This is a genomic window from Ottowia sp. (assembly GCF_047601385.1).
Taxonomy (GTDB): domain Bacteria; phylum Pseudomonadota; class Gammaproteobacteria; order Burkholderiales; family Burkholderiaceae_C; genus Ottowia.
Map to the genome: position 1 here is coordinate 3417552 of NZ_JASGJP010000001.1, position 110798 is coordinate 3528349.

At 68.9% G+C, this 110798-nt stretch carries 103 protein-coding genes, 3 tRNA genes, 1 other RNA gene and 3 pseudogenes (2 of these 110 cut by a window edge); 49 read left to right on the plus strand and 61 right to left on the minus strand.

The annotated features are described in order from the left end of the window. The 5 genes from QM772_RS16550 to QM772_RS16570 form a co-directional block, all read left to right on the plus strand. Positions 1 to 293, plus strand: partial view of a fatty acid desaturase gene (locus QM772_RS16550; protein WP_415138388.1) — the end only. Its footprint begins 925 nt before the window's first position; only the last 293 of its 1218 coding nucleotides appear in the window; its start codon lies off the left edge, out of view; its stop codon occupies positions 291 to 293. 77 nt (positions 294 to 370) lie between these two features. After that, positions 371 to 1510: an NAD(P)/FAD-dependent oxidoreductase gene (locus QM772_RS16555; RefSeq protein ID WP_415138390.1), complete on the plus strand. Its 1140-nt coding sequence runs from the start codon at positions 371 to 373 to the stop codon at positions 1508 to 1510. Positions 1511 to 1523: 13 nt separating this feature from the next. Continuing rightward, a complete protein-coding gene (locus tag QM772_RS16560) occupies positions 1524 to 2825 on the plus strand; it encodes an aspartate aminotransferase family protein (protein ID WP_415138392.1) in 1302 nt (433 codons plus the stop codon). A gap of 29 nt (positions 2826 to 2854) precedes the next feature. Then, positions 2855 to 3829 carry a Bug family tripartite tricarboxylate transporter substrate binding protein gene (locus QM772_RS16565; protein ID WP_415138394.1) on the plus strand — a complete coding sequence of 325 codons (975 nt, stop codon included), beginning with the start codon at positions 2855 to 2857 and terminating at the stop codon, positions 3827 to 3829. Between the two features lie 3 nt (positions 3830 to 3832). Further along, complete coding sequence (locus QM772_RS16570; RefSeq protein ID WP_415138396.1) at positions 3833 to 5353, plus strand: amidase; 1521 nt, start codon at positions 3833 to 3835, stop codon at positions 5351 to 5353. Between the two features lie 10 nt (positions 5354 to 5363). Here QM772_RS16570 and QM772_RS16575 read toward each other — a convergent pair whose 3' ends face one another. The 3 genes from QM772_RS16575 to QM772_RS16585 all read right to left on the minus strand — a co-directional run bounded on the left by QM772_RS16575 (position 5364) and on the right by QM772_RS16585 (position 7514). Next, complete coding sequence (locus QM772_RS16575) at positions 5364 to 5993, minus strand: Crp/Fnr family transcriptional regulator (protein ID WP_415138398.1); 630 nt, start codon at positions 5991 to 5993, stop codon at positions 5364 to 5366. A 75-nt stretch (positions 5994 to 6068) separates the two neighbouring features. Beyond that, on the minus strand, positions 6069 to 7379 hold the full coding sequence (locus tag QM772_RS16580; protein WP_415138400.1) for a glycerate kinase type-2 family protein: 1311 nt from the start codon (positions 7377 to 7379) through the stop codon (positions 6069 to 6071). Between the two features lie 59 nt (positions 7380 to 7438). Beyond that, positions 7439 to 7514 (minus strand) — tRNA-Thr (locus QM772_RS16585). 79 nt (positions 7515 to 7593) lie between these two features. Between QM772_RS16585 and QM772_RS16590 the strand changes: the two genes are divergently transcribed. Both QM772_RS16590 and QM772_RS16595 read left to right on the plus strand, forming a co-directional pair. Continuing rightward, entirely contained in the window at positions 7594 to 8505 is a 912-nt protein-coding gene (locus QM772_RS16590) for a dienelactone hydrolase family protein (RefSeq protein WP_415138402.1), read from the plus strand. Positions 8506 to 8603: 98 nt separating this feature from the next. Next, a complete protein-coding gene (locus QM772_RS16595) occupies positions 8604 to 9389 on the plus strand; it encodes a ZIP family metal transporter (protein WP_415138404.1) in 786 nt (261 codons plus the stop codon). 239 nt (positions 9390 to 9628) lie between these two features. On the opposite strand, the gene QM772_RS16600 is transcribed toward QM772_RS16595, so the two are convergent. Further along, positions 9629 to 10489: a sulfurtransferase gene (locus QM772_RS16600; RefSeq protein ID WP_415138406.1), complete on the minus strand. Its 861-nt coding sequence runs from the start codon at positions 10487 to 10489 to the stop codon at positions 9629 to 9631. 1 nt (position 10490) lies between these two features. Then, the gene (locus QM772_RS16605) at positions 10491 to 11378 is read right to left on the minus strand and encodes a DMT family transporter (RefSeq protein WP_415138408.1); all 888 of its coding nucleotides are present in this window, start codon (positions 11376 to 11378) and stop codon (positions 10491 to 10493) included. 333 nt (positions 11379 to 11711) lie between these two features. Here QM772_RS16605 and QM772_RS16610 point away from each other — a divergent pair, with 333 nt between their 5' ends. After that, positions 11712 to 11957, plus strand: coding sequence for a hypothetical protein (locus QM772_RS16610; protein ID WP_415138410.1), 246 nt, complete (start codon positions 11712 to 11714; stop codon positions 11955 to 11957). Further along, positions 11938 to 12345 carry a putative toxin-antitoxin system toxin component, PIN family gene (locus tag QM772_RS16615; RefSeq protein WP_415138412.1) on the plus strand — a complete coding sequence of 136 codons (408 nt, stop codon included), beginning with the start codon at positions 11938 to 11940 and terminating at the stop codon, positions 12343 to 12345. Before QM772_RS16610 ends, QM772_RS16615 begins: the two co-directional genes overlap by 20 nt. Positions 12346 to 12574: 229 nt before the next feature. Here the strand turns inward: QM772_RS16615 and QM772_RS16620 are convergent, their stop codons facing one another. The 4 genes from QM772_RS16620 to QM772_RS16635 all read right to left on the minus strand — a co-directional run bounded on the left by QM772_RS16620 (position 12575) and on the right by QM772_RS16635 (position 18090). Further along, complete coding sequence (locus tag QM772_RS16620; protein ID WP_415138414.1) at positions 12575 to 15112, minus strand: TonB-dependent siderophore receptor; 2538 nt, start codon at positions 15110 to 15112, stop codon at positions 12575 to 12577. A gap of 275 nt (positions 15113 to 15387) precedes the next feature. Continuing rightward, positions 15388 to 16368, minus strand: a complete 981-nt coding sequence (locus QM772_RS16625) for a FecR family protein (RefSeq protein WP_415138416.1) — start codon at positions 16366 to 16368, stop codon at positions 15388 to 15390. Continuing rightward, positions 16361 to 16870, minus strand: a complete 510-nt coding sequence (locus QM772_RS16630; protein ID WP_415138418.1) for a sigma-70 family RNA polymerase sigma factor — start codon at positions 16868 to 16870, stop codon at positions 16361 to 16363. The genes QM772_RS16625 and QM772_RS16630 overlap by 8 nt, the downstream gene beginning before the upstream one ends. Positions 16871 to 16953: 83 nt before the next feature. Next, on the minus strand, positions 16954 to 18090 hold the full coding sequence (locus QM772_RS16635; protein ID WP_415138420.1) for an aromatic ring-hydroxylating oxygenase subunit alpha: 1137 nt from the start codon (positions 18088 to 18090) through the stop codon (positions 16954 to 16956). A gap of 228 nt (positions 18091 to 18318) precedes the next feature. Between QM772_RS16635 and xseB the strand changes: the two genes are divergently transcribed. The 4 genes from xseB (at position 18319) to QM772_RS16655 (ending at position 22858) form a co-directional block, all read left to right on the plus strand. Next, on the plus strand, positions 18319 to 18555 hold the full coding sequence (xseB, locus tag QM772_RS16640; protein ID WP_415138422.1) for an exodeoxyribonuclease VII small subunit: 237 nt from the start codon (positions 18319 to 18321) through the stop codon (positions 18553 to 18555). Between the two features lie 153 nt (positions 18556 to 18708). After that, a complete protein-coding gene (locus QM772_RS16645; RefSeq protein ID WP_415139636.1) occupies positions 18709 to 19572 on the plus strand; it encodes a polyprenyl synthetase family protein in 864 nt (287 codons plus the stop codon). Position 19573: 1 nt separating this feature from the next. After that, entirely contained in the window at positions 19574 to 21478 is a 1905-nt protein-coding gene (dxs, locus tag QM772_RS16650) for a 1-deoxy-D-xylulose-5-phosphate synthase (protein WP_415138424.1), read from the plus strand. A gap of 234 nt (positions 21479 to 21712) precedes the next feature. Then, a complete protein-coding gene (locus QM772_RS16655; protein ID WP_415138426.1) occupies positions 21713 to 22858 on the plus strand; it encodes a TRAP transporter substrate-binding protein in 1146 nt (381 codons plus the stop codon). An 81-nt stretch (positions 22859 to 22939) separates the two neighbouring features. Here QM772_RS16655 and QM772_RS16660 read toward each other — a convergent pair whose 3' ends face one another. The 6 genes from QM772_RS16660 to modA form a co-directional block, all read right to left on the minus strand. Beyond that, on the minus strand, positions 22940 to 23422 hold the full coding sequence (locus QM772_RS16660) for a hypothetical protein (RefSeq protein ID WP_415138428.1): 483 nt from the start codon (positions 23420 to 23422) through the stop codon (positions 22940 to 22942). Further along, positions 23419 to 24957 carry a TRAP transporter large permease gene (locus QM772_RS16665; protein ID WP_415138430.1) on the minus strand — a complete coding sequence of 513 codons (1539 nt, stop codon included), beginning with the start codon at positions 24955 to 24957 and terminating at the stop codon, positions 23419 to 23421. Before QM772_RS16665 ends, QM772_RS16660 begins: the two co-directional genes overlap by 4 nt. 30 nt (positions 24958 to 24987) lie before the next feature. Beyond that, on the minus strand, positions 24988 to 25530 hold the full coding sequence (locus tag QM772_RS16670; protein WP_415138432.1) for a TRAP transporter small permease subunit: 543 nt from the start codon (positions 25528 to 25530) through the stop codon (positions 24988 to 24990). A gap of 315 nt (positions 25531 to 25845) precedes the next feature. Continuing rightward, entirely contained in the window at positions 25846 to 26952 is a 1107-nt protein-coding gene (modC, locus tag QM772_RS16675; protein ID WP_415138434.1) for a molybdenum ABC transporter ATP-binding protein, read from the minus strand. Further along, positions 26949 to 27635: a molybdate ABC transporter permease subunit gene (gene modB / locus QM772_RS16680; RefSeq protein WP_415138436.1), complete on the minus strand. Its 687-nt coding sequence runs from the start codon at positions 27633 to 27635 to the stop codon at positions 26949 to 26951. Before modB ends, modC begins: the two co-directional genes overlap by 4 nt. Before the next feature lie 125 nt (positions 27636 to 27760). After that, complete coding sequence (modA, locus tag QM772_RS16685) at positions 27761 to 28516, minus strand: molybdate ABC transporter substrate-binding protein (RefSeq protein WP_415138438.1); 756 nt, start codon at positions 28514 to 28516, stop codon at positions 27761 to 27763. Positions 28517 to 28641: 125 nt separating this feature from the next. Here modA and QM772_RS16690 point away from each other — a divergent pair, with 125 nt between their 5' ends. After that, positions 28642 to 29409 carry a TOBE domain-containing protein gene (locus tag QM772_RS16690; protein WP_415138440.1) on the plus strand — a complete coding sequence of 256 codons (768 nt, stop codon included), beginning with the start codon at positions 28642 to 28644 and terminating at the stop codon, positions 29407 to 29409. Positions 29410 to 29499: 90 nt separating this feature from the next. Here QM772_RS16690 and QM772_RS16695 read toward each other — a convergent pair whose 3' ends face one another. From QM772_RS16695 to QM772_RS16710, 4 genes and pseudogenes are all read right to left on the minus strand, one after another. Beyond that, positions 29500 to 30462, minus strand: coding sequence for a recombination-associated protein RdgC (locus QM772_RS16695; RefSeq protein ID WP_415138442.1), 963 nt, complete (start codon positions 30460 to 30462; stop codon positions 29500 to 29502). A gap of 33 nt (positions 30463 to 30495) precedes the next feature. After that, complete coding sequence (locus QM772_RS16700) at positions 30496 to 31809, minus strand: TRAP transporter large permease (protein WP_415138444.1); 1314 nt, start codon at positions 31807 to 31809, stop codon at positions 30496 to 30498. Positions 31810 to 31818: 9 nt separating this feature from the next. Next, positions 31819 to 32352: a TRAP transporter small permease gene (locus QM772_RS16705; protein ID WP_415138446.1), complete on the minus strand. Its 534-nt coding sequence runs from the start codon at positions 32350 to 32352 to the stop codon at positions 31819 to 31821. 22 nt (positions 32353 to 32374) lie between these two features. Next, a pseudogene (locus QM772_RS16710) lies at positions 32375 to 33353 on the minus strand (TRAP transporter substrate-binding protein). 137 nt (positions 33354 to 33490) lie between these two features. On the opposite strand from QM772_RS16710, the gene QM772_RS16715 reads away from it, so the two are divergent. Further along, entirely contained in the window at positions 33491 to 37195 is a 3705-nt protein-coding gene (locus QM772_RS16715; protein ID WP_415138448.1) for a hydantoinase B/oxoprolinase family protein, read from the plus strand. Positions 37196 to 37280: 85 nt separating this feature from the next. On the opposite strand, the gene QM772_RS16720 is transcribed toward QM772_RS16715, so the two are convergent. From QM772_RS16720 to gyrA, 10 genes are all read right to left on the minus strand, one after another. Next, on the minus strand, positions 37281 to 37625 hold the full coding sequence (locus QM772_RS16720; protein WP_415138450.1) for a ComEA family DNA-binding protein: 345 nt from the start codon (positions 37623 to 37625) through the stop codon (positions 37281 to 37283). 116 nt (positions 37626 to 37741) lie between these two features. Beyond that, positions 37742 to 38902, minus strand: a complete 1161-nt coding sequence (gene lapB, locus QM772_RS16725; protein WP_415138452.1) for a lipopolysaccharide assembly protein LapB — start codon at positions 38900 to 38902, stop codon at positions 37742 to 37744. Then, positions 38892 to 39191 (minus strand): lipopolysaccharide assembly protein LapA domain-containing protein, encoded by a 300-nt coding sequence (locus QM772_RS16730; RefSeq protein ID WP_415138454.1) that lies wholly within the window; start codon positions 39189 to 39191, stop codon positions 38892 to 38894. Before QM772_RS16730 ends, lapB begins: the two co-directional genes overlap by 11 nt. 40 nt (positions 39192 to 39231) lie before the next feature. Continuing rightward, positions 39232 to 39537 (minus strand): integration host factor subunit beta, encoded by a 306-nt coding sequence (locus QM772_RS16735; RefSeq protein WP_415138456.1) that lies wholly within the window; start codon positions 39535 to 39537, stop codon positions 39232 to 39234. Positions 39538 to 39584: 47 nt separating this feature from the next. Next, positions 39585 to 41267, minus strand: a complete 1683-nt coding sequence (gene rpsA, locus QM772_RS16740; RefSeq protein ID WP_415138458.1) for a 30S ribosomal protein S1 — start codon at positions 41265 to 41267, stop codon at positions 39585 to 39587. Positions 41268 to 41453: 186 nt separating this feature from the next. Then, on the minus strand, positions 41454 to 43454 hold the full coding sequence (locus QM772_RS16745; protein ID WP_415138460.1) for a bifunctional 3-phosphoshikimate 1-carboxyvinyltransferase/cytidylate kinase: 2001 nt from the start codon (positions 43452 to 43454) through the stop codon (positions 41454 to 41456). Between the two features lie 17 nt (positions 43455 to 43471). Beyond that, entirely contained in the window at positions 43472 to 44344 is an 873-nt protein-coding gene (locus QM772_RS16750; RefSeq protein WP_415138462.1) for a prephenate dehydrogenase, read from the minus strand. Then, positions 44337 to 45443, minus strand: a complete 1107-nt coding sequence (gene pheA / locus QM772_RS16755) for a prephenate dehydratase (protein ID WP_415138464.1) — start codon at positions 45441 to 45443, stop codon at positions 44337 to 44339. Before pheA ends, QM772_RS16750 begins: the two co-directional genes overlap by 8 nt. A 48-nt stretch (positions 45444 to 45491) precedes the next feature. Next, positions 45492 to 46079: a DUF2059 domain-containing protein gene (locus QM772_RS16760; protein ID WP_415138466.1), complete on the minus strand. Its 588-nt coding sequence runs from the start codon at positions 46077 to 46079 to the stop codon at positions 45492 to 45494. A gap of 3 nt (positions 46080 to 46082) precedes the next feature. Beyond that, positions 46083 to 48743: a DNA gyrase subunit A gene (gene gyrA, locus QM772_RS16765; protein ID WP_415138468.1), complete on the minus strand. Its 2661-nt coding sequence runs from the start codon at positions 48741 to 48743 to the stop codon at positions 46083 to 46085. Positions 48744 to 48975: 232 nt separating this feature from the next. Between gyrA and ompA the strand changes: the two genes are divergently transcribed. The 6 genes from ompA (at position 48976) to ssrA (ending at position 53244) form a co-directional block, all read left to right on the plus strand. Further along, positions 48976 to 49629: an outer membrane protein OmpA gene (gene ompA / locus QM772_RS16770; protein ID WP_415138470.1), complete on the plus strand. Its 654-nt coding sequence runs from the start codon at positions 48976 to 48978 to the stop codon at positions 49627 to 49629. Between the two features lie 78 nt (positions 49630 to 49707). Further along, positions 49708 to 50217: a hypothetical protein gene (locus QM772_RS16775; protein WP_415138472.1), complete on the plus strand. Its 510-nt coding sequence runs from the start codon at positions 49708 to 49710 to the stop codon at positions 50215 to 50217. Next, on the plus strand, positions 50214 to 51428 hold the full coding sequence (locus QM772_RS16780; protein WP_415138474.1) for a hypothetical protein: 1215 nt from the start codon (positions 50214 to 50216) through the stop codon (positions 51426 to 51428). Before QM772_RS16775 ends, QM772_RS16780 begins: the two co-directional genes overlap by 4 nt. Before the next feature lie 44 nt (positions 51429 to 51472). Next, positions 51473 to 52186: a bifunctional 2-polyprenyl-6-hydroxyphenol methylase/3-demethylubiquinol 3-O-methyltransferase UbiG gene (gene ubiG, locus QM772_RS16785; protein WP_415138476.1), complete on the plus strand. Its 714-nt coding sequence runs from the start codon at positions 51473 to 51475 to the stop codon at positions 52184 to 52186. After that, positions 52183 to 52854: an HAD-IA family hydrolase gene (locus QM772_RS16790; RefSeq protein ID WP_415138478.1), complete on the plus strand. Its 672-nt coding sequence runs from the start codon at positions 52183 to 52185 to the stop codon at positions 52852 to 52854. Before ubiG ends, QM772_RS16790 begins: the two co-directional genes overlap by 4 nt. 14 nt (positions 52855 to 52868) lie before the next feature. Then, positions 52869 to 53244, plus strand: a transfer-messenger RNA (tmRNA) gene (gene ssrA, locus QM772_RS16795). Between the two features lie 58 nt (positions 53245 to 53302). Here ssrA and QM772_RS16800 read toward each other — a convergent pair. After that, entirely contained in the window at positions 53303 to 53827 is a 525-nt protein-coding gene (locus QM772_RS16800) for a DUF3016 domain-containing protein (RefSeq protein WP_415138480.1), read from the minus strand. A gap of 92 nt (positions 53828 to 53919) precedes the next feature. Then, positions 53920 to 54168: pseudogene (locus QM772_RS16805) on the minus strand (LOG family protein); the annotation flags it as partial. Between the two features lie 151 nt (positions 54169 to 54319). On the opposite strand from QM772_RS16805, the gene QM772_RS16810 reads away from it, so the two are divergent. From QM772_RS16810 to QM772_RS16830, 5 genes are read left to right on the plus strand one after another with little or no spacing between them, the layout of a single operon-like run. Continuing rightward, complete coding sequence (locus tag QM772_RS16810) at positions 54320 to 55141, plus strand: cupin domain-containing protein (RefSeq protein WP_415138482.1); 822 nt, start codon at positions 54320 to 54322, stop codon at positions 55139 to 55141. Then, entirely contained in the window at positions 55138 to 57003 is a 1866-nt protein-coding gene (locus tag QM772_RS16815; RefSeq protein WP_415138484.1) for a TRAP transporter large permease subunit, read from the plus strand. The genes QM772_RS16810 and QM772_RS16815 overlap by 4 nt, the downstream gene beginning before the upstream one ends. A gap of 51 nt (positions 57004 to 57054) precedes the next feature. Continuing rightward, positions 57055 to 58062: a TRAP transporter substrate-binding protein gene (locus tag QM772_RS16820; RefSeq protein ID WP_415138485.1), complete on the plus strand. Its 1008-nt coding sequence runs from the start codon at positions 57055 to 57057 to the stop codon at positions 58060 to 58062. Continuing rightward, positions 58059 to 58850 (plus strand): SDR family NAD(P)-dependent oxidoreductase, encoded by a 792-nt coding sequence (locus QM772_RS16825; protein WP_415138487.1) that lies wholly within the window; start codon positions 58059 to 58061, stop codon positions 58848 to 58850. The genes QM772_RS16820 and QM772_RS16825 overlap by 4 nt, the downstream gene beginning before the upstream one ends. 38 nt (positions 58851 to 58888) lie before the next feature. Beyond that, the gene (locus QM772_RS16830; RefSeq protein ID WP_415138489.1) at positions 58889 to 59410 is read left to right on the plus strand and encodes a MarR family winged helix-turn-helix transcriptional regulator; all 522 of its coding nucleotides are present in this window, start codon (positions 58889 to 58891) and stop codon (positions 59408 to 59410) included. Positions 59411 to 59601: 191 nt separating this feature from the next. On the opposite strand, the gene QM772_RS16835 is transcribed toward QM772_RS16830, so the two are convergent. The 3 genes from QM772_RS16835 to earP form a co-directional block, all read right to left on the minus strand. Continuing rightward, on the minus strand, positions 59602 to 60474 hold the full coding sequence (locus QM772_RS16835; RefSeq protein ID WP_415138491.1) for a TIGR00730 family Rossman fold protein: 873 nt from the start codon (positions 60472 to 60474) through the stop codon (positions 59602 to 59604). Positions 60475 to 60578: 104 nt separating this feature from the next. After that, entirely contained in the window at positions 60579 to 61133 is a 555-nt protein-coding gene (efp, locus tag QM772_RS16840; RefSeq protein WP_415138493.1) for an elongation factor P, read from the minus strand. Positions 61134 to 61261: 128 nt separating this feature from the next. Then, complete coding sequence (gene earP, locus QM772_RS16845) at positions 61262 to 62404, minus strand: elongation factor P maturation arginine rhamnosyltransferase EarP (protein WP_415138495.1); 1143 nt, start codon at positions 62402 to 62404, stop codon at positions 61262 to 61264. Positions 62405 to 62444: 40 nt separating this feature from the next. Here earP and QM772_RS16850 point away from each other — a divergent pair, with 40 nt between their 5' ends. From QM772_RS16850 to QM772_RS16885, 8 genes are all read left to right on the plus strand, one after another. Next, a complete protein-coding gene (locus QM772_RS16850; RefSeq protein WP_415138497.1) occupies positions 62445 to 62669 on the plus strand; it encodes an AbrB/MazE/SpoVT family DNA-binding domain-containing protein in 225 nt (74 codons plus the stop codon). Further along, positions 62666 to 63061 (plus strand): type II toxin-antitoxin system death-on-curing family toxin, encoded by a 396-nt coding sequence (locus QM772_RS16855; RefSeq protein WP_415138499.1) that lies wholly within the window; start codon positions 62666 to 62668, stop codon positions 63059 to 63061. Before QM772_RS16850 ends, QM772_RS16855 begins: the two co-directional genes overlap by 4 nt. Further along, entirely contained in the window at positions 63058 to 65031 is a 1974-nt protein-coding gene (gene uvrC / locus QM772_RS16860; RefSeq protein WP_415138501.1) for an excinuclease ABC subunit UvrC, read from the plus strand. The genes QM772_RS16855 and uvrC overlap by 4 nt, the downstream gene beginning before the upstream one ends. Positions 65032 to 65149: 118 nt before the next feature. Continuing rightward, complete coding sequence (gene pgsA, locus QM772_RS16865; RefSeq protein ID WP_415138503.1) at positions 65150 to 65716, plus strand: CDP-diacylglycerol--glycerol-3-phosphate 3-phosphatidyltransferase; 567 nt, start codon at positions 65150 to 65152, stop codon at positions 65714 to 65716. 4 nt (positions 65717 to 65720) lie between these two features. Continuing rightward, positions 65721 to 66641, plus strand: coding sequence for a DMT family transporter (locus QM772_RS16870; RefSeq protein ID WP_415138505.1), 921 nt, complete (start codon positions 65721 to 65723; stop codon positions 66639 to 66641). Between the two features lie 265 nt (positions 66642 to 66906). Beyond that, positions 66907 to 67179: an HU family DNA-binding protein gene (locus tag QM772_RS16875; RefSeq protein WP_415138507.1), complete on the plus strand. Its 273-nt coding sequence runs from the start codon at positions 66907 to 66909 to the stop codon at positions 67177 to 67179. 13 nt (positions 67180 to 67192) lie between these two features. Further along, a tRNA-Val gene (locus QM772_RS16880) sits at positions 67193 to 67268 on the plus strand. 65 nt (positions 67269 to 67333) lie between these two features. Beyond that, complete coding sequence (locus QM772_RS16885) at positions 67334 to 69259, plus strand: SurA N-terminal domain-containing protein (RefSeq protein WP_415138509.1); 1926 nt, start codon at positions 67334 to 67336, stop codon at positions 69257 to 69259. Positions 69260 to 69322: 63 nt separating this feature from the next. Here QM772_RS16885 and QM772_RS16890 read toward each other — a convergent pair. Further along, positions 69323 to 69398, minus strand: a tRNA-His gene (locus tag QM772_RS16890). Positions 69399 to 69493: 95 nt separating this feature from the next. Then, positions 69494 to 70195 (minus strand): Bax inhibitor-1/YccA family protein, encoded by a 702-nt coding sequence (locus QM772_RS16895; RefSeq protein ID WP_415138511.1) that lies wholly within the window; start codon positions 70193 to 70195, stop codon positions 69494 to 69496. A 155-nt stretch (positions 70196 to 70350) separates the two neighbouring features. Here QM772_RS16895 and QM772_RS16900 point away from each other — a divergent pair, with 155 nt between their 5' ends. Further along, entirely contained in the window at positions 70351 to 70758 is a 408-nt protein-coding gene (locus tag QM772_RS16900) for a heme-binding protein (RefSeq protein ID WP_415138513.1), read from the plus strand. Positions 70759 to 70844: 86 nt separating this feature from the next. Here the strand turns inward: QM772_RS16900 and QM772_RS16905 are convergent, their stop codons facing one another. After that, positions 70845 to 71666: a pyruvate, water dikinase regulatory protein gene (locus QM772_RS16905; protein ID WP_415138515.1), complete on the minus strand. Its 822-nt coding sequence runs from the start codon at positions 71664 to 71666 to the stop codon at positions 70845 to 70847. A 139-nt stretch (positions 71667 to 71805) separates the two neighbouring features. Between QM772_RS16905 and ppsA the strand changes: the two genes are divergently transcribed. From ppsA to QM772_RS16920, 3 genes are all read left to right on the plus strand, one after another. Beyond that, positions 71806 to 74199, plus strand: a complete 2394-nt coding sequence (ppsA, locus tag QM772_RS16910) for a phosphoenolpyruvate synthase (RefSeq protein ID WP_415138517.1) — start codon at positions 71806 to 71808, stop codon at positions 74197 to 74199. Between the two features lie 145 nt (positions 74200 to 74344). Further along, positions 74345 to 74614: a DUF4212 domain-containing protein gene (locus tag QM772_RS16915; protein ID WP_415138519.1), complete on the plus strand. Its 270-nt coding sequence runs from the start codon at positions 74345 to 74347 to the stop codon at positions 74612 to 74614. Continuing rightward, a complete protein-coding gene (locus QM772_RS16920) occupies positions 74604 to 76676 on the plus strand; it encodes a VC_2705 family sodium/solute symporter (protein ID WP_415138521.1) in 2073 nt (690 codons plus the stop codon). Before QM772_RS16915 ends, QM772_RS16920 begins: the two co-directional genes overlap by 11 nt. A gap of 101 nt (positions 76677 to 76777) precedes the next feature. Here QM772_RS16920 and QM772_RS16925 read toward each other — a convergent pair. The 7 genes and pseudogenes from QM772_RS16925 to QM772_RS16955 all read right to left on the minus strand — a co-directional run. Beyond that, a pseudogene (locus QM772_RS16925) lies at positions 76778 to 77488 on the minus strand (RNB domain-containing ribonuclease); the annotation flags it as partial. A 75-nt stretch (positions 77489 to 77563) separates the two neighbouring features. Then, a complete protein-coding gene (locus QM772_RS16930) occupies positions 77564 to 78910 on the minus strand; it encodes an NDP-hexose 2,3-dehydratase family protein (protein ID WP_415138523.1) in 1347 nt (448 codons plus the stop codon). Beyond that, entirely contained in the window at positions 78903 to 79970 is a 1068-nt protein-coding gene (locus QM772_RS16935) for a glycosyltransferase family 2 protein (RefSeq protein ID WP_415138525.1), read from the minus strand. Before QM772_RS16935 ends, QM772_RS16930 begins: the two co-directional genes overlap by 8 nt. A 77-nt stretch (positions 79971 to 80047) precedes the next feature. Continuing rightward, positions 80048 to 81892: an ABC transporter ATP-binding protein gene (locus QM772_RS16940; protein ID WP_415138527.1), complete on the minus strand. Its 1845-nt coding sequence runs from the start codon at positions 81890 to 81892 to the stop codon at positions 80048 to 80050. 16 nt (positions 81893 to 81908) lie between these two features. Beyond that, entirely contained in the window at positions 81909 to 82184 is a 276-nt protein-coding gene (locus QM772_RS16945) for a hypothetical protein (protein WP_415138529.1), read from the minus strand. 95 nt (positions 82185 to 82279) lie between these two features. After that, complete coding sequence (locus QM772_RS16950) at positions 82280 to 84496, minus strand: LysM peptidoglycan-binding domain-containing protein (RefSeq protein ID WP_415138531.1); 2217 nt, start codon at positions 84494 to 84496, stop codon at positions 82280 to 82282. 189 nt (positions 84497 to 84685) lie between these two features. Then, positions 84686 to 85294 (minus strand): DNA-3-methyladenine glycosylase, encoded by a 609-nt coding sequence (locus QM772_RS16955; RefSeq protein ID WP_415138533.1) that lies wholly within the window; start codon positions 85292 to 85294, stop codon positions 84686 to 84688. 69 nt (positions 85295 to 85363) lie between these two features. On the opposite strand from QM772_RS16955, the gene QM772_RS16960 reads away from it, so the two are divergent. Then, positions 85364 to 86350, plus strand: a complete 987-nt coding sequence (locus tag QM772_RS16960) for an MDR family oxidoreductase (RefSeq protein ID WP_415138535.1) — start codon at positions 85364 to 85366, stop codon at positions 86348 to 86350. A 223-nt stretch (positions 86351 to 86573) separates the two neighbouring features. On the opposite strand, the gene QM772_RS16965 is transcribed toward QM772_RS16960, so the two are convergent. The 6 genes from QM772_RS16965 to QM772_RS16990 all read right to left on the minus strand — a co-directional run bounded on the left by QM772_RS16965 (position 86574) and on the right by QM772_RS16990 (position 89379). Then, positions 86574 to 86933 carry a hypothetical protein gene (locus QM772_RS16965; RefSeq protein ID WP_415138537.1) on the minus strand — a complete coding sequence of 120 codons (360 nt, stop codon included), beginning with the start codon at positions 86931 to 86933 and terminating at the stop codon, positions 86574 to 86576. A gap of 468 nt (positions 86934 to 87401) precedes the next feature. Beyond that, positions 87402 to 87794 (minus strand): roadblock/LC7 domain-containing protein, encoded by a 393-nt coding sequence (locus QM772_RS16970; RefSeq protein WP_415138539.1) that lies wholly within the window; start codon positions 87792 to 87794, stop codon positions 87402 to 87404. Between the two features lie 7 nt (positions 87795 to 87801). Further along, complete coding sequence (locus QM772_RS16975; RefSeq protein ID WP_415138541.1) at positions 87802 to 88338, minus strand: GTP-binding protein; 537 nt, start codon at positions 88336 to 88338, stop codon at positions 87802 to 87804. Beyond that, entirely contained in the window at positions 88335 to 88721 is a 387-nt protein-coding gene (locus QM772_RS16980; RefSeq protein ID WP_415138543.1) for a hypothetical protein, read from the minus strand. Before QM772_RS16980 ends, QM772_RS16975 begins: the two co-directional genes overlap by 4 nt. Before the next feature lie 149 nt (positions 88722 to 88870). Continuing rightward, positions 88871 to 89068, minus strand: coding sequence for a hypothetical protein (locus QM772_RS16985; RefSeq protein WP_415138545.1), 198 nt, complete (start codon positions 89066 to 89068; stop codon positions 88871 to 88873). A gap of 8 nt (positions 89069 to 89076) precedes the next feature. Continuing rightward, entirely contained in the window at positions 89077 to 89379 is a 303-nt protein-coding gene (locus QM772_RS16990) for a hypothetical protein (RefSeq protein ID WP_415138547.1), read from the minus strand. Between the two features lie 227 nt (positions 89380 to 89606). Here QM772_RS16990 and dnaE point away from each other — a divergent pair, with 227 nt between their 5' ends. Beyond that, positions 89607 to 93104, plus strand: a complete 3498-nt coding sequence (dnaE, locus tag QM772_RS16995) for a DNA polymerase III subunit alpha (protein WP_415138549.1) — start codon at positions 89607 to 89609, stop codon at positions 93102 to 93104. Positions 93105 to 93297: 193 nt separating this feature from the next. Here dnaE and tolA read toward each other — a convergent pair whose 3' ends face one another. The 9 genes from tolA to QM772_RS17040 form a co-directional block, all read right to left on the minus strand. Beyond that, positions 93298 to 94308 (minus strand): cell envelope integrity protein TolA, encoded by a 1011-nt coding sequence (gene tolA / locus QM772_RS17000; protein ID WP_415138551.1) that lies wholly within the window; start codon positions 94306 to 94308, stop codon positions 93298 to 93300. Then, complete coding sequence (locus tag QM772_RS17005; protein ID WP_415138553.1) at positions 94305 to 94712, minus strand: ExbD/TolR family protein; 408 nt, start codon at positions 94710 to 94712, stop codon at positions 94305 to 94307. The genes tolA and QM772_RS17005 overlap by 4 nt, the downstream gene beginning before the upstream one ends. Before the next feature lie 89 nt (positions 94713 to 94801). After that, entirely contained in the window at positions 94802 to 95515 is a 714-nt protein-coding gene (tolQ, locus tag QM772_RS17010) for a protein TolQ (RefSeq protein WP_415138555.1), read from the minus strand. Then, entirely contained in the window at positions 95512 to 95916 is a 405-nt protein-coding gene (gene ybgC, locus QM772_RS17015; RefSeq protein WP_415138557.1) for a tol-pal system-associated acyl-CoA thioesterase, read from the minus strand. Before ybgC ends, tolQ begins: the two co-directional genes overlap by 4 nt. A 12-nt stretch (positions 95917 to 95928) precedes the next feature. Next, positions 95929 to 97146 carry a pyridoxal phosphate-dependent aminotransferase gene (locus QM772_RS17020; protein WP_415138559.1) on the minus strand — a complete coding sequence of 406 codons (1218 nt, stop codon included), beginning with the start codon at positions 97144 to 97146 and terminating at the stop codon, positions 95929 to 95931. 258 nt (positions 97147 to 97404) lie between these two features. Next, on the minus strand, positions 97405 to 97911 hold the full coding sequence (gene nusB, locus QM772_RS17025; protein WP_415138561.1) for a transcription antitermination factor NusB: 507 nt from the start codon (positions 97909 to 97911) through the stop codon (positions 97405 to 97407). Then, complete coding sequence (ribH, locus tag QM772_RS17030) at positions 97908 to 98372, minus strand: 6,7-dimethyl-8-ribityllumazine synthase (protein WP_415138563.1); 465 nt, start codon at positions 98370 to 98372, stop codon at positions 97908 to 97910. The genes nusB and ribH overlap by 4 nt, the downstream gene beginning before the upstream one ends. An 81-nt stretch (positions 98373 to 98453) precedes the next feature. Then, positions 98454 to 99605 carry a bifunctional 3,4-dihydroxy-2-butanone-4-phosphate synthase/GTP cyclohydrolase II gene (gene ribBA / locus QM772_RS17035; protein ID WP_415138565.1) on the minus strand — a complete coding sequence of 384 codons (1152 nt, stop codon included), beginning with the start codon at positions 99603 to 99605 and terminating at the stop codon, positions 98454 to 98456. A gap of 175 nt (positions 99606 to 99780) precedes the next feature. Then, the gene (locus QM772_RS17040) at positions 99781 to 100008 is read right to left on the minus strand and encodes a helix-turn-helix domain-containing protein (RefSeq protein WP_415138567.1); all 228 of its coding nucleotides are present in this window, start codon (positions 100006 to 100008) and stop codon (positions 99781 to 99783) included. Between the two features lie 249 nt (positions 100009 to 100257). On the opposite strand from QM772_RS17040, the gene QM772_RS17045 reads away from it, so the two are divergent. The 7 genes from QM772_RS17045 (at position 100258) to QM772_RS17075 (ending at position 107718) form a co-directional block, all read left to right on the plus strand. Beyond that, positions 100258 to 101274, plus strand: coding sequence for an ABC transporter substrate-binding protein (locus tag QM772_RS17045; protein ID WP_415138569.1), 1017 nt, complete (start codon positions 100258 to 100260; stop codon positions 101272 to 101274). 21 nt (positions 101275 to 101295) lie between these two features. Beyond that, on the plus strand, positions 101296 to 102354 hold the full coding sequence (locus QM772_RS17050) for an ABC transporter substrate-binding protein (RefSeq protein ID WP_415138571.1): 1059 nt from the start codon (positions 101296 to 101298) through the stop codon (positions 102352 to 102354). Beyond that, a complete protein-coding gene (locus QM772_RS17055; RefSeq protein WP_415138573.1) occupies positions 102354 to 104621 on the plus strand; it encodes an ATP-binding protein in 2268 nt (755 codons plus the stop codon). Before QM772_RS17050 ends, QM772_RS17055 begins: the two co-directional genes overlap by 1 nt. Before the next feature lie 34 nt (positions 104622 to 104655). Then, a complete protein-coding gene (locus QM772_RS17060) occupies positions 104656 to 105306 on the plus strand; it encodes a response regulator (RefSeq protein ID WP_415138575.1) in 651 nt (216 codons plus the stop codon). A 172-nt stretch (positions 105307 to 105478) separates the two neighbouring features. Next, positions 105479 to 106750, plus strand: coding sequence for an IPTL-CTERM sorting domain-containing protein (locus tag QM772_RS17065; protein ID WP_415138577.1), 1272 nt, complete (start codon positions 105479 to 105481; stop codon positions 106748 to 106750). A gap of 327 nt (positions 106751 to 107077) precedes the next feature. After that, on the plus strand, positions 107078 to 107443 hold the full coding sequence (locus QM772_RS17070; protein WP_415138579.1) for a hypothetical protein: 366 nt from the start codon (positions 107078 to 107080) through the stop codon (positions 107441 to 107443). Further along, positions 107389 to 107718 (plus strand): Fic family protein, encoded by a 330-nt coding sequence (locus tag QM772_RS17075; protein WP_415138581.1) that lies wholly within the window; start codon positions 107389 to 107391, stop codon positions 107716 to 107718. The genes QM772_RS17070 and QM772_RS17075 overlap by 55 nt, the downstream gene beginning before the upstream one ends. On the opposite strand, the gene QM772_RS17080 is transcribed toward QM772_RS17075, so the two are convergent. Continuing rightward, a complete protein-coding gene (locus QM772_RS17080; RefSeq protein WP_415138583.1) occupies positions 107702 to 108052 on the minus strand; it encodes a hypothetical protein in 351 nt (116 codons plus the stop codon). The genes QM772_RS17075 and QM772_RS17080 overlap by 17 nt on opposite strands. Between QM772_RS17080 and QM772_RS17085 the strand changes: the two genes are divergently transcribed. Next, positions 108051 to 109709, plus strand: coding sequence for a hypothetical protein (locus QM772_RS17085; protein WP_415138585.1), 1659 nt, complete (start codon positions 108051 to 108053; stop codon positions 109707 to 109709). The genes QM772_RS17080 and QM772_RS17085 overlap by 2 nt on opposite strands. Before the next feature lie 65 nt (positions 109710 to 109774). Further along, positions 109775 to 110161 carry a DUF995 domain-containing protein gene (locus QM772_RS17090; RefSeq protein WP_415138587.1) on the plus strand — a complete coding sequence of 129 codons (387 nt, stop codon included), beginning with the start codon at positions 109775 to 109777 and terminating at the stop codon, positions 110159 to 110161. A 158-nt stretch (positions 110162 to 110319) separates the two neighbouring features. On the opposite strand, the gene QM772_RS17095 is transcribed toward QM772_RS17090, so the two are convergent. Next, on the minus strand, positions 110320 to 110798 hold the 3' portion of the coding sequence (locus tag QM772_RS17095) for a DUF6036 family nucleotidyltransferase (protein ID WP_415138589.1). Its footprint extends 52 nt past the window's final position; 479 of the gene's 531 nt are visible here — the last part of the coding sequence; its start codon lies beyond the right edge, outside the window — the gene reads right to left on this strand; the stop codon is at positions 110320 to 110322.

Consider the following 110798-nt stretch of genomic DNA (forward strand, 5'->3'; position numbering starts at 1 on the left):
GCGGCGTGCGCGGCAAGGCGCTGCAAGCCGCCCGCCGCTGGCTGCACCGCGACGCCGACAAGGTGCCCGCCGCCGCCGTGCCGCAGCTGGCCGAGGCGCGCGCCGCCTACCCGGCGCTGGACCAGATGGTCACCATGCGCGAGGAGCTGCGCCAGCTGTGGCTGAACACCGGCCGCACGCGCGAGCAGTTGGTGGCCGACCTGCAAGCCTGGTGCCGCCGCGCCGAGGACAGCGGCATCGCCGCGCTGCGCGAGTTCTCGCTGAAGCTGCGCGCAGTGCGCATCGCGGCCTGACCGGCCCGCGTCCCATACCCCGAAGCCCGGTCCGAGCGCCGGGCTTTTTCTTGTGCGGTCTGTGAAAGAATGGCCGCATGAACGACTGCGACGTGCTCATCATCGGCGCCGGCATCGCGGGCGCTTCCGTCGCCTGGCGGCTGGCGCGCATGGGCCGGCGCGTGCGCGTGCTGGAGCGTGAGGCGCAGCCCGCCTTCCACAGCACCGGCCGCTCGGCGGCGATGTTCATGGAAAGCTACGGCCCGCCCGGCGTGCGCGCGCTGACGCGGGCGGGGCGCGATTTCTACCTGAACCCACCGCCCGGCTTCGCCGACGGCGCGCCGCTGCTGCACCCGCGCGCGGCCCTCTACGTCGCCACCGACGCGCAGCACGCCGCCTTGCAGGCGCTGCATGACGAGCTGGCCGCCTCCGGCACCGTGCTGGCGGTGCTGGACGCGGCGCAGATCGTGCGCACGGTGCCCGTGCTGCGCCCCGGCCTGTTCACGCGCGCGCTGCTGGACTCGGACGGCTTCGACATCGACGTGCACGCGCTGCTGCAAGGCTTTCTGCGCGGCGCGCGGGCGGCCGGCGCGGTGCTGTCGCTCGGCACCGAGCCGCGCGCCGCCGTGCACGAAGGCGGGCGCTGGCGCGTGGCGCTGTCCGATGGCTCGGCCGTCACGGCCGGCGTGGTGGTCGATGCCGCCGGCGCCTGGGTGGACGAGGTGGCGCTGCTCTTCGGCGCCGCGCCCATCGGCATCGAGCCGCGCCGCCGCAGCGCCTTCACCTTTGCGCCGCCGCCGGGCCTCCAAGTCTCGGCCTGGCCGCTGGTGGCGGACGTGGACGAGGGCGAGGGCTGGTACTTCAAGCCCGACGCCGGCCAACTGCTCGGCTCGCCCGCCAACGCCGATGCGACCACGCCGCACGACGTGCAGCCGGAAGAGCTGGACATCGCCCTGGGCATCCACCGCATCCAGGAGGCGACCACGCTCGAAATCCGCCGCCCCAGCGCCACCTGGGCCGGCCTGCGCAGCTTCGTGCGCGATGGCGAGATCGTGATCGGCTTCGACGGCGCCTGCCCCGGTTTCTTCTGGCTGGCGGCGCAGGGCGGCTACGGCATCCAGAGCGCGGCTGGCGCCAGCTTGCTGGCGGCCAGCCTGATCGCGGGCGCGCCGCTGCCCGATGAACTCCTGGCGCATGGGGTCGATTCAGCCCTCTTGCGCCCGTCCCGCCTGCGCTAGCAGCTATTGAAATGTGAGAAATATCGACCAAGCCCTGGCCACCGCCATCGAGCGCTACCGCCAGGCCAACCCCGCCAGCGAACGCATCCACGCCGACGCCACGCAGGCGCTGCCCGGCGGCAACACGCGCAGCGTGCTGTTCTTCCCGCCGTTTCCGCCTGCCATGGTGCGCGGCGAGGGCTGCCGGCTGTGGGACGCCGACGGGCACGCGTACCTCGACGCGCTGGGCGAGTTCACCGCCGGCCTGTACGGCCACTCCGAGCCGGCCATCCGCGCCGCCGTCGCCGAGGCGCTGGCCGGCGGCCTCAGCCTGTCGTCGCACACCGCGCGCGAAGGCGCGCTGGCGCGCGAGGTGCAGCGGCGCTTTCCGTCGATGGAACTGCTGCGCTTCACCAACTCCGGCACCGAGGCCAACCTGATGGCGCTGGCCACCGCCTGCGCCCACACCGGCCGGCGCAAGGTGCTGGTGTTCAAAGGCGGCTACCACGGCGGCGTGCTGGCCTTCGCCGGCGGCGGCTCGCCCGTCAACGTGCCGCACGAGTGGATCGTGGCGCGCTACAACGACCTGGACGACGTGCGCGCCCGCGCGGCGCCGCACCGCGGCGAGCTGGCCGCCATCCTGGTCGAGCCCATGCTGGGCTCGGGCGGCTGCATCCCCGGCGAGCCGGCCTTCCTGCACGGCCTGCGCGCGCTGGCCGACGACTGCGGCGCGCTGCTGGTGCTGGACGAGGTGATGACCTCGCGCCTCTCGTTCGGCGGCCGCCAGGCGCTGCTGGGCCTGCGGCCCGACCTGACCACGCTGGGCAAATATTTCGGCGGCGGCCTGTCCTTCGGCGCCTTCGGCGGCCGCGCCGGCCTGATGCAGGGCTACGACCCGCGCGGCGAGCGCGCCTGGCAGCACGCCGGCACCTTCAACAACAACGTGCTCACCATGGCGGCGGGCCTGGCCGGGCTGACCCAGGTGCTCACCGCCGAGCGCTTGCAGGCGCTGAACGCGCGCGGCGACGCACTGCGCGGGCGCCTGAACGCGCTGCTGGTGGAGCAGGGCGTGGCGATGCAGTTCACCGGCCTGGGCTCGCTCATGCAGTTGCAGCCCTTGGCAGGCCCGGTGCGCAGCGCCGACGACCTGGCGGCGGCCGACGACCGCTTCAAGGCGCTGGTGTTCTTCGAGCTGCTGGCGCGCGGGGTGTTCATGGCGCGGCGCGGCTTCATGGCGCTGTCGCTGCCGTTCGACGACGCGGCCTGCGACGCCTTCGCGGCCGCGCTGGAGGACGTCGTCAACGTCCACCGGCCGCTGCTGCCGGCTTGCGACTGATCGATTCAGATGACCAACAGGAGACTTCCATGATGCGATCGATGGCGCGGCGGGCCCTGCTCGCCGCTGGTGCGGCGGCCCTGGCGGCCGGTTCGGCTTGGGCGGCGTTCCCCGAGCGGCCCGTCACCCTGGTGGCGCCCTATCCGGCGGGTGGCGCCGCCGACGTGCTGGCGCGCCTGCTCGCCAAGCGGCTGGAGGACCAGCTCGGCAAGCCGGTCGTGGTGGACAACCGGCCGGGCGCCGGCACCGCCATCGGCGCCGCCATGGTGGCCAACGCCAAGCCGGACGGCTACACGCTGCTGATCAGCTCCAACTCCACCTTCACCATGAACCCCGCCGCCGGCGCCAGGACCAGCTACGACCCGGCCCGCAGCTTCGACGCGCTGGGTCTGGTCGGCACGCTGCCGCTGGCGGTGCTGGTGAACGCGGCCGTGCCCGTCAAGGACGTACAGCAACTGGTGGCCGCGGCCAAGGCTCAGCCAGACAAATTTCCGTACGGCAGCTTCGGCAACGCCACCAGTTCGCACTACGCCGGCGCCATGTTCACCCAGGCGACCGGCCTGTCGCTGACGCACGTGCCGTACAAGGGCAGTGCGCCGCTGATGACCGATCTCATCGGCGGCCAGATCCCGATCTCGTTCGACACCGTGGTGGCGGCGGCACCCCAGGCCCGCACGGGCAAGATCAAGGTTCTGGCGGTGACCTCTCCCCAGCGCTCCAGCACGCTGCCCGACGTCCCGACGATGGCCGAATCCGGCTACCCGGGGTTCGACCTGACCGCCTGGCTGGCCATGGTGGCGCCGCGCGGGCTGCCGGCCGACGTGAAGGACCGGCTGGTCAAGGCCCTGGCCGCCGTCATGATCAGCCCGGAAACGCAGGCGGCGATGCGCAAGGCCGGGTTCGAGCCGCAATGGGCCCCCGTGCCCGACTGGACCGGGCTGGTCACGCAGGACATCGCGCGCATGAAGGCGGTGGCCGACAAGGCGCAGATCAAGCTGGAGTGAGGCATGAACGCTGACGACCTGCCGCGGCTTTCCGCGATCGAGCTGCGCCGGCTGATCGGCGCCAGGGCGCTGTCGCCGGTGGAGCTGCTGGACGCCTGCATCGCCCGCATCGAGGCGCTGAACCCCAAGGTCAACGCCCTCTGCGCCACCGATTTCGAGCGCGCGCGGCAGGCCGCGCAGGTCGCCGAGGCGCAGGTGATGAAGGGCGATCCGCTGCCCCCGCTGCACGGGCTGCCGCTGGGCGTGAAGGACCTGCAGGACACGGCCGGGCTGCTCACGACCTACGGCAACGTGGGGTTCCGCGGCCACGTGCCGGCGTCGGACAACGGCCTGGTGGCGCGGCTGAAGCGGGCCGGCGCCATCGTCACCGCCAAGACCAACGTGCCCGACATGGGCGCCGGGGCCAACACGCGCAACCCGGTGTGGGGCGCCACCGGCAACCCGTTCAACCCGGCCCTGAACGCGGGCGGCTCGTCCGGCGGCTCGGCCGCCGCGCTGGCGCTGGACATGCTGCCGCTGTGCACGGGCTCGGACACCGGCGGTTCGCTGCGCATCCCGGCGGCGCTGTGCGGCGTGGTGGGGCTGCGGCCGTCGCCGGGGCTGGTGGCCAACGATGCGCGGCCGCTCGGCTGGTCGGTGATTTCCGTGCTCGGCCCGATGGCGCGCACGGTCGACGAAACCGCCTTCATGCTGGCCGCCTGCACCGGCCTGGACGCGCGCGATCCGCTGTCGTACCCGCCCACGGGCGCGGCCTGGCCGCTGCCGGAGGTCGATCCGGCGACGCTGCGCGTGGGCTGGACGGAGGACTTCGGCGTCTGCCCGGTCGATCCGGTGGTCCGGCGCGCCTTCCGCGCCCGGGTCGAGGCCCTGCGGCCGCTGTGCGCCAGCTGCGAGCCGCTGGAGATCGACCTGGCCGAGGCCGACCGCGTGTTCGACATCCTGCGCGCCGAGAGCTTCGTGGCCGCGTTCGCCGACGCCTACCGGACGGCCCCCGACTCGCTCGGGCCCAACGTGCGCGCCAACGTCGAGATGGCGGCCAGCATCACGCTGGCGGACCGCGCCTGGGCGCACCTGGAACAGACGCGGATCGCGCGCCGCTTGGCGCAGGCGCTCGAACGTTTCGACCTGATCGTGGCGCCGGTCACGCCGGTGTCGCCGTTCCCCTGGACCGAGCTCTATGCCCAGGCGGTCGATGGCGTGCCGGCGCGCAACTACTACCACTGGCTGGGGCTGACCTACGTGGTGACTCTGGGGACCCATCCCGCGCTGTCGCTGCCCTGCGGGGTGGATGAGCGCGGCATGCCCTTCGGCCTGCAACTGGTCGGCCGGCTGCGCGGCGACGTCGCCCTGCTGGGGGCCGCGCGTGCGCTGGAACAGGCATGGAAGGGCGATGCAAGCTTGCGGCGGCCCGTCCCCGACCTGGCGCGGCTGCAAGCCTCGAACGTCGATTTGCGCGCCATCGTCACGCATCCACCGCTGGTGGATGGCGAAGGCGCCGGCGCGGGCGCCGCCGCGGCGGTCTGAAGGGCGGCGGTCAGGCCCCGGCCAGCGCCCGCAGCCCGTTCAGGTCCACCAGGTTCAGCACCCGCCCCGAGCCGCTGATGAGGCTGCGCTCGCGCAGCTGGCGCAGCACGCGCGAGAACGTCTCGGGCGCGATGCCCAGCTGCGCCGCGATCAGGCGCTTGCGCTGGTTCAGCATCACGGCCAGGGTGCCGGGCGTCTCGGGCGCCGGCTCGGCGTGGCGCAGCAGCCATTCGGCGCAGCGCGCCTCGGCGTCCTTGGCCAGACGGCTGATGGCCAGCTCGGCCTGCTGGCGGTGGCCCTGCGCCACGTCGTGCAGCACCGAGCGCGCGGCTTCGGGCAGGGCCGCCAGTGTGGCCTGGAAGGCCGGCAGCGGCACGCGGCGCACCGCCACGTCGGTGTCGGCCACGGCGTCCACCAGCGCCGGCACGCCGAGCACGGCGCAGGTGGCATTCAGCCAGCAGGGGCCTTCGATGACGCCCATGCGCTGCGCGAAGCCGCCGGGCGCGCGCAGGCCCAGCGTGGCGCGCCCGGCGTCCAGGTGCAGCACATGGGACATCTGCTCGCCGCGCGCCATCAGCGTGGTGCCGGAGGCCAGCGCGACGACGTCGCCCGGCCAGTCGTGGGCATGGGGTGACAGCATGCGTGCACTGTGCCGCGCGCGGACGCGCGGAGCCTTGATGCACATCAACCGTTGGGGCGGTTGGCGGGCGGCGGGCTACAGCACCAGCAAAGCCCGGAAGTCGTTCACGTTGGTGTGCGTCGGCCCGGTCGTCACCAGGTCGCCCAGCGCGGCAAAGAAGCCGTAGGCGTCGTGGCGCGCCAGGTGGCCGGGCAGGTCGAGGCCGGCGGCCCGGGCACGCGCCAGGGTATCGGGCGCGACCTGCGCGCCCGCGTTGTCTTCCACACCGTCGATGCCATCGGTGTCGGCCGCCAGCCCCCACACGCCGGGCTGGCCGGCCAGCGCCCGCGCCAGGCCCAGGCAGAACTCGCCCGCGCGGCCGCCGCGCCCGTGGGCGCCGGCGCCCAGCGTCACCGTGGTCTCGCCGCCGCTCAGGATCACGCACGGCGGCTCGAAGGCGCCCGTGCCGGCCGCGCAGGCGCGCGCCAGCGCGGCGTGCATGCGCCCGATCTCGCGCGATTCGCCCTCGATCTGGTCGCTGAGGATGTGCGCCGCCAACCCGGCCGCGCGCGCCGCGGCCGCCGCCGCGCGCAGCGATTGCAGGGGCGTGGCGATCAGGTGCGCTTCGTGGCGGGCGAACAGCGCGTCGCCCGGCTTGGGTGTTTCCAGCGCGCCGCGCTCCAGCGCCAGCAGGGCCGCCGGCGGCAGCGCGATGCCGTGGCGGCGCGCGACGGCCAGCGCCTCGGCGCAGGTGCTCTCGTCGGGCACCGTCGGGCCGCTGGCGATCACCGGCAGGTCGTCGCCCGGCACGTCGCTGATCGCCAGCGTCACCACGCGCGCCGGCGCGCAGGCGGCAGCCAGCCGCCCGCCCTTGATGCGCGAGAGGTGCTTGCGCAGCGCGTTCATCTCGTGGATGCCGGCGCCGCTGGCCAGCAGTTCGCGGTTGATGCGCTGCTTGTCGGCCAGGGTCAGCCCCTCGGCCGGCAGCGTGAGCAAGGCCGAGCCACCGCCCGAGATCAGGCACAGCGCCAGGTCGTCGGCGGTCAACTCGCCCGCGAGTTGGAGCAGTCGCTCGGCGGCACGCTCGCCCGCCGCGTCGGGCACCGGGTGGGCTGCTTCGACGATCTCGATGCGCGCCGGTATGCCCGGCGGCCGGGGCGGCACGTGGCCGTAGCGCGTGACCACCAGCCCGGACAGGGGTTTGTCGGCCGGCCAGGCCGCCTCCAGCGCATGCGCCATCGCGCCGGCGGCCTTGCCGGCGCCCAGCACCACGGCGCGGCCCGGCGGCGGCGCGGGCAGGAAGCCGGCCAGCGTGTGCGCCGGCTGGGCGCGGGCGATGGCGACGTCCAGCAGGTGGCGCAGGAAGCCGGCCGGGTCGGCCGCGGGCGAGGGGTGGTTGGTCGGCATGACAGGCACAACAGTGAAAAGGCCCGCGGGTTCCGTGGGAACCTGCGGGCCTTCCATTGTGGTGCCGACTGCCGGAATCGAACTGGCGACCTACGCGTTACGAGTGCGTTGCTCTACCAACTGAGCTAAGTCGGCTGAAAACCGTAGCCTTCGATTATATAGCCGCTCTGGCGCTAGACTGGCCGCTCCGACCACCGACGCAGGAGAACCCGCCATGCCGAAACAAGACCTCGTTCTCGACGCCCGCGCGCTGCTGGACGCGCCCGAGGGCGGCCGCGCGCCGTCCCGCCGCGCGGCGCTCAGGCTGGGCCTGGGCGCCGGCTACGCGGCGGCCGTGCTGCCCGTCATGGCGCAGACGGCCATCAAAACCTCCAGCGACGGCCTGACCGCGGGCGAGGTGACGATCGACGTGGCCGGCTTCAAGATGCCCGCCTACCGCGCGCAGCCGGCCGGCAGGACCGGGCTGCCGGTGGTGCTGGTGCTGTCCGAGATCTTCGGCGTGCACGAGTACATCGCCGACACCGCGCGGCGCTTCGCCAAGGCCGGCTACCTGGCCATCGCACCCGAGCTGTTCGTGCGCCAGGGCGACGCGCAGAGCTACGGCGAGCTGGCCAAGCTGATGAGCGAGGTGATCGCCAAGGTGCCCGATGCGCAGGTGCTGGGCGACCTGGACGCCGCCGTGGCTTGGGCCGGCGCCCACGGCGGCGATACCGCCAGGCTGGGCGTGACCGGCTTTTGCCGGGGCGGCCGCTACACCTGGCTGTACGCCGCGCACCAGCCCAAGGTCAAGGCCGCGGTGGCCTGGTACGGGCAACTGGTGGGCACGCCCAGCGCGCTGACGCCCCGCAACCCCGTAGACGTGGCCGGCCAGCTCAAGGGCCCGGTGCTGGGCCTGTACGGCGGCGCCGACACCGGCATCCCCCTTGACACGGTCGATAAGATGAAAGCTGCCCTGGCCACGGCGGCCAGCCAAGGCAACGCCGCCGCCAAGGCGTCGGAGTTCGTGGTGTACCCCGACGCGCCGCACGCCTTCCATGCCGACTACCGGCCGAGCTACCGCAAGGAAGCGGCCGAGGACGGCTGGAAACGCGCGCTGGCTTGGCTGCGGCAGCACGGCGTGGCCTGACGAAGCCGCCGCACCGCAGGCAGCCGCCCCTTATGGGGCGGCTTCTGTTTTATGAAAGAAATCGCGCCCCAGCGCAAGCGGGACGGGCGCTGGCAGATATGAATTTGATAGCAATCCTGATCGGAACCCTGGTCGCCGGCGTCGGCAGCGTGTGGGTGGCGGCGGCCCTGTCGTGGGGCGCGCTGGCGCGCTACACGCAGCACATGCTCAGCCTGGCGGCGGGCGCGCTGCTGGCCACGGCGTTCATGAAGCTGCTGCCCGAGGCGTTCGAGAGCGGCGTGGAGGCGCACGCGCTGTCCACCACGCTGCTGGCCGGGCTGGTGTTCTTCTTCCTGCTGGACAAGGCCGAGCTGTGGCACCACGGGCACGAGCACCACCACGATCACGACCATGGTCACCATGACCACGCGCACCACCACCGCCACGGCGGTAGCTGGTCGGTGCTGCTGGGCGACGGCGTGCACTGCTTCGGCGACGGCGTGCTGATCGCCTCCGCCTTCATGGCCGACCTGCACCTGGGCGCGGCCGCCGCGCTGGCGGTGCTGGTGCACGAGGTGCCGCACCACATCGGCGACCTGGCGGTGCTGCGCTCGGGCAGCGGCGGCAACCGGCGCGCGGCGCTGCTCAAGGTGTCGCTGGCCGGCGCGCTGACGGCGCTGGGCGGGCTGGCGGGCTACGCGCTGGTCGGCCAGCTGGCGCACTGGCTGCCCTACCTGCTGGTGCTGGCGGCCAGCAGCTTCATCTACGTCGCGCTGGCGGACCTGATCCCGCAGTTGCAGAAGCGCCTGAACGCGCGCGAGACGGCGGCGCAGATCCTGTGGCTCGCCATCGGCATCGCGCTGGTGGTGCTGGTGGGTGCGCTGGGGCCGGCGCATTCGCATTGAAATGGCCCACCCCCGTTGCTCCACTCGCTGCGCGATGTTCCGGCATCCCCCCTCAAGGGGGCGCGCCCGCTGGTCGGGGGGCCCCGACCAGGAGCGCACTGGCATGGCCTGCTCCGCGGCCACTCGGCTCGTGAGGTTTCATGTGCCGCGGGCGGTGTGCGGCGCTGTTTAAGCTCAATTGGCCTCCAGCGCCCGCCCAGCAAGCGCTGGCAGCTATCAAAATAGAAGCGCTGGGCGGATCAGCCCTTGGCCACCGGCAGGCCGGGCGTGCGGCTCCATTCGCTCCAGCTGCCGCCGTACAGCGCCGTCGGCGCGTAGCCGGCCAGCTCCATGGCGATCACGTTGGGCACCGTGCTGACGCCGCTGCCGCAGTGGTGCACCACGCCGGCCGGGTCGCGCCCGGCCAGCAGGCGGTCGAACTCGGCGCGCAGCTGCGCGGGCGGCTTGAAGCGGCCATCGGCATCGAAGTTGTCGGTGAAGGGGCGGTTCAGCGCGCCGGGAATGTGGCCGGCCACCGGGTCCAGCGGCTCCACCTCGCCGCGGTAGCGTGGGGCGCCGCGCGCGTCGATCAGGGTCTGCGTGGGCTGCTCCAGCCGCGCGGCGACTTCATCCGTCAGCACCAGGCGGCGCAGGGCAGGGCGCAGCGCGAAGGTGGCGGCAGGGGCGGCGGGCGCCGGGCCGGATTCGGTCGCGCCGCCGGCCGCTTCCCAGGCCTGCAGGCCGCCGTCCAGCAGGGCGACGGCGTCGTGGCCGGCCCACTTCAGCATCCACCACAGGCGGCCGCAGTAGTTGCCGCCGTTGCGGTCGTACACCACGGCCTGCATGCCGTTGCCGAAGCCCAGCCGGCCCAGCGTCTGCGCGAACAGCTCTCTTTTCGGTAGCGGATGGCGCCCGCCGTTGACGGCCTCGGCGGGCGAGTGGGCGCTGAGGTCGCGCTCCAGGTGGGCCTGCCGGGCGCCGGCGATGTGCTTGCCTTCGAACAGCGCGTCGGCCTTGGCCGGGTCGGCCAGGTCGAAGCTGCAATCGAACACCGCGAGCGGCGCGCCGCTGGCCTGCAGCGCCTGCAACTGGGGGACGGTGATGAGGTGGGTGTGGGCCATGTCAATGTTCCTCCGCTGGGAGATTGGGCAGCGCGCGGGCGCGCAGGATGGTGGCGACGATGCCGCTGGCGATGATGATGGCGATGCCCAGCCAGCCGATCGGCTCGATCCGCTCGCCGAACAGCAGCAGGCCGAACAGCGCCGCGAACACGATGCCGGAGTATTGCAGGTTGGCCACGATCATGGTGGCGCCGCGGGTGTAGGCGCGCGTCATGCACAACTGGCCCAGCGCGGCCAGCACGCCGATGGGCAGCAGCCACAGCGCGTGCACCGAGTGGAGCGGATGCCGCTCGACGAACAGCATGCCGATGCCGCCGGCCAGCGCCGCGCCGGCCGAGAAGTAGAACACCGTGCGCGCCGCGGGCTCGCCCACGCGCCCGAGCGCGGCCACCTGGATGTAGGCCAGCGCGGACAGCAGCCCCGAGATCAGCGCGATCAGGCCGGCGAACAGCTGATCCTGCGCCAGCGTGGGGCGCAGCAGCATCATCACGCCGGCGAAGGCGGCCATCACGGCCAGCACCAGCGGGCCCTGGCGGCGGAGGTCGGCGATGCGCCCCGTCAGCAGCGTGCCGCCGAGCAGGAAGGCGGCCACCCACACGCCGCTCATGTAGTTCAGCGTCATGGCGGTGGCCAGCGGCAGGTGGGCGATGCCATAGAACCACGCGGCGAGCGCCGTCACGCCGATGAGGTTGCGCCACACGTGCATCATCGGCACCGGGGTGGACAGGCCAATGCCGCGCGAGCGCGCCAGCATGCCCGTGAAGACGATGCCGATGACGCCGCGGTAGCAGACCATCTCCAGCGCGCTGAAGTGGGGCGAGGCGTACTTGATGCACACGCTCATCAGGGCGAAGAAGAGCGAGGCGGCGATCATCCAGGCGGCTTGCATGGGCCGAGATTATGAATAAAAAGAGCCGCCAGCGCTTGCGGGACGGGCGCTGGAAGCTATGGTTTTTGCATCGTTGACGGCCAGTGCACAGCCCCGCCCCCAACCGCTCCCCCGTAACCGCTGCGCCCCCCACTGCCACAGCAGCAGCCCCCGGCATGCAAGCTCGCTGAGCACCCGGTCCACCGTGCCCAGGGCAGGAAAGAGAATACAAGGGGAAAATGGGGATGCGATGCCGGTGATGCGGAAGTCGAAGACGTGCTCAGGGGAAAGAAGGACATGAACGCCCATTTGACAGTACAGTCACCCCCAAACACCCTTTGCCAGAGACACGCCATGACCACCTTGACCATCCAGCTACCCGAAAGCCTCGCCCGGCAAGCGCGCCAAGCCGGGCTGCTGGAGCCGGATCAAGTGGCCGCCCTGATCGGTCAGGCGCTGCGCACACGCGAAGCAGCCTCGCAGTTGCGGCAATTGACGAAAAAACTCGACGCCGACCCGCTCCCGCCGATGGATGACGCCGAGATGCAGGCCGAAATCGACGCCTACCGCCGTGAAAAGCATGCGGCGGCTGGTCGCTGACACCAACACCATCATCTCGGGCCTCCTCTGGAGCGGCGCGCCACGCCAGATCATCGACAGCGCCCGCGCCGTGTTTTTCAGCAGCCCTGCCATGCTGGAAGAACTGGCGGGCGTTCTGCACCGCGCCAAGTTCGCGCAACTGCTGTCCACACGCCATGTCCGGCCCGATGCGCTGGTGGGCAGCTTTGCGAAACGGTGCCATCTTGTGCACCCGCACCCGATTCCGCCCACCTGCCGCGACCCTGACGACGACGCCGTGCTCGCCTGCGCGCTGGCAGCCGATGCCGACTTCATCGTCTCCGGCGACAAGGATCTGCTGACGCTCGGTCATTTCCAGCGCATCCCCATCGTGACCGCAGCGCAAGCGCTGGCGCGGCTGCGCGCTTGAGCGCCCCGCCCCGCGAGCGATACCGCCCGGCCCCCATGCAGCCCCCGGCCGCGCCCGCCGGGCTGGCCGCGCGGGCAGGCGCAGCGCTGAAACTACAGGTCAAATCGGCCTCCAGCGCCCGTCCAGCAAGCGCGGGCAGCTATTCTTTCGATAGTTTCCGGGCTGCTATCCACGCTGACGGCAGCGCAGCGGCCCTGACCAACGCTTGCGGGCGGACAGGCGCACGGCGTCAGAACCGGTACTTCAGCGTGGCGTACAGGTTGCGCGGAGCGCCGTACACGTGCTTGAAATACGCGGTGCGGTAGGACTTATCGAACACGTTGTTCAGGTTCACCGTCAGGCTCCAGTGGCGGTTGATGGCATAGGCCGCGATCAGGTTCACCACGGCATAGGGCTTCTGCGTGTAGATCGGCCACAGCGATTCATCCTTCCAGTCAGGGAACCACTTGCTTTGCCAGACCACGCCACCACCCAGCGTCAGGCCAGGCACGCCAGGCACGCGGTAGCTGGTGAACAGCTTGAACATATGGATCGGGATGAATGTGCTGAGGCGAGCGCCATCGCTGCCGCGCGTGACCACGCGGGTGTAGCCGGCTTGCGCCTGCCAGCCGCGCGCCAGCTCGCCAGACACTTCCAGCTCCCAGCCACGGCCCTTGGTGTTGTCTTGCGCCACGTAAGCCTGGCTGCCGTCCGGCGTCTGGTTGCTGCCGTCGACCACCGCCAGGTTGTCCTTGCGCACTTCGAACATCGCCACGCTGGCGTTCAGCCTACCGTCCAGCCAGGCGCCTTTCAGACCCCATTCGAAATTCCTGCCCTGCTCGGGATCGAGCAGCTTGCCGGTCACGTCCTTGGCCGATTGCGGGTTGAAGATTTCGGTGTAGCTGGCGTAGGCGGAGAGATTTCCGCTCAGGTCGTATACGACGCCGGCGTAGGGTGTGAAAACGCCGCGCTGCCTGCGATCGTCGGAAACGGGGTTGCCGGGGTCATACGACGATGAATTCGGGTACTCCTCCGTCCGAGTCTTCCAGTAGCTCCAGCGGCCGCCCAGGATCACCGACAGCTTGTCGGCCGGGCGCAGCCGGGTGGCCGCGTACAGGCCGGCCTGCTCGGTCCTCACCGAGTAATCACTCATGTACATGTTGCTGACCCCGGGGCCGGCCGGGTCAATCAGCGGCAAGTCGCCGCGCCATTGCGAGAACGGCACGGTGGGCGCGGTCCAGCCGCCGCCATCGGACCGATCGAAGGAGTCCATGACCCTGAAGCCCGCGACCAGATCGTTCCTGCGGCCGAAAAGCTCGTACTGCCCTTCTAGCTTGCCGGCGAGATCGCGCACGCGGTAGGGCTTGACGGTTCTCCAGTCGATCCTGTCCATGGTCATGCTTGCGTCTGCATTGGCGCCGACCTGCAGATCGCCGCGCCGCCCAAACCAGTCGGTCAGGCTGTGGCCATAGCTCAACTGCCCGCGCCAGTTGTCGTTGAACTGGTGTTCGATCCTTGCGGTCAGCATGGTGTGCTCGGTGCTGTAGCGACTCGAGTCCGGCAGCGTGTTCTGGGACCGGGACGCCGGCACCAGACTGCCGTCGCCAAAGGTCAAGTCAAAGCCATTCCCCCACCCCGCCGCGCGGCCAGACGTGCGGCCATGCTGCAGCGCCAGGGAGACCAGCGTCTTGCTGGTCAGGTCGGCTTCCAGCACGCCGTAAGCCACGCTTTTATTGGCGCGGTAGCGGTCCACCCAGGACTGGCCTTCGTCGTATGCGGCCACGAAGCGCCCGCGCAGCGTGCCGGCCTGATTCAGAGGACCGCTCACGTCGCCCACCGTCCGGCGCTGGCTCCAGCGCCCCAGGCTTTGCGACAGCGAAGCCTGAAAATCGCGAGTGGGACGCTTGCGCGTCAGTACCACCCTGGCTCCCGGGTTGCCACTGCCGGTCAGCAGGCCGGTGGCGCCACGCACTGCGGTGATGGAGTCGTAGACTGCCGTGTCGAAGGAATGGACGTCGTATCCGCCTAAACCGGCCGTCAGGTCATCGACCTGATAGCTGGTGATCTCGTATCCACGCGCGAAGATCCCCAGATGACCACCAACCTGTGTACCTGTTGTCGAGACATAAATGCCCGGCACTTCGCTCAGCGCAGTATCCAAGGACTTCAAGCCCTGCTCATCCATCCGCTCCCGCGTGATCACCGTCACCGACTGCGGCGTCTCGCGCAGCGACAGATTCATGCCCGTGGCGGCGCTGGTACTGCGCGTAGTGAACGAGCCCGAGCCTTCGGTAATGCCATCGCGCAAGGCGCTGTCCCTCACCGTCACCTCGGCCAGGGTCGCGCCCGTGGCGGCTTCGGCCGTGGGCGCGCGGGCCTCGGCGCGGCGGCGCAGCAGGTAGCCGCCGCTGGGCGTGGGCACGGCCTCCAGCCCGCTGCCGGCCAGCAGCCGGTCCAGCGCGGCGAGCGGGGCGTGGCTGCCGCCCAGCGCGGGCGCGGTCAGGCCCTGGGTGAGCGCGGGGTCGAACGACAGCAGCAGCCCCGACTGCCGGGCGAACGCGGCCAGCGAGGCACCCAGCGGCCCGGCCGGGATGTCGAACGTGCGCGCCGCCGCGCTGGCCGCCGGGCCGGCGCTCTGCGCGTGGGCGGCACTGCCGGGCAGCAGGCCGCTGCCGGCATGAAGCCCCAGGCCCAGTAGCACGGTCACGCCCACGGGCGTGCGCCGGCTCGCGGGCCCGGGGCAGGGTTGGGGAGAATGGGTGCTGGTGGGGCGGGCGGTGCGGCGCATGCGGGTTTCCTCCTCGGCGATGGGGACCAATGGCGGGCGCCGTCGTTCTGTGTGCCGGCTCCTCTTGTCCTATGCCGCACGAAATGGAAAAAGGTATACGCGGAGGTGCCGGTGGTGCCGGCGGCTGGGCGAGCGCATGGCGAACGGAGGTCCGCCCATGAAATTTCCAGACGAATCGGGCTCTAGCGCCCGTCCAGTATGCGCTGGCAGCTATTGAGTCAGGAGTGATCTTGCGGCGGCGGCGGAAGGAGGGTGCGCGCGAGTGACGAAAAGCCCTACGCCCCGATCCAGACCGTCTGCCCCTCGATCCGCACGGTGACGCGGTGCGTGTCGGCCAGCATGCGCAGGGCGCGCGGCAGGTCGTGGACGGGGAAACTGCCGGAGATGCGCAGCGCGCGCTGGGCGGCGCCGACGTGGATGGTCTTGCCGCTGTAGCGGGCCAGTTCGTCCGCCCACTGGGGCAGGGGCATGTCGTCGGCCACCAGCAGGCCCTGGCGCCAGGCGGCGGCGTCTTCGGTGGCGGCAGCGGGGGGGTCGATGCCGTCGCGGGTGAAGCGGGCCTGCTGGCCGGCCTGGAGGGTGAGGTGGCGGGCGGTGTCGGCGTCGTCGGGGCGGATCTGCACGGCGCCTTCGTACACGGCGAGCAGGGTGGCGCCGTCGAACTGGCGCACGGAAAAGCGCGTGCCCAGCGCCAGCAGCCGGCCCTGGGCGGTCTGCACCAGGAAGGGCCGGGCGGGCGATGCGCTGTCGGGCGCGGTGCGGATGTAGACCTCACCCCGGCGCAGGCGCAGCAGGCGCTGGCGGGCGTCGAAGCGCACGTCGAGCGCGGTGTCGGTGTTGAGGCTGATCTGGCTGCCGTCTTCCAGCGCGGCGTCGTGCTGTTCGCCCGTGAGGGCGACGTGGTCGGCGGCCAGCCAGTCGCGCCAGGGCTGGCTGCGCCACAGCAGCCAGCCGGCGGGCGCCAGCAGCAGGGCGGTGGCGATGCCGTGCAGCACGCGGCGGCGCCCTGGCGCATCGCCGGGGCGGCCGAGGGTGGGCTTGGCGATGTCCGGCGGCAGGCCCTGCACGCGCGCCAGCAGGCGTTCGGCGCGGCTCCAGGCGCGCTGGTGTTGGGCGCTCTGGCCGCGCCATTGCGCCAGGCGCTGCTGCTCGGCGGGGTTCAGCGGCGCCTCCTGCATCTGGGCGAGCCATTGGGCGGCTTCTTGCAGGATGCGCGGCTCGATGCCGGGGCCGGCGGCGGCCAGGGGCTCAGTCATCGGCCATCAGGCACAGGCAGGCCAGCCATGCCTTCTGCATGTATTTCTTGATGGTGGGCACGCTCAGGCCCAGGGCGGCGGCGATGTCGCGCTGCTTCAGGCCGTCGAGCTGCGCCATCAGAAACGCCTGCCGCGCGCGAGGGGGCAGGGTGGCCAGCGCGGTATCCACTTCGATCAGGGTCTGCCAGACGATGGCCTGCCGCTCGGGCGAGATGGCTTGCGGCGGCGGCTGGTGAGCCAGCGCCTCCAGGTAGGCCTGTTCCAGCGCGCGGCGGCGGATGTGGCTGACCGCCAGGCCGTTGGCGATGGTGGCGAGGTAGGCGCGAGGCTCGCGCAGCGCCTGCGGGGGCTCACCACGCCGCAGCAGGCGGACGAAGACGTCGTGCGCTACGTCGGCGGCGTCGAATTCGTTGCCCAGGCGGCGCAGCAGCCAGGCCTTGAGCCAGCCCTGGTGGTCGGCGTACAGGACTTGCACGGCCGGGCATGCTGAAGTGGTGGACATGGGGGAGCGGGCGATGCGAGCGAAGGATAAAAATCATTCGCATTATCACGAATCGCGAGCCGGGCCCTGCCGCGACGCCGGGCTCAGGTGACGATCGTCATGCCCATCTCACGCCGGTACCACTCGTGGAAGTGCTGCATGCCGTCTTCCATCGGGCTCTGGTAGGGGCCGACCTCGTTGTCGCCGCGCTGCCACAGGGCCTTGCGGCCGGCGTCCATGCGCTCGGCGATCTCGTCGTCCTCGATGCAGGTCTCCATGTAGGCGGCGCGCTGGGCCTCGACGAACTCGCGCTCGAAGGCGACGATCTCCTCGGGGTAGTAGAACTCCACCATGTTCAGCGTCTTCGTCGGGCTGACCGGGTGCAGCGTGGAAACGGTGAGCACGTGCGGGTACCACTCGACCATGATGTGCGGGTAGTAGGTCAGCCAGATGGCGCCGCGCGTGGGTTTTTCGCCGTTCTGGTAGGCCAGCAGCACCTCGTGCCACTTGCGGTACACGTCGGAGCCCGGCTTGCCGAAGCCGGGCGCCACGCCCACGGTTTGCACCGAGTAGTCGCGGCCGAACTGCCAGGTCAGGTCGTCGCAGGTCACGAAGCTGCCCAGGCCCGGGTGGAAGGGGCCGACGTGGTAGTCCTCCAGGTAGACCTCGATGAAGGTCTTCCAGTTGTAGTTGCACTCGTGCAGCTCCACGTGGTCGAGCGCGTAGCCCTCGAACGAGAGGCTGGCGGCCTCGCCCATGTCTTGCAGGTCGGCCAGCACGTCGCGGCCGTTGTCCTGGAACAGCAGGCCGTTCCACTCGCGCAGCTTGTAGTTGTTGAGGTTCAGGCAGGGGTCGTGCGCGAAGTGCGGCGCGCCCAGCAGCTGGCCGCCGGGCGCGTAGGTCCAGCGGTGCAGCGGGCAGACGATGTTGCCGCCCGCGTGCCCCTTGCCCTGCCCCTGCAATGAGCCGCGCCCCTTCAGCATGACGGCCTGGCGGTGGCGGCACACGTTGGAGATCAGCTCGACTTGTCCCTGCGCGTTGCGCACCAGCGCGCGGCCCTCGGCCTCCTGCGGCAGCGCGAAGTAGTCGCTGGCGTGAGGCACGGCCAGCGCATGGCCGACGTAGCGGGGGCCAGGCTCGAAGATGAGCCTCAGCTCGCGCTCGAACAGCGCCTGGTCGAAGTAGGAATGGACGGAAAGTTGACTTGCCGCCTGCTGTAACTGAAGACTTAAATCAGACATGGTGTATCCGACCTAGAGACTCCCCCTATGAAGGGGCAGGAAGTAAGCGCTTGGCATCCGAGGATATTGGGCGCATGGACCCAGGGCATTTTTCGGCCAAGGGAACCGTCCATTCTACCCTGGCGGGTCTTCGGGGCCTGGGAGCGTTATGTAGGCCGATGCCGCATTCCATTCCCGCAAGGCGCTGCGCTGCGCGGTGCGCACCTAAAATGGACCCTTTGCCCCGCCATGTCCCGCAAAGCTTCCGCCAGCCCTGCCGCGCCCGCCAGCTATGGCGATGCCGTCCAGCAGCTCGAACAGTTGCTGGCGGGGCTCGAATCGGGCCAGTTGCCGCTGGAGGAACTGCTGGCGCAGTACCAGCGCGGCACCGAACTGCTGCGCTACTGCCGCGACCGCCTGCAAGCGGTGGAGGAGCAGGTCAAGGTGCTGGACCAGAACGGCGTCAGACCGTGGAGCGGCGAATGAGCGCCGCCCGGCCGCTCCGAAGGCGCTCGCACCCGCAGCGCGCAGCGCGGAGGGTAGTCCAGTGAGCGCCGCCCGGCCGCTCCGAAGGCGCTCGCACCCGCAGTCCGAAGGACGGAGGGTAGTCCAGTGAGCGCGGCGGACTTTCCTGCCTGGATGGCGGCCCGGCAGGCGCAGGTGGAAGCGGCCCTGTCGCGCTGGGTGCCGGCCGAAACCCCCGCCAGCCTCGGCGAGGCCATGCGCTACGCCGTGCTCGATGGCGGCAAGCGCCTGCGTCCGCTGCTGGTGCTGGCGGCCAGCGAGGCGGTGCAGGGCCACGGCGAAGCCGCGCTGCGCGCGGCCTGCGCGGTGGAGCTGATCCACGCCTATTCATTGGTGCACGACGACCTGCCCTGCATGGACGACGACGTGCTGCGCCGCGGCAAGCCCACGGTGCACGTGCGCTTCGGCGAGGCGCAGGCGCTGCTGGCGGGCGATGCGCTGCAAGCGCTGGCCTTCGATCTGCTCACGCCCGAAGGCGCCGGGGTTCCCGCCGCCATGCAGGCCGAGCTGTGCCGCCTGCTGGCCCGCGCCGCCGGCGTGCAGGGCATGGCCGGCGGGCAGGCGATCGACCTCGCCAGCGTGGGCAAGCCCCTCAGCGAACCCGAGCTGCGCGGCATGCACCAGCTCAAGACCGGCGCCCTGCTGCTGGCCAGCGTGCGCATGGGCGCGGCCTGCGGCGCGGCGGCGCCGGCCGCGCGCGCGGCGCTCGATGACTACGGCGCGGCCATCGGGCTCGCCTTCCAGGTCATTGATGACATCCTCGACGTCACCGCCGATTCGGCGCAGCTCGGCAAGACCGCCGGCAAGGACGCCGCCGCCGACAAGCCGACCTACGTGTCCCTGCTGGGCCTGCCCGCCTCGCAGGCGCTGGCCAGTGAGCTGCACGCCCAGGCGCACCGCGCGCTGGACGGCTGCGGCCTGCCCGCCGTCGCGCACCTGCGCGCGCTGGCCGACATGGTGGTCCAACGCAAGAACTGACATGCCCACGAACCTGCTCGAAACCATCCACGACCCGGCCGACCTGCGGCGCCTGCCGCGCGCGCAGCTCAAGACGCTGGCCGACGAGCTGCGCGCCTGCGTGCTGCACAACGTGTCGAAGACCGGCGGCCATCTCAGCTCCAACCTCGGCACGGTGGAGCTGACCATCGCCCTGCACCACGTCTTCAACACGCCGCACGACCGGCTGGTGTGGGACGTGGGCCACCAGACCTACCCGCACAAGATCCTCACCGGCCGGCGCGAGCGCATGCCCACGCTGCGCCAGCTCGGTGGCATCTCGGGCTTTCCGCGCCGCGACGAGAGCGAGTACGACACCTTCGGCACCGCGCACTCGTCCACCAGCATCTCGGCCGCGCTGGGCATGGCGCTGGCGGCGCGCCAGAAGGGCGAGGACCGCAAGGCGGTGGCCATCATCGGCGACGGCGCCATGACGGCGGGCATGGCCTTCGAGGCGCTGAACAACGCCGGCGTCGAGCGCGACGCCCGCCTGCTGGTGGTGCTGAACGACAACGACATGTCCATCAGCCCGCCCGTCGGCGCGCTGAACCGCTACCTGGCGCAGCTGATGAGCGGCCACTTCTACGCCGCCGCCAAGAACGTCGGCAAAACGGTGCTCGGCCCCGTGCCGCCGCTGTTCGAGCTGGCCAAGCGGCTGGAGCAGCAGGCCAAGGGCATGGTGGTGCCGGCCACGCTGTTCGAGAAGTTCGGCTTCAACTACATCGGCCCGATCGACGGGCACGACCTCGATTCGCTGATCCCCACGCTGGAGAACATCCGCGACCTGATGGCCGACCGCGCCGGTCCGCAGTTCCTGCACGTGGTCACCAAGAAAGGCCAGGGCTACAAGCTGGCCGAGGCCGACCCGGTGGCCTACCACGGGCCGGGCAAGTTCGACCCTGCCGTCGGCCTGGTCAAGCCGGCCACCGCGCCCAAGCAGACCTTCACCCAGGTGTTCGGCCAGTGGCTGTGCGACATGGCGGCGGCGGACGACAAGCTGGTCGGCATCACGCCGGCCATGCGCGAGGGCTCGGGCATGGTCGAGTTCCACCGGCGCTTCCCCAAGCGCTACTACGACGTCGGCATCGCCGAGCAGCACGCCGTCACCTTCGCCGCCGGCCTGGCCTGCGAGGGGCTCAAGCCCGTGGTGGCGATCTACTCCACCTTCCTGCAGCGCGCCTACGACCAGTTGATCCACGACGTGGCGATCCAGAACCTGCCGGTGGTGTTCGCCCTGGATCGCGCCGGCCTGGTGGGCGCCGACGGCGCCACGCACGCGGGCAACTACGACATCGCCTACCTCCGCTGCATCCCCAACCTCAGCGTGGCCTGCCCGGCGGACGAGCGGGAATGTCGCCAACTCCTGAGTACGGCCTATCAGCAAGACCATCCGGTGGCCGTGCGCTACCCGCGCGGTGCCGGCGTGGGGGTGGCGCCGCTGCCGGACCTGAGCGCGCTGCCCTTCGGCAAGGGCGAGATCCGCCGCCAGGGCGAGCGCGTGGCCATTCTGGCTTTCGGCACCTTGCTTTACCCGGCGCTGGAAGCCGCGGAGCGCCTGAACGCCACCGTGGTCAACATGCGCTGGGCCAAGCCGCTCGACGTGGCGCTGATGCTTGATGTGGCGGCCAGGCACGAGTTGCTGGTGACGGTGGAGGAGGGCGCCATCATGGGCGGCGCCGGCAGCGCCGTGGCCGAGGCGCTGCACGCGGCGGGCATGGCCCAGCCGCTGCTGCAATTGGGGCTGCCCGACCAGTTCATCGAACACGGCGACCCCGCCCGGCTGTTGGCCTTGCAGGGGCTCGACGCGACGGGCATCGAGGCTTCGGTGCGCGCGCGGCTGGAGGCCGGCGGCAAGCCGGCCGCTCCGGCGCTGAAAGTGGTGCGCTGACGCGCTCAGCCGGCAACCGTGCCTGCGGGCGTGAAAAACGGTTCCCACGCTCCCACGCCGCGCGTGGTCCGCTGCCCCCTGAGGGGGCTTTTTCATCTTGGGGCGGCCCGGCGATGAAAAATTGCCGCGACCGGGCTGCCCTGGCGCTGGGCAATCCCTAACGAAGAGCCTGCTTACAGGCGGCTACACTCGATACGGCTACGACCCCAAAACTCATAGAGGAGCATTCATTTCATGGATCGTCGTTCATTGGTTAAAGGCGCTGGCGTTGCCGGCGCAGCCGCGGTAGCTGGACTGCTTGCCGCCTGTGGCAAAAAAGAAGAGGCGGCTGCGCCCGCCGCGGCTCCTGCGGCCCCTGCGGCCCCCGCTGTTCATACGGGCGAGACGGTGCGCTGGCGGATGGCTTCCAGCTTTCCGAAGTCGCTGGACACCATCTTCGGTACCGGCGAAGTTTTTGCCAAGGCCGTGAGCGATGCCACGGGCGGCAAGTTCCAGATCTCGGTGCACGCGGGCGGCGAACTGATGCCCGCTTTCGGCGTGGTCGATGGCGTGCAGAACGGGTCGGTGGAGATGGCGCACACCGCGCCCTACTACTTCTACGGCAAGGATCCGACTTTCTGCCTGGGGTGCGCCGTGCCTTTCGGCATGAACACGCGCCAGATGAACGCCTGGATGTACGAGGGCAACGGCCTGAAGCTGATGCGCGAGTTCTACGCCAAATACAACATCATCAACTTCCCGGGCGGGAACACCGGCGCCCAGATGGGCGGCTGGTTCCGCAAGGAAATCAAGACTGTGGGCGACCTCAAGGGCCTGAAATTCCGTACCAACCCCTTTGCCGGCAAGGTGCTGGAACCCTTCGGCGTGATTCCCCAGTCCATCCCGGGCGCTGACCTGTACCCGGCCCTCGAAAAGGGCACGCTGGACGCGCTGGAGTGGGTCGGTCCGTACGACGACCAGAAACTGGGCTTCAACAAGGTCGCGCCGTTCTACTACTACCCCGGCTGGTGGGAGGGCGGCCCGCAACTGGACTTCTACATCAACACCAAGGCGTGGGAAGGATTGTCCGCAGAGTACAAGGCCATCGTGGAGTCGGCCGCCACGCGCGCCAACATCACCATGACGGCGCGGTACGATGCCAAGAACCCGGTCGCGCTCAAGCAACTCGTCGGCAGCGGCACCAAGCTGCGCCCGTTCAGCAACGACATCATGAACGCCGCGTTCAAGTCGGCGCAGCAGATCTACAGCGACCTGAACAACAGCAACCCGGAGTGGAAGAAAATCTACCCCGACTGGTCCAAGTTCCTGGCCGACCAGAACGCCTGGTTCCGCTTCTCCGAGGGCCTGTTCGACCGCTTCATGCAGCAGCAGAAGCTTTGATCTGCGTGCGGCAGGCTGCCTGCCTGTCCATCACCGAAAAAACCGCCGGCGACGGCGGTTTTTTTCTTGCTGCGTGAAGGGTCAGCGGCGGGTGTTCATGATCTGCCTCTGTGCCACTTGCGTGCAGAAGGCCGTGAGCAAGCGCGGGTCGGCGCTGTGAAACCAGGTCATGCCGCCGCCGCGCCGGCGCACCAGCAGGCGCGGCGCGACCACCTGACGCAAGCCGGGAATATCGACCAGCTTGACCGACGCGGCATCGGCCGCGTGCACGCGCTTGTGCCAGACCCAGGTCTGGCTGAGCTCGCCGCCCTCCAGCCGGGTGCGGCTGCGCACGATCCACGCGCCCATCCACAGCACCATCAGCGCGGCGGCGGCGAACAGCGCGAGCCCGCCGGCCGACCATTGCGCTTGCGCGAACCGGGGCGACAGCCACAGGCCGAACAGCACCAGCCCGGCCACCAGAACCGCCGCCAGAGCACGCACGCTGGCCGGGAACGCGGCGCTTTCCAGCGCCTGCGCGTCGTCGTCGCCGCTGCCTTTGGCGAGCGATGGGCGGGCAGTCACTGCGTGGCCGTGGCCGGTGCGCCAGGACTGTCGGATTCCGTTGGCGGCTCCAACGGTGGCGTGGGCAGGTCGCCGAAGGGGTTGTCGTTGTTGGGGGCGCTGCCCGACGGTTCCATCGTCTCGGCCGGAACCTCCAGCGTGATGCTGTCCACGTCCACCACCTTTTCCTTCTTCAGGAAGACCGTGACGGTCTGCGGGAAGAAGATGACGATCACCACCAGCAGCAATTGCAGGGCCACCCAGGGGATGGAGCCCATGTAGATGTCGTTGGACTCGACCTTGCGCGGCAGCTTGCCGGTCTTGAACAGCGTGTCGGCGATGCCGCGCAGGTAGAACAGCGCGAAGCCGAAGGGCGGGTGCATGAACGAGGTCTGCATGTTCACGCACAGCAGCACGCCGAACCACACCATGTCGATGCCCAGCTTGTGCGCCACGGGGCCCAGCAGCGGCAGAATGATGAAGGCGATCTCGAAGAAGTCGAGGAAGAACGCCAGGAAGAACACGAACACGTTGACCGCCAGCAGGAACCCGATCTGCCCGCCGGGCAGGTTCGACAGCATGTGTTCGACCCAGACCGCGCCGTCCACGCCCTGGAACACCAGGGAGAACACGCGCGAGCCGATGAGGATGAACACCACCATGGCCGTCAGGCGCATGGTGCCCTGCATGGCTTCCCACAGCATGGGCCAGTTCAGCCGGCGCGTGAACAGCGCCAGCAGCAGCGCGCCCACGGCGCCCATGGCGCCGGCCTCGGTGGGCGTGGCGATGGCGTGGTCCATGAAGGGCAGGCCGCCCATGGAACCCAGCACCGCGAAGATCAGCAAGGCGGAGGGAATAATGCCGCGCAGGCATTTGCCCCACAGCGCCCAGCCGTGCAGCGTGCGCGCGCTGGGCGGCAGGCCGGGTACCTTGTGGGGCCAGAGGCGGCCGATCAGGAACGTGTAGGCCGCGAAGATCAGCACCTGCAGGATCGAGGGGCCCCAGGCGCCCTTGTACATGTTGCCCACGTCGGTGCCGAGCTGGTCGGCCATCACGATCAGCACCAGCGAGGGCGGCACCAGCTGCGTGATGGTGCCCGAGGCCGCCAGCACGCCGGTGGAATAGCGCATGTCGTAGCCATAGCGCATCATGATGGGCAGCGAGATCATCGCCATGGCGATCACCTGCCCGGCCACGGTGCCGGTGATGGCGCCCAGGACGAAGCCGACGATGATGACCGAGTAGCCCAGGCCGCCGCGCACCGGGCCGAAGAGCTGGCCCATGGAGTCGAGCATGTCCTCGGCCAGGCCGCATTTTTCGAGCACGGCGCCCATGAGGGTGAAGAACGGGATGGCCAGCAGCGTCTCGTTGGCGAGGATGCCGAACACGTTCAGCGGCAGGTTGGCCATGAAGTTGGCCGGGAACCAGCCCATCTCGATGGCGAAGAAGCCGCAGAACAGCCCGAGCGCGGCCAGCGAGAAGGCGACCGGGAACCCGATCAGCATGATGATCACGAGCCCCGCGAACATCAGCGGGGCGAAATTTTCCATGTGCATGTCGTTGTTTCCTGCGGCAGTCGGCTGCGGTCACTGCAGCGGTTTCTCGTAGTGCGTGTCCATCTGGTACGTGCCGCGCAGGTAGAAGATGCGCTTGACGATCTCGGCCACGCCCTGCAGGAACATGAGCCCAAAGCCCACGGGCATCAGCAGCGCCGCCGGCCAGCGGATCAGCCCGCCCACGTTGCCCGACATTTCCCCGGTGTTGAACATGTTCAGGAAGAACGGCCAGGTCAGCCAGGTCAGCAGGCCCATCACCGGCAGCAGGAAGAACAGCAGGCCGAACAGGTCCACGTAGACCGGCCCGTTCCTCTTGAGCTTGCCGTACACCAGGTCCACCCGCACGTGCTCGTTGAGCTTGAGCACCATGGGCGCCGCCAGCATGACCGTGGCGGCGAACAGGTACCACTGGATTTCCAGCCAGGCGTTGGAACTCAGATCGAGCCCATAGCGGATGAAGGCATTGCCGGCGGATATCAGCGCTGCCAGCAGGACGGACCAGGCCGCAAGCTTGCCCAGCGTCGTGCTGAGCCAATCGACGGCTTGCACGAATCCTTTCAAAAGAGGCGGCACGAGGTTCTCCAAGATTTCTGCGCGAATGCCCTGCAGCGGCAAGGCGGCGGAATTGCCGGCGCCAGTCAGCGAGGACTGGCCAAAAGCGAAGCCATTTATTCTAGGGACCGGTGCTCGACTCACCCGATGGGGTAATCCTTAGGCCGCTCGGGAGGCCAGGCCCCCTTTTCGGCGCCTGCCGCTGCCCGAACCGCGTCTTGATCCAATGGGCCCCGCCGGGGTGCGCTGGCTGGTTTCACGCCGACTGCCGGGCTTGGCGTGATGCCGGCCACGGGGCTCCACCCATTGCGGGGCGTGCCAGGCCCGCGCCCGGCGTCAGTCCAGTACCGCCACGCCCTTGATCTGCGCATGGACCGGGCGGCCGGGCGCCAGCGCCAGCGCGTCGGCCGACTTGCGCGTCACCCGCGCCAGCAGCGGCGTGCCGCCCAGATCCAGCGCCACCAGCGTCTGCGCCGGCCCGTCTTCGGCCAGCGACCGCACCGTGGCCGGCAGCACGTTGAGGATGCTGGTGCCCTGCGCGGTGCCGAGCGTCAGGCTGACGTCGCGCGCCTGCACGCGCAGCCGCACGCGCTGGCCCGGCGCGCGCGGCGCGGCGCCCGCCGCCTGCACGCACTGGAGCGTGCCGCCGCCGAAGCGCACGTGCAGCAGATGGTAGGCCGCGTCCAGCGCCGTCACCGTGCCCTCGATCAGCGCGCTGGCGCCGTCGCCGTGCCGGCGCGCCACGTCCAGCCGCGCCAGCAGCTCGGCCGTGGGGCCGTGCGCCGTCACGCGGCCGGCGTCGATCAGCAGCAGGTGGTCGGCCAGCCGCGCCACCTCGTCCAGCGCATGGGTGACGTACAGCATCGGCACGGCCAGCTCGCGCGTCAGGCGCTCGAAGTAGGGCAGCAGCTCGGCCTTGCGCGCGGCGTCGAGCGAGGCCAGCGGCTCGTCCATCAGCAGCAGGCGCGGGCTGGTGGCCAGCGCGCGGGCGATGGCCACGCGCTGGCGCTCGCCGCCCGACAGCTGCGCCGGGCGGCGCGCCAGCAGGTGCCCGATGCCGAGCAGCTCGACGGCCTGCGGCAGCGCCACGCGCCGCTCGGCGGCGGGCACGCGCTTGAGGCCGAAATCGAGGTTGCCCTGCACCGTCAGATGGTCGAACAGGCTCGCTTCCTGGAACACCAGGCCCAGCGGGCGCTGGTGGGTGGGGCGCCAGAGCTGGCGCGCATCGTCCTGCCACACGTCGCCGCCCACGGCCACGCGCCCGGGCGCGGGCCGCGCCAGCCCGGCGACGGCGCGCAGCAGCGTCGTCTTGCCGCAGCCCGAGGGGCCGAACACCGCCGTCACGCCCTGGCCGGGCAGGCGCACGTCCACGTCGAGCGTGAAGCCGCTGCCGGCCTGCACCAGCACGCGCAGCTCGATGCCTTCGTTCGCGGCGGCCGTCATGCGGGCACCTTGCGCGCCTGCGTCAGGTGCAGCGCCAGCAGCACCACGAAGCTGAACGCCAGCATGCCGCCGGCCAGCCAGTGCGCCTGGGCATATTCCAGCGCCTCGACGTGGTCGTAGATCTGCACCGAGATCACGCGCGTCTGGCCCGGGATGTTGCCGCCGATCATCAGCACCACGCCGAACTCGCCCAGCGTGTGGGCGAAGCCCATCACCGCGCCGGTCAGGTAGCCCGGCCGCGCCAGCGGCAGCGCCACGTGCCAGAACGCGTCCAGCGGGCTGGCGCGCAGGGTGGCGGCGGCCTCCAGCGGGCGGCGGCCGAGGGCCTCGAAAGCGTTGACGAGCGGCTGCACCACGAACGGCAGCGAGTAGACCAGTGAGCCGATCAGCAGCCCCGTGAACGAAAAGGCCAGCGTGCCCCAGCCCAGCGCCTGCGTGGCGCGCCCCACCGGGCCGCTGGGCCCCAGCGCCACCAGCAGGTAGAAGCCCAGCACCGAGGGCGGCAGCACCAGCGGCATGGCGACCAGGGTGCGCACCGGCGTGCGCAGCCATCCCAGCCGGCCGGCGCCGCCGCGCGCCAGCCACCAGGCCAGCGGCGTGCCGAGCACGAGCAGGATAGCGGTGGTGGCCAGCGCCAGCTCGATGGAGAGCCGGACGGCGGCGAGGCTGGTGGCGTCGGGCATGGACGTTGAGCGTGCGGTGTTGAGCGAGGGCGGCATCACGCCGAACGCTCAACGCTAAACTTCAAAATTGATAGCTGCTCGCGCTTGCTGCACAAGCGCTGGAGACCTATTTTTCCTTGAAAGGCTTACTTTACGCTGTAGCCGTAGCTGCGGATCAGATCCTTGGTGCGCGGCGAGCGCAGCAGGTCCACCCACGCCTTGGCCGCCGCGTTGCCTTGCGCGCGCTTGAGCATGACGGCGTCTTGCACGATGGGCGCGTGCAGGCTGCCTGGCACCAGCCACATCGAGCCGCCCTTGAGCCTGCCGCCGTCCAGCACCTGCGACAGCGCGACGAAGCCCAGATCGGCGTTGCCGGTGGCGATGAAGCCGTAGGTCTGGCCGATGCTCTCGCCCGTGACCAGCTTGGGTTGCAGCGTGGCTTGCAGGCCGAGCTTGTTCATGGCTTCGACCGCAGCCGCGCCATAGGGCGCGTTCTTGGGGTTGGCGATGGCGAGCTTGTTGAAGCCGCCGCCCTTGAGCACCTCGCCCTTGTCGTCGACGAAGCCGGGCTTGGCGGACCACAGCACCAGCTGGCCGGTGGCGTAGGTGAAGCGGGTGCCGGGCACGGCGTCGCCCTCCTGCTCCAGCCGCGCGGGGCGCTCGTCGTCGGCCGACAGGAAGACGTCGAACGGCGCGCCGTTCTTGATCTGCGTGTAGAACGCACCCGAAGCGCCGAACGACAGCTTGGCCTCGTGCCCCGTGGTCTTCTCCAGCACGGCGGCCAGCGCCTTGGCCGGCTCGGTGAAGTTGGCCGCCACCGCCACCTGGACGGTGCCGGCGTGCGCGCACCACGACAGCGCCAGCGCGGCGGCGAGGGTGGGCAGGGTGCGGATGGGGCGCATGGGTGGACTTTCCTCGGGGCCGGCGTGGAGCGCCGGATGCGTTATTCAATAAATGGATAACGAGTCTAACGCAGAGCCTGGAGAAGCCGGCGGAATCGAAGCGCGCCGGGGCGACAATCGGCGACATGACGAAACAGCCGCTGTCCGCCGCCAGCCTGGGCTACGGCCAGGCCGACAAGCGCATCCTGGTCCTGCAACTGGTGGGGGCGCACGGCTCCATCTCGCAGGCCGCGCGGGTGGCCGGCATCAGTTACAAGGCCGCCTGGCAGGCCCTCCACACGCTCACCAACCTGGCTGGCGAGGCGCTGGTCGATTCCAGCGTGGGCGGGCAGGGCGGCGGCGGCGCGCGCCTGACGCCGGCGGGCGCGCGCCTGCTGGCGGCGGCCGGCCAGTTGCAGGCCGCGCGCCGGGGTGTGCTGGCGCGCGTCAACGGCGCCGCCAGCCCGGCGCTGGCCGGGCCGCGCACCAGCATGCGCAATCACCTGCGCTGTGTGGTGCATCGGCTGGAAAGCGCCGGCGCGCGCGACCCGATGGTGCGCGTGGTGCTGGCGCTGGACGGCGGGGGCGAGCTGGCCTCGCTCATCACGCGCGAGAGCGCCGAGCTGCTGGGGCTGGCCAACGGGCTGCCCGTGCTGGCGCTGTGCAAGGCCACGGTGGTGCGCGTGTCGGCCCCTGCGTCCGGGGATGGGCCAGCAGGCGAAGGCGCCAACCTGCTGCACGGGCGCGTGCTGCGCGCCTCGCGCGGCGTGCAGCGCGACGAGATGGTCGTCACGCTGGAGGGCAGCGGGATGCAGCTGGTGGGTTTCGCCGCGCGGCCCAACCGCCTGCGTGCCGGCAGCCGGGTGTGCGCGCAGGTGGAGGAGCGCGCGGTGGTGGTCGCGCTGGCTTCCTGACGCTGCGCGCCTCGAAGATCCGAATAAAAAAAGCCTCTAGCGCCCGTCCATCAAGCGCTGGCAGCTCTTTTTATTGTAGCGTTGGTGCGCTCAGAACGGCGGGCCGTCCGCGCCGGTCGCCGCCGTCGCCTGGGCGGTCGCCGCCGTCGCCTCGGCCTCGCCGCCCAGGGCGTCGATCAGGTCGGCGACGAGGGCGCTCAGCTCGCCGGTGGCGAGCGCGGCGTCGGCGTCGAAGCGCTCGTCCTTGGTGGTGGCCGCGCCTTCCTCGAACACGCCCTCCTGGAAGGCGATCTTCTTCAGTTGCAGCGCCTGCGTCAGCACGAAGCCGACGCGGCCCTGCCAGCCCAGCGCCAGTTTGGTCGGCAGCTTGCCTTCGGCCACGTGCTTGCGCACCTCGTCGGTGGCGAGGTCGTGGCGCGTGAACTTGACCACGGCCGGTTCGTCGCCGCTGCCTTTCAGCTCGCACTCGCGCTCGACGTGGAAGGCGCCCGGCAACTCGTCAGCGGATTCGGCGGCCAGCCAGCCGGCCATCGCCGCCTGCGGCGAGCGCGCCGTTTGCAGCAGGCCGATGGCGAAGCCCTGGCCGGCCACGCGCACCAGGCTGGCGATGACCTCGTCGGCCTTGCCCTGACTGCCCGCGTCCAGCGCCAGCCAGCGCTCGCGCGGGTTCAGCCACACGGCCAGTTCGCCGCGGCGCGGGAAGGCCTGCGGCAGCAGGGCCAGCAGGGCGTCGTCGCGCAGGTCGCGCAACTCCTTCTTGCCGGGCTTGCGGCCGCTGGTCTTCTCGATCTGCGCGGCCGCCTCCTGCACCTTGCGGCGCACGGCGTCGCCGGGCACGGCCTTGGTTTCGATGGCGAAGCGGGCGATCCACTGGCCGTCGATGGCCTCGACCAGGGCACCGTGCGCCTCGCCGCGCGGCGGCACCCAGCCGGTGGACTTCTGTTGCGTGGGGCTGCACTCGGCGAAGGGCTCGCGCGCCAGCGCGGCTTCGAGTTGCTCGGCGGAGGTCGGCCAGTCCGGGCCGACGCGGTAGATCATGAGGTTCTTGAACACGGCGCCGGATTGTAGGGCGCGCGTCCTCGGCGCTCAGTGCTCCTTGCCCATCATGGCATCGGGCAGGAAGGTGACGATCTCCGGGAACACCGTGATGATGGCGATGCAGGCCACGAGGCAAAGAAAGAACGGGATCGCCGCCTTGGCGATGACGTTGCTGTCCTTGCCGGTCATGTTCTGCAGCACGAAGAGGTTGAAGCCCACCGGCGGCGTGACCTCGGCGATCTCCACCAGCAGCACGATGAAGATGCCGAACCACACCAGGTCGAACCCGGCCTTCTGGATCATGGGCAGCACCACCGCGCTGGTCAGCACGATCATGCTGATGCCGTCCAGCGCCGTGCCGAGCACCAAATACACCAGCACCAGCGCGCCGATCAGCGCGTAGGGCGACAGGTGCATGCCTTCGACCCATTCCGCCAGTTCGCGCGGAATGCCGGTGAAGGCCATCGTCTTGGTGAGGAAGGCGGCGCCGGCCAGGATGAACATGATCATGCAGCTGGTGCGCGTGGCGCCCATCAGCCCATCCTTGAAGGCTTGCCAGGTCAGGCTGCGGCCCCACGCCGCGATGGCCAGCGAGCCCAGCGCGCCGAAGGCCGCGCATTCGGTGGCGGTGGCCCAGCCGGCCACCAGCACCCAGACGATGAAGATGATGAGCAGCGCGCAGGGGATCAGGTTGCCGGAAGCCTTGACCTTCTGCATGAAGCTCATCGGCGGGTCGGCCGGCGGCACCTGGTCGGGGTGGCGCAGGCTCCACCAGCCGATGTAGCCGGAGAACAGCAGCATCAGCAGCAGCCCGGGCAGGAAGCCGGCCAGGAAGATGCGGATGATGGAGGCGTCGGCCGCCACCGCGTACACCACCATGGTGATCGAGGGCGGGATCAGGATGCCCAGCGTGCCGGCGGTGGCCAATGAGCCGATGGCCAGGTTCTCGTTGTAGCCGCGGCGCTTCAGCTCGGGCAGCGCGACCTTGGAGATGGTGGCGCAGGTGGCCGCCGATGACCCTGATACCGAGCCGAACACACCGCAACCCAGGATGGTGGTGTGCATCAGCCGCCCGGGCACGCGGTTGAGCCAGGGGCGCAGGCCCTCGAACATCTCCTCCGACAGGCGCGTGCGGAACAGGATCTCGCCCATCCAGATGAACAGCGGCAGCGCCGCCAGCTCCCAACTGGCGTTGCTTTCCCAGAAGGCGGAGAACAGGTTCTTGCCCGGCAGCGTGTTGGTGAAGAAAGCCTGGCCCACCCAGCCGACGATGGCCAGCGTCATGGCGATCCACACGCCGCCGGCCAGCAGAACCAGCATGATGCCCAGCAGCATCGCGCCCATGAGCAGGTTGTCGGTCATGGTCTTGCTTCAGATGTCGGAAGAGAAGTCGCCGGCGGCGTGGCGTTCTTCCACCGCGCGCTGGTAGCTGGGCTTGCCGCCGCGCAGCACGCCCGCCAGCTCATCGACGAGCGCGACGAGGAACAGCCAGCAGCCGACGACGAACACGCTCTGCGGGATCCAGATGGGGATGACCACCAGGCCGGTGGCCATCTCGGCGAATGCGTAGCTTTCCCAGGTGAAGGCGGTGGCCCACCAGGTGAGGTAGCCGACCGAAACCAGCGCGATCAACAGGCACGCCACATCGGCCACGCGGCGGGCGGCCGAGGGCAGTTTCTCCAGCAGCAGCGTCACCCGCACGAAGTCGCCGTGGCGGAAGGCGTGCGCCATGGCGAAGAACGAGGCCGCCGCGCACAGCCAGGCCACGATGTCGTTGACGCCGCTGACCCGCCAGTTCATCTGCCGGCCCACGCCTGCCCAGATCATCAGCAGGAAGATGAGGAAGACGCACAGCGCGCCCAGGGCGCCGGCGCCGTCGTAAAGGCGGTCGAGAAAGCGGCGCATGTCTCGGGTTCCGCGCGCGGCGTCAGGGCTTCTTGAAGGCTTCGATGATGGCCGCGCCATCGGCGCCCGCCGCCTTGAGCCAGTCGGCCTGCATGACCTCGCCGACCTTGCGCATGTCGGCCTGCAACTGGGCCGAGGGCTTGTGGATCGTCATGCCGCGCTCGGCCAGCAGCTTCTTGTATTCCTCGTTCTTGTCCTGTGCGACCTTCCAGCCGCGTGCTTCGGCGGTGGCGGCAGCCTTCAGCACCGCGTCCTTGGTGGCGGCATCCAGGGCGTCGAAGGACTTGGCGTTGACCAGCACCGCGTTCTTGGGGATCCACGCCTGCGTGTCGTAGAAGTGCTTGATGCTCTCGTACGTCTTGGTGTCGTAGCCGGTGGAACCGGAACTCATGTACGACTCGACCGCGCCGGTGGCCATGGCGGCGCTCAGCTCGGCCTGCTGGATCTGCACCGGCTGCGCGCCCACCAGTTCGGCGATGCGCGCGGTGGCAGGGCTGTAGGCGCGCCACTTCACGCCTTTCAGGTCGGCGGCGGAGTTGATCTCCTTCTTGATGTAGATGCCCTGTGGCGCCCAGGGCACCATGAACAGGATCTCTGATGCCCTGCGCGGCCAGCAGCTTCTCCATTGGCGCCTTGGAGACGTCGTAGAGCTTTTTGGATTCGGCGAAGGTGGTGGCCAGGAAGGGCACGCCGTCCAGTGCGTAGATCGGGTTCTCGTTGGCGAAATTGGCCAACAGGATTTCGCCGGCCTGCGCCTGGCCGCTTTGCACGGCCCGCTTGATCTCGGGCGCCTTGAACAGCGACGCGTTGGCGTGCACCGTGATCTTCAGCTTGCCGCCGGTGGCCGCGTCCACGTCCTTGGCGAACTGGACGATGTTCTCGGTGTGGTAGTTGGCCGGCGGGTAGGCCGTGGGCAAATCCCACTTGGCCTGGGCGAGAGCGCTGCCGGCGGCCAGTGCCAGGGTGGCGGCGGCGAGCGGGAGAAACGGGCGACGCATCATGTGAACTCCAGTGAAGACGAGGGTGCGTGGATTGTGGGAGACATCGGCATGGATGATGCTTAGGGCTTGCCCGCAGCGTGTCGGGCACGTCTGCAGCCTTCCTACAATGGACCCACGCAATATTGGTGCCACCTTCCATGCAGACCTCATTTTCCAACCGCTGGCAGTTCTGGATCGATCGTGGCGGCACGTTCACCGACATCGTGGCGCGGCGGCCTGACGGCGCCATCGTCACGCACAAGCTGTTGTCCGAGAACCCGGAGCACTACCGCGACGCGGCGGTGGCCGGCATCCGCCACCTGCTGGGCCTGAGGCCCGGCGAGCCGATCACGCCCGAACTGGTGGAGTGCGTGAAGATGGGCACCACCGTGGCCACCAATGCACTTTTGGAGCGCAAGGGCGAGCCGACGCTGCTGGTCACCACGCAGGGCTTTCGCGACGGCCTGCGCATCGCCTACCAGAATCGGCCGCGCCTGTTCGACCGCCACATCGTGCTGCCGGAGCTGCTGTACGCCGCCGTGGTGGAGGCCGACGAGCGCGTGGGCGCGCAGGGCGAGCTGGTGCGCCCGCTCCATGAAGCGCGGCTGCGGCGCGATCTGCAGGCGCAGCACGCCGCCGGGCTGCGCAGCGTGGCCATCGTCTTCATGCACGGCTACCGTTACACCGAGCACGAGCAGGCGGCGGCGCGCATCGCGCGCGAGGTCGGCTTCACGCAGGTCAGCACCAGCCACGCCACCAGCCCGATGATGAAGTTCGTCAGCCGTGGCGACACCACGGTGGTCGATGCCTACCTCTCGCCGATCCTGCGCCGCTACGTCGAGCAGGTGGCGGCTGAGATGCCGGGCGTGCGGCTGTTCTTCATGCAGTCCTCGGGCGGGCTGACGGATGCGCACGCCTTCCAGGGCAAGGACGCCATCCTCTCCGGCCCGGCCGGCGGCATCGTGGGCATGGCGCGCACGGCGGAAATTGCCGGGCACGACAAGGTGATCGGCTTCGACATGGGCGGCACTTCCACTGACGTGAGCCACTACGCCGGCCAGTTCGAGCGCGAGTTCGAGACCCAGGTGGCCGGCGTGCGCATGCGCGCGCCGATGATGAGCATCCACACGGTGGCGGCCGGCGGCGGCTCCATCCTGCAGTTCGACGGCGCGCGCTTCCGCGTCGGCCCCGAGAGCGCCGGCGCCAATCCCGGCCCGGCCAGCTACCGGCGCGGCGGCCCGCTGGCCGTGACCGACGCCAACGTGATGGTCGGCAAGCTCCAGCCGGCGCATTTCCCCAAGGTGTTCGGCCCGCGTGCCGACGAGGCGCTGGATGGCGACGTGGTACGCGCCAAATTCGCCGACATCGCCGCGCCGACCGGCCGCGCGCCCGAGGACGTGGCGAACGGTTTCATCCAGATCGCCGTGCAGCAGATGGCCAACGCCATCAAGAAGATCAGCGTGGCGCGCGGCTACGACGTGACGCGCTACACGCTGCAATGCTTCGGCGGCGCCGGCGGCCAGCACGCCTGCCTGGTGGCCGACGCGCTGGGCATGACGCGCGTGCTGGTGCACCCGCTGGCCGGCGTGCTGTCGGCCTACGGCATGGGCCTGGCCGACCAGAACGTGATGCGCGAAACAGCGGTCGAGCTGCCGCTGGCGCCCGAGCACATCGGCCCTCTGCGCGACGCGCTGGGCGAGCTGGCGCTGGCTGCGCGCCGCGAACTGGAGCGCCAGCAGGTCAGCCGCGCGGCCGTGCGCGTGCTGCACCGTGCGCACGTGCGCTACGAGGGCACGGACTCGGCGCTGATCGTGCCGTTCCCCGATCTGCGCGGCGGTGATATGAGTGACGAGGCGGTGATGGGCCACGTGACCGAGGGCTTCGAAGCCGCCTACCGCCAGCGCTTCGCCTTCCTGATGCAGGGCAAGGCGCTGGTCGTGGAGGCGGTGTCGGTCGAGGCCGTGGTGGCTGGCGATGCGCCACGCGAAGACGCCCACCCGCTGCACCCCGTGCGCCCGGCGCCGCGCCGCGATACCGTGCGCATGTACACGGCCGGCGCGGACGGCCAGCCGGCCTGGCACGACGCGGCGCTGATCGTGCGCGAGGACCTGCGCCCGGGCGACGCCATCGACGGCCCGGCCATCATCGCCGAGCAGAACGCCACCACCGTGGTGGAGCCTGGCTGGCGCGCCAGCCTGACGGCGCTGGACCACATCGTGCTGGACCGCATCGCGCCGCGCGCCCTGCGGTTCGCCGCCGGCACCACGGTGGACCCGGTGCTGCTGGAGGTGTTCAACAACCTGTTCATGAACATCGCCGAGCAGATGGGGCTGCAATTGCAGAACACCGCCTACTCGGTCAACATCAAGGAGCGGCTGGACTTCAGCTGCGCGCTGTTCGACGCCGAGGGCAACCTGATCGCCAACGCGCCGCACATGCCGGTGCACTTGGGATCAATGGGCGAGAGCATCAAGACCGTGATCCGCGAAAACGCCGGCCGCATGCAGCGCGGCGACGTGTACGCGCTGAACGACCCCTACCACGGCGGCACGCACCTGCCCGACGTGACGGTGATCACGCCCGTGTATCTGGACGGCGCGCCCGAGCCGATCTTCTACGTCGGCAGCCGCGGCCACCAGGCCGACATCGGCGGCATCACGCCCGGATCGATGCCACCCTTCTCGACCCGCATCGAGGAGGAGGGCGTGCAGATCGATAACTTCAAGCTGGTCGATCGCGGAACCCTGCGCGAGAAAGAGGTGCTGGCGCTGCTGGCGAGCGGCGAATACCCCAGCCGCAACCCGCAGCAGAACCTGGCCGACCTGAAGGCGCAGATCGCCGCCAACGAGAAGGGCGTGCAGGAGCTGCGCAGGATGGTGCAGCAGTTCGGCCTGGACGTGGTGCAAGCCTACATGCGCCACGTGCAGGACAACGCCGAGGAATCGGTGCGCCGCGCCATCACCCGCCTGGCCGCGCGTCTGAAGAGCGACCAGTTCACTCTGCCGCTGGACAACGGCGCGCAGATCCGGGTGGCGGTGTCGCTCGACGGCGCGGCGCGCGCGGCGCGCATCGACTTCAGTGGCACCAGCGCGCAGCAGCTCAACAACTTCAACGCACCCACGGCGGTGTGCATGGCGGCGGTGCTGTACGTGTTCCGCATGCTCGTCGATGACGACATTCCGCTCAACGCCGGGTGCCTGAAGCCCATCGAGGTGGTGATCCCCGACGGCTGCATGCTGCGCCCGCACCCGCCGGCCAGCGTGGTGGCGGGCAACGTGGAGACTTCCACCTGCATCACCAACGCCCTCATCGGCGCGCTGGGGCTGATGGGCGCCAGCCAGTGCACGGTGAACAACTTCACCTTCGGCAACGCGCGCCACCAGTACTACGAAACCATCTCCGGCGGCTCGGGCGCGGGCGGCGTGTTCGACGACGAGGGGCGGCTGGTGGGCGGCTTCCCAGGCACCAGCGTCGTGCAGACGCACATGACCAATTCGCGCATGACCGACCCTGAGGTGCTGGAGTGGCGCTTCCCGGTGCGGCTGGAGAGCTACGAGATCCGCGCCGGTTCGGGCGGCACCGGCCGCTGGCCGGGCGGCGACGGCGGCGTGCGGCGCCTGCGCTTTCTGGAGCCGATGACGGCCAGCATCCTCAGCAACGGCCGCGTGCGCGGCGCCTTCGGCATGGCCGGCGGCGGCGCCGGCGTGGTGGGCATCAACCGCGTGGTGCGGGCAGACGGCACGGTGGAGGAACTGGGGCACATCGGCAGCGCCGAGATGCAGCCCGGAGACATTTTCGAGATCCACACGCCGGGTGGCGGCGGGTTTGGCGAGCCAATTGCCAAATCGGCCTCCAGCGCTTGACTGGCGGGCGCCGGCAGCTATCTATTTGATAGTTTTGTCAAAAAACGGCACGCCCGAGCGTGCCGCTCCATCGAGCCTCAGCCCGTCACGGCTTGGCTGGGGCCTTGTCCGCCGCCTTGGCTTGGGTCTTGGCCTTGGGCTCCTTCGCGGCCTTGGCCGCGGCGCCGGCATAGGCCGCGCCGTTGACCGTCATCCCTTCGGCGGAGAACCGGGCCGCGCTCTTGTCGCCGACGCCTTTGACGCGCGCGATCAGGTCGCTCCAGTCCTTGAAGCTGCCCTTCTTGCGCTCGTCGAGGATCCTGCTCGACAGGCTGGGCCCGATGCCCTTGACGCTGTCCAGATCGGCCGCCGTGGCGGTGTTGACATCCACCGCGGCGAACGAAACGGCGGCATAGAACAGGGCCAGCACGGCCAGAAGCTTCTTGAACATGGGACATCCCTCCTGAGGACTGGTGGTCGAAACCGGCGGAAACCTGCCGGCGAGGCTCTCGCCCAACGGGTCGTAGCCCGCGGCGTTGACCACGCGGGTAATGGATCACAAGTGGATCAAAGTTCTTCGATGCGCTTGGGCGGGAAGCTCTCCCACGCCTGGCAGCCCGGGCACTGCCAGAAGTAGCCCTGGGCCTCGAAGCCGCAGGCCGCGCAGCGGTAGCGCGCCAGCGGGCGGGCGGCGTGTTCCAGCGAGCGCTGCACCACCGGGTGCGCACCCTCCCGGGCGAACGGCTCGTGGCCGAGCCAGCGCGTGGCGGCGATCAGCGACGGCTCCTGCGCCATGTGGCGCACGTAGCCTTCGCGCGCCTGCGCCGCCGGCATGCCGGCGGCCAGGTCGGCCTGGACGATGGCGTCGGCCACGTCGATCGACGGCGTGGCGGCGTAGCTGCGGCGCAGCAGCTCGGCGGCGCGGGCGAGCTGTCCGGTGGCCTGGCCGATGCGCATCAGCTCGCTGGCCACCAGCGGGGTCGCCTGCGGCGCGTGCCGCTCCACCAGCGTGAGTTGCTCGAAGGCGCCGCGCAGGTCGTCCTGGGCGGCCAGCAGGCCGGCGAGCTGGATGCGCGGGCGGGCGGCGTCGGGGGTGGCCTGCAGGGCGTCCTCCAGCAGCCGGCGCGCGCCGGCCGGGTCGTTCTTCTTGGCCAGCGCGGTGGCTGCCAGCTCGCACTGGTAGTGCGCCAGCCGGGCGGCGAAGTCGCCTTCGCCGGCCTGCTGAAGGCTGCGGGCGACGTCGGCCGCTTGCGTCCAGTCGCGCGAGCGCTCGTGCAACGACAGCAAGGTCAGCCAGGCCTGCGGCTGGTAGCGCGTGCCGGCCAGCTTGCGCAGCGCGTCTTCCGCGCGGTCGATCAGGCCGGCCTTGAGAAAGTCCTGCGCCAGGGCGTGCTGCGCGCGCTCGCGGTCGCTCTTGCCGAGGTCGGCGCGCGAGAGCAGGTGCTCGTGCACGCGCACGGCGCGCTCGTATTCGCCGCGGCGGCGGAACAGGTTGCCGAGGGCGAAGTGCAGCTCGGACGTGTCCGGGTCGCGCTGCACCGCCTCGATGAAGGCGTCGATGGCCTGGTCCTGCTGTTCGTTCAGCAGGTAGTTCAGCCCTTTGAAGTAGGCCTTGGGCGCCTGGCGGTTCTCGATGCGCAGCTGCCGCAGGTCCAGCCGCGAGGCGAACCAGCCGAGCGCGAACACGATCGGCACGCCCAGCAGGATCCAGCTGAGGTCAAACTCCATGGGGCGGCGGGGCCAGCGTGTCGTCCATCGGCGCGCGGGCGTCGGGTTGGGCAGCCGCCTGCCGGCGCGCCGCGCGGCGGCTCCACCAGCCCGGCAGCATGCCGAGCACGCCGACCACCATGCCGAGCGCGAAGGCCGTCAGCACGATCAGCGTCATCGGCGCGCGCCACTGGCGGCCGAACAGCAGGTGGACGGTGGCGTCCTGCTGGTTGTTCAGCGCGAAGGCGAACAGGGCAAAAAAAACGGCTGCCTTCAGTATCCACTTCAGCAGCCGGGTGAGCTTGGTCATGAATCTTCGTCTAGGTGCGTGAAGATTCTAGCGGGGGCGTTCAGTCGTCGGCGGCGCTTTCCACCGGTTGCGCGCCCACGGCCTCGCGCAGCGCCTTGCCGGGCTTGAAGTGCGGCACGCGTCGCTCGGGGATGTGAACGTTCTCGCCGGTGCGCGGATTGCGGCCCATGCGCGGCGGACGCCGGTTGATGGAGAAGCTGCCGAAGCCGCGGATCTCGATCCGGTGGCCGCGCACCAGGGCGTCGCTCATGGCGTCCAGGATGGTCTTGACGGCCGCGTCGGCGTCGCGGTGCGTGAGTTGGCCGACGCGCTCGGTCAGCAGTTCCACGAGATCGGATCGGGTCATGGTCTGGCATGCCGGGGCGGCGCAGGCGCCGCCCCGCGGGCTCGCGCTTACTTGGACTCGTTGTTGTCCAACTTGGCGCGCAGCAGCGCGCCCAGGCTGGTGGTGCCGGCACTGCCGCTGTTCTGGCTCAGGCTGGCCATGGCTTCCTGCTGGTCGGCGGCATCCTTGGCGCGGATCGACAACTGGATGTTGCGCGACTTGCGGTCCACGTTGACGACCACGGCGTTCACCTCGTCGCCCACCTTCAGCACCTGGCTCGCGTCTTCCACGCGGTCGCGGCTGATCTCGGAGGCGCGTAGGTAGCCCACCACGTCGTTGCCCAGGTCGATCTCGGCACCGCGCGCGTCGACCGACTTGACCTTGCCGGTCACCGTCTGGCCCCTGTCGTTCACCGTCACGAAGGTGGTGAACGGATCCTGGTCGAGTTGCTTGATGCCCAGGCTGATGCGCTCGCGGTCCACGTCCACGGCCAGCACGAGGGCCTCGACTTCCTGGCCCTTCTTGTAGTTGCGCACGGCGGTCTCGCCAGGCTCGTTCCAGGACAGGTCGGACAGGTGCACCAGGCCGTCGATGCCGGCGGCCAGGCCGACGAACACGCCGAAGTCGGTGATCGACTTGATCGGGCCCTTGACGCGGTCGCCGCGCTTGGTGTTCTGCGCGAATTCCTGCCAGGGGTTGGCCTTGCACTGCTTCATGCCCAGGCTGATGCGGCGCTTGTCCTCGTCAATCTCCAGGATCATGACCTCGACCTCGTCGCCCATCGACACGATCTTGCTCGGTGCGATGTTCTTGTTGGTCCAGTCCATCTCGGAGACGTGCACCAGGCCCTCGATGCCGGGCTCCAGCTCGACGAAGGCGCCGTAGTCGGCGATGTTGGTGACTTTGCCGAACATGCGCGTGCCTTGCGGGTAGCGGCGCGACACGCCCAGCCACGGGTCGTCGCCCATCTGCTTGAGGCCCAGGCTGACGCGGTTCTTCTCGGTGTCGAACTTGAGGATCTTGGCCTGGATTTCCTGGCCGGCCTGCACCACCTCGCTGGGGTGGCGCACGCGGCGCCAGGCCATGTCGGTGATGTGCAGCAGGCCGTCGATGCCGCCCAGGTCCACGAACGCGCCGTATTCGGTGATGTTCTTGACCACGCCGTTGACGACGGCGCCTTCCTTCAGCGTCTCCATCAGCTTGGCGCGCTCTTCGCCCATGCTGGCCTCGACCACGGCGCGGCGGCTCAGCACCACGTTGTTGCGCTTGCGGTCGAGCTTGATGACCTTGAATTCCAGCGTCTTGTTCTCGTAGGGCGTCAGGTCCTTGGTGGGGCGGGTGTCGACCAGCGAGCCGGGCAGGAAGGCGCGGATGCCGTTGACCAGCACCGTCAGGCCGCCCTTGACCTTGCCGGCGGTGGTGCCGGTCACGAAGTCGCCCGATTCCAGGGCTTTTTCCAGCGCCAGCCAGGAGGCCAGGCGCTTGGCGGTGTCACGGCTCAGGATGGTGTCGCCGTAGCCGTTCTCGATGGAGCCGATGGCCACCGGCACGAAGGCGCCGGGCTCGACCTCGACCTCGCCTTGGTCGTTCTTGAATTCCTCGATCGGGATGTAGGCCTCGGACTTGAGGCCGGCGTTCACGACGACGAAGTTGTGCTCGACGCGCACCACTTCGGCGGTGATGACCTCGCCCGGGCGCATCTCGGTGCGCTGCAGGGATTCCTCGAACAACTGGGCAAAAGATTCAGACATGAAAGTTTCCTTGTGGCGGCCACGCACAGGTTCACGACGGCACCGTGCAATCGTTTCTAAAGGCTGTGGGGCGGCGGGTACGGCTTGAAGACCGCGGGTTGAGGTTGAACAACCACCCGGCTCAAAGCGCCATGCAAGCGCAGGAGGGAAGCCTGGTGGGCGGTGTGGCGGCTGTTTCTGAGAACGTCAGAAAGGCTGCCGGGCCTGCCACCAGCTGAGCACCTGATCGACCGATTGATCGATGGAGAGATGCGAGTTGTCCAGCAGCAGGGCATCCTGCGCGGGCTTGAGAGGCGCTGACGCGCGGTTTTTGTCCCGCGCGTCGCGCGCCTCCAAGTCGGCGCGAAGACTGTCGATGTTAGCAGGAATACCCTTGGAAATCAATTGCTTATGGCGCCTGTCGGCCCGCTCGGCGGCGCTCGCGGTGAGGTACACCTTGAGCGATGCCTGGGGGAAGATCACGGTGCCCATGTCGCGCCCGTCGGCCACCAGCCCGGGCAGTCGAGCCGAGGCGCGCTGCAACTCGACCAGTGCCTGCCGCACCGCGGGCAGCGCCGACACCCGCGAGGCGTCCATGCCCGCCGCCTCGGTGCGGATGGCGTCCGAGACGTCTTGCTCGCCCAGCCAGAAGCGGCCGGCGCCGAAGCGCGCGGGCAGCGCGCGGGCAAGGGCGGCGATGGCCGCCTCGTGCGGCGGCTCCGGCGCCAGCCCTTGCCGGCGCGCGGCCAGCCCGGTCATGCGGTAGATGGCGCCCGAGTCGAGGAAGTGGTAGCCCAGCCGGCGCGCGACTTCGGCCGCCACCGTGCCCTTGCCGGAGGCGGTGGGCCCGTCGATGCAGATCACCGGCAGCGGGCCGGCCGGCTCAGCGACGGCGAACAGCGTCTCGAAGTAGTCGGGAAAGGTCTTGCCGACGCAGCGCGGATCCTCGATGCGCACCGGCAGTCCGGCCGGGTTGAAGGCAGCGAGCGAGCCGCACATGGCCATGCGGTGGTCGTCGTAGGTGTGGATGCGCGCCGCCTCCCATGCGGCGGGCGGCGTGATGCGGATGAAGTCCGCGCCCTCGTCCACCTGGGCGCCGAGCTTGCGCAGCTCGGCGGCCATGGCGGCGATGCGGTCGGTCTCCTTCACGCGCCAGCTGGCGATGTTGCGCAGCGTGCTGGGGCCGTCGGCGTACAGCGCCATCATCGCCAGCGTCATGGCGGCGTCGGGGATGTGGTTGCAGTCCAGGTCGATGGCGGCCAGCGGCCAGCGGCCGCGCTGCACGCGCAGCCAGTTGGGGCCGCTGTCTATTCGTGCGCCCATCAGGCGCGCCGCCTCGACGAAGCGGATGTCGCCCTGGATCGAGTCGGCGCCCACGCCTTCGATCTTCAAGCCATTTTGGCCTTCAGCGCCCGCCGATAGGGCGCCAGAAGCTATGAAATAGCTAGCAGACGAGGCGTCGGCTTCGACGTGGATGTTCCCTGGCGAGCGGTAGGCGGCGCCTTGCGGGATGACGAAGCGCTGCCAGCCCTCTCGTCGCACCTGCACGCCGAAGCGCGCCAGCAGTTGCAGCGTGATCTCGATGTAGGGTTTGGAGGTCAGCTCGCCCACTACCTCGATCACGATGTCCTGCGCGCCCGGCCGGCCGGCGGCCAGCGGCAGTGCCATCAGCAACGCGGTGAGGAACTGGCTGGACACGTCGCCGCGCACGGGAATGGGCTGGCCGAGCTGAAGCCGCGGTTCACCGATGGCCAGCGGCGGGTAGCCGTCCTGGCCGGTGTAGCGCACGTCGCAGCCCAGCGCCCGCAGCGCATCGACCAGGTCGCCGATGGGGCGCTCGTGCATGCGGGGAATGCCGCTCAAGGCGTAGTCGCCACCCAGTACGGCCAGCGCGGCGGTCAGCGGGCGCATCGCCGTGCCGGCATTTCCCAGGAACAGCGCCGCCTGGCGCGGCCGGTTGGCGCGGCCGCCCAGGCCGTCGATCACCGCGCGCGTGCCTTCCACGGCCACGCCGCAGCCGAGCTGGCGCAGCGCTTGCAGCATCACCTGCGTGTCGTCCGAATCGAGCAGGTCGTGCACCACCGTGCGGCCCTGGCACAGCGCGGCCAGCAGCAGCACGCGGTTGGAGATGCTCTTGGAGCCCGGCAGGCGTACCGTGCCGTGCACGGCGCGCAGCGCGGGAACGTCGAGGAACGCGGTCTCGAACACGGGCGGCGCGCGGGGGTTCAGCGCGAGCCGGGCGTGGGGCGCCAGTGGGCGCGGGCCATGCTGGCGTGGTTGATCAGGCGCTCCAGCTCGTCTGTCTGGCCGGCGTCGATGCACTGCTGCAGCTCGGCCAGCGCCTGCTGGAAGTGCGCGAGCTGGGCACCGATCTCCTCGCGGTTGGCCGCCAGCACGTCGCGCCAGACCTGCGGGTCGCTGGCGGCGATGCGGCTGAAGTCGCGAAAACCCGGACCGGCGAGCGACAGGAAGGCTTCGCCATCGGCCTGGCCGGCGATGCTGTTCATCAGCGCGAAGGCCAGCATGTGCGGCAGGTGGCTGACGGCGGCGAAGGCGGCGTCGTGCTGCTCGGGCGACATGTGCACCACGTCGCAGCCGACCGCGCGCCACACGGCGTCGGCCTGGTCGATCTTGCTCATGCGCGTGCGCTCGATCGGCGTGACGATGAGGCGCTTGCCGGCGTACAGGTCGGCATCCGCGTGCTCCACGCCGGATACCTCGCGCCCGGTGACCGGGTGGCAGGGCACGAACAGGCCGACGTCCTGCTTGAGCGCGCGGCGCGCGGCGTCCACCACGTCGCGCTTGGTGGAGCCGACGTCCATGATCAGCATGCCCGGGTTCAGCAGGTGCCGGATGGCCTTGAAGGTGGTCTCGGTGGCCGCCACCGGCACCGCCAGCAGCACCAGATCGGCGCCCGAGACCGCCAGCAGGGCGGACGGCGCGGCGATGTCGATCACCCCGAGCTGGCGCGCGCGCTCGGTGGTGGAGGGCGACTTGCTGTAGCCCACCACGCGCTTGACCAGGCCGGCGCGCTTGAGCGCCAGGGCGAACGAGCCGCCCATCAGGCCGCAGCCGATCAGTCCGAGCTGCTCAAACATCTGGCCCCAGCGGGTAGGCGCCCAGCACCTTGTAGAACGCGCACAGCGAGCGCAGTTCCTCCAGCGCCGCTTTCACGTGCGGCTCGGACGGGTGGCCGGCGATGTCGATGTAGAAGAAGTATTCCCACTGACCCGACTTGGCGGGGCGCGACTCGAAGCGCGTCATGCTGACGCCGTGTTTCTTCAGCGGGGTCAGCATGTCGTGCACCGAGCCCGGCTTGTTGGGCACCGACACGACGAGACTGGTGCAGTCCCGGCCGCTGGGCGCCGGCATGGCCAGCGTCTGCGGCAGGCAGATGACGGCGAAGCGCGTGCGGTTGTAAGCCTCGTCCTGGATGGCGTGGGCGACGATGTGCAGGCCGAACTGGGCGGCTGCGCGCTCGCTGGCCAGGCCCGCCCAGGCCGGGTTGCCGGCGGCCAGGCGCGCGCCCTCGGCGTTGCTGGAGACGGCGCGGCGCTCAGCCTGGGGCAGGTGGGCCGAGAGCCAGCCCTGGCACTGCATCAGCGCCTGCGGGTGCGCCAGCACCACCTCGATCCCTTCCAGCCCGGTGGTCTGGCGCAGCAGGTTGTGGCGCACCAGCAGGCTGACCTCGCCCACGATGTGCGCCGGCGAATGCAGGAACAGATCGAACGTACGCGCCACCACGCCCTCGGTGGAGTTCTCGACCGCCACCACGCCGAACTGCGCCGTGCCGGCGGCGGTGGCGTGGAACACCTCGTCGAAGCTGACGCAGCGGATCAGGTTGGCGGCGCTGCCGAAGTACTCGACCGCCGCTTGCTCGGTGAAGGTGCCCCCCGGTCCCAGCACGGCCACGCGCTGCGGCACTTCCAGCGCCAGGCAGGCCGACATGATTTCGCGCCAGATCGAGGCCACGTGCTGGTTGAGCAGCGGCCCGGGGTTGGTGGCCTGCACCTTGGCGATGACCTGCGCCACGCGGTCGGGGCGAAAGAACGGCGTGCCTTCGAGCCGCTTGAGCTCGCCCACCTCCTCGGCGACACGCGCGCGCTGGTTCAGCAACGTCAGCAACTGCGCGTCCAGGCTGTCGATCTGCACGCGCAGCCGGGCGAGGGCGTCGGACTGTTGGGGGGGCTGGCTCATCGGTGGGCAACGGAGGCCGGCCCTGGGGCCGGCGTGGTGTGGGAGGGCTTATTTCTTGGGTGCGGCGTTGCCGCTGGACGAGGCGCCGCCCGCGGAACCCACGATGCGGTTGGCGACGGCGTCGAAGCTCTTGGCGCCGCTTTCCACCTGGGACTTGGTGGCATCGACGACGCGCTTGGCCCAGGCGTTGGATGCATCGGGGCCCAGCGCCTGGAACTTGGCGCTGACGGGCGATTCCATGTAGGCGATGATGGTCTTCATGTCGTCTTCGGTCAGTTTCTCCATGAAGATCGGCACCAGCGCCGCCTCGGCCGCCTTGGCCACCTGGCCTTCGACGATCTTTTCGGTGGATTCGGCGAATTTCTTCAGCTCGACGTCCAGCTTGTCGCGCACTTCCTTCTGGCGCGCCGGCGGCACGCTTTCGTCCAGGCGCTGAGACCAGTTTATCAGCAGCGGCTGCACCGCCGAGGCGGTGAGTTGCTCGGCCAGCGCCGGGCCGTCGGCTTTCTGCTGCATCTGCGCGAGCTTGACGGCCAGCGCGCGTTTGGCATCATTTTGGGCGCTGACGCCCGTGGAAAGCGCGCAAGCTGCTACAAAAAAGATGGCAACTGGCAGTTTGGCGAGAGTCTGGTTCAAGGCTTACTCCGTTGGGGGAAGGGGGGATGAATCATCGGCGTCCGCGTCCTGGGCATCGTTTTCGACGATGCGTTGCAGGCCGCTCAGCTGGGCGCCGTCGTCGAGAGCGATCAGGGTCACGCCCTGCGTGGCACGGCCCATCTCTCGGATTTCGGCTACGCGCGTACGCACCAGCACGCCCTTGTCGGTGATGAGCATGATCTCGTCGTCCGCGCCGACCAGCGTGGCGGCCACGACCTTGCCGTTGCGCTCGCTCTGCTGGATGGCGATCATGCCCTTGGTGCCGCGCCCATGCCGCGTGTATTCGGTAATGTTGGTGCGTTTTCCGTAACCGTTCTCGGTGGCGGTCAGAACGCTGTTGCGCGCATTTGGTTCCGCGCTTTCCTCGCTGGCTTCGCCGTCGGCCACCAGCAGCGCGATCACGCTCTGGCCGTCCTCCAGCGACATGCCGCGCACACCGCGCGTGTCGCGGCCCAGCGCGCGCACGTCGTTCTCGTCGAAGCGCACGGCCTTGCCGCCGTCGGAGAACAGCATCACGTCGTGCGCGCCGTCGGTCACGGCGGCGCCGATGAGCTGGTCGCCCTCGTCCAGCTTGATGGCGATGATCCCGATCTTGCGCGGGTTGCTGAATTCGTCGAGCGCGGTCTTCTTGACGGTGCCGCCGGCGGTGGCCATGAAGACGTAGCGGTCGGCGGGGAAGCTGCGGTTCTCGCCGGTCAGCGGCAGCACGACGTTGATCTTCTCGCCCTCGGCCAGCGGGAACATGTTGACGATGGGCCGCCCGCGCGAGCCGCGCGAGCCGGAGGGCACCTCCCACACCTTCAGCCAGTACAGCCGGCCGCGGTTGGAGAAGCACAGGATGTAGTCGTGCGTGTTGGCGATGAAGAGCTGGTCGATCCAGTCGTCTTCCTTGGTGGCCGTGGCCTGCTTGCCGCGTCCGCCGCGCTTCTGCGCGCGGTACTCCGACAGCGGCTGTGCCTTGATGTAGCCGGCGTGGCTGAGCGTGACCACCATGTCGGTGGGCGCGATCAGGTCCTCGGTAGCCAGGTCCTGGGCGTTGTGCTCGACGGTGCTGCGGCGCGCGCCGGCCTTGGTCTGGCCGAACTCGGTCTTCAATGCCGTGAGTTCGTCCGCGATGATGGTCGAGACGCGTGCCGGCTTGGCCAGGATGTCGAGCAGGTCCTCGATCTCGGCCATCACCTCCTTGTACTCGGCGATGATCTTGTCCTGCTCCAGGCCCGTGAGGCGCTGCAGGCGCATCTGCAAAATCTCTTGCGCCTGGGTGTCCGAGAGGCGGTACAGGCCGTCGCCCTGCAGGCCGAAGTCGCGGCCCAGATCGTCGGGGCGGTAGTCGTCGGCGCTGATCGTGACGTCGTCCTCGCGCGTGCGAGTCAGCATCTCGCGCACCAGCGCGCTGTCCCAGCGGCGGGCCATCAGCTCGGTCTTGGCCACCGGCGGGGTGGGCGACTCGCGGATGATGCGGATGAACTCGTCGATGTTGGCCAGCGCCACCGCCAGGCCTTCCAGCACGTGGCCGCGCTCACGCGCCTTGCGCAGGTCGAACACCGTGCGGCGCGTCACCACTTCGCGGCGGTGCTGGAGGAAGACCTCGATCAGTTCCTTCAGGTTGCACAGCTTCGGCTGCCCATCCACCAGCGCCACCGTGTTGATGCCGAAGGTGTCTTGCAGCTGCGTCTGCTTGTACAGGTTGTTCAGCACCACCTCGGGCACTTCGCCGCGCTTGAGCTCGATCACCAGGCGCATGCCCGACTTGTCGGACTCGTCCTGGATGTGGCTGATGCCTTCGAGCTTCTTCTCGTGCACCAGTTCGGCCATGCGCTCTTGCAGCGTCTTCTTGTTGACCTGGTAGGGCAACTCGTCGACGATGATGGCCTGCCGCTGGCCCTTGTCGATGTCCTCGAAATGCACCTTGGCGCGCATCACCACGCGGCCGCGGCCCGTGCGGTAGCCGTCGCGCACGCCCTGGATGCCGTAGATGATGCCGCCGGTGGGGAAGTCCGGCGCCGGCACGATCTCCATCAGTTCGTCGATGCCGGCCTCGGGCTGGCGCAGCAGGTGCAGGCAGGCGTCCACCACCTCGTTCAGGTTGTGCGGGGGAATGTTGGTGGCCATGCCGACGGCGATGCCGCCCGAGCCGTTGATCAGCAGGTTGGGCAGCCGCGTCGGCAGGACGGTGGGCTCCAGCTCCTTGCCGTCGTAGTTGGGCACCATGTCGACGGTCTGCTTGTCGATGTCGGCCAGGATCTCGCCGGCGATCTTTTCCAGCCGGCATTCCGTATAGCGGTAGGCGGCCGCGCTGTCGCCGTCCACCGAGCCGAAGTTGCCTTGGCCATCGATCAGCGGGTGGCGCAGCGAGAAGTCCTGTGCCATGCGCACCAGCGCCTCGTAAGTCGCCGAGTCGCCATGAGGGTGGAAGCGGCCCAGCACGTCGCCGACCACGCGGGCACACTTGACGTAAGGGCGGTTCCAGACGTTGTTGGCCTCGTGCATCGAGAACAGCACGCGCCGGTGCACGGGCTTGAGGCCGTCACGCGCGTCGGGCAGGGCGCGACCCACGATCACGCTCATGGCGTAATCCAGGTAGCTTCGCCGCATCTCCTCTTCTAGACTGATCGGGAGCGTCTCTTTGGCGAATGAGGTCATATATCTGCAGCAGTCTCAGCCGGGCGAAAACCATCAATTCTAGGCGCTTTGTGCTGTAGTAATCGCGCAACAGAAGCCCGGTTTTCGGGCATTGTCTGGCGGCGGCGGCGTCCCTTCCGGCAAGAATGGCGAGGCACGTGTGGCACAATCAAACCAACGTTTTCGGTGGTGGTCACTCGAAGCGTCCGATTTATCGCAGCCTGTCTGCGGCTTTTTTCCCATGAGGAGAACCATGAAGAAACTGAACAAAGTGGCGATCATGATCGCTGTTGCAACCGTGGCTGGTTCCGCCTTCGCAGCTGGCTCGACGATCAACTCCGACAACTGGCGCAATGGCCATGGCAACCTGATCTGGAAGAACGGCACCAACGAACTGTGCTGGCGCGATGCTTCCTGGACGCCCGCCACTGCCGCTCCTGGCTGCGACGGTGCGTTGGCCGCTGCAGCGCCTGCGCCCGCTCCGGCCCCCGCCGTGACACCCGCCCCGGCCCCGGCCCCTGCACCCGCGCCGGCCCCCGCGCCGGTCGCCGCCCAGAAGGTGACCTACGCCGCCGACGCCTTCTTCGACTTCGACAAGTCGGTCCTGAAGCCCGAAGGCCGTGCCAAGCTGGATGACCTGGTCAGCAAGATCCAGGGCATCAATCTGGAAGTGATCATCGCCGTGGGCCACACCGATTCGATTGGCTCCGACGCCTACAACCAGCGCCTGTCGGTGCGCCGCGCCGAGGCCGTCAAGGCCTACCTGGTGTCCAAGGGCATCGAGCGCAACCGCATCTACACCGAAGGCAAGGGCGAGAAGCAGCCGGTGGCTGACAACCGCACCGCCGAAGGCCGCGCGAAGAACCGTCGCGTGGAAGTGGAAGTGGTCGGCACCCGCGCCAACTGATCCGCGTCCATTCGACTGCTTCGCAGGAAGCCTTGGGAGTGAAAGCTCCCAAGGCTTTTTTTGTCTGGATCGACTGACTTGAGCGCCCGATCTGCTGGTTTTGTTCCCTGCGCATGCAGATGCGCAAGCCTGCTGATCGCGGTGGCTGGCGCGGCCACACCGCATGCCGCGCCCGTGTTGCCGTCAGCGTCGTGCAATGCCGTGTGGGCAGCGACGGGTTTGAGCGAGGTGCCCGGAGACCATTTGCTCGTGGTGCTGTCCCCGCGCATGGTGTACGCCCTGATCGAATGGCCGCGCATGCGCGAGGCGGCTGTCTCGGCCGGTTTCAGCGTGACCGTGGCGCGCGATCCTCGTGTGCCGCCGAGCGAATGGTCGTCCGCAGTCGAGGCCGCGGGATTGCCCGAACTCAGTGCGGCACCCAGGGTCGATGCCGATCTGGCGGGTTCTTGTGGGCTGCTCAACCATTTTCCAAGCACGCTGGTCGGCCGATGCGGCCGGCCCCATCCCTGGCCGATTCTGGGCGTGATGCCGGATGCGGCGTGGCGCTCGCTGCTCGTCCAGCGCCGCGATGCCATGGCATGCCCATGAAACGCACCCGGCTTGCATCTGCTCGATGGCTGGCGACAGCGCTGGCCGGCGTGCTGGCCCCGGCGCTGGCTGCGGGGCCTGAAGCGGGCGGGGCGGCCTGCATCCCTGCTGTCAGCTACCTGCCTCTGGCGGCGGACGTGGTCGGCCGAGACGGCAACGGTACGGCCTCGCTGGGCACCTACGAGCGGATCAGCCCCGACGGCAGATTCATCCTGCGCTCCTACTCCGGCGCCATGCTCGGCCGCGTCACGCTGATGGAACTGCCGGCGCAGGGCACCGGACCGGTGAAGGCGCTGCGCACGCCTTTTGGAAACGAGGCGTTTCCGGTCCAGGGCACGTGGCGATACCTGGTAGACGTGAACGGCGATCATTACCGTTTCGCGGATGTGTTGCGCCAGCAGGACCAGTCTAGGCCGCTGTTTCGCGGCGGAATGACGGGTTTCTATGCCGCGGCCTCGGAGTTGAGTGCTTCATCGGCCGATGGCGCATTGGGCACCGTCTACATCCGCTCCCTCAGCTGGCCGCAGAATGCCGACTCCGACCAGCAGGGCGTCGGTCCGCTGCAACTCACCACGCTGGAAATACGGGACGACGGCAGACAGGCGCGCATCGTCAGTTCGAGCGGCCCGCGATTCATCTGCGGCTTGCGTGCGGCGATCGACGGCAATGTGTATGCGTTGCCCATGATCTCGGTCGATGGGCGCGAGTTTTCCGCCATTCCCCAGAGCCCGCGCGAAGGCAGGCCGAGCATGCGCGTCTACGGCCTGGACGGCAGCCCCAGCGCGCAACAGTATCCTTGCGACCTGCGGGCCGATCTGGGGCTGTCCCCCAGCAAGGCGGTGTTCGGTTTTCCGCGCGGGGCGCAGGCGCCATGGCTGACCTACAGCGATCTCGGGCACGTCTATGTGTACGACCGGGATCTCCGGCAGACGTTCCGGCTCGAACACGCACGCCACCGCGTGCTGGCCAGTGCTTTTCCGGGCCTCACGCGCGATGGGCGCGTCATCTACGGCGCCACGTGGCACGACTGTGCCGACACCCGGGCCTGTCCTGAGCGCGCGGGCTACGTGGTGGCAGACCCCTACCAGAGCGCCGCCTACCGCGCCTATTGGCAGGGGCGTGGCCAGCCAGCGCCGAATGCCTGCATCACCGTGGAGGAAGTCGAGCGAGAGCGCGCGCTGTTCGCGCGCGCGCATGGCCTGGAACGCTGACGCCAGCACCCGCATAGGCTTCCCTCGCATGGGACAATCTGCCCATGACCACCGCTGCCAACGTAGACGAATCCGAGCTGGCCAAGTTCTCTGCGCTGGCCCACCGATGGTGGGATCTGACCGGCGAGTTCGCACCCCTGCATGCCATCAATCCGTTGCGGCTGGAGTGGATCGACAGCACCTGCCCGCTGGCCGGGCAGCGCGTGCTCGACGTCGGCTGCGGCGGCGGCATCCTGGCCGATGCCATGGCCCGCAAGGGCGCCGAGGTGCTGGGAATCGACCTGGCCGAGAAGTCGCTGAAGGTGGCTCAGTTGCACGCGCTGGAGGCGCAGACCCCGCGGGTGACGTACCGGTGCGTTGCCGCGGAGGCGCTGGCTGCCGAGCAGGCGGGCCAGTTCGATGCCGTCACCTGCATGGAGATGCTGGAGCACGTGCCCGACCCCGCTTCCGTCGTGCGCGCCTGCGCCACCCTCGTCAAACCGGGCGGCTGGGTGTTCTTCTCCACCATCAACCGCAGCCCCAAGTCCTTCCTGATGGCCATCGTCGGCGCCGAGTACCTGCTCAGTCTGGTTCCGCGCGGCACGCACGAATACGCGCGCCTGCTGCGCCCCAGCGAACTCGGGTGCTTCTGCCGTGAAGCCGGGCTCGAATTGCAGCGCAGCAGCGGCCTCGAATACAACCCGCTGACCCGCCGCTACCGCCTGTCGGCCGATACCGGCGTGAACTACATGATTGCCACGCGCCGGCCGGCCGAATGACCCGGTTCGGCGATATCCGCTGCGTGCTGTTCGATCTGGACGGCACGCTCATCGACAGCGCGCCCGACCTCGGCCTGGCCGCTGACGAGATGCGTACCGCCCGCGGCCTGCCGTCGCTGCCGCTGCCCGATTACCGCGCGCACGCCGGCTCCGGCGCCCGCGGCATGCTCGGCGTCGCGTTCGGCATCACGCCGGACGATCCCCGATTCGGCCCGCTGCGCGAGGAGTTCTTTGCCGGCTACGAGCAGCGGCTGACCCGGCTCACCCGAGCTTTCGACGGCGTCGATCAACTGCTGGCCGGACTGCAAGCCCGCCGCGTGCGCTGGGGCATCGTCACCAACAAGTCCCGGCGCTTCACCTCGCCGCTGACATCGGCCATGCCCCTGCTTCAAACCGCCTGCGTGGTGGTGAGCGGCGACACCACGCCGCACGCCAAGCCCCACCCCGCGCCGCTGCTGGAGGCCATGCGCGTCGTGGACGTCGATCCGCAGCATTGCCTGTACGTCGGTGACGACGAACGCGACATGATCGCCGGCCGGGCGGCCGGCGTCGCCACCGTGGCGGCACGCTACGGCTACCTCGGCGCGGGCGCCGACGTGGCCGCCTGGCCCGCCGACGCCTGGATCGACGAACCCCGGCAGCTCTTGAATCTGCTGCGGTCGGCCTAAAATACGGCCTTCCAGGGGCTGCATTGGTTTCGACGTGGGTTGGAATCGCTTCAGGGCATGCCGAGGTTCAGTCACCTCGTAAAACAGCTGAAACAAACTAACTGCAAACGACGAACGTTTCGCACTCGCCGCTTAAACACCGGTGAGCCTCGCAACAGCAGGCCGATGGGCTGGGCAAGGGCGGCGCAAGCTGTCCAGGCTGCGAGGGAATCCACATCGGCTGGCCTGTGTCCGGGTACCTTGGGCGCAGGCGAGATCCAAGGGTGCTGGCTGATCCGGTAGCGTGCGACTGCGCGGCCGGGCCGGCGAGATTCAAATCAGACCGCTAAGCATGTAGAACTGGGCGTGGAAGGTTCGCGGACGGGGGTTCGAGTCCCCCCAGCTCCACCATCTCTAAATACAAAGGCCGCCAACAACGTGCAGTTGGCGGCCTTTTTCACGGCAGGTATCACTTGCCGCCGAACTCCTTCTGCATCCAGGTTTCCAGCAGTGCCTTCTCGTGGCGCAGGGGATCGTTGTCGGCGTATCGGTTGGCTGCGGTCATGAGATAGGCCGGATCGCGCAGCTTGCGTTCGCCCTGCTGGAGCACCGCGCCGTCGCCGTCCGTGCGCCTGAAGCGCAGGTCGATGCGCGGCGGGTAGATGTCGCGCACCACGCGCACGTCCTCCGAGCGCATGCGCCAGGGCTCGAAGTCGCCTGCCATGTCCACGTCGGTTACTTCGATGTCCAGGCGTTGGCCGGGCGGCAGGCGGCGCGCGGTGTCCTGCACGATGAACTTGCGCAGTTCCGCCAGGTACGCATCGCGCGAGGTCTGCATGGGCGGACGGCTGCTGCCGAGGTCGGTGAACTTGTCCGGGGCGATGAAGGCAACGGTGACCGGCGACGCGCCTTCCGGCGCGGCCGTCGGCGCGGACGCGCATGCGGCGAGCCACGGCAGGGCGAGTGTGCAAAGGATCAGGCGGCTTGAAGGCATGGCATCCGCTCCTTGAAAGGCATGCCCGGTTCGATCGCCCGGCGGCATCGCAAGTTCGTCCGCAGGGCTCGCCGGTGGCGAGGCCGGCGCGCTCAGAGCCCGTAGAACTGGCGCACGATCTCCCAGGCCTCGCCCGGCTCGTCGACGACGTGGAACAGCGCCAGGTCCTCGGGCGAGATGGCGCCTTCCTCGACCAGCACGTCCCAGTGCAGCAGGCGGCTCCAGTAGTCGCGCCCGCACAGCACGATGGGCACGGGCTTGGCCTTGCGGGTCTGCACCAGGGTGAGCACTTCGAACAGCTCGTCCAGCGTGCCGAAGCCGCCGGGGAAGGCCATCAATGACAGCCCCATCGTTTAGTTTTCTGGGTAGCTTGTTTGGTCCTACCTTTGGGGTTGATAGTCGCTTGCCTGTCGACCCGCGGGTTAATACGGATGGGGAATGCTTGCCTCATTTAATATCATAAGATATTAATAGATATCACATGGAGACAGCATGGCCAACAGTGAACCCGTCGTCGTCAAGCACGTAGAAGACGTTCAATGGGAGGAAGCAGGCAAGAAGGGCCTCGCCTACCTTCCCGTCCGACGAGACGACATTGGCGCGGACTTCTTCGGCTTGCTTCGCTTCGATGCCTTTGTGAACAGCGGCGTGCATCAGCACCGCGACGTGGCCATGAGCTTGATGCTTTCGGGAGGCCTGACCGACCGTGACGGTTTCGTTCCCCCCGGATCGATGGGTATCAACTTCAATGGATCGACGCACGATGCAATTGCGTATGAACGCGCGTACATGGTCTCACGCCTCGAAGGGCCGGTGCAATACCTGCCAGAGCTTGAGCATAGTCTTCACGTGGGAGCGGAGCGCACCGCGATCGTCGTAGACAGTCCGGAGCAGTCGCCGGACCTGGTGCTTGCCCTGGCCAACTTGCCCTTGCAAATGACCGGACTCGCTGGCGTGGGTCGCAAGATGATCTTCGACTATGCGTGCACGCCTCATGATCGTCGCTGTGTCGAGCTGCAGCTCCTGCCGGGTACAAAGGTTTCGACCCATCGTCTCAACGGCCGCGTCGACTGGTTCGTGCTGTCAGGTGATGTCGGCATCACCGCGAAGGGGCGAACCAATTTCGCGCGCACCAATGCCTTTGTCATGATGTCGCCGCAAGCCGAGGTCTCCTTTGAGAGCCGATATGGCGCCCGTTTGGTAGCGTGGGCAGATGGACCCTCAGAGTCGCTCGAGCCGGGTCAGCCGCACGACCTGTACGGTTTCGGCTCGCTTCATACCTCTCGGCGCGCTCACAAGTCGAGCCGGGCATGAACACCTCGATTGCGCCTGTGGCGCCTCCCCCTGGCCGCTGGATCGGGAATTTGGATCGCATCTTGGCGATCGTCACCGAATGGCCCGCAGCCATCGCGCTTCTGGTCGAAATCCTGATCCTCCTGGCAGGCGTCGTTTCGCGCTACGCGTTCCATAGTCCATTGGTCTGGGTGGACGAACTTGCATCGCTGCTTTTCTTGTGGCTTGCCGTGCTCGGAGCCTGCATTGCCTATCGCCGCGGTGCACATATGCGGATGACGACGCTGATCAGTGGTTTACCCGAACGCTGGCGCGCGACGTTCGAGTCCATGGCAACCGTGGCGCCGCTTGTCTTCTTGCTCATCCTGTTGCCATATGCAATCGAGCACGCGCAGGACGAAGCGATCATTCGGACGCCATACCTTGACCTGTCAATGCTGTGGCGTGTCGCTGCCCTGCCAGTTGGCCTTGCTTTGATGGTATTGACCGGCGTGATCCGCATCGTAGGGAGTTCCGATGTCCGCCGCGCCTGCTGGTGCGCGTTCTACCTTGCGGTCGTCGCAGTGGCACTTCTTCTGCTCGCGCCATGGCTCAAGACGATTGGAAACTTGAACCTGATTGTCTTCTTCATCGTTCTTGTCTTCGGTACGGTGTTCGCCGGCATCCCAATCGCCTTCTCGTTCGGCCTTGCCACCCTTGCATATCTCGCGTATGCGACCCAAACGCCGCTCACCGTTCTTGTCAGCCGGCTCGACGAAGGGATGTCTCATGTCGTCCTGCTGTCGGTGCCGCTCTTCATTTTCCTCGGCGTGCTTCTCGAGATGACTGGGATGGCGAAGGCAATGATCGCTTTCCTCGCCAGCCTGCTGGGCCATGTCCGCGGGGGGCTGTCCTACGTGCTGCTGGGAGCCATGTTCCTGATTTCCGGAATATCTGGCTCGAAGGCGGCCGACATGGCCGCGATCGCGCCGGCCCTGTTTCCGGAGATGATCCGGCGCGGCGCCAAGCCCGGGGAACTCGGCGCTCTGTTGAGCGCATCCGGTGCGATGAGCGAAACGATTCCGCCCAGCCTTGTGCTGATCACGATCGGCGCGGTCACGGGTGTGTCGATCGCCGCGCTGTTTACTGGGGGCCTTCTTCCCGCCGTCCTTCTGATGATCGCGATGGGCGTCGTCGTCTATCTGCGCCATCGCAACGAAAGTATTGGCGAAACCGAACGCCCATCGCGCCGTGATTCGGGCCGCCTTTTCCTTCTCGCCTTTCCAGCGATCGCACTCCCGTTTGTCATTCGCGCAGCCGTCGTTGAAGGCGTGGCCACGGCGACCGAAGTCTCGACGCTTGGCATTGCGTACTGCGTGATCGTCGGCCTGGTGCTCTATCGACAGTTCGATTGGCGTCGAATCGGCAAGATGCTGGTGGACACCGCAGCACTGTCTGGTGCCATTCTCATCATCGTTGGCGCAGCAACCGCCATGGCATGGGCCTTGACGCAGTCCGGTTTCTCCCGGCAACTGGCCGAGATGATGCTGGCAGTGCCAGGAGGCAGGACAGGCTTTCTGCTGCTCTCGATAGCCATATTCATCGTGCTCGGCAGTGTGCTCGAAGGCTTGCCGGCCATTGTGCTGTTCGCCCCATTGCTGTTCCCTATCTCTCGGCAGCTCGGGATTCACGACGTGCACTACGCGATGCTGACGATCGTATCAATGGGCATCGGGCTGTTTACTCCTCCGTTCGGAGTGGGTTTCTATACCGCCTGTGCCATGGGAAACATCGACCCTGGCAAGGCGATTCGCCCGATCCTGGGCTACATCGTCGCACTGTTCATCGGGCTCTTGATTCTGTGTTTCGTTCCGTGGCTGTCCACGGGTTTCCTGTCCAAGTGAACCAACTTGCAACCTTCTAAGGCGCCACCGCGTCGTTCAATCGGAGACAACATGCCTATCACCCGTCGCACCTTCACCTCGGCCGCAGCGGTCGCCTCGAGCACCGTCCTCTTGCCGCGCTTCGCCAGGGCCGCCGACTTCAATTACAAGTACGCGAACAATCTTCCGCTCTCGCATCCGGTCAACGTCCGCGCCAAGGTGGCGATGGACAAGATCAGGGAAGAGACGAGCGGACGCGTCTCGATCGAAATCTTTCCTAACTCGCAACTCGGCTCCGACAGCGACGTGCTGAGCCAAGTGCGCTCGGGTGGCGTGGACTTCTTCACGCTGGCTGGAGCGCTTCTTGCGACCTTGGTGCCAGTTGCGGCGATCGACGGAGTGCCGTTCGTATTCAAGGACTACGCTGCTGTCTGGAAGGCGGTCGACGGGAACCTCGGGAAACTGATCCGCAGCGAAATCGCCAAGGTCAATCTGGTCGCTATGGACAAGCAATGGGACAACGGGTTTCACCAGATCACCACCAAGTCCACAGAGATCAATAGTCCCAAGGACATGAAAGGATTGAAGATCCGTACCGGTGCGAGTGCCCTCCAGGTGCAGATGTGCACCGCGCTTGGTGCCTCCCCTACCAGCATCAGCTTCAATGAGCTCTACACAGCACTGCAGACCGGCGTGGTGGATGCCCAACTCAACGCGCTGGTGATCGTGAAGAACGCCAAGCTGTACGAGGTTCAGAAGCATTGCGCACTGACCAACCACATGTGGAGCGGATTTTGGTTCCTGGCCAACAAGAAATCCTGGGAGAAGATGCCAGAGAACATCCGCGCAATCGTGGCAAGCAACCTCAATGCTGCGGCAGTTGCTGAACGCGCCGACATCGAATCATCGAACCGGAGCCTGGAGGCAGAGCTTTCGACTCTTGGCATGAAGTTCGCCCGTCCCGACCCTGCGCCCTTTCGCGCCCAACTGGCTCAAGCCGGGTTCTATCGCGATTGGAAAGCCAAATTCGGAGCGTCCGCGTGGGAAGCGCTTGAGGCGTCGGTGGGCAATCTCGCGTGATCTCAAATTCATCTGCAAGCGGGTTTCGACCGCTGGCCTTCGTAACAGGTGGGGCGTCCGGAATTGGGTTGGCCGTCACGCGGCATCTTGCATCTCTCGGCTGGGAGGTCATCGCCGCCGACATGAACGAGGAGGCCTTGAGGAGGCTCCAACTCGAAGCAGATAGCGCGCAGGGGTCGGGCTTGTTCCGAGGCTTGAAGCTGGACATCTCCGATGAGACGTCCGTCAAGGCGGTCTTCGAGTCGATGGATTGCTCACGCTTGCGCGGTGTCGTCAACTCGGCCGGCATCGGCCAAAGCGTGCCGTTTCTCGAGACCGGCCTCGACTTGCTCCGCCGAACCATTGAAGTCAACCTGATCGGCACATTTCTCGTCTCCCAGATTGCCGCGAGAGCGATGGTCGAGTCTGGAGGTGGATCGATTGTGAACATTTCGTCGGGATCGGCGCTGCGAGGTAACGCCGGACGCGCCGCCTATGGGGCGTCGAAAGGGGGCGTGGAAGTCCTCACCAAGGTCATGTCGGTCGAACTCGCGAAGCGAGGAGTGCGAGTCAACACAGTTGCTCCTGGCCCGATCGAGACGCCGCTCGTCCTTTCGATGCACTCCGCCGAAGATCGATCCCGTGCACTCCGCTCAGTGCCACAGGGGCGGTATGGGCGAGCCGAAGACGTTGCGAAGGCTGTGGCGTTTCTGCTTGACGGAGATCAATCGGCATACATAACCGGCTGCACGCTCGCCGTGGACGGGGGATTCGCTTCGGCCGGCTCGTTTAACATCACGTCCGACTAAGGAGTCCCCGGAAACCGTCTGCATCATGGAAGTTTTGAATGGCTGATCTGCAGCTGCATCGCATCCGCGCGATCGCGGTTTCCGTCGGGAGCCTCGCTGAAAAACTCATGCTTGCAGAGGTGGGGATCTCCGTGATGGAGGCGAGGGTACTTCAGACGCTTCGCGCTTTTCCGGCGAGCACTGCGACCGAGGTCGCTGGTCGAATCCTCCTGACCACCGTTCAAGTCGGCAGGTCCGTGGCTCGACTGAAGAAACTCGGCTTGCTGAAAGTCGAGCCGCACGCACTGGATGGGCGGGCCTTGCATCTCGAACTGACGGCCGCGGGAGAAATAGCTCATGCCGCTGCAGTGAATGTGACGGCAGCAGTCCAAGCGTGGACTATCCGAGATCTTTCCCGCGAGGAATGGATTCAGCTTGATTTGCTGCTGAACAAGCTGGTCGAGAGTTCGCAGTACGGCGAGAGAGATATTCGCTCCCTCCAAACCGTTGTCTCCGAGAAACAAACTTCTGCGAAGAGAGCCGCAAAGAAGACGCCTGCGGCTGCGGCCGCAGGTGGGTGATGCGTGAAAATCCATGGAGACGAGCGACCGAGGAAGCGTACTGCCGCCGGAGATTCGTGGTGAACAGTTCTCGAGTCAGATCAGTCCAAGCTGGAGATCGGACCGATGAAGGGGCGATCAGAGTAGTCTGGAACTCACGGCGTGCGTGAACGCCCCAAGGGCCTCGCCGGCGCAGCGCGGCGGTCGCGCGCTCAGAGCTTGTAAAACTCGCGGATGATCTCCCAGGCCTCGCCCGGCTCGTCGACGACGTGGAACAGCGCCAGGTCCTCGGGCGAGATGGCGCCTTCCTCGACCAGCACGTCCCAGTGCAGCAGGCGGCTCCAGTAGTCGCGCCCGCACAGCACGATGGGCACGGGCTTGGCCTTGCGGGTCTGCACCAGGGTGAGCACTTCGAACAGCTCGTCCAGCGTGCCGAAGCCGCCGGGGAAGGCCACCAGCGCCTTGGCGCGCATCATGAAGTGCATCTTGCGCAGCGCGAAGTAGTGGAACTTGAAGCTCAGTTCGCGCGTGACGTAGGGGTTGCCCGACTGCTCGTGCGGCAGGGCGATGTTCAGGCCGATGGAGGGCACGCCGACGTCGTGCGCGCCGCGGTTGGCGGCCTCCATCACGCCGGGGCCGCCGCCGGTGCAGATGGTGAGCTTCTCCTCTGGCGGCAGGCGCAGGCTGTGGGTGGCGACGAGGCGGCCGAACTCGCGCGCGGCCTCGTAGTAGCGGGCGTTGCGCACGGCGCGCTCGGCATGCCGCAGCGCCTCGGCATCGCCGCTGGCGCGCGCGGCGGCCAGGCGCTCGGCGGCCTGTTCGGGCGAGACGAAGCGGGCGCTGCCGTAGACGACGACGGTGCTCTCGATGCCGGCCTCCTGCAGGTCGAGGTCGGGCTTGAGCAGTTCGAGCTGGAAGCGGATGCCGCGCGTCTCGCGCCGCAGCAGGAACTCGGGGTCGGCGAAGGCCAGGCGGTAGGCATCGGCCTGCAGCGGCTCGCCGCGGTCGGCATGGGCCTGCAACTCGGCCCAGGCGTCGGCCAGGGGGGAGCGGGCGCTGTCCTTGATGTCTTCGGTGGTTTCCATGGTGCGCTATTCTATTGGTAGCTGCTGGCGCTTGCCAGATGCGCGCTGGAATGCGAAAAGGCCCCGAAGTTCGGGGCCTTTTCGCAGCGTGGGGCAGAGGCGCCTCAGACGCGCTTGCGGTATTCGCCGGTGCGCGTGTCGATCTCGATCTTGTCGCCCTGGCTGACGAACAGGGGCACCGGCACTTCGAAGCCGGTGGCGATCTTGGCGGGCTTGAGCACCTTGCCCGAGGTGTCGCCCTTGACGGCGGGCTCGGTCCAGGTGATCTCGCGCTCCACGCTGGTGGGCAGCTCGACGGAGATGGCCTTGCCGTCGTAGAACACCACTTCGACGGCCATGCCGTCTTCCAGGTAGTTCAGCGCGTCGCCCATGTTGCCGGCCTCGACTTCATACTGGTTGTACTCGGCGTCCATGAACACGTACATGGGGTCGGCGAAGTAGGAGTAGGTGCAGTCCTTGTGGTCGAGGATGACCTGGTCCATCTTGTCGTCGGCCTTGAAGACGACTTCGGTGCCCATGTTGTTGAGCAGCGCCTTGAGCTTCATGCGCACGGTGGCGGCGCCGCGGCCGCCGCGGGCGTATTCGGTCTTGAGGACGATCATCGGATCCTTGCCGTGCATGACGACGTTGCCGGCGCGGATTTCCTGGGCGATTTTCATGAGAGTGGTTCCCGTGTTGGAGAGTGAGCGAGAGGGCCGCTCGTGCACCGGGGAGGGGAGGCTTCAGGGCGCGCTGCGGCGAGGAGACGATTGCGAGCGTCGGGCGCTTTTTCGCAAAGCCTTGAATTCTAACGTTTTTCGGCCACGAACCTGAGCAATTGGGTGGCGAGGTCGTCCTGCGCCAGCAGCCGCTGGCGCGCCGCCAGGGCGCAGGCGCGCCACACGGGCAGGTCGGGGGCGGGCAGGGGGCCAGGCGCGGTGCCGTTCCACACGCGGTGGAAATCGGCGAGCGACGCGGGGGCTTCGAGCCAGCGCAGGAAGGCTTCCAGCTTGGCGTGGTGCGCGTCGTCGTGCTGCGGGTAGATGTGCCACACGAAGGGCGCGCCGGCCCACAGGGCGCGCACCAGCGAGTCCTCGCCGCGCACGAAGTTGAGGTCGCACGACCAGAGCAGGTGGTCGTAGCCGGGCTGCGTGAGGTAGGGGAGGTATGAAATCGATAGCTGCTCGCGCTTGACTGGCGGGCGCTGGAGGCTGTTTTCGCTTGAAAGCACCGCAGCGCTGGCGCGCCCGGCGGTGGCCAGCAGGCGCGTGGGCGCGGGCGCCTCGCGCAACTGCGCCAGCCATTCACCCAGGGCCGGTGGCTCGTAGCAGAACAGCGAGACCAGCGGCTCGCCCTGCCATTCGATGCCTTGTCCACGCAGCCAGGCCGCGCGGTCGAAGGCGGCCTGCCGCGCAGGCAGGTCCGGTTCGCGCAGCAGGCCGCCGGTGCGCGGCGTGAAGCCGGGGTAGAAGAACCACTTGGTCCAGCCCGCCGCCGGCCCATGCAGCACGGGCGAGGGCAGGGCGTGCATGCGCTCCACCCAGGGTTCGGCGCTGAGGTATTCGAGGTTGATCCAGACGGGGGGCGGGTTTTCAATGCCATTTTGGCCTCTGGCGCCCGACAGGCAAGCGCCGGCAGCTATGAATTCGGGAGCTATCTCGCAGCCGAAGGCTTCCACCCACACGTCGGCGAGCGGCAGCGCGGCCAGAACGCCGGGCGACAGTGAGTCCGCCCAGGGCAGCACCCGCACGCTGTCCACGCGGCCTTGCCGGGCGCCGGGCGCCATCCAGTCCAGCGCGCTGGCGTCGTCCACCCACAGCCGCACCTGCTGCCCGCGCTCGGCCAACTGGCGCGCCAGGCGCCAGCACACGCCCAGGTCGCCGTGGTTGTCGATCACGCGGCAGAAGATGTCCCACAACGCTGAGGTGCGGGCGTGCGGAGGCAGCGGCATGGCGTTAATATAACAACCGTTAAAACATGAGGATCACGCCATGACCGCACTGAAACTGACCCAGATCGGCAACTCCGTGGGCCTGATCCTGCCCAAGGAACTGCTCGCCCGCCTCAAGCTGGAGAAGGGCGACACGGTGTTCGTGACCGAGGCGGCGAACGGCGTCAACCTGTCGCCCTACGACCCCACGCTGGAAGATGAACTGGCGCTGGGCCGCGAGTTCATGCGCGAGTACCGCGACACGTTTCACCAGCTTGCCAAATGACGGGCGGCTGGTCCTTCATCAGCCGCCGAGCGCTGGAACTGCTGCACGACGAGAGCCTGGCCGAGCACGGCGGGCGTCCCGGCCTGCGGGACGAGGGTCTGCTGGAATCGGCATTGGCGCGCCCGCTGCAATTGCTGGCATATGGTGAGCCCGACGTGGCCGCGCTGGCGGCGGCCTATGCGTTCGGCCTGGTGCGCAACCACGCGTTCGTCGATGGCAACAAGCGGGCGGCTTTTTTGGCCGCCGGCTTGTTTCTGGGGCTCAACGGCTGGCGTTTGCAGGCCACGCAGGTGGAGGCGACCCGCACCATGCTCGCCCTCGCCGCCGGCGACCTGCCCGAGGACGCCTTCGCCGACTGGCTGCGCCAGCATATCCAGCCGCGCCAGTCATGAGCGAAGCGCCCGCGCCCGCAGAAGCCAAATCCACCGGCCACGGCCCCGAACTGCTGGCCCAGGTCGCCGCGCTGCCCCCGCTGCCCGGCGTCTACCGCTACTTCGACGCGGCGGGCAGCGTGCTGTACGTGGGCAAGGCGCGCAACCTGAAGAAGCGCGTGTCCAGCTACTTCGGCCGCGACCACGGCGGCACGCGCATCGGCCACATGGTGGGCAAGATCGCGCGCCTGGAGACCACGGTGGTGCGCTCCGAGGCCGAGGCGCTGATCCTCGAAAACAACCTCATCAAGCAGCTCGCGCCCAAGTACAACATCCTCTTCCGCGACGACAAGAGCTACCCCTATCTGAAGTTGACGGGGACTGGCCGCTTCGTCCCCGACCTTGACCCCGGCGCGCCCAGTCCACAGGCCTACGCCCGCATGGCCTACTACCGCGGCGCCACCGACAAGCGGCACCGCTACTTCGGTCCCTACCCGGGCGCCTGGGCGGTGAAGGAGACCATCCAGCTGATGCAGAAGGTGTTCCGCCTGCGCACCTGCGAGGACACCGTGTTCGCCCACCGCACGCGGCCCTGCCTGCTCTACCAGATCAAGCGCTGCACCGGCCCCTGCGTGCGCCTCATCAGCGCCGAGGACTACGCCGCCGACGTGGCGCAGGCCGAGCGTTTCCTGCGCGGCGAGACGCACGACCTGCTGAAGGACATGGAGCGCCGCATGATGGCGCACGCCGAGGCGCTGGAGTTCGAGCAGGCGGCCGACATCCGCAACCAGATCGGCGCGCTGTCGAAGGTGCTGCACCAGCAGGCGGTGGAGGTGGGCGGCGACGCCGACGTGGACATCCTCGCCGTCAAGGTGCAGGGCGGGCGCGCCTGCGTCAACCTGGCGATGGTGCGCGGCGGCCGCCACCTGGGCGACCGCGCCTACTTCCCCAGCCACGTGGAAGACGCGCAGGGGCTGGCCTTCGACGACGGCGACGCCGAGCTGCCCACCATCGAGGCGCAGGTGCTCGACGCCTTCGTCGCCCAGCACTACCTGGGCACGCCCGCGCCGGCGCAGCTCATCACCAGCGAGCCGGTGTCGCAGTCGCTCCTGCAGACGCTGGCCGACAAGGAGGAGGCGCGCATCAGCGCCACCCACGCTCCGCGCGGGCAGCGCCGCGTGTGGCTGGAGATGGCGCAGCAGAACGCCGCCCTGCAACTGGCCCGCCTGCTGGCCGAGGAGGGCTCGCAGCAGGCGCGCACGCGCGCGCTGGCCGAGGCGCTGGACCTGCCCGTGGAGAACCTCGACGACCTGCGCATCGAATGCTTCGACATCAGCCACACCGCTGGCGAGGCCACGCAGGCCAGCTGCGTGGTGTTCCAGGGCCACCGCATGGTCAGCAGCGAATACCGGCGCTACAAGATCGAAGGCATCACCCCCGGCGACGACTACGCCGCCATGCGCCAGGTGCTGGAGCGCCGCTACGGCAAGATCGCCGAGGCGCTGAGCGAGCAGGGCGACGTGCAGCTCACCCGCGCCGCGCGCATGCCCGACCTGGTGCTGGTCGACGGCGGCAAGGGCCAGGTGGCGATGGCGCGCGAGGTGTTCGAGCGCCTGGGGCTGGACCTGTCGCTGATCGTCGGCGTGGAGAAGGGCGAGGGCCGCAAGGTCGGCCTGGAGGAGCTGGTGTTCGCCGACGGGCGCGAGAAGGTGTCCCTGGGCAAGGACTCCGCCGCGCTGATGCTGGTGGCGCAGATCCGTGACGAGGCGCACCGCTTCGCCATTACCGGCATGCGCGCGCAGCGCGCCAAGGTGCGCGTGGGCGGCAGCCGCATCGAGGAGATCCCCGGCGTCGGCCCGCGCAAGCGCGCGCGCCTGTTGCAGCGCTTCGGCGGCGTGCGCGGCGTGGAGGCGGCCAGCGTGCAGGAACTGGCGACGGTGGAGGGTATCTCTCGCTCCTTGGCCGAAGAGATCTACCGCGCCTTGCATTGAGATGCGGCTTATGGATCAAATCGGCCTCCAGCGCCCGTCCAGCAAGCGCTGGCAGCTATTCTTATCGTAGTATCCGGTATGCTGCGGCACGTCATGCCGCCGTGCCACAATCGCCGCCATGTTCTTCACCATACCCACCTTGCTGACGTGGACGCGCATCGTCGCCATCCCGCTCATCGTGGGCGTGTTCTATTGGCCGATGGAGCCGCGCACGGCCAACCTGGTGGCCACGGTGATGTTCGTCGTCTTCGCCTGGACGGATTGGCTGGACGGCTACCTGGCGCGCAAGCTGAACCAGACCTCGGCCTTCGGCGCCTTCCTCGATCCGGTGGCCGACAAGTTCCTCGTCTGCGCCACGCTGCTGGTGCTGGTGCACCTGCGGCGCACCGACGTGTTCGTGGCGCTGATCATCATCGGCCGCGAGATCGCCATCTCCGCCCTGCGCGAGTGGATGGCCAAGATCGGCGCCAGCAGGAGCGTGGCCGTGCACATGCTGGGCAAGCTCAAGACCACCTTCCAGATGGTGGCCATGCCCTTCCTGCTGTACGACGGCCGGCTGCTGGGCGTGATCGACACGCGCTGGTGGGGCAACGTGCTGATCTGGATCGCCGCCGTGCTGACGGTGTGGTCGATGGTCTATTACCTGCAAAAAGCCCTGCCCGAAATTCGCGCGCGAGTCCGGTGAGTTCATGAGTGCGCGCGGCGACGGCGACACCACGGCCCTGCTCATCCGCCTGATGCCGGCGGTGTTCGTGCTGATCTGGGCCACCGGCTTCATCGTGGCGCGCTACGGCATGCCGCATGCGCCGCCATTCACCTTCCTGCTGTACCGCTACCTGTTCTCCATCGCCTGCTTCCTGGTCTGGATCGCCGCCGCCGGCGTGCGCTGGCCGCGCGACCGCGCCGAATGGGTGCACCTGGGCGTGACGGGCGTGCTGATGCACGCCGGCTACCTGGGTGGCGTGTGGGCCGCGGTGAAGGACGGCATGGGCTCGGGCCTGTCGGCGCTGATCGTCGGCATCCAGCCGGTGCTGACGGCGATCTGGCTGTCGGCCACCGGCGCGGGCAGCCACCGCGTCACCGGGCGGCAGTGGCTGGGCCTGCTGCTGGGTTTCGCCGGGCTGGTGCTGGTGGTCTCGCGCAAGCTCACCTACGCCAGCCCGGGCGACCACGTCACCTGGGTCAACTTCTCATGGGCGCTGCTGGCGCTGCTCTGCATCACCGCCGGCACGCTCTACCAGAAGCGCTTCGTCAAGCCCTGCGACGTGCGCACCGCCAACACCGTGCAATTGTTGGCAGCCGCCCTCGTCACGCTGCCGCTGGCGCTGCTGGAGGCCGAGCCGTTCCGCTGGAGCCTGGAATCGGTCGGCGCCATGGCGTGGTCGGTGCTCGGGCTCACGCTGGGCGGCAGCTCGCTGCTGTACCTGCTGATCCAGCGCGGCGCCGCGGCCAGCGTCGCCAGCCTGATGTACCTCGTGCCGCCCACCACGGCGCTGATGGCCTGGGTGCTGTTCGGCGAGCCGATCACCGCGCTCACCATCGCCGGCATCGCGCTCACTGCTTTCGGCGTGGCCTTGGTGGTGCGGCCTGGGGCGCCGCGCGCGCGCTGAGTCGCACGCTGCATGCAATGCATCACGCGTGGCCGCGAAATCTGCGAATTGTTGTTGTGCCGTCGCCCGCCCAGGGCGAATGTGGACTGTGGGCCTGCAATTGGGTCTAGAATGCATCGCTCGTTGAGCGGGCTTTGCCGGGCGCAGACTCGGCGCCAGCCCGCATCGTCAGGCCGCGAACAGGGGGGAGGATGGGCGAGGCCCTCCAGACGCTCTGAAATCGCTTTACGAATTCCTGATTCCTGTCAATAAGAGGGGCACTTACGTGAACAAGACCGAGTTGATCGAACACATCGCCAAGAACGCCGACATCTCCAAGGCTGCCGCCACGCGCGCCCTGGAGGCGACCATCGGCGCCGTCAAGACCACGCTGCGCAAGGGGGGCACCGTGTCGCTGGTGGGCTTCGGCACCTTCGCCGTCGGCAAGCGCGCGGCACGCTCGGGCCGCAATCCCCGCACCGGCGCAACGATTAAAATCAAGTCCGCCAAGGTACCCAAGTTCCGTCCCGGCAAGGCGCTGAAGGACGCTCTGAACTGACCCTTTTCAGGACGGGTGCTTAGCTCAGTTGGTAGAGCGGCGCCCTTACAAGGCGTAGGTCGGGGGTTCGAACCCCTCAGCACCCACCAGTCGAAGCAAAGGCGAACCCTGGTTCGCCTTTTTCCTTTTCCAAGCCATCCTCAGAGTCGCGTTCATGTTCGATTTCGTTCGCCGTCACACCAAAATCATCATGGGCGTGCTGTTCCTGCTGGTGATTCCATCGTTCGTGCTGTTCGGCATCGAGGGCTACACGCGATTCAATGAAGGCGCCAGCAAGGTAGCGGTGGTCGATGGCAAGAGCATCACCCAGACCGAATGGGACAACGCGCACCGGCAGGACATCGACCGCATGCGCGCCGCCAATCCCACCGCCGACCTGAGTCTGCTCGACTCGCCAGCCGTCAAGTACGCCACGCTGGAGCGCCTGGTGCGCGAGCGCGTGCTGGCCGCCGCCGCGGCCCACGAGCACCTGACGGTGTCCGACCAGCGCCTGGCCGCCGAACTGGCGCAAGATCCCAACATCGCCGCGCTGCGCCGCGCCGACGGCTCGCTCGACATGGACCAGTACCGCCGGCTGGTCGCCAATCAAGGTCTCACCCCCGAGGGCTTCGAGGCGCGCGTGCGCGCCGACATGGCGGCCAACCAGGTGCTGGGCGGCGTGATCAATTCCGAGTTGCTCAGCCCGGCGCAGGCCGACGTGGCCATGGGCGCCTTCCTGGAACGGCGCGAGGTGCGCGTGCAGCGCTTCGCGCCCGCCGGCTACACCGCCAGGCTGAACCCGAGCGACGCCGACCTGGAGGCGTTCTACAAGGCCAACCTGGCGCGCTACCAGGCGCCCGAGTCGGCGCGCATCGAGTACGTGGTGCTCGACCTCGACACCGTGAAGAAGGGCGTCGCCGTCAGCGAACAGGACCTGCGCGCCTATTACGACCAGAATGCCCCCGCGCTCGGCAAACCCGAAGAGCGCCGCGCCAGCCACATCCTGATCAACGCGCCCAAGGACGCACCCGCCGCCGAGCGCGAGAAGGCCAAGGCCACCGCCACCGAGCTGCTGGCTCAGCTGCGCAAGGCGCCCGGCACCTTCGCCGACGTCGCGCGCAAGTCCTCGCAGGACGACGCCAGCGCCCCGAGCGGCGGCGACCTGGGCTTCTTCCAGCGCGACAAGGGCATCGATCCAACCCTCTCCAAGACCACCTACGCGCTGGCCAAAGCCGGCGACATCAGCGACGTGGTGGAGAGCGACTTCGGCTACCACATCGTGCGGCTCACCGAACTCAAGCCCGCTGAAGTGCCCCCGTTCGAGAAGCTCCGCCCGCAGCTGGAAGATCAACTGCGCACGCAGCAGGCGCAGAAGGCGTTTGGCGAGTTGGCCGAGGCGTTCACCAATGGCGTGTACGAGCAGTCCGACAGCCTGCGGCCCATCGCCGACAAGCTGAAGCTCACCGTGCACACGGCCGATGGCGTCAAGCACACGCCCGCCCCCGGCGCTACCGGCGCGCTGGCCAACGCCAAGTTCCTGAACGCCTTGTTCAGCACCGATTCGCTGGAGAAGAAGCGCAACACCGAGGCCGTGGAGATTGGGGCCAACCAGTTGGTGTCCGGCCGCGTGGTGGCGTACACCGCCGCCCACGCCCGCCCGCTGGCCGAGGTGCAGGCCGACGTTCGCCAAGCCTTCCTGAACGAGCGCGGCGCCGCGCTGGCCCGCGAGGACGGCCAGGCCAAGCTCAAGGCATGGACCGCCCAGCCGAACACCGCGACCAGCCTGCCGGCGGCCGTGGTGGTATCGCGCGATGCGCCGCAGGACCAGCCGCCGCAACTGCTCGAAGCCGTGCTGCGCGCCGACCCGGCCAAGCTGCCCGTCTTCGTGGGCGTGGATCTGGGGGCCGAGGGCTACGCCGTGGCGCGCGTGGACAAGGTGCTGCCCAAGGCCGAGCAGGACGCCGAGGTCGCCGCCCAGACCCGCCAGCGCTACGCGCAGCTCTGGGCGAGTGCCGAGGCGCGCCAGTACTACGAGCTGCTGAAGGCGCGCTACAAGACCGCCATCCTGGTGCCCGCGCCAGCCGGCCAGGCGGCGCGCTGAGGCGGGGAAACCGCCGGGCAAAGAAAAAGGCCCCGCAGGGCCTTGATTCTTAAGCGATTTCGGTGGGGTGGCTGATGGGACTCGAACCCACGACAACCAGGATCACAACCTGGGACTCTACCAACTGAGCTACAGCCACCGTCGTGAATTGCGGATTATAGCGCGACGGCTGAAAGAAAGGGCCCCACGGGGCCCTTTCATGCGTTGGCGCCGCTTGAGGGCGCTGCCTTGAGGTCAGTCGTTGCTGCTGGTGATGCCCAGGATGGCCAGCAGGCTCTGGAACACGTTGAAGATGTCCAGGTACAGCGCCAGCGTGGCGCTGATGTAGTTGGTCTCGCCGCCGTCCAGGATGCGCTTGAGGTCGTACAGCATGAACAGGCTGAACACGCCGATGGCCAGGGTGCTGATGACCAGCATGCCGACGGTGGAGCCGACGAACACGTTGACGACGGCGCCCACCAGGATCACCAGCGCGCCGACGAACAGCCATTTGCCCAGGCCCGACAGGTCGCGCTTGATGACGCTGGCCAGGCTGGCCATGACGAAGAACACGCCGGCGGTGCCGCCGATGGCGGTCATCACCAGGTCGCTGCCATTCTTCAGGCCCAGCACGGCGCCGATCAGGCGCGAGAGCATCAGGCCCATGAAGAAGGTGAAGGCCAGCAGCACCGGCACCCCGGCGGCGGAGTTCTTGGTCTTCTCGATGGCGAACATGAAGCCGAAGGCGCCGGCCAGGAACACGATCAGTCCCACGCCGCCGCTGAGGCTGCGGGTGATGCCGGTGCTGACGCCGATCCAGGCGCCCAGCACCGTGGGCAGCAGGCTCAGCGCCAGCAGCCAGTAGGTGTTGCGCAGGACCTTGTTGCGCTGCTCCTGGGAAACGAGGCCGCCATGCGCGGCGTCGGCGTAGGACAGGGTTTGCAAGCGGTCGTTCATGGCGGGGCGGGCTCCTTGTGGGATGGCATGGGGCCGCCACCGCGGCGGCCTCGTGCATGCATTCTACGTAGAGCCGGTGCCGGCGAGAAAATTCCCTTCGGAATCAAAAGGTTGGCGTGCGGTTAGGATCGGGCGGCACAACCAGGAAACCAGCCATGAAAACCAAGCACTTTCTCGAATCCGCCGACGTGAAGGCCATTGCCGCCGCCGCCGAGGCGCAGGCGCTCAAGCACCAGTGGGCGGTGACGATCGCCATCGTGGACGATGGCGGCCACCTGCTGCACCTGCACCGCCTGGACGGCGCGGCACCGGTCAGCGCCCACATCGCGCAGGCCAAGGCGCGCACGGCGGCGCTGGGGCGGCGCGACAGCAAGGGCTACGAGGACATGATCAATGGTGGCCGCACGGCCTTCCTGTCGGCGCCGGCCATCGACGGCCTGCTGGAGGGCGGCGTGCCGATCATGAAGGATGGCCAATGCCTGGGCGCCGTGGGCGTGAGCGGCGTGAAGGCCCCCGAGGACGCCCAGGTGGCGCAGGCGGGCGTGGCGGCGCTGGCGTCCTGACCAGCCCAGGGATTGCAAGTGTTTTAGGCCCCCAGCGCCCATCCAGCAAGCGCTGGCAGCTATTTTTAGGATAGCGAAAGGCTGGTTCAGTAGCTCAGCCGTTCGGGCCGGATCTCCTGCAGGATGGTGGTGGCGATCTCCTCGATCGACTTGGTGGTGGTCGAGAGCCAGCGGATGCCGGCGCGCCGCATCATGGCCTCGGCCTCGGCGACCTCCATGCGGCAGTTCTCGATACTGGCGTAGCGTGAATTGGGGCGGCGCTCGGCGCGGATCTCGGCCAGCCGCTCGGGGGCGATGGTCAGGCCGAAGATCTTCTTGCGGTGCGGCACCAGCGCCGGGGGCAGCTGGCGGCGCTCGAAGTCTTCCGGGACCAGCGGGTAGTTGGCCGCCTTCAGCCCGTACTGCATGGCCAGGTACAGGCTGGTGGGGGTCTTGCCGCTGCGGCTGACGCCGGCCAGGATGACGTCGGCCGTCTCCAGGTCGCCGTTGCTCTGGCCGTCGTCGTGCGCCAGGCTGTAGTTGATGGCCTCGATGCGGTCGTGGTAGGCGCGGCTCTTGCTCACGTCCGAGAAGCGCCCCACGCGGTGGTGGCTCTTGATGCCGATCTCGTGCTCGATCGGCGCCACGAAGGTGCCGAACATGTCCAGCAGCATGCCGCGGCAGCCCGCCTGCAGCACGCCGAGCACCTCCATGTCCACCAGGGTGCTGAAGACGATCGGGCGCTTGCCCTCCACCTCGTAGGTGTGGTTGATGCGGCGTACCGCCTGGTGCGCCTTGTCGGGTGTGTCTATGAAGGGCAGGCGCACGTGGTGCGGCTGGAAGTCGAACTGGGCGAGGATGGCATTGCCGAAGGTCTCGGCGGTGATGCCGGTGCCGTCGGAGACGAAGAACACGGTGCGGTCGGGCATGGGGCGGGTGGCCGGCGGAAAAGGTGCCGGCGTCCCTACAATCATGCCCCATGTGCACGCGCGCCTCGCCCGCAACGGCCCACAGAACAGCAACAGGCCACCGCCGCGCCCTCCCGTTTTCAAACTCCGGAGCTTTCCCATGTCAGCACTTTTCGAGCCGACCGCCCTGGTCGTGCCTTTCGAGCAACTCAGAATGACCGATGTCGAGGCGGTCGGCGGCAAGAACGCCAGCCTCGGCGAGTTGATTTCCCAACTGCCGCAGGGCGTGCGCGTGCCCACGGGCTTCGCCACCACGGCGCACGCGTTCCGCCAGTTCCTGGCCCATGGCGGGCTGGCCGGGCGCATCAGCGCGCGTCTGGCCGCGCTCGACACCGACGACGTGCGCGCCCTGGCCGAGGCTGGCGCCGAGATCCGCGGCTGGGTCGAAAGCCAGCCCTTTCCGGCCGACCTGGAGAAGGCCGTGCGCGACGCCTTCGCCACGCTGTCGGCCGGCAACCTTGAGGCCAGCTTCGCCGTGCGCTCCTCCGCCACCGCCGAGGACCTGCCCGACGCCTCGTTCGCCGGCCAGCAGGAGACCTTCCTGAACGTGGTCGGCACCGAGCAGGTGCTGCACAAGATGAAGGAAGTGTTCGCCAGCCTCTACAACGACCGCGCCATCAGCTACCGCGTGCACAAGGGCTTCGCGCACGACGTGGTGGCACTGTCGGCCGGCGTGCAGCGCATGGTGCGCAGCGACCTGGGCGCGGCGGGCGTGATGTTCACCATCGACACCGAGTCGGGCTTCGACCAGGTGGTGTTCATCACCAGCAGCTACGGCCTGGGCGAGACGGTGGTGCAGGGCGCCGTGAACCCGGACGAGTTCTACGTGCACAAGCCGATGTTGGCGGCCGGTAAGCGGGCGGTGATCCGCCGCAACCTGGGCAGCAAGCTGCTCCAGATGGTGTTCGCCACGCCCGCCGAGAAGGCCGCTGACGGCAAGCTGGTCAAGACCGTGGACGTGCCCACGGAGCAGCGCAACCGCTATTCGCTGACCGACGCCGAGGTGGAACAGCTCGCGCGCTACGCGCTGGTGATCGAGCAGCACTACGGCCGCCCGATGGACATCGAATGGGGCAAGGACGGCCAGGACGGCCAGATCTACATCCTGCAAGCGCGCCCCGAGACGGTGAAGAGCCAGCAGCAGGGCCGCACCGAGCAGCGCTACAAGCTGAAAGGCAGCAGCGCCGTGCTGGCCGAGGGCCGCGCCATCGGCCAGAAGATCGGCACCGGCCCGGTGCGGCTGGTGAACGACATCGGCCAGATGGACACCGTGCAGCCCGGCGACGTGCTGGTCACCGACATGACCGACCCCAACTGGGAGCCCGTGATGAAGCGCGCCAGCGCCATCGTCACCAACCGCGGCGGACGCACCTGCCACGCGGCCATCATCGCGCGCGAGCTGGGTATCCCCGCCGTGGTGGGCGCCGGCAACGCCACCGAGGTGCTGAAGGACGGCACCCTGGTCACCGTGAGCTGCGCCGAGGGCGACACCGGCCGCATCTACGACGGCCTGCTGGAAACGGAGGTGACCGAAGTGCAGCGCGGCGAGATGCCGCCCATCGCCACCAAGATCATGATGAACGTGGGCAACCCGCAGCTCGCCTTCGACTTCGCGCAACTGCCCAACGAAGGCGTGGGCCTGGCGCGGCTGGAGTTCATCATCAACAACAACATCGGCGTGCACCCCAAGGCCATCCTCGACTACCCGCAGGTCGATGCCGACCTGAAGAAGGCGGTGGAGAGCGTGGCGCGCGGCCACGCCAGCCCGCGCGCCTTCTACGTCGACAAGGTGGCCGAGGGCGTGGCGACCATCGCCGCCGCGTTCTGGCCCAAGCCCGTCATCGTGCGGCTGTCGGACTTCAAGAGCAACGAGTACCGCAAGCTGATCGGCGGCAGCCGCTACGAACCCGAGGAGGAGAACCCCATGCTGGGCTTCCGCGGCGCGGCGCGCTACATCAGCACCGACTTCGCCGAAGCCTTTGCCATGGAGTGCGAGGCCATCAAGCGCGTGCGCGACGAGATGGGCTTGGCCAACGTGCAGGTCATGGTGCCCTTCGTGCGCACGCTGGGCCAGGCCGAGCGCGTCACCGGGCTGCTGGCCGCGCACGGCCTGAAGCGCGGCGAGAACGAACTGAAGCTGATCATGATGTGCGAGGTGCCCAGCAACGCCGTGCTGGCCGACGAGTTCCTGGCGTTCTTCGACGGCTTCTCGGTCGGCTCCAACGACCTGACGCAGCTCACGCTGGGGCTCGACCGCGACTCGGGCCTGGAACTGCTGGCGGCCGACTTCGACGAGCGCGACCCGGCCGTGCAGGCCCTGCTCAAGCGGGCCATCGACGCCTGCAAGCGCCAGGGCAAGTACGTCGGCATCTGCGGCCAGGGGCCCAGCGACCACCCGGACTTCGCGCAGTGGCTGGCGCGCGAGGGTATTTCGTCGATCTCGCTCAACCCCGACAGCGTGATCGGCACCTGGCAACTGCTCGCGGTGAAATGACCCACGCCCGTGTCTCCACGCGCTGCGCGCTGTCGCGCCTCCCTTCCTCGAGGGGGTGCGTCGGCATGGCCTTCCGCGCCTTCGGGATTCGCGCGCTCCGGGCGGCGCGCGACGCCATGGGGCGCTGAGACGCCCGACTTGCGCCATGCAGCCCGCTGACGACCTCCGCCTGCCGCGCGGCGCGGCCTGGGTGCGTGCCGCGCTGCTGGCGCTGTGGGCGGCGGCGTCCTTCGGCGTGGCCTTCTTCGCGCGCGACATCGACCTGTTCGTTGCCCGCTGGCCGCTGAACTTCTGGCTGCTGGCGCAGGGGGGCGTGCTGGTGTTCCTGCTGATCGTGATGGTCTACGCCTGGGTCATGAACCAGGCCGACCGCGCGCAGGCGCCCGGCGAGCGCGCCGAGGGCGATGGACGATAAGGCCGCCGGCACCGGTTACCTGTGGCGGCTGCATCGCCATCTGCTGCTGTTCGTCCTCGGCTTCATCGTCTTCCTGCTGCTGATGGCCTGGGCCGAGCGCGCGGGGCTGTCGCGCGGGTGGATCGGGCCGATCTTCCTGTTCCTGTCGGTGATGGTGTATGCCGCCATCGGGATCTACGCGCGCACCACTGACCCGGAGGATTTCTACGTCGCTGGCCGCCGCATCCCGCCCATGTACAACGGCATGGCCACGGCGGCGGACTGGATCAGCGCGGCCTCCTTCATCAGCCTGGCCGGCGCGCTGTACCTGCAAGGCTTTTCGGGCACCGCATCGCAGCCGGGTGGGCTGGCCTACGTGCTGGGCTGGACGGGCGGCTTCTGCCTGGTGGGCCTCTTGATCGCGCCGCGCCTGCGCGCCATGCGCCTCTACACCGTGCCCGACTTCTTCGCCCAGCGCTTCGGCGGCCGCTGGCCGCGTCTGCTGGCGGCGGCGGGGGCGGTGATGTGCTCGTTCATGTACGTGGTGGCGCAGATCTACGGCATCGGCCTGATCGCCTCGCGGCTGACCGGCGTGCAGTTCGAGATCGGCATCCTGCTGGGGCTGGGCGGGGTGCTGCTGTGCAGCTTCCTGGGCGGCATGCGCGCCATCACCTGGACCCAGGTGGTGCAGTACGTGGTGCTGCTGCTGGCGTTCCTGATCCCGGTGTCGTGGCTGGCGTACAAGCAGCTCGGCAATCCGGTGGCGCCGGTGGTCTACGGCGAGCAGTTGTACAAGATCGAGCTGCTGGAGCAGGAACTGGTCGCCGCCCCGGCCGAGCTGGAGGTGCGGCGCTTCTACGCCGAGCGCGCGCGCGACTACGCCGCGCGCCTGCGCGACCCGGCCGCCGCGCTGGCGCGCGAGCGCGCCCTGCTGGACGAACGCATCCGCATGCTGCGCGCGCAGGGCGCGGACTTCTCGCTGGTGCTGGCGGCGCGGCGCGCGCTGGCCGCGCTACCACGCGACGAGGCCAGCGCGCGCGAGCAATGGAGCCGCGCCATGCTGGAGGCGCAGGAGCGCGCCCAGCCGCTGGCCGGCCTGCCGCGCCACAGCCAGGCCTTCGCCGGCAAGCCCGATGGCACGCCGGCCGAGCGGGCGGCGTTCAACACCTCGCGCCTGAACTTCCTGGCGCTGATGTTCTGCCTGATGGTGGGCACGGCCAGCCTGCCGCACCTGCTGACCCGCTTCTACACCACGCCCAGCGTGGCCGACACGCGGCGCTCGGTGGCCTGGTCGCTGCTGTTCGTCGCCCTGGTGTACCTGGGCGCGCCGGCGCTGGCGGTGCTGGTCAAGTACGAGATCATGCAGGGGCTGGTGGGCAGCAGCTTCGACGACCTGCCCAACTGGATCGCCCAGTGGGCGCACGTCGATCCGGGGCTCATCTCGGTGCAGGACGTGAACGGCGACCGCATTTTGCAGTTCGGCGAGATCCGCCTGGGCGCCGACATGATCATGCTGGCCACGCCCGAGCTGGGCGGCATGCCCTACGTGGTGTCGGGCCTGGTGGCGGCGGGCGGCCTGGCGGCGGCGCTGTCCACCGCCGACGGCCTGCTGCTGACCATCAGCAACGCGCTGGTGTACGACATGCCGCCGCGCCGCGAGGGCGCGCCCGCGGTGTCGGAGAACCGGGTGATCCTGTCGAAGTTCGCCCTGCTGGCGGTGGCCATGGTGGCGGCGGCGGTGGCGGCGCTGAAGCCGGCGGAGATCATCTCGCTGGTCACCGCCTCGTTCTCTCTGGCGGCGGCCACCTTCTTTCCGGCCCTGGTCACGGGCCTGTTCTGGCCGCGCGCCACCGGCCGCGCCGTGGTGGCCGGCATGGCGGCAGGCGTGGGCGTGACGGTGCTGTACATGCTGCTGGCCAGCCCCGGCCTGCGCGCCGGCTGGGGGCTGCCGCCGGGCGGGCCGTGGTGGGGCATCCACCCGGTGTCGGCCGGTTTCTTCGGCGTGCCGGCGGGCTTCGCGGTGATCGTGCTGGTGTCGTGGTGGGACGGCTGGCAGCGCGCCCGTTTGCTATCAACAAAGTAGCTTCTGGCGCTTGCTGGGCGGGCGCTGGAGGCTGATTTGGCTTGAAACCTTCTATGCGGGCGCGGCGTCGTCCTCGCCCAGGAAGCCGCCGCGCTGACCACGTCCACCACCTGCTCGCCGTCGAACACCGCGCGCGGCTGGAAGGTCTGGAAGTCGAGCGCGCCCTGCTCGCGCCGGTTGGCGCGCAGCTGCTGGGCCACCGAGTCCTGCGTGCGCAGCTGCTGGTCCATGCCGGGCACGCGGTCGGCGGCCTCGGGCAGCGGGCCGTCGCCGGTGAGCCAGGCGGACACCGCGTCGTAAGCCAGCTGCGCCTTGTTGTGCACGCGCGCGCGGCGGATGGTGCTGCGCGCCAGCGCGCCGTCGGGCTGGAAGACCATCTCGGTCACCACGGCCAGGCGCACCTGGTTCGGGTTGAGCGAGGTGAGGTCGGTGGAGAGCTTCTCGGGCAGCATCGGGAAGATGCGCGCCGAGGTGTAGACGCTGGTGGTGTTGATCTGCGCGTGGCGGTCGAGCGGGGTGTCCTTGGCCACCAGCACGTCCACGTCGGCCACGGCCACCAGGATGCGCACCGCGCCATCCGGCAGCACCTCGCTGGCGGTGAGCTGGTCGAGGTCGCGCGAGTCGTCGTTGTCGATCGAGCACCAGGGCAGGGCGGTCAGGTCCACCACGTTGGGGCCGTCCTGGCCCGGCTCGTCGATGGCGCCCAACTGGCGCAGGGCGTCGCGCGAGAACTCGGGCGCCAGCCCGCGCTCGCGCATGGCGGCCACGGCCAGTTCGGCCAGTTCTTCTTTTTGGTGGGGGTGCAGCGCCATGAAAAACTCCGCCAGATCGTCGCGGACGATCTTAGCGGAGCAGGTCGGCCGGGTTCTTCGGGGCGCCGCCGCGCGTCAGGCCCAGTGCAGCAGCAGCGACAGGCAACTGCGCAGCTCGTTGCTGAGCAGACCCCGGGTGCCGGCCATGTGGCGCAGGGCGGAGAGCGTTACCCAGGCGCCGGCGCTGGTCAGATTCTGAGCGGCCTCCGTCGGGATTTCGACGATCTGGTAGCGCGCCACGGAATCCTTGAAGCGCCCGCCCTCGTCCGACTGGCGCACCGACAGGTGCGTGATGGCCTTGGCATGGTCGATGGCGGCGACCAGCGCTTGCGCGTTGGCGTGGCCCAGCCCGGTCAGCAGCGAGGGCCCGAACTGCGCGCGCTCCACGAAGCCGGGTTCCACGCGCGGCGGCACGAGAAAGTGCAACACGCCGCCGCGCCGGGCACAGGCGAGCACGGCGCGGCCTTCGGTGCGGTTGGTCAGCAGGGGCTGGCACCAGTCCTGCACCTCGCGGTCGGCGCTGTGCACGCGAAAGGCCCTGACCACGGGATCGATCCCCGAACGCTCGCATTCGATGGCCCATGCGCCGCAGCGCCAGCCAGGCAGCGCGTCCAGTGGAACCGGCTCGATGCGCAGCGCGGCAGCCGCGCGCGTTTCTTCCAGACGAGTCAGCGCATTGGCCAGACCCGAGGCAGGCAAGGGTGCCTGGTTGGATGCCAGCAGCCGCGCGCCAAAATCCTCCTGCGAGGGCCAACGGCCGAACGGCGTGGACGCCCCGGGCGGGCACAGCAGCGACCAGTCGGTGCAGCACAGCACTGAACGCGCGTCGGTGTTGAAGATGAAGTCCTCGGCCAGGGCCTGGCGTACCGCGCAGGCATCGAACCAGCGCCATGCGCCGGTCGGCGCCTCGAAGCCGGCCTCGACCTCGACCACCGCGTTGCGGTTGTATTTGCCGAGAAAGCGGTCGCCCTGTTCGGACTGTTCGACGTCGGTGACTTGCCGCACGACGCCATCGCCGCCGGTGAACAACCCGATCATTGCCGTCGGTAGCCCGCCGTGCACTTGCAAGTAGTTGCTGCGCGTGGCCTGCACCGAAGGGCCTATTTGCGTGCCGTGCACGTTGCCGGGCTCCGTCTTGGCTTGCAGCAGCCACTGCCAGCCCGATGCGGCGCGCCGCGCGACGAAGCCGAGGACGCCGATCTCGGGCTGGTCGATCATCGGCAGCGCCAGCCCGTTCAGGTGCGGCGGGCCGCCGTGGCACTGGGTGCCCACTACGGAGAAGAACCTGCCCGTCGCGTGCCGCAGCGCGCCATCGGCGAAGCGCCAGGACCCGCATTCGGCCAGCGGCACCTGCTGCACCAGGAACTCGCTGCGCGCACGGCGCTCGTCGAGCCAGGGTGCGATGGCGGTCGCGTCAGTCATTGCTGCCCCAGCCTTGGTCGGCGACGGCGTGCGCGACGTGGCTCATCACGTCGGCCAGGGGTGGCGGTTCGAGCGCGGCTTCGCCCGTGCGGTTTTGCAGGGCCGCGCGCCAACGCCAGCCGCGCGGCAGGTTCATTTCGGCGCACAGCCAAGTGTAGGCGTCCAGCCCGGTGTGCTGGAAATAGTGGGCTGCCTGCGGCGTCATCAGCAACTGGGCCAGTCGATGCACCTGGGGGTGCTTGGCCGGGGCCACGTTCAGGCCCATCCGGTGGCCCACCGCCTGCGGCTGCTGGGCCAGTTGCCGCAGGTGGCGGGTAAAACCGTCCAGCGCGGCGGGGTCGTGCATCAGCGCTAGCGCGGCCTGTTGCGGATGGGCCGGGGTGTCGTAGCGGCGGGTGGGCGCCGAGGCCGACCATTGGTTCTCGAACTTCAGGCAGGTGACGTCGACGCCTTCGGTCACGCGCGCGCCGCCGTGCCAGGCGCGCAGGGCCCAGTCCTGGATGGCGGGGCGAAACAGGTCGGCCGAGCGGCGCCAGGGGCCGACCTTGCGCGCCAGCACGCGCGAGAAGACCCAGGCGCTGGCCGGCTCGACGTAATGGAAGCCCGAGTTGAACACCCGCGCCAGATCGCGCCCCAGGGGAGAAATGGTCTCGAAGATCAGCGGCTCGCCGGGGCTGGCGGGAGCCGTCCACAGCCAGGCCGAGCGGCCGATGAAGAAGTCGGAATTCGTTTCGGACAACTGCCGGCACGCCGTGGTCAGATGCGTGGGCAGCCATAGGTCGTCATGGTTCAGCAGGGCGATCAGGTCCGTGCCGGCGCAGGCCATGCCGGCGGCGTTGAGGGGCGCCTGATCGCCGCAGCGCCAGGGCAGGTTGACGTAGCGGATGCGCTCGTCCGCCAGGAACGGCGCCAGCGCGGCGGCGGTTTCCTCGCCGCAACTGTCACCGATGATCAGCAGCCGCCAATCGGGCATGGTCTGGTGCAACACCGAACGGACGGCGCAAGCCAGCGTATCGGGGCGGCCGTAGGTGGACAGCACGGTGGTTACTGCCGCGGTCATGGGATGCTCCTGATCAAATAGCTGGATGCGCTGCGCTGGAAAGCGCTGAAAGGTGATTTGATCAGCAATGTTTTACTCTATTCCATATCGTCCACTTGCCCACCCAGGAAGCCGCCGCTCTGGCGCGCCCACAGCGCGGCGTAGAGGCCGCCGCGCGCCAGCAGCTCGGCGTGCGTGCCTTCCTCGGCGATGCGGCCGGCGTCCAGCACCACCAGCCGGTCGAGCGCGGCGATGGTGGACAGGCGGTGCGCGATGGCGATCACGGTCTTGCCCTTCATCAGCTCGTACAGGCTCTCCTGGATGGCGGCCTCCACTTCGCTGTCGAGCGCGCTGGTGGCCTCGTCCAGAAGCAGGATGGGCGCGTCCTTCAGCATCACGCGGGCGATGGCCACGCGCTGGCGCTGCCCGCCCGAGAGCTTCACGCCGCGCTCGCCCACGTGGGCCTCGTAGCCGGTGCGGCCCTGCAGGTCGGTGAGGTGCTGGATGAAGTCGTGCGCCTGCGCGCGCTGCGCCGCCGCCAGCATCTCCGCGTCGCTGGCGTCGGGCCGGCCGTAGAGGATGTTGTCGCGCATCGCGCGGTGCAGCAGCGAGGTGTCCTGCGTCACCATGCCGATGGCCTGGCGCAGGCTGTCCTGCGTGACGTGGGCGATGTCCTGGCCGTCGATCAGCACGCGCCCCTGCTGGATGTCGTGAAAGCGCAGCAGCAGGTTCACCAGCGTCGACTTGCCGGCGCCGGAGCGGCCGATCAGGCCGATCTTCTCGCCGGGGCGGATGGTCAGGCTCAGGTGGTCGATGACGGGCTGCGCGTCGTTGCGGTAGCGGAAGGTGACGTCGTCGAAGCGCACCTCGCCGCGCGTCACCGCCAGCGGCTGCGCGCCCGCCTTGTCCACCACCGCGCGCGGGCGCGACAAGGTGTTGATGCCGTCCTGGATGGTGCCCACGCTCTCGAACAGGCTGGTCATCTCCCACATCACCCAGTGGCTCATGCCCGACAGGCGCAGCGCCATCGCCGTCACCGCGGCCACGGCGCCGGTGCCCACCTGGCCGTGCGACCACAGCCACAGCGCGCTGCCGCAGGCGCCCAGGATCAGCAGCACGATCAGCGCGTGGTTGACGACCTCGAACAGGCTCACCAGCCGCATCTGCGCGTAGCCGGTCCGCCGGAAGTCCTCCATCGCCGCGCGCGCGAACTGCGCCTCGCGCCGGGTGTGGGAGAACAGCTTGACGGTGGCGATGTTGGTGTAGGCGTCGGTGATGCGCCCGGTCATCACGCTGCGCGCGTCGGCCTGCGCGCGGCTGACGCGGCCCAGCCGGGGCACGAAGTACCAGCAGGCCAGCAGGTAGGCCAGCGCCCACAGCAGGAAGGGCAGCACCAGCCAGGCGTCGAACCCCGCCGCCAGCGCCAGGATGGCGACCATGTACACGCCCATGCCGACCACCACGTCGGTGGTGGTGAAGATCATGTCGCGCACCGCCAGCGCGGTCTGCATCACCTTGGTGGTGATGCGGCCGGCGAACTCGTCGGCGTAGAAGGCCATGCTCTGGCCCAGCATCAGGCGGTGGAAGTTCCAGCGCAGGCGCAGCGGGAAGTTGATGGCCAGCGTCTGGTGCTTGACGATGGTTTGCAGCGCCACCAGCGCGATCGAGGCCACCAGCGCCCCCGCCAGCAGCGCCAGCACGCCGCCGCGCTCGGCCCACAGCCGGGCGGGCGGCACGCTGCCCAGCCAGTCCACCACGTAGCCGAGCAGGGCGAACAGCAGCGCGTCGAACGCCGAGGTGCCGGCCGACAGCAGCGCCATCAGCGCCACGTAGCCGCGCAGGCCGGTGGTGGCGCTCCAGACGAAGGCGAAGAAGCCCCTGGGCGCCAGCCCAGGCTCGGGTTCTGGGTAGGGGGCGAGCAGCCTCTCGAAGTAGCCGAGCAAGTCGGTCCCCGGGGCGTCAGCGTTCGATCACCACCTGGCCGGCGGCGACGAAGCGGTCGAAGTCCGCCACCGGGATCGAAGCGTTCATGGGCTGGCCGCCTTCGTCCCAGCTGAGCACCACGCTCTGCGGCGCGCGCTCCAATTCCACCTTGTAGTCGGGGTGGATCTGAATCATCGGGCCGTCGCCGGCGCGGAACTCCAGCCTGGCGATGACGCGCACCAGCGCCTTGTCACCGGGCTGCAGGCCAGCGGCGCCGGCAACGGGGCCGGGCCTGGCGGGGCTGTCGTTCATGGCATTTCCTCGTGCGTGTTCGAAGCGTCGGGACGATTCTGCACACGCGCCGCGCGCCGCCATGTAGGACAAGGAGAAGACTTCCCGCGCGCCGCTCAGCGGCCCGGCAGGTAGACCGAGTCGCCCTTGAAGATCAGGTTCGGGTCCAGCAGGTGCGGGTTGGCCGCCAGCAGTTGGTCGAAGTCCTGGCCGTGCTTGGCGGCCAGGTTCCACAGGTTGTCGTCGTGCTTGACGATGATCTTGTCCTGGTCCTTCTTCTCCAGCGAAGGATTGACGCGGCCGGTGGCGTCGTTGTCGCCGTAGCGCTTGTCGTACGCCTTGAGGTTGTCGCCGCGCACCCAGCCCTCGACCATCTTGTCCTCCTGGTCGCGGCCATTGACCTTGATCCAGGTGTAGCCGTCCTTGTCCACCTTGGTCTCGCCGGTGCCGTCCAGGAAGGAGCCGGACTGCACGATGGCGACCTTGTTGTCGGCGTCGGTGGTGGGCGAGGAGCGCACGTTCACGCCGTGGAAGGGCTGAACCTGCCAGTGGGTGGGATCGGGCTTGGGCTCGACGGGCTCGGGCTCGACGGGTTTCGTCGGTTCTGTGGGATCGGCGGGCGGCGTGGGATCGGGCGGCACCACCGGGTCGGCGGTGTCGTAGTCGTCCACGCCGGAGAGGCGGCTCAGGCTGCCTTCGGCCGCGATGTAGCCCGTGGCGCCGGCGCGCAGGGTCTGCGTGGTGTTGTGGCCGTCGCGCTTGACGACGTCCATGCGGGTGTCGATGAAATCGCCCTGGCGCAGGCCGGAGGAGATGTTGCCGACGAAGCCGCCCAGCCCAGGGACTTGCGACATGCTGGCGGCCATGCCGAGTCCCGTGAAGCCGGAAACCTCGTATTTCTTGTAGTCCCGGTTCATGTCCAGGCGCTGCTGCCCGCCCGGCGCCTGATGGTAGGTGCCGCCCAGGGGGTTGAATGTGCCCAGCGCCAGCCCCGCGGCCTCGGCCGCCGTCGGCGTCATGACCGAGGATTCCACCGTGGCGGGTTTGGTGAAGTCAGGCGGTGTTTTCGCCAGGGTGCCCAGGTCCACCGTCGTGCCCGGCGGGATGCCCTGCGAATACGAGATCGATGTGTTGGCCAGCGCCAGCTCATAGTTCGCGTCGTTGCGAAACTGGCCTTGAACCTTGGTTTCGCCGGCAGACTTGCCGGCCGCAACAACGTCGCGCTGCTTGACGGTGACCAGGCTCGCTGAACTGAAGCTGTCCGTGATCCGGCCGGCGGACACGTCGGTGGGGTATTCCACGCGCCGGGTATAGGCATCGATCTGCTGGAAGCCGGGGACGACCGCCTGTCCGAAGCGCAAGTCAAGGCCGCTCACGTTCAGCTTCGTCTTCTTGCCGCCGGGCAGGGTGAGTTCGCCATTGCCGGAGACGGAGTAGGCGAGACGGCCTTCGATCGCCCCGCGGTCGCCGCCGAGGACGGAAACCTCCTGCGCCACGACGTGGTCGCCCAGGAACTTCATGTCCTCGTCCGACACGCCGGCGGCGCGCCGCAGCCCGGGGTTGACTTCGCCATACTCGCTCATGGGGTTGGCGAGGTTGTTCGCGCTGCCTTCGTACGCCGCGGACGCCGCGGTGGCCGACACGGACAGGGGCAATACCGGGTTGGCCCTGCCCGCGGCGAGGGTGGCCTGGACGCCGTCGTCCACCATGTCCGCGGCGGCCAGTTTTTCAAGCGCTTCGGCGGCGCGCTGGGCTTCTTCCTTGCTGTTGAAGCGCATCTCCACGGTGTTGGAACTGCCGAGGAACTGGTCGCCCCGAATGAAGGCTTGCGGTACCGGAATGCCGTTGAGCTTGCCTTGGGCGAAAGGGGTAGTGGCCTGTTTCTCGAGTGCTTCGGGAAGTCCCGCCGTCACCTCGCCGCCAAGCCCGGCCTGGCCCATCTTGGTGTAGCGCACGGTGTAGGTGCTGTCGGCGGCGTTGCTGTCGCGGGTCACGTCGATGGAATGCGTGCCTTGCGCCTTGGCGACCGCATCGGCGCCGAGGCCGAGTTTCTTCCGCACGTCCGCGGCTACCTTGAACCCCCCGGGGATCAGCAAACCGACGTTGACATCGACTTCCCCGTCGAGCTGGACGCGCGAGCGCGCGGTGTCGCCCTTGCTGTCCAGCCGGTCGATCTTGTCCTTCCAGTTGCCCTGCGCCGTGGCGTTGACGACAGGCTCGACCACTGGTTTGGCGGCTTGTTCGATCTGCTCGTTGGTCTGCCGGTAGACCGGATTCGAATCCGGGCGCCAGCCGTTGTTGGGGTCGCGGTGGGGCGTGATGGGTCCGGGCATGGGGTGGAGCGTCGTGTTGGGAAGACAGGCGCCATTGCAGCATCGACCGCCCCGGCGGGTAAGTGGGAGCGTTCCGTACGTAACGTTCCTAGGTGGGGCGCCGGATCGCTATCGATAGTGGAGCTGCCAGCGCTTGACTGGCGGGCGCTGGAGGCCAAAAAGACTCTGAAAACCGAAGCGGCGCCCGGCTTACCCGCCCGCCCGCCGAGCGGGGCCGAAGCGCCGGCTCAGGTGCGGCGAGCCCGCCAGCCCGAAGCGCCAGGGCAGTTCCACCGCCTTGCTGATGCCGATGCGCGGCCCGCTCAGCACCTCGGCCGGCGGCGCGCCGGCGAGCGCGGCCATCAGGGCGAAGGGCGGCGCGTTCAGCGGCAGGCCGTCGTGCGCCAGCGTGATGCCCAGCGCCTGGCCCACGCGGCCGGGGCCGGCGCACAGCAGGCGGTCGTCGGCGTGGTCCGCGGGCAGGCCGCGCCGCTGGCGCATGCGCGCCAGGCCCTGCGTGGGGCGCAGCGCGCGGATCAGCACGCCGGCGCCGTGGCCGGCCTCGCGGCAGACGACGTTCAGGCACCAGTGGATGCCGTAGCTGCGGTACACGTAGGCGTGGCCGGGCGGGCCGAACATGGCGCGGTTGCGCGGCGTCTCGCCCCGGTGCGTGTGCGATGCGGCATCGCTGGCGTCGTAGGCCTCGGTCTCGACGATGACGCCGCCCACGCCGTCCACCAGCAGCGTGGCGCCGATCAGCGCGCGCGCCACCTGGGGCGCGTCGCGGGCGAAGTCGTCGGGGGTCAGCGGCCGGGTCATGGTGGCCGCGAGTCTATGCCGGCGCGCCGTATAGTCCCCGGCTGCCCGATATCTTCAGGAGATGAGTCCATGTTCAAGGCCCTGCTGCTCACCAAGACCGAAGGCGCCGCGCCGCACTGCGCCGTGACCGAACTCGACGAAGCCCAACTGCCCGCCGGCGACGTGCTGGTGCAGGTCAGCCATTCCACGCTGAACTACAAGGACGGGCTGGCCATCACCGGCAAGGCGCCGGTGGTGCGCAGCTTCCCGATGGTGCCGGGCATCGACTTCGCCGGCACGGTGCTGGAATCCGCCGACGCGCGCTACCGCGTCGGCGACGCGGTGCTGCTCGACGGCTGGGGCGTGGGCGAGTCACACTGGGGCGGGCTGGCGCAGAAGGCGCGCGTCAAGGCCGACTGGCTGGTGCCGCTGCCCGCCGGCATGACGGCCAGCCAGGCCATGGCCATCGGCACCGCCGGCTACACCGCCATGCTGTGCGTGATGGCCTTGCAGCAGCACGGCATCACGCCCGAGCAGGGGCCGGTGCTGGTCACCGGCGCCAACGGCGGCGTGGGCACCATCGCCATCGCGCTGCTGGCGCGGCTGGGCTTCACGGTGCATGCGTCCACCGGGCGCCTGCACGAGGCCGAGCACCTGAAGGCGCTGGGCGCGTCCGAGCTGATCGACCGCGCCACGCTGAACGCGCCGGCCAAGCCGCTGCAAAAGGAGCGCTGGGCCGCCGCCGTGGACAGCGTGGGCAGCCACACGCTGGCCAACGTGTGCGCCAGCATCCGGTACGGCGGCGCGGTGGCCGCCTGCGGGCTGGCGCAGGGCCTGGACCTGCCCGCCAGCGTGGCGCCGTTCATCCTGCGCGGCGTCGCCCTGCTGGGCGTGGACAGCGTGATGGCGCCCTACGCCCGCCGCGCCAAGGCCTGGGAGCGCCTGGCGCGCGAGCTGCCGCCCGACGTGCTGGCCCGCAACACCGAGACCATCGCGCTGGCGGAGGCCCCCGCCGTGGCCGCGCGCCTGTTGCAGGGGCAGGTGCGCGGGCGCGTGGTGGTGGACGTGAACGCCTAAGGTGTCCTCGATCAAGACGATGACTGCTTCCCGTCATCCCCGCCTGCGCGGGGATGACGGAGGCGTCTATATCCGAGACGAGAACGCTCGATATTCATGAGAAAAAATGGCTCCAGCGCCCGCCCATAAAGCGCCGACAGCTATAAAAACAAGAGTGGATGACGAAAAAAAGGCCCCGGCATGCCGGGGCCTCGTCGCGCGCGGTGGCGTGCCGCGGTGCCGATCAGAAGCTCAGTTCCTTGTCCACGTCCTGCGTCTTGCGGCGGGCCATGGCCAGGTTGCTGCGCTGCTTGTCGAGCACGAAGTAGAGGAACACGCCGTCCTTGCGGGCCGAGGGGCGGATGATGTGGTACTGCTTGCCCAGGGTGATGAGGATGTCCTCGATCACGTCGTTGAGGCCCAGCGAGCGCATGGTCTTGAGCTTGGCGCGCACCACCTCGGTGTTGCCGGCGGAGGCCACTTCGAGGTCCACGCCGGAGCCGGCGGAGCCCAGCATCATGCCGGAGGCGGAATCGACCACGGCGGCGCACATCGCGCCGTCCAGGGTCATCAGTTCGTCGAGAGTCTGCTTGATGGTAGCCATGAGAGATCCTTTCTTGGGTTGCTAACGGGAATCGGGTATTCGTTGCGTGAGCGGTTTCAGGCCCGGGCAGGTCACGCAAGCAAAGCCTGCCCGGGAATGGGGGAGTCAGAATCTGATCGACGAGCCGGGCCAGCTCCTTTGTCTTGTGCTGCCAGGCCGTCCAGTCCACCTCGGACTTGTGCCGCGTGAGCGTCACCAGCAGCATGCCGGCGCCGCAGGGCAGCAGGGTGATGCGGCCGTGCGCGTGGATCATGGCCGAGGCGCGCAGCTCGCCCAGGTCCTTGAACTGGTCGGCCAGCCGGGTGTAGAGCCGCCAGTAGTCGCTGGCCGCCTCGGCGAAGGTCTGCACGCCCTCGATGTGGCCGGCGTGGTGCCAGACCATGCCGCCTTCCACTTCGACCAGGGCACAGCCTTCCAGGCCGGGGGTGGCCGCCATGGCTTCGAGCGCGTCGCGCAGGCGTTGCTGCTTCATGCGTCCGCCAGCGTCTTGGCGAACTGTGCCGTGCGGTAGTTCACCTGGCCCAGGATGGCGCTGCCGTCCGCGATGGCGTTGATCGTCAGCTCGGCGTCCGTGCGGTGCACGCTGTACACCACGGCGAAGCCGGATTCGGTGTCGATGGTCACGCACTTGTTGCGGCCCAGGCTGGCCTCCTGCGACACCACCGAGCTGATGGCCGATATCGAGCTGGCCATGGCGGCCACGCGGGCGGCGTCGCCGGCGCGCATGGCCGAGGCCACGTCGAAGCCGTCCACCGTGGCCACGACCACGGCGGTCACGCCGTCGATCTCGGCCAGCATGGCCTGCGCTTCGCGTTGCGCCAGCACCTTGACGGTGGCGGGCAGATTGAGTTTCACGGTCATGGGGTAATCACTCCTCGGAGAAGCCGGCTTCCAGTTGGGCCAGCAGGGTATCGATCAGCAGGATGACGTCGTCGCGCCGGCGCACGTCGACGTCCAGCACCGGCAGCACCAGGTCGAGCCGCGCGAGTTCGTCGATGTAGTCGTCCAGGCTGGGGGACGGGTGCGCCGCCAGGCGCCCGATGCCGATGACCGCCGGCATCCGGGCCAGGTCGTCGGCGAAGCCTTCCAGGTACACGCGCAGATCCGCCAGCGGGTCGGGGCGCGAGTTGTCCGCCAGGATGACCATGCCCAGCGCGTTCTTCGACAGGATCTTCCAGAGGAAGTCGAAGCGCGACTGCCCGGGCGTGCCGAACAGGCGGATGCGGTCGCCGTTGTCCAGCGTGAACTGGCCGAAGTCCAGGCCCACGGTGGTGCGTTCCTTGGTGTGCGACTGGTCGTTGTTGACCACGTCGGTCACGATCGGCGGGGTCTCGCTGACCGCGCCGATGGCCGAGGTCTTGCCGGCGCCCATGGTGCCGGTGAACAGGATCTTGTACTCGTTCATGCTGTGGAGTTGCCGACACCGAGCCGGCGGCGAATGCTGGCGATGAGTCCGCGCCCGAACGAGGGCTTGGATGCGGCGGGTTCAGGCGCGGCCGGCGCGGGCGGCGGCGCGAGCGCGTCGGTGCGCGCGTCCACCAGCCCGGTGGACTGGAGTACGTGGAGGAAGGCATGCGACTCCTCCGGCGGGCGGTCGCTCATGCGCGCCAGTTCGGCGGCGCCGAGCGCGCGGCGCGACAGCAGCGTGGCCATGCGGATGCGGCCCGGATCGCCGCGCAGGAGCACCTGCGGCGGCCAGCGGCGCAGCTTGAATCGCACCGTGCTGGCCGCGTACTCGGCGGCGGGGTGTTCGGCGGCAGGGTGCTCGCGTTCGTGGACCGCATCCAAGGCGGGATCGGCCGGGCGGGTGTCGAGCAGATCGTGCTCGACCGCCTTCAGCCAGTCCCACAGGCGGTCAGCGCGGATCGGCCGCTGGAGCGTGCCGGGGGTCTCGGGCGTGTCGGAGCGCGTGATGCGCAGGACCGCCCGGTCCGGGTTTATTCCGTCAGGTAATAAACGGGGGGGGGGGGAGTATTGGTGACGGCGTCGCTCGCGCCGTTCATCAGCAGCGCATCGTAGGGCGGAGCGCTGGCGAGGCGCCAGCGGAAGTTCTCACGGTACGCAAACAGCCGGAACAGCGTCTGCACGAGCACCACCTCCGCTGCCGGCAGCTCGTGGGTACCCAATTTCAGCATCGACATGATTACGTGCGTTTTCCTGAAGGTGGCGTCGGCAGCGGCATGTGGGGCTGCCGCCGATCAAGTACCGGCCGCCGGAGCGTGCCGGCAGCCTCGGGCGTGTCGAAGCGCGTGATGCGCGGGACGGCCCGGCTTTGACTTATTCCGTCAGGTAATAAACGGGGGGGGGGGGGGGGAGTATTGGTGACGGCGTCGCTCGCCAGGCACCAGCGGAAGTCCCCGCGGTGCGCGAACAGCCGGAACAGCGTCTGCGCGAGCACCACCTCCGCTGCAGGCAGCTCGTGGGCACTCAATTTCAGCATCGACATGATTACGTGCGTTTTTCTGAAGGTGGCGTCGGCAGTAGCATGTGAGGCTGTCGCCGATCAAGTAGGTGGGCAGTATATTTTTGAAGTCGCGCGTGAAACCGGGGCGGGCCGTCGTCAGCGGCATATGTTCCCCAAAATTTCACGGAAATGTACTTGGATTTGGTGTGATTACGATGCGCATCATATGTGCATCAGATGCGTCCCTTCTTTCTGTTGTCTGGATTCCGATGTTCGTCCACCTTCGCCTGCACACCGAGTTCTCCGTCGTCGACGGCACCACGCGCGTCGATGACGTGTTGCGCGCCGCCGCCGCCGACGGCCAGCCCGCATTGGCCATCACCGACCTGGGCAACCTGTTCGGCGGCATCAAGTTCTATTCGGCGGCGCGCGGCCGGGGCGTGAAGCCCATCCTCGGCGCCGAGATCCTGCTGGCCGGCCTGGGCGCCGACGCCGACCAGGTCAGCCGCGTGCTGCTGCTGGCCCAGGGCAAGCAGGGCTACCTGAATCTGTCCGATCTGCTGGCGCGCGCCTGGACGCGGGGCGTGGTCAAGGCGCAGGCCGTGGTGCGCTGGGCTTGGCTGCGCGAGCTGTCCGATGGGCTGATCCTGCTGTCGGGCGCGCAGGCCGGGCCGGTGGGGCAAGCGCTGCTGCAAGGGAACACCGCGCTGGCCAGCGACCTGGCGCTGCAACTGGCCGACGCCTTCCCGCACCGCTTCTACCTGGAGCTGCAACGCGCCGGCCGCCCCGACGACGAGGCCCACGTGGCCGCCGCCGCGCAGCTGGCCGCGCGTCTGAAGCTGCCGGTGGTGGCCACGCACCCGGTGCAGTTCGCCACCGTGGACGACTACGAGGCGCACGAGGCGCGCGTGTGCATCGCCGAAGGTGAAATCCTGGGCAACCCGCGCCGCGTGCGCCGCTTCACGCCCGAGCAGTACTTCAAGTCCACGGCCGAGATGCAGGCGCTGTTCGCCGACCTGCCCTCGGCACTGGCCAACGCGGTGGAGATCGCGCGCCGCTGCAGCCTGACGCTGGTGCTGGGCAAGCCGCAGCTGCCCGACTTCCCGGTGCCCGAGGGGCACACCATCGAGACCTATTTCCGCCAGGCGTCCACCGACGGCCTGGAGGAGCGCCTGGCGCACCTGTACCCCGACCTGACCAAGCGCGACGCCGAACGCCCGCGCTACCTGGCGCGGCTGGCGTTCGAGATCGACACCATCCTGAAGATGGGCTTCCCGGGCTACTTCCTGATCGTGGGCGACTTCATCAACTGGGCCAAGGCCAACGGCTGCCCGGTGGGGCCGGGGCGCGGCTCGGGCGCCGGCTCGCTGGTGGCCTACGCGCTGAAGATCACCGACCTCGACCCGCTGGCCTACAACCTGCTGTTCGAGCGCTTCCTCAACCCCGAGCGCGTGTCGATGCCCGACTTCGACATCGACTTCTGCCAGGCCAACCGCGACCGCGTGATCGACTACGTGAAGGCCAAGTACGGCAAGGACGCGGTGAGCCAGATCGCCACCTTCGGCACCATGGCCGCGCGCGCGGCCATCCGCGACGTGGGGCGCGTGCTGGACATGAGCTACACCTTCTGCGACGGCATCAGCAAGCTCATCCCCAACAAGCCCGGCCAGCACATCACCATCGACGGCGCGCTCAAGGTCGAGCCCCTGCTGGCCGAGCGCCTGGCCAAGGAGGACGAGGTCAAGACCCTGCTGGCGCTGGCGCAGAAGCTGGAGGGCCTGACGCGCAACGTCGGCATGCACGCCGGCGGCGTGCTGATCGCGCCCGGCAAGCTGACCGACTTCTGCCCGCTCTACCAGCAGCCCGGCAGCGACTCGGCCGTCAGCCAGTACGACAAGGACGACGTGGAGGCCGCGGGCCTGGTGAAGTTCGACTTCCTGGGCCTGGCCACGCTCACCATCCTGGAGATCGCCAAGGGCCTGATCCACCGCCGCCACCCGGGGCAGGAGCACTTCGCCTACGAGGACATCGCGCTCGATGACGCCAAGACCTACAAGCTGTTCCAGGACGGCCGCACCGAGGCCGTGTTCCAGTTTGAAAGCCGCGGCATGCAGGGCATGCTGCGCGACGCGCGGCCCACGCGGCTGGAGGACCTGATCGCCCTCAACGCCCTGTACCGCCCCGGCCCGATGGACCTGATCCCCAGCTTCGTCGCCCGCAAGCACGGGCGCGAGCCGGTGGAGTACCCGCACCCGCTGGTGGCCGAGATGCTGAGTGAGACCTACGGCATCATGGTCTACCAGGAGCAGGTGATGCAGACCGCGCAGATCCTGGGCGGCTACAGCCTGGGCGGCGCCGACCTGCTGCGCCGCGCCATGGGCAAGAAGAAGGCCGAGGAGATGGCCCAGCACCGCGCCATCTTCCGCGAGGGCGCGGCCAAGAACGGCATCGCCGAAGGCAAGGCCGACGAGATCTTCGATTTGATGGAGAAGTTCGCCGGCTACGGCTTCAACAAGTCGCACGCCGCCGCCTACTCGCTGCTGGCCTACCACACGGCCTGGCTCAAGGTGCACTACACGGCCGAGTTCTACTGCGCCAACATGACGGTGGAAATGGACAACACCGACAAGCTGAAGGTGCTGTACGAGGACGCGCTGCGCGAGGGCATGCGGTTCGAGCCGCCCGACGTCAACCGCGGCACCTACCGCTTCGAGCCGGTCGGCGACACCCTGATCCGCTACGGCCTGGGCGCCATCAAGGGCACGGGCCAGCAGGCCATCGAGGCCATCGTCGCCGCGCGCGAGGGCAGGGGCGAAGGCCCCGCCGGCGGCGAGAGCGGCCCCTTCGCCAGCCTGTTCGACTTCTGCCGCCGCATCGACCGCACGCGTGTCAACAAGCGCACCGTGGAGGCGCTGATCCGCGCCGGCGCGTTCGACGCCTTGCAGCTGAACCGCGCGGCGCTGGCCGCCGCGCTCGACCTGGCGTTCGACTTCGCCGCCGCCGCCGAGGCCAACGCCAACCAGGGCGGCCTGTTCGACCTGATGGACGACGGCCATGGCTCCAGCACGCAGGAGCCCGAGCTGCCGCAGGTCACGCCCTGGGGTGTGAAGGAGCGGCTGTCGCTGGAGAAGACGGCCATCGGCTTCTACCTCTCGGGCCACCTGTTCGACGAGGTCGAGCGCGAGGTGCGCCAGTTCGCGCGCCGCTCCATCTCCGACCTGTCCGACAGCCGCGAGCCGCAGCTGCTGGCCGGCATCGTGGGCGACTTCCGCGTGATCAACGGCCAGCGCGGGCGGCTGGCGCTGTTCCGGCTGGACGACAAGTCCGGCGTGATCGACGCGCGCGCCGAGGAGTCGCTCGTCAACCAGCACCGCAACCTGCTGAAGGACGACGAGTTCGTCGTCGTCATGGGCCGCGTGATGGCCGACCGCTTCTCCGGCGGCCTGCAATTGAACGTGACCCAGGTGTGGGACCTGCCCTCGGCGCGCTGCCGCTTCGGCAAGTTCCTGCGCGTGGCGGCGGGCGGCAAGGCGCCCGACGTGCGCCGCCTGCTGGCCGAGTACCCGCCGCAGGCCGAGATGACCGAGCACGGCGAGCTGCTGCGCGGGCTGCCGGTGCGCCTGCTGGTGGAGCGGCGCGGCGAGCGCGGCGGCGTGATGGCGCAGGTGCAGCTCGGCGAACAGGCCCGCTTCTTCCCCAGTGACGCCGCGCTGGCCAGCTGGATGGCCCAGGCCGACGAGGGGCGGGCGGCGGTGGTGTACGAGTAGTTTTTAAGCCAAATAAGCCTCCAGCGCTTGCTGGACAAGCGCTGGCAGCTATGAAAACAGTAGTCTTGACGGCCGGGCTTCATACGGATTTGCATTCGATCGACAACCGTTCGGGCTGAGCTTGTCGAAGCCCTGCGCGGCGCTTCGACAAGCTCAGCGTGAACGGATTTGGATTCTTGAACGCAGTTGGGCTTCAGTCCCGCATGCGGAACGTGATCAGCATCGGGTTCCAGTAGCGCCCCTTGTCGGAAGGCAGCTTCTCGGTGCGGTCCAGCGCGCGCAGCACCGCGTCGTCCCAGGCCTTGACGCCGCTGGACTTGGTGACGCGGCGGCTGATGATGGCGCCGGTGGGGCCGGTGCGTACCTCCACCTCGGCCACCGGGTTGCCCGGCGCGTCGTCGGTGAAGACGATGTTGGGGCGCACCGCCGCGCGGATCAGCCCGGCGTAGTTGCCCGAGGGGCCGGCGTCGCGCTCGTCGCTGCCGGCGGATTTGCCACCCTTGCCTTCGCTGTCGGCCGTGCCGGCCAGCGCCGACATGCGGCGCAGGGCTTCCATGCGGCGGGCGGTCTCGGCCTTTTTCTCGGCGGCGGCCTCGGCTTTCTTCTCGGCTTCGGCCTTGGCGAGCAGTTCCTTGCGCTTGGCGTCCTCGGCGGCCTTCTTTTTCTCGGCCAGCTCTTTTTTCTCGCGCTCCTTCTCGGCCAGTTCGCGGCGCTCCTGCTCCTGGCGGCGCTTGTCTTCGGCGGCTTTCTTTTCGGCGGCCTTCTTCTCGGCCAGTTCTTTTTTCTGGGCGAGTTCCTTCTTCTCGCGTGCTTCCTCGGCCAGCCGGCGCTGCTCTTCCTCGCGCTTCTTCTTCTGCGCCAGGGCGATCTCGGCGTCGCGGTTCTCGGCGGCGGCAGGCTTGGGCGGCGGGGGCGGCGGCTTGACCGCCGGGGCGGGCGCCGGCGCGGGGCGGGGTGGCGGTGGGGGCGGCGCCTGCACCTGCTCCACCGGGCGCGGCGCGGGGCGCGGGGCGGCCTGCTGGGGCGTGGGCGACCACAACTCGGCCTCGACGGCCAGGTCCTGCGGCTCGTTCTTCCAGCGCAGGCCCCAGGTCAGCGCCAGGATCAGCAGCAGGTGCGCGCCCAGCGCCAGCCCCAGCGCGCGGCCGAAGCCGTGCTGCGTGGGCGGGTTGAATTCGGCGCGCTCGGCGGCGGTGGCGTTCATTTCACGGCGAGGCCCACGCGCTTCACGCCGGCTTTTTTCAGCGCGCCCATCATGCTGATGACCTGGTGGTAGCGCAGCTCGCTGTCGGCGGCAATCATCACAGGCAACTCGGGGTTGGCGGCCAGCGCTTCGCTGATGGCGGCCACGGCCTGCTTCTCGTCCAGGCCCTCGCGCTTGATCTCGCCGCCCAGCGAGAGCTTGCCTTCGGCATTGATCTGAACGTCCACGCGCTTGTCGGGCGGCTTGTCGTGGCTGTCGGCGTTGGGCACGTTGATGACGCCTGGCGCGATGAGCGGCGCCGTCACCATGAAGATGATCAGCAGCACCAGCATCACGTCGATGAAGGGCACCATGTTGATCTCGCTGACGGCGCGGCGGCGGCCGCGGGAGGCGACGGCGGGCATGTCAGCGCCCGCCCGGCCGCCCGAAGGGCGCTGAGCGCCCCATCGGGGGGCGGCGAACCACGAAGTGGTGAGCGTGGGGGGATGTCATGTCAATAACCTGTGGGTGTGGCGCTCTGCGACGTGGGGTGGTGCACGCCCAGGTTGCGTTGCAGGATGTTGGAGAACTCCTCGATGAAGGTCTCCAGCTTGATGGCGAGGCGGTCGATGTCGCGCGCGAAGCGGTTGTAGGCCACCACCGCCGGGATGGCGGCGAACAGGCCCAGCGCCGTCGCCGCCAGCGCCTCGGCGATGCCGGGCGCCACGGTGGCCAGCGTCACCTGCTGCAAACTGGCCAGGCCGGTGAAGGCGTGCATGATGCCCCACACGGTGCCGAACAGGCCGATGTACGGGCTGACCGAGCCCACCGAAGCGAGGAACGACAGGTTGACCTCCGCCGCGTCCAGCTCGCGCTGGTAGCTGGCGCGCATGGCGCGGCGGGCGCCGTCGAGCAGGGTGCCGGGGTCCTGGATGCGGCGCTCGCGCAGCTTCTGGTATTCGCGCATGCCGCTGGCGAAGATGCGCTCCATCGGGCCGCCGTATTTCGCGTTCTGCGCCGCGCTGGCGTACAGGTCGTTCAGGCTGGTGCCGGACCAGAAGTCGCGCTCGAAGTCCTCGTTGTGGGCCTTGATGCCCTTGAGCGCGCGCAGCTTGCGGAAGATGGCCGCCCAACTGGTGACGGAGCCGATCAGCAGCAGCAGCATGACCAGCTGCACGATGAAGCTGGCGTGCAGCACCAGCTGGACGATGGAGAGATCCTGGTTCATGAATTCAGCTTTTCAATCAAGGCCGGCGGAATGCGCGCCGGTTTCATGGACGCCGCATCGACCCAGCCGATGCGGATGGCGCCTTCGCACAGCAGGTCGCCCGGGCCGGCCAGCCGCGCCTGCTGCGCGATGGTCAGCGCCGCGCGGCCGCTGTCTTGGAGACGGGCGGTGACGATTAGTTCATCGTCCAGCCGCGCGGGCCGGTGGTACTTGAGGGTGGCGCAGGCCACCACGAACATGCCGCCCGTCTGCTCGCGCAGCGCGCGCTGCTGCACGCCGCGCGCGCGCAGCCACTCGGTGCGCGCGCGCTCGAAGAACTTCAGGTAGTTGGCGTAGAACACGATGCCGCCGGCATCGGTGTCCTCCCAGTAGACGCGGATGGAGAACTCGAAGGCCGCCATCTGCGTTGCGCTTTACGCGAGCACCTCGCGCAGGCGGGCGATGGCGGCCTGGAGCTGGGCCATCGAGTTGGCGGTCGAGAAGCGGATGTGGCGCGCCGTGTCGGCGTGGCCGAAGTCGCGCCCCGGCGTCACCGCCAAGTGCGCGCGCTTCATCAGCTCGAAAGCGAATTCCCAACTGCCGGCTGTCTGCATGCCGCTATTGTATTCGGAGCGCGCGGCGAACAGCTTGTCACATGCGGCGGTGCAGTCGGCCCAGGCGTAGAAGGCGCCGTCGGGCGTCACCGGCACGTTCAGCCCCAGCGCGTTCAGCTGCGGCACGAACCAGTCGCGCCGGGCCTTGAACTCGGCGCGGCGGCGCTCGTATTCAGCCAGGCTCTCGGGCTCGAAGCAGGCCAGCGCGGCGTGCTGCGACACCGTGGCGGGGCAGATGAACAGGTGCTGCGCGATCTGCTCGACCACGCTGACCAGCGCCTCGGGCACCACCAGCCAGCCCAGGCGCCAGCCCGTCATGTTGAAGTACTTGCTGAAGCTGTTGATGCTGACGATGTCGTCGGCGAGGCCCAGCGCGCTGTGGCCGTAGGTGTCTTCGTAGCTGAGGCCGAGGTAGATCTCGTCGATCAGCGTGATGCCGCCGCGCTCGGCCACCACACGGTGGATGCGCGCCAGCTCGTCGGGGTGGATCGAGGTGCCGGTGGGGTTGGAGGGCGAAGCCAGCAGCACGCCGCGCGTGTGCGCGCCCCAGGCTTCGGCCACCTTGTCGGCGCTCAGCTGGAAGCGCTCGGCCGCGCCGGACGGCACCAGCACCGCGCGCCCCTCGGCGATGCTGACGAACTGCCGGTTGCAGGGGTAGCTGGGGTCGGGCATCAGCACTTCGTCGCCGGCCTCGACCAGCGCCAGGCAGGCCAGTTGCAGCGCGGCCGACGCGCCGGCGGTGACGACGATGCGCCGCGCCGGCACGTGCAGCCCGAAGCGATCCGCGTACCAGCCGCTGATGCGCTCGCGCAGCGCGGGCAGCCCGGTGGCCTGGGTGTACTGCGTGCGGCCGTCGCGGATGGCGCGCTCGGCGGCTTCCTGCACGAGGGGCGGCGCGGTGAAGTCGGGCTCGCCGATGTTCAGGTAGATCATCGGCCGGTCGGTGCCGGCGGCCTCGCGCGCGATGGCCTGGGCCGACTTGGCCATCTCCATCACGTAGAAGGGTTCGATGCGCTGGGCGCGCGCGGCGACCCTCATGCTAAGGGCCTGTTAACGCCATGGAAGGGGATCGCGTTGCCTCGCCAAGGGGCTGGATGCAAGGCGCCCGTGCGCGGCAAGGCCCGTGCCTTGCAAGCGCGGGCAACGCCGCAGACGGCCCCTTGGCGAGGCAACCCGGAGGGAAGCTCAGCACAGCCCGCCCCTCGGCGTTGCGCTCCTTGTGCGTACCGGCGTACGCACGGCGTCGCGCGCCTTGATGGGCAGGCTGTGCTGAGCTTCGCGACCCCTTCCATGGCGTTAACAGGCCCTGCCGGAGCGAATGGCGCTGCGGTCCGCCTCGACTTCGTGCGGCCGCAGCCGGGGCGCCAGGCCGTTGAGCACGGCGTTGACGTACTTGTGGCCGTCGGTGCCGCCGAAGTCCTTGGCCAGCTCGATGCACTCGTTCAGCACCACGCGCCAGGGCACGTCGGGGCACTTGAGGAACTCGTAGGCGCCGATCCACATGCAGCCGTGCTCGATGGGCGAGATCTGGCCCAGCTCGCGGTCGAGCAGGGGCACGATCAGCGCGTCCAGGTCGTCCTTGAGTTCGATGCAGCCGTGCAGCAGCGCGTCGTAGTGCGCCGAGTCGGCCTTGGCGAAGCCTTGCAGCTCGCGCGTGAAGGCGTCGATCACGGCGGCGTCGCTGCCGCCGACGAAGTGCTGGTACAGGCCCTGCAAGGCGAACTCGCGCGCGCGCGAGCGGGCCGATTTGGTGGAGGACTTGCGCGTGCCGCCGGGCGGCGCGCTCTTGGCGGCGGGGGTCATGCCAGTTCCTTCTTCAGCAGCGCCATCTCCACCGCCACGCGGGCGGCGTCGCGGCCCTTCTCGGTCTGGCGCGCCACGGCCTGGGCGTGGTTCTCGGTGGTGAGGATGGCGTTGGCGATGGGCAGGCCGCTGTCCAGCGCCACGCGGGTGACGCCGGCGCCCGATTCGTTGGCCACCAGCTCGAAGTGGTAGGTCTCGCCGCGGATGATGCAGCCCAGCGCGACGAGGGCGTCGAAGCGGCCGCTCTGCGCCATCGCCTGCAAGGCCAGCGGCACCTCCAGCGCGCCGGGCACGGTGGCGTGCGTGATGGCGTCGGCCGGCACGCCCAGGGCCGCCAGCTCGCCCAGGCAGGCGGCGGCCAGCGCGCCGGTGATGTCGGCGTTGAAGCGCGCCTGCACCACGCCGATGCGCAGCCGGCGGCCGTCGAGCGGCTTCTCCTGTCCTTTGTCGGCACCAAGCATTTTTATATACTGATAGGGAGTAATAGGTATCCAGCGCTTGACTGGCAAGCGCTGGCGGATATCAATGTGGGGAGTATCCGGTCATTCCTTGGCGATGTAACGCACCACTTCCAGCCCGAAGCCGCCCGCCATGCTGGGCAGGCGGCGCGGCGTGCCCAGCAGCGCCATGCGCTGCACACCCAGGTCGCGCAGGATCTGCGCGCCCACGCCGTAGCTGCGCAGGTCCATGCGGCCGCCCGAACCGTTGCGTTCTGGCGCGTGGGCGGCGCGCGCCGTGCCCTCGAACTGCGCCAGCAGCTGCTCGGCGCTTTCGCCGCAGTTGAGGAACACCGCCGCGCCGCGGCCTTCCTGCCGCAGGCGCTTCAGGCTGGCGTCCACGCTCCAGGAGTGGCCGGCGCGCTCGACCTCCAGCGCGTCCAGCAGCGACAGCGGCTCGTGCACGCGCACCGGCACCACGTCCTGCGGCGCCCAGTCGCCCAGCGTCAGCGCCAGGTGCAGCGCGCCGCTGGGCTTGTCGCGGTAGGCGTGCGCCACGAACTCGCCGTGCGCGGTGCGCAGCGGGCGGGTGGCGACTTTCTCGACCAGCGACTCGGTGCGGCTGCGGTGCTCGATCAGGTCGGCGATGGTGCCGATCCTGATGCCGTGCTGCGCCGCGAACGCCTGCAAGTCGGGCAGGCGGGCCATGGTGCCGTCGTCCTTCATCACCTCGCAGATCACAGCGGCGGGCGAGCAGCCGGCCAGCGCGGCCAGGTCGCAGCCGGCCTCGGTGTGGCCGGCGCGCATCAGCACGCCGCCATCGACGGCTTGCAGCGGAAAGATGTGGCCGGGCTGCACCAGATCCTCGGCGCGCGCGCCGGGCGCCACGGCGGCCTGCACGGTGCGCGCGCGGTCGGCGGCGGAGATGCCGGTGGTCACGCCCTCGGCCGCCTCGATGGAGACGGTGAAGGCGGTGCCCATCTTGGTGCCGTTGCGCGACACCATGGGCGGCAGGCGCAGCCGCTCGCAGCGCTCGCGCGTGAGCGTGAGGCAGATCAGGCCGCGGCCGAAGCGCGCCATGAAGTTGATCGCCTCGGGCGTCACGTGGTCGGCGGCCAGCACCAGGTCGCCTTCGTTCTCGCGGTCTTCCTCGTCCACCAGGATCACCATGCGGCCGGCGCGCAGCTCGGCGACGATGTCCTCCACGGGCGAGACGGGCGCGAGCGCGGGCGGGGCGGAGAGGGTGGAGGCGGTCATGGTGGTGGCAATGAACGGGCGCGCCGCCGGGGCGGTGGGCGGCGCGGTGCGCGCCGGGGGCGGCGGCAAAGGCGTGCATTATCCCGCTTATGGCGCTGGGGCACCCGTCACCGCGTGGGCCGCGCGCCGGCTGATCGCGGCCCAGGGAGCGGCGGCCTGAAGGGGAAGGGCGCCGTCAGTCGTCCGGCGCCCGGATCGCCTCGAACATCTCGAACACCGTCACGCCCAGCGCGTTGGCGATGACCTCCATGGCGTTCAGCGTCGGGTTGGCGTGGCCGCGCTCGATGCGGCTCAGGTAGGTCTGGTAGAAGCCGCAGCGCTCGCCGAATTCCGCCTGGCTCAGGCCCAGCGCGAGACGCCTGTCGCGCACGTAGTCACCTAATCTCTGGGCCAGGGTTCGCACCCGCCCGACTCTCGGAGTTATGCTCTAATTCGCATAAACACTAATTCGTATAAATGCGGAAAACAGCCAAGGGAACCCGTCCTTGCGCGGCCGCGCCGGCCTCGGGGCACACCCCATGTGGGGTATGCCCCGAGGCCGGCCGAGCGGGAGCCCACCCATAATGTTTTTGCCGCCAGTTGCATCGCGCCTCTGTCCTGCGCCGCCCCCATGCTGCCCACTGCCTCGCGCCTTCGATCACCTGCCGCAGCCATGCTGGCCGCCATGGCCCTGCTGGCCGGCAGCCTGCCAGCCGCCGCGCAAACCACCACCGCGCCTCGCACCATCGCCTACCTGGGCCTCGGCCCGAGCGAGTCGGTGAAGCTCTGCATGAACGAGCTGCGCGCCGCCCTGGAGGCGGCCGGCTGGTCGTTCGACCGGCAACTGAAGATCGAGTGGAACGATGCGGCGGGCGATCCGGCCCGCCTCGTGCCGCTGGCGCAGGAGTTGGTCGCGCGCCGGCCGGACGTGCTGATCGCCACCGACAACCCGCCCGCCGACGCCCTGATGAGCGCCACGAAGGAGGTGCCCATCGTCCTGCTGGGCCCCACCAGCATGCGCCCCGTGGTCGATGCGCAGCTGCGCCCGCTGGCCAACGTCACGGGCGTTACGGTGGGCCTGTCGGGCCAGTACCTGATCAAGACGCTGGAGATGTTGCTGCAGGCGTTCCCGCAGGCCCGCCGCATCGGCATGACCTCGAACAGCAGCAACCCGGCGCACGAGCGAGTGGAGGGCTTCGGGCCGCTCGCGGACACGCTGCGGCAGGCGGGCGTCGAGGGCGTGCGCGTGCGGTTCCCGGGCGAGGCCGGCATCGCCGGCGCCTGGGACGAACTGGCCCGGAAAAAAGTCGATGCGGTGGTGATTTGGCCGGAGAACGCGGCGTTTCTCGCCGAACACGCGCGCCAGTCGCTGCGGGTGCGCCTGCCGGCGATCTCGCACAGCTCCTGGTTCGCCACCCGCCACGGCGGCCTGCTCAGCTATGGCTCCATCGGGCGCGTCAACATGTGCGGGCGCGGGGCGCGTTACGTTGACCAGGTGCTGCGCGGCCGCCCCGTGGCCGAACTGCCGGTCGAGGAATTGTTCGAGGCGGCGCTGGCCGTCAACCTGGATACCGCCGAGCGCATGGGCGTGACGCTGTCGCCCGCGCTGATCTCGCGCGCCGACCGCGTGATCCGGCCGGGCGAGCGCACGCTGGCGCCGACGGCCGACGCCCATCTTCCCGCCCGCTGAGGCGCCTGCCTGGCCGCTCCCATGCCTTTCACGTTCTCCCGCCTTCCGTCGTCCGGCCTCGCCGCGCTGGCCATCGCTGCTCTGTTGGCCGGCAGCCCGCCTGCCGCCGCGCAAACCACGGCTGGTCCACGCACCATCGCCTACCTGGACCTCGGTCGGGGCGAGTCGGAGCGGCTCTGCATGAACGAAGTGCGCGCCGGCCTGGAAGAGGCCGGCTGGTCCTTCGACACGCAACTGAAAATCGAGTGGACCGACGCAGGCAACGATCCGGCCCGCCTCGTGCCGCTGGCGCAGGAGTTGGTCGCGCGCCGGCCGGACGTGCTGATCGCCACCGACAACCCGCCGGCCGAAGCCCTGATGAATGCCACGCGGGACGTGCCCATCGTCATGATGGGGCCGACCAATATGCGCCACGTTCTCGATGCGCAGTTGCGCCCGCTGGCCAATGTCACGGGTGTCTCCGTGGGTCTGTCGGGCCAGTTTCTGCTCAAGCCGGTGGAGGTGCTGCTGCAGGCGTTTCCGCAGGCACGGCGCATCGGCATGCTCTCGAACGGCAGCAACATGAGGCACGAGGGAGCGAAGGGCCTCGGCCCCTTCTCGGACATGCTTCGGCAGGCGGGCGTCGAGGGTGTGCGCGTGCGGTTCCCGGGCGAGGCCGGCATCGCCGGCGCCTGGGACGAGTTGGCCCGGCAAAAGGTCGACGCGGTGATGATCTGGCCGGAATCCGCGGTGTTTCTCGGCGAGCACGCGCGGCAGGCGCTGCGCGTACGCCTGCCGGCGATCACCACCCACTCCTGGTTCGCCACCCGCCACGGCGGCCTGCTCAGCTATGGCTCCATCGGGCGCGTCAGCATGTGCGGACGCGGGGCGCGCTACGTCGATCAGGTGCTGCGCGGCCGGCCCCTGGCCGAGCTGCCGGTCGAGGAGTTGTACGAAGCCGCGCTGGTTGTCAACCTCGACACCGCCGAGCGCATGGGCGTGACGCTGTCGCCAGGGGTGATCTCGCGCGCCGACCGCGTGATCCGGCCGGGCGAGCGCACGCTGGCGCCGACGGCCGACGCCCATCTCCCCGCCCGCTGATGCGCCCGCCTGGCCATCGCCTGTGGCAGACCTATGCCCTGTCGGTGGCTGCGCTGGTCACGCTGGTGCTCGTGGCCAGCGGCTTCGCGCAGCTGTGGCTGATCCAGCGCGAGACGCGTGTTGCCGTCGAGGCGCTGCAAGCCCTCGAAGCCGGCAAGGCCTCGGCCCGGATCGAGCGTTTCGTCGGTGAGGTGAGCGCTTTTCTGCGCGCCACCCTGTCAATGCAGGACTTGCGCGTGCTGGGCGACACGGACGCCGACATTCAGGTCGAGCTGTACCGGTTGATGAAGCAGTCGCGGGCGATCCAGGAGATCTACTGGATCGACTCCAATGGCCAGGAGCGCGTGCGGGTTTCGCGCATGGCGCCGGACCGCATCGGCCTGCGCGAGGACCGCAGCCAGTCGCCCGAGTTCCTGCACGCCAATGCCAGGGCGCCGTGGTTCGGCCCGGTCACGTTCGTCGTCAACCAGCCCCGCGTGGTGATGGCGCGGCGCGGCTGGGGCCCGGGGAGCGGTGTGCTGACGGCGGAGGTCGAACTGGTGCAACTGCGCGAGATCATCGACGAGACCCGCTTCGGCCGCGAGGGCTATGCCTACGTGGTCGATGCCGAGGGGCGCTTGCTGGCGCACCCCGATTTTCTTCAGGTGCTGGCACGCCCCGACTGGGCCGCCCACCCGCCGGTGCGCGCGGCCATCGCGCAGGCACCTGCCGAGGGCTTGATCGAATTCGAGACGCCCGAGGGCCGTGCGATGGTCGCCCGCGCCGCAGCGCTGAGCGTGCCCGGCTGGCGCCTGATCACCGAGCAACCGAGGAGTGAAGCCTATGCGCCAGTGCGCCGCGCGCTGACCACGGCGCTGCTGATGCTGGTGCTTGCCGTGGTGGCGGGCTCGGCCGTCGGCATCGTGCTGGCGCGCCGGGTGGCGCGGCCGATCCAGCAACTGGCCGAAGGCGCCGACCGCATCGGCGGGGGCCAGCTCGACCACCGCATCGCGCTGGCGCGCGGCGACGAACTGGGCCAGCTCGCGGACCGCTTCAACCAGATGGCGGGGCATCTGGGCGACTCGCACCGGCTGCTCGAAACCCGCGTCGCCGAACGCACCCACGAGCTGGCCGAGGCCAATACGCTGCTGGTGGCCAAGCGCGAGGAGGCCGAGCAGGCCAGCCAGGCCAAGACGCGCTTTCTGGCCTCGGCCAGCCACGACCTGCGCCAGCCGCTGCACACCATCAGCCTGCTGGTGGGCGTGCTGCGGCGGCAGGCCGTCGCGCCCGAGGTCGGCAGGCTGGTGGATCACATCCAGACGTCCGTCTCCGCCATGGAGGCATTGTTCGGCAGCCTGCTCGACATTTCCAAGCTGGACGCCGGCATGTCCCGGCCGGTGCTGGACGACCACGCGCTGGCCGAGCTGCTGCACCGGGTGGCGGCCAGCCACGGGCCGGAGGCCGAGCGCAAGGGGCTGCGGCTGGCCGTGGCGCCCACGCGCTGCGCCGTGCGCACCGACGCCGTGCTGCTGGAGCGTGTGCTCGGCAACCTGGTCTCCAACGCCATCCGCTACACCGAGCGCGGCAAGGTGCTGGTCGGGTGCCGGCGGCGGCCGGGCGGCGCCCTGTTGCAGGTGTGGGACACCGGCATCGGCATCGCGCCGGAGCAGATGCCCCACCTGTTCGAGGAGTTTTTCCAGATCGACAACCCGGAGCGCGACCGCAGCAAGGGGCTCGGGCTGGGCCTGGCCATCGTCAAGCGCACGCTCGAACTGCTGGCACATCCGTATACGCTGCGCTCGATGCCGGGCCGCGGCACCTGCTTCTCCATCCTGCTGCCGCTGGCGGAGGCACCGCCGGTGCTGCCGGCGCGGTCCGAGGCCGAGACGGTCGGGGAGCGCATCGCAGGTGCCTTCGTCGTGGTGATCGACGACGAGGCCGATACGCGCCGTGCCATGCAGGCGCTGTGCCACAGCTGGGGCGTGCATGCGCTCGTCGCCGCATCGGCCGACGAATGCCTGGCCCGGCTCGGCGAGCACCTGCGCACCCCCGACCTGATCCTGTGCGACTACCGGCTGCGCGAGCGCCAGGACGGCCTGGACGCCGTTCAGCGGCTGCGCGCGCGCATCGGCCAGGCGGTGCCGGCGATGATCATCACCGGCGACATCGCCGCCGCCGACCTGCGGCGCGTGGCCGACGCCGGCCTGCTGCTGCTGCACAAGCCGGTCGGCGCCGACCGGCTGCTGGCCGCGATTGAAGCGCTGTTGGCCGATCACCCAATCGGGTGAGGCGTGCCGGTGGAATCCGGGTCAGACTCGGGCCATGAGGATACTGCTGGTAGATGATCACGCGCTGTTCCGCGACGGCGTCGCGCTGTTGCTCAGGGAGCTTGACCCGGTGGTGCAGGTCTGGCACGCCGCCAACCTGGACGAGGCGCTGGCCGCCCTGGCCGGCGGCGCCGGCATCGAGCTGATCCTGCTCGACTTCATCCTGCCCGGCATCCACGGCCTGCCGGCGCTGGAGGCGCTGCGCGAGCGGCACCCCGGCGTGCCGGTGGTCATGCTGTCGTCGCAGGAGGACCAGATCACCGTGCTGCGCGCGATCCAGCTCGGCGCGATGGGCTTCATCCCCAAGTCGGCCTCGTCGGACCAGATGTTCGACGCGCTGCGCACCGTGCTGGCGCACGGCATCTACGTGCCGCCGCTCAGCCTGGCGGGCATCGCGCTGCCAAAACCGGCGCGGCCGCGCACCAGCCCGGCCGAACTCGGGCTCACTCCGCGCCAGACGCAGGTGCTGCGGCTGATCCTGGAGGGCAAGCCGATGAAGCTGATCGCCAGCGAACTGGGCCTGAGCCACAACACCGCCAAGACCCACGTCAGCGCCGTGCTGCGCGCGCTGGCCGTCACCACCCGCACGCAGGCCATCGTGGCGGCCAACCGGATGGGGCTGGTGCTGGGCGACGAGGTTGCCTGAGCAGGGCGCGTGGCGGCGGATGGCCGCACTGGATGGCCCGTTCTCACCCAACTGGGTGATGTGCGGAAAAGGCGTTCTCCCTAGCATGTGGATGCGTACAGCCTGACCGCTCAGGCTTCGATTTCATTCCAAATAACAGAGGGATCCTCCATGTCTTGGTCTTCCAGATTGCGTGCCCGCCGCCGCCGTGCTGCTGAGTGCTGCCGTTTTGCCCGCCTATGCGGAGATTACTCAGTCCCAGCGTGACGTCCTCAAGGCGTTGTACGCAAATACCGACGGCGACAACTGGTTCGACAACTCCGGCTGGGACGTTGACGACGATTCTTCGACCGTGTGTCCGGGCACTGTTCCTGGTGCTACTCCCGGCGTCACTGAAAGCCCGTGGTTCGGCGTCTATTGCTACCGGGATCCCGCTAATTCCGATCCCGATCCGCACTACGTCGTCGCCATCAACCTCTCCGACAACAACCTAAGCGGCCCTCTGCCCGCACTCGGCAACCTGCCCCTGCTGCGCAATTTCATCGTCTACAGCACCAACGGCGACGGCAGCAGCAACCTTACCAGCCTGCCCCCCGATCTGGCCAGCCTGACCTACCTGCGAAACTTCAACGTCGCCGGCAACGGCCCCGGCTTGACGGGCACTCTTCCGGCCAGCCTCTCCGCTTTCACGTCTCTGGAAATTTTTCGCGTCAACCACAATGGCCTGACCGGCAGCCTGCCCACGCTGGTTGGCGCGCCCGCTCTTCGAGAATTCCGCGTCAACAACAATCAACTGAGCGGCCCGCTGCCCGCGCTCACCGGCCTGTCCGCGCTCACGGTCTTTCGCGCCGAAGGCAATCAGTTGACCGGCTCCCTGCCCAATGCCACCCTCAACAGCGCCAATGTGCCTGCCTTGGTGGACTACGAAGTCCACGACAACCAATTGACCGGCAGCCTGCCCACGCTGACGGGCTTGACCAACCTGATGTATTTCTCCGCCGGCGGCAACCAGCTCACCGGCACGATCCCCTCCATCAGCCACCTGACCAGCCTGGTGGCCTACAGCGTGCGCTACAACCAGCTCACCGGGAACCTGCCGGTGCTGACCGGGCTCACCAACCTGCTGCGCTTCCGGGCCGACCGCAACCAGCTCACCGGCCCCATGCCCGCAACGCTTCCTTCGGGCATGACGATATTCCAGGTCGGCTTCAATCAACTCACGGGCGCGCCGCCGGCTGCCCCCGCGTCCCTGCTGGCGGGCGAGTCCAACCTGTGCTTCAACAACCTGGACAGGCCTTTCCCCGCCAGCCCCGCCTGGGATGTCGCCACGGGCAGCACCCCCTGGTGGCGCGCCTGCGACATCGCCGCGCCCGCCGCCGTGCCCACGCTGGGCCAGTGGGCGCTGATCCTGCTGGGCTTCCTCGTGGCCGGCATGGTGGCGCTGCGCCGCGTCGGCCGGGCCTGAAGCATGCCTCTCTCGTCGTTTCCGCGCAGGCGGGGATGACGAGGCAGGACGGGCCGGCCGCGGTATTCCGGCACCAGAAGAGGAGCGCGTTTCGCGCTCTTTTTTTCGCCTGTGATCCGTCCTGCCCGAGGTTGACGCCTTTGCCTGTTTGGAAAGGAAAGCTCAATGGAACCGAGGGTCAAGCGCACGCAGCGCGATTGCACGCTGGCTTCTAAGCTGAGGGTGCGGCTGCAAATAGTCAGGAATTGACGCTGACAGCGCCTTGGCTCCGGCACATGCGTGTATCTTTGGCCGCAGTCGCCATCTTCATGCCGGAGCAAGCCCACCATGTCCAGCCGCTACCAGGTCGCAGGCTCCGAAGGGGAGTTCCAGGCCGGCTCTGATGGCACGGTGCTTGCCAACAAGCTGGGCATCAGCACCGTGGATGAGATGAACGAGGCGGAACTGGTGCTACTGGAGCAGTTGTACGTGGACGTTCTGATCGACCATTTTCCCGATCGCGCGTTGACGGCGAACGATCTGCGCGACTGGCATCGGCGCTGGCTGGGCAACGTCTATGCGTGGGCAGGCCAAGAGCGTTCGGTCAACATGAGCAAGGACGGTTTCCTTTCGCCGCTGCCGCGCAGGTTACAGGGCTTTTGGACCAATGGGAGCGCAAATACCTGCGGCAGTGGACACCCTGCCATGACCTGAACGACGCAGCACTGATAGAAGCCATTGCGGTCACGCATGTGGAGCTGATCTTGATCCACCCCTTCCGCGAAGGCAATGGCCGTTTGGCGCGCCTGCTGGCGGATGTGATGGCCGTGCAATCGGGTGGCGAGCCGCTGGACTACAGCAGTTGGGAAGTGCACAAGGCCGAGTACATCGGCGCGATTCACCAAGGCATGGCGATGAACTACGAACCCATGAAACGCTGGGTGGCCCGGGCCATGCGGCCTGCAAGCGAGCCTACGACGCCAGCTTGAGCCCGGCCAGGCGCTGTGCCACCGGTCGGCGCAGCTTTTGTTCCAGCGCCTGAATGCTTTGGCCCGTTTCCACGGCCGTCGAACTGGCAACGGAACGCCGCAACGCAGCCAGACTGGGTGTCTTGCGCTTGGGTTGGGCGGTCTTTTGCATGGTGATGCTGGCGGGGTGAACAGGGTCGATTTTACTGCCCCCCGCGCCATTCTTGAAAAGCCGTCCTCGGCGTTTGTATGGTTGATCGCAATCACCCAATTGGGTGATGCGCAGCTCAAATGCTTCTTTTAGTGTCAATGGCGTCGAAAGACGAATCGCATAACAACCAACGAGGACAACCATGAACCACAGCCACAAGAAGGCCCAGCTCACCCACGCTTTCGCCCTCACCGCCGCGCTGTCGCTGGCCGCCTGCGGCGGCGATGGCGGCGACGACACGCCCGCCCCGTCGCCCACGCCCGCCCCGTCGCCGGCAACCGCCACCCTCGCCGGCGAGGTGGCCCGCCTCGGCACACTGAAGAACGTGGTCGTCTGCCTGGACCTGAACGGCAACGACGCCTGCGACGCCGGCGAGCCCGCCTCCGCCGCCACCGGCGCCGACGGCAAGTACACGCTGAGCTACGACCCGGCCGCCGTGCCCGGCGCCGCCTCGGCACCCCTCATCGCCCTCGTCAAGGCGGGCGATCCGGCCGCCGCCACCACCGCCATCGACTCGGCCGCCCCCGCCGCTGCCGCTACCACGGCCGACTACGTGCTCAAGCGCCCGGCCGGCTCCGGCGGCGCCATCAACCCGCTGACCACGCTGGTGCAGGCGGGCGTGGCCGCTGGCATGACGGACGCCACGGCGCGCGCCAACGTGGCGGTGCAACTGGCCATCGCCCCCGGCAAGATCGACAACTACCAGGACGATCCGGCCTGGGACGACGCCAACGTGCGCGACAACGCCCGCATGGCGGCGGCCGTGGTGTCGGGCATGCTGCGCCAGGGCGGTGTGCTGGAGGTGGGCGACCCCAGCGCCGCCGCGCCGGCCGCGACGGCGCAGCGCGCCTTCAACTACACCGGCGCGGGCGACTACTACGTGCGCGAGTTCGTCCGGCAGGCCAGGGCGGCGGGCAGCGCCAGCGTGGAGCAGGTCGATGCCCGCAGCGGCAAGAGCGGCGGCACGGCCCTGGGGGATCTGGATGTGTATGGCACCGCCTTTCTCACACCCGACGGCTGGCAGTACTGCACGCGCGACGTGATCCACACGGTCACGCTCGGCAACCCGAGCCGCGCGGTGTACTGCGACGGCGAAACGTCGCTGGGCTGGAGCCGCTCCGCCGACGTGGCCGGTCAGCAGATGGCCAGCCTGGTGAGCCGCTGGCAGGGCCTGTCGTCGAACACCATCAATACCGGGGGCCGCCCGACGGCGGCGCTGACGGCGGCGCTGGGCAGTGCGGTGTTCCCCGCAGGCGCGGAGGAAACGCTGCGCACCAACCACGTGCTGGGGCAGACCGTCGTGATCGACAGCCTGGGCAGCCGCGGCACGGGCCACCCCACGCTGGAAGCACTGATCGACGCCTACCCCACCGCGGGCGCTGCGTCGCCCACCGGCGCCAATACGCGGACCCTGGGGGTGACCACCAGCGCGCTGAAGAACCTGCGCGTGTCGTTCGCGCCCACCGGCGCCACCCAGGGCACGGCCACCTACTACGAGTGCGACCTGAACGAGGCGCAGACCGTGGTGTCCAACTGCGCGGCCCTTGCCGGCACCGGCACTTACGGCATCGATGAAGTGAACGGCGAGCGCTTGCTGCGCTTTGCAGGCAAGCCGCCGCAGCCGGCCATGACCGCATACGACATCGTGTACACGCAAATCAACTGGGGCGACGGCAGCCAGTGGGTGTACCGCGCGCACGAGATCAAGCCCAGCCTGGCCGCGCGCACGTCGTACTCCGCCCCCAGCATGCGGCTGAACGACACCGCCTGGACGGCGATGAAGACGCAACTGGGGCTGTGATGCGCCCCAAGGCGGGCGCCGGCCAGGCGCCCGCTTTTTTTGCTTATTGACCCCCGGAGACCCTTATGAACACCATCCCCCGCCTTTCCCTTCTGCTGTCGCCCCTGCTGATCGCGGCCTGCGCCGCGACCGCGCCCCCGGCCAAGGAGTTTCCCGCCGGCGCGCGGGCGCCCTCGGCGGCCGAACTGACCACGCTGCTGCGCGGCAAGTCCACCAATGCCCCCATGCCCAATGGCGGCACCATCCGGGTGGACTACGCCGCCGACTCGAACGCCTTGACGGCCTACATCGCCGGCCGCACGGACAGCGGCACCTGGCGCGTCGAGGACGGCCGCATCTGCTACGAATTGAAGACCTGGCCCTCGGCGTGCAACGAGGCCCGACTGGTGGGGCAGGACCTGTACACCAAGCGCGCCAACGGCGACGTGGTGCCGGTGACCGTCGGGCGCTGATGCTGACGGCGCAGGTGGCATCTGCTTCAGAAGTGATAGCTGCCAGCGATTTCTGGACGGGCGCTGGCGCCGGAAAACCCTCAAGGCGTCAGCCGTGCGCGATGACTGTGGCGTGACTTGCCGCGCTGTGGGCGAGCGCCGCAGTCATTGGTTTTCAATCACCAGGCTTTAGCCCAGCGCCGAATCGTCGCGCGCAATGCACGTTGCGCCTCTTGGTCGATGGGCATGGTCGGAACGAGCGCCAGCACCGATGCCGCGGCCACGTAGCCATGGCGAAGCAGCGCGGTGCAGAACGCGCGGTCTTTCTCGCGCCCGGCGGCTGCCTTGGCAAGAAACAGATCGAGCACGTCCAGGCAGTACCCGACGCGGCCTCCGGTATTGCCGTTCTGAACGCGATGCACCCGCTGCATCCAGTCGGCCGGCAGCGTTGCCGTCTCCGGCCCGACGCCTTGGGCGTAGTAGCCGTGGGTCTGATGGAACAGGGAGCCTTCGCCGATGGCGCCGTCGATCCTGTCGGCCAGTTCGGGTGCCTGGAGGGGATAGATGTCCGCCTCCATGGACACCGTGAATACGTCTTCGGGCGTGGGAACGGGGCCCAGCATCGACTGGCTCCCTACGATGACGAACTCGTACTGAT

What these genes read in the sequence shown, in the direction of transcription:
- QM772_RS16555 (WP_415138390.1), top strand. Translation starts at nt 371, where the DNA reads ATGAACGACTGCGACGTGCTCATCATCGGCGCCGGCATCGCGGGCGCT.
- QM772_RS16565 (WP_415138394.1), top strand. Translation starts at nt 2,855, where the DNA reads ATGATGCGATCGATGGCGCGGCGGGCCCTGCTCGCCGCTGGTGCGGCG.
- QM772_RS16570 (WP_415138396.1), top strand. Translation starts at nt 3,833, where the DNA reads ATGAACGCTGACGACCTGCCGCGGCTTTCCGCGATCGAGCTGCGCCGG.
- QM772_RS16575 (WP_415138398.1), bottom strand. Translation starts at nt 5,993, where the DNA reads ATGCTGTCACCCCATGCCCACGACTGGCCGGGCGACGTCGTCGCGCTG.
- QM772_RS16580 (WP_415138400.1), bottom strand. Translation starts at nt 7,379, where the DNA reads ATGCCGACCAACCACCCCTCGCCCGCGGCCGACCCGGCCGGCTTCCTG.
- QM772_RS16590 (WP_415138402.1), top strand. Translation starts at nt 7,594, where the DNA reads ATGCCGAAACAAGACCTCGTTCTCGACGCCCGCGCGCTGCTGGACGCG.
- QM772_RS16595 (WP_415138404.1), top strand. Translation starts at nt 8,604, where the DNA reads ATGAATTTGATAGCAATCCTGATCGGAACCCTGGTCGCCGGCGTCGGC.
- QM772_RS16600 (WP_415138406.1), bottom strand. Translation starts at nt 10,489, where the DNA reads ATGGCCCACACCCACCTCATCACCGTCCCCCAGTTGCAGGCGCTGCAG.
- QM772_RS16605 (WP_415138408.1), bottom strand. Translation starts at nt 11,378, where the DNA reads ATGCAAGCCGCCTGGATGATCGCCGCCTCGCTCTTCTTCGCCCTGATG.
- QM772_RS16610 (WP_415138410.1), top strand. Translation starts at nt 11,712, where the DNA reads ATGACCACCTTGACCATCCAGCTACCCGAAAGCCTCGCCCGGCAAGCG.
- QM772_RS16615 (WP_415138412.1), top strand. Translation starts at nt 11,938, where the DNA reads ATGCGGCGGCTGGTCGCTGACACCAACACCATCATCTCGGGCCTCCTC.
- QM772_RS16620 (WP_415138414.1), bottom strand. Translation starts at nt 15,112, where the DNA reads ATGCGCCGCACCGCCCGCCCCACCAGCACCCATTCTCCCCAACCCTGC.
- QM772_RS16625 (WP_415138416.1), bottom strand. Translation starts at nt 16,368, where the DNA reads ATGACTGAGCCCCTGGCCGCCGCCGGCCCCGGCATCGAGCCGCGCATC.
- QM772_RS16630 (WP_415138418.1), bottom strand. Translation starts at nt 16,870, where the DNA reads ATGTCCACCACTTCAGCATGCCCGGCCGTGCAAGTCCTGTACGCCGAC.
- QM772_RS16635 (WP_415138420.1), bottom strand. Translation starts at nt 18,090, where the DNA reads ATGTCTGATTTAAGTCTTCAGTTACAGCAGGCGGCAAGTCAACTTTCC.
- xseB (WP_415138422.1), top strand. Translation starts at nt 18,319, where the DNA reads ATGTCCCGCAAAGCTTCCGCCAGCCCTGCCGCGCCCGCCAGCTATGGC.
- QM772_RS16645 (WP_415139636.1), top strand. Translation starts at nt 18,709, where the DNA reads ATGGCGGCCCGGCAGGCGCAGGTGGAAGCGGCCCTGTCGCGCTGGGTG.
- dxs (WP_415138424.1), top strand. Translation starts at nt 19,574, where the DNA reads ATGCCCACGAACCTGCTCGAAACCATCCACGACCCGGCCGACCTGCGG.
- QM772_RS16655 (WP_415138426.1), top strand. Translation starts at nt 21,713, where the DNA reads ATGGATCGTCGTTCATTGGTTAAAGGCGCTGGCGTTGCCGGCGCAGCC.
- QM772_RS16665 (WP_415138430.1), bottom strand. Translation starts at nt 24,957, where the DNA reads ATGCACATGGAAAATTTCGCCCCGCTGATGTTCGCGGGGCTCGTGATC.
- modC (WP_415138434.1), bottom strand. Translation starts at nt 26,952, where the DNA reads ATGACGGCCGCCGCGAACGAAGGCATCGAGCTGCGCGTGCTGGTGCAG.
- modB (WP_415138436.1), bottom strand. Translation starts at nt 27,635, where the DNA reads ATGCCCGACGCCACCAGCCTCGCCGCCGTCCGGCTCTCCATCGAGCTG.
- modA (WP_415138438.1), bottom strand. Translation starts at nt 28,516, where the DNA reads ATGCGCCCCATCCGCACCCTGCCCACCCTCGCCGCCGCGCTGGCGCTG.
- QM772_RS16690 (WP_415138440.1), top strand. Translation starts at nt 28,642, where the DNA reads ATGACGAAACAGCCGCTGTCCGCCGCCAGCCTGGGCTACGGCCAGGCC.
- QM772_RS16700 (WP_415138444.1), bottom strand. Translation starts at nt 31,809, where the DNA reads ATGACCGACAACCTGCTCATGGGCGCGATGCTGCTGGGCATCATGCTG.
- QM772_RS16705 (WP_415138446.1), bottom strand. Translation starts at nt 32,352, where the DNA reads ATGCGCCGCTTTCTCGACCGCCTTTACGACGGCGCCGGCGCCCTGGGC.
- QM772_RS16715 (WP_415138448.1), top strand. Translation starts at nt 33,491, where the DNA reads ATGCAGACCTCATTTTCCAACCGCTGGCAGTTCTGGATCGATCGTGGC.
- QM772_RS16720 (WP_415138450.1), bottom strand. Translation starts at nt 37,625, where the DNA reads ATGTTCAAGAAGCTTCTGGCCGTGCTGGCCCTGTTCTATGCCGCCGTT.
- lapB (WP_415138452.1), bottom strand. Translation starts at nt 38,902, where the DNA reads ATGGAGTTTGACCTCAGCTGGATCCTGCTGGGCGTGCCGATCGTGTTC.
- QM772_RS16730 (WP_415138454.1), bottom strand. Translation starts at nt 39,191, where the DNA reads ATGACCAAGCTCACCCGGCTGCTGAAGTGGATACTGAAGGCAGCCGTT.
- QM772_RS16735 (WP_415138456.1), bottom strand. Translation starts at nt 39,537, where the DNA reads ATGACCCGATCCGATCTCGTGGAACTGCTGACCGAGCGCGTCGGCCAA.
- rpsA (WP_415138458.1), bottom strand. Translation starts at nt 41,267, where the DNA reads ATGTCTGAATCTTTTGCCCAGTTGTTCGAGGAATCCCTGCAGCGCACC.
- QM772_RS16750 (WP_415138462.1), bottom strand. Translation starts at nt 44,344, where the DNA reads ATGTTTGAGCAGCTCGGACTGATCGGCTGCGGCCTGATGGGCGGCTCG.
- pheA (WP_415138464.1), bottom strand. Translation starts at nt 45,443, where the DNA reads ATGAGCCAGCCCCCCCAACAGTCCGACGCCCTCGCCCGGCTGCGCGTG.
- gyrA (WP_415138468.1), bottom strand. Translation starts at nt 48,743, where the DNA reads ATGACCTCATTCGCCAAAGAGACGCTCCCGATCAGTCTAGAAGAGGAG.
- ompA (WP_415138470.1), top strand. Translation starts at nt 48,976, where the DNA reads ATGAAGAAACTGAACAAAGTGGCGATCATGATCGCTGTTGCAACCGTG.
- QM772_RS16780 (WP_415138474.1), top strand. Translation starts at nt 50,214, where the DNA reads ATGAAACGCACCCGGCTTGCATCTGCTCGATGGCTGGCGACAGCGCTG.
- ubiG (WP_415138476.1), top strand. Translation starts at nt 51,473, where the DNA reads ATGACCACCGCTGCCAACGTAGACGAATCCGAGCTGGCCAAGTTCTCT.
- QM772_RS16790 (WP_415138478.1), top strand. Translation starts at nt 52,183, where the DNA reads ATGACCCGGTTCGGCGATATCCGCTGCGTGCTGTTCGATCTGGACGGC.
- QM772_RS16800 (WP_415138480.1), bottom strand. Translation starts at nt 53,827, where the DNA reads ATGCCTTCAAGCCGCCTGATCCTTTGCACACTCGCCCTGCCGTGGCTC.
- QM772_RS16810 (WP_415138482.1), top strand. Translation starts at nt 54,320, where the DNA reads ATGGCCAACAGTGAACCCGTCGTCGTCAAGCACGTAGAAGACGTTCAA.
- QM772_RS16815 (WP_415138484.1), top strand. Translation starts at nt 55,138, where the DNA reads ATGAACACCTCGATTGCGCCTGTGGCGCCTCCCCCTGGCCGCTGGATC.
- QM772_RS16820 (WP_415138485.1), top strand. Translation starts at nt 57,055, where the DNA reads ATGCCTATCACCCGTCGCACCTTCACCTCGGCCGCAGCGGTCGCCTCG.
- QM772_RS16830 (WP_415138489.1), top strand. Translation starts at nt 58,889, where the DNA reads ATGGCTGATCTGCAGCTGCATCGCATCCGCGCGATCGCGGTTTCCGTC.
- QM772_RS16835 (WP_415138491.1), bottom strand. Translation starts at nt 60,474, where the DNA reads ATGGAAACCACCGAAGACATCAAGGACAGCGCCCGCTCCCCCCTGGCC.
- efp (WP_415138493.1), bottom strand. Translation starts at nt 61,133, where the DNA reads ATGAAAATCGCCCAGGAAATCCGCGCCGGCAACGTCGTCATGCACGGC.
- earP (WP_415138495.1), bottom strand. Translation starts at nt 62,404, where the DNA reads ATGCCGCTGCCTCCGCACGCCCGCACCTCAGCGTTGTGGGACATCTTC.
- QM772_RS16850 (WP_415138497.1), top strand. Translation starts at nt 62,445, where the DNA reads ATGACCGCACTGAAACTGACCCAGATCGGCAACTCCGTGGGCCTGATC.
- QM772_RS16855 (WP_415138499.1), top strand. Translation starts at nt 62,666, where the DNA reads ATGACGGGCGGCTGGTCCTTCATCAGCCGCCGAGCGCTGGAACTGCTG.
- uvrC (WP_415138501.1), top strand. Translation starts at nt 63,058, where the DNA reads ATGAGCGAAGCGCCCGCGCCCGCAGAAGCCAAATCCACCGGCCACGGC.
- pgsA (WP_415138503.1), top strand. Translation starts at nt 65,150, where the DNA reads ATGTTCTTCACCATACCCACCTTGCTGACGTGGACGCGCATCGTCGCC.
- QM772_RS16870 (WP_415138505.1), top strand. Translation starts at nt 65,721, where the DNA reads ATGAGTGCGCGCGGCGACGGCGACACCACGGCCCTGCTCATCCGCCTG.
- QM772_RS16885 (WP_415138509.1), top strand. Translation starts at nt 67,334, where the DNA reads ATGTTCGATTTCGTTCGCCGTCACACCAAAATCATCATGGGCGTGCTG.
- QM772_RS16895 (WP_415138511.1), bottom strand. Translation starts at nt 70,195, where the DNA reads ATGAACGACCGCTTGCAAACCCTGTCCTACGCCGACGCCGCGCATGGC.
- QM772_RS16900 (WP_415138513.1), top strand. Translation starts at nt 70,351, where the DNA reads ATGAAAACCAAGCACTTTCTCGAATCCGCCGACGTGAAGGCCATTGCC.
- QM772_RS16905 (WP_415138515.1), bottom strand. Translation starts at nt 71,666, where the DNA reads ATGCCCGACCGCACCGTGTTCTTCGTCTCCGACGGCACCGGCATCACC.
- ppsA (WP_415138517.1), top strand. Translation starts at nt 71,806, where the DNA reads ATGTCAGCACTTTTCGAGCCGACCGCCCTGGTCGTGCCTTTCGAGCAA.
- QM772_RS16915 (WP_415138519.1), top strand. Translation starts at nt 74,345, where the DNA reads ATGCAGCCCGCTGACGACCTCCGCCTGCCGCGCGGCGCGGCCTGGGTG.
- QM772_RS16920 (WP_415138521.1), top strand. Translation starts at nt 74,604, where the DNA reads ATGGACGATAAGGCCGCCGGCACCGGTTACCTGTGGCGGCTGCATCGC.
- QM772_RS16930 (WP_415138523.1), bottom strand. Translation starts at nt 78,910, where the DNA reads ATGACTGACGCGACCGCCATCGCACCCTGGCTCGACGAGCGCCGTGCG.
- QM772_RS16935 (WP_415138525.1), bottom strand. Translation starts at nt 79,970, where the DNA reads ATGACCGCGGCAGTAACCACCGTGCTGTCCACCTACGGCCGCCCCGAT.
- QM772_RS16945 (WP_415138529.1), bottom strand. Translation starts at nt 82,184, where the DNA reads ATGAACGACAGCCCCGCCAGGCCCGGCCCCGTTGCCGGCGCCGCTGGC.
- QM772_RS16950 (WP_415138531.1), bottom strand. Translation starts at nt 84,496, where the DNA reads ATGCCCGGACCCATCACGCCCCACCGCGACCCCAACAACGGCTGGCGC.
- QM772_RS16955 (WP_415138533.1), bottom strand. Translation starts at nt 85,294, where the DNA reads ATGACCCGGCCGCTGACCCCCGACGACTTCGCCCGCGACGCGCCCCAG.
- QM772_RS16960 (WP_415138535.1), top strand. Translation starts at nt 85,364, where the DNA reads ATGTTCAAGGCCCTGCTGCTCACCAAGACCGAAGGCGCCGCGCCGCAC.
- QM772_RS16965 (WP_415138537.1), bottom strand. Translation starts at nt 86,933, where the DNA reads ATGGCTACCATCAAGCAGACTCTCGACGAACTGATGACCCTGGACGGC.
- QM772_RS16970 (WP_415138539.1), bottom strand. Translation starts at nt 87,794, where the DNA reads ATGACCGTGAAACTCAATCTGCCCGCCACCGTCAAGGTGCTGGCGCAA.
- QM772_RS16975 (WP_415138541.1), bottom strand. Translation starts at nt 88,338, where the DNA reads ATGAACGAGTACAAGATCCTGTTCACCGGCACCATGGGCGCCGGCAAG.
- QM772_RS16985 (WP_415138545.1), bottom strand. Translation starts at nt 89,068, where the DNA reads ATGCTGAAATTGGGTACCCACGAGCTGCCGGCAGCGGAGGTGGTGCTC.
- QM772_RS16990 (WP_415138547.1), bottom strand. Translation starts at nt 89,379, where the DNA reads ATGTCGATGCTGAAATTGAGTGCCCACGAGCTGCCTGCAGCGGAGGTG.
- dnaE (WP_415138549.1), top strand. Translation starts at nt 89,607, where the DNA reads ATGTTCGTCCACCTTCGCCTGCACACCGAGTTCTCCGTCGTCGACGGC.
- tolA (WP_415138551.1), bottom strand. Translation starts at nt 94,308, where the DNA reads ATGAACGCCACCGCCGCCGAGCGCGCCGAATTCAACCCGCCCACGCAG.
- QM772_RS17005 (WP_415138553.1), bottom strand. Translation starts at nt 94,712, where the DNA reads ATGCCCGCCGTCGCCTCCCGCGGCCGCCGCCGCGCCGTCAGCGAGATC.
- tolQ (WP_415138555.1), bottom strand. Translation starts at nt 95,515, where the DNA reads ATGAACCAGGATCTCTCCATCGTCCAGCTGGTGCTGCACGCCAGCTTC.
- ybgC (WP_415138557.1), bottom strand. Translation starts at nt 95,916, where the DNA reads ATGGCGGCCTTCGAGTTCTCCATCCGCGTCTACTGGGAGGACACCGAT.
- QM772_RS17020 (WP_415138559.1), bottom strand. Translation starts at nt 97,146, where the DNA reads ATGAGGGTCGCCGCGCGCGCCCAGCGCATCGAACCCTTCTACGTGATG.
- nusB (WP_415138561.1), bottom strand. Translation starts at nt 97,911, where the DNA reads ATGACCCCCGCCGCCAAGAGCGCGCCGCCCGGCGGCACGCGCAAGTCC.
- ribH (WP_415138563.1), bottom strand. Translation starts at nt 98,372, where the DNA reads ATGCTTGGTGCCGACAAAGGACAGGAGAAGCCGCTCGACGGCCGCCGG.
- ribBA (WP_415138565.1), bottom strand. Translation starts at nt 99,605, where the DNA reads ATGACCGCCTCCACCCTCTCCGCCCCGCCCGCGCTCGCGCCCGTCTCG.
- QM772_RS17045 (WP_415138569.1), top strand. Translation starts at nt 100,258, where the DNA reads ATGCTGGCCGCCATGGCCCTGCTGGCCGGCAGCCTGCCAGCCGCCGCG.
- QM772_RS17050 (WP_415138571.1), top strand. Translation starts at nt 101,296, where the DNA reads ATGCCTTTCACGTTCTCCCGCCTTCCGTCGTCCGGCCTCGCCGCGCTG.
- QM772_RS17055 (WP_415138573.1), top strand. Translation starts at nt 102,354, where the DNA reads ATGCGCCCGCCTGGCCATCGCCTGTGGCAGACCTATGCCCTGTCGGTG.
- QM772_RS17060 (WP_415138575.1), top strand. Translation starts at nt 104,656, where the DNA reads ATGAGGATACTGCTGGTAGATGATCACGCGCTGTTCCGCGACGGCGTC.
- QM772_RS17070 (WP_415138579.1), top strand. Translation starts at nt 107,078, where the DNA reads ATGTCCAGCCGCTACCAGGTCGCAGGCTCCGAAGGGGAGTTCCAGGCC.
- QM772_RS17085 (WP_415138585.1), top strand. Translation starts at nt 108,051, where the DNA reads ATGAACCACAGCCACAAGAAGGCCCAGCTCACCCACGCTTTCGCCCTC.
- QM772_RS17080 (WP_415138583.1), bottom strand. Translation starts at nt 108,052, where the DNA reads ATGGTTGTCCTCGTTGGTTGTTATGCGATTCGTCTTTCGACGCCATTG.
- QM772_RS17090 (WP_415138587.1), top strand. Translation starts at nt 109,775, where the DNA reads ATGAACACCATCCCCCGCCTTTCCCTTCTGCTGTCGCCCCTGCTGATC.